We start from the raw sequence: 110,563 nt of genomic DNA, 5'->3' as shown, positions 1-110,563 counted from the left end.
ATTTCCGTACGCCGCTGCGCGTGGCGGTCACGTCGGGCAGCGTGGCGGGGGATCCGGTCAGCGTGTTGACGGGCGGCCAGCACATGAGCCCCCGCATCACGCCCCAGCGCCGCGCCAGCGACGCGGAGCAGGAAGCGCGCGAGCACCGCAAGCTCGAAGGCCTGAAGTCGGAACTCGAGAGCCTGATCTTCACGCAGCCCACGCTGACGCAGTTCAAGGACCAGATCCTGCTGGACTTCACCGATGAAGGACTGCGGATCCAGATCGTGGACGAGAAGAACCGGCCCATGTTCGATACCGGCAAGACCGTGCTCAAGGACTACAGCCGCGTCATCCTGGATGAGCTGGCCCGCGTGCTGAACGGCGTCGAGAACAAGATCTCGATTTCCGGCCACACCGATTCGACGCCGTATGCCGGCGGCAATGGCGGCTACAGCAACTGGGAACTGTCGGCCGACCGCGCCAACGCGGCACGGCGCGAGATGCTGACGGCCGGGATGCAGGAGGGCAAGGCGCTGCGGGTGGTGGGGCTGTCGGATTCCGTGCCGTTCAACCGCGCCGACGTGAAGGCGGCCGAGAACCGGCGCATCAGTATCGTGGTGCTGAACAAGCGCAGCGAGGAATTTCTCAAGAAAGGCGGCGTTTATGTCGATGTACCTGCCATTCCCGGCAGCTTGAACGACGGGACGCCGCTGCGGGTGTCCGCTCTCGAATCGCAATGATCACTGGGCCGGCTTGGGCCGGTCGGTATGGAGGATGCTATGGGTGCCGGTGACAATCGGTTGATGGAAATGGTGGACGAGAAGGCCCGGCTGGCCGGTTCCAACAAGATGGAGCTGCTGCTGTTCTCGCTGGGCGGCAGCGAGGTCTTCGGCATCAACGTGTTCAAGGTGCGCGAGGTCTGCGAGACGATCCCGATCACCCGGACGCCGAACGTGCCGCGCGGGGTGGAGGGCATCATTTCGCTGCGCGGCGCGATCCTGCCCGTCATCGACCTGGCCACCACCATCAACATGCAGGTCGACGCGCCGCGCACCAAGCTGCTGATCACCGAGTTCTCCAGCCACACCCAGGCTTTCCTGGTGGCCGACGTGGACCGCATCGTGCGCATCGACTGGGACAAGGTCAAGTCGCCGCAGTCCATGCCCTCGAACAACACCTCGTTCATGACGGCGCTGACCGAGCTGGCCGACGGCAAGCTGGTATCCATCCTGGATGTCGAGCAGATCCTGGCCTCGGTCATCGGCGAGGACAAGATTCCGTCCGAGATCCAGCAGGTCGACGCCGACATCAAGGCGAACGTGTTCTTCGCCGACGATTCCTCGCTGGCGCGCAAGAAGATCACGGAAGTGCTGGATCGCATGGGGCTGCCGCACCAGCACGCCACCAACGGCGCCGACGCCTGGGACAAGCTCAAGGGCATCGCGGCCCGGGCCGAGGCGGAGAAGCTGCCGCTGGACCTGATGCTGGGGCTGATCCTGGTCGACGCCGAGATGCCCGAGATGGACGGCTACGTGCTGACCCGCCATATCAAATCGGATCCCCGCTTCGCGAAGATTCCCGTCGTGATGCATTCGTCGCTGTCGTCGGTGGCCAACAAGAAGCTCGGGCAGCAGGTGGGCGTCGATGCCTATGTCGCGAAATTCCACCCCTCGGAACTGGCTAGTATGATCGCCGCTCAACTCACACACATCAAGGCCAGAAAGGGAGCAAATGAAGCCTGACGATTTGAAGTTCCTTATCGTCGACGATTTCTCGACGATGCGGCGCATCGTCCGCAATCTCTTGAAGGAACTCGGCTACAACAACGCCGACGAGGCCGAGGACGGCCAGATCGCCCTGAGCAAGCTGCGCAGCGGCCTGTTCAATTTCGTGGTCAGCGACATCAACATGCCGAACATGAACGGCTTCGAGCTGCTGCGCGAAATCCGCGCCGACGACCAGCTCAAGAAGCTGCCCGTGCTGCTGGTGACGGCCGAGGCCAAGAAGGAAGACATCGTGCTGGCCGCCCAGATCGGAGCGAACGGCTACATCGTCAAGCCCTTCACCAAGGCGACGCTGGAAGAGAAACTGACCAAGATCGTCCAGAAAATGAGCGGGAGCACGTAATGGCCCATACCGGCGATACCGAAGACCTCGAAGCGCTGTTCGACCAGATCTCGTCCGAAACCCTGGCCAGGCTCGATGCCGAACCGGCGGCCGACGCGGCTCCGGCCGTGCAGGCGGCCGAGAGCGGGGGCGAAGCGGCGTCCGAGCAGTCGCCGGAGTTCTACCAGCGGGTCGGCATGCTGACCCGGCAGCTGCACGACGCGCTGCGCGAGCTGGGCTACCACCAGAAAGTGGAGCAGGCCGTCCATTCGCTGCCCGACACGCGCCAGCGCCTGGACTACATCGCGCGGCTGACCGGCCAGGCCGCCGAGCGCGCCCTGTCCAACGTCGAGAAGGGGCAGGAGATCCAGGACGGCGTGGAGCGGGAAGGCGCGCGCCTGAGCGGACAGTGGCGCGAACTGTACGATCGCCGGCTGGGGGTCGACGACTTCAAGCAGGTGGCGGCCGACACCAGCGCGTTCCTGGACCGCGCGCAGGAAGACGCGCGCGCCACCCAGGCGCTGCTGACCGACATCATGATGGCCCAGGATTTCCATGACCTGACCGGCCAGGTCATCCAGAAGGTGCTCAAGCTCGCCCAGGACTTCGAGGACGAACTGGTCAAGCTGCTGATCGAGAGCACGCCTGCGGACAAACGCAACGCCGCGCAGAGCGAATGGATGAACGGTCCCGTCATCGATGCCTCCAGCCGCGACGACGTGGTGGCCAACCAGGCGCAGGTCGACGATCTGCTGGAAAGCCTGGGCTTTTGAGCGAGTAAACGAGTGTCAGCCTTCTCCGACATGCAGGACCTGCTTGCCGACTTCCTGACCGAGGCCTCGGACCTGCTCGACGACGTCGATATCGGCCTGGTCGAGCTGGAACAGCGCCCCGACGACGCCGGCCTGCTCAACCAGGTGTTCCGCGGCTTCCACACCGTCAAGGGCGGAGCCGGGTTCCTCGAGGCGACGCCGCTGGTGGAGCTGTGCCACCGGGGCGAGAATCTGCTGGACCTGCTGCGCGGCGGCTCGCTGCGCATCACGCCGGAAATCATGGACGTGATCCTGGCGGCGACCGGCGAGGTGCGGCGCATGTTCTCGGAAATGGAGCGCGGCGCGATGCCCGAGGCGGCACCCGCCGGGCTGCTGCTCGCGCTGGAGGCCGCGGCCAAGGGTGAGACCGTCGACACCAGCACGCTGCGGACGGAGTCCCTGCCGGCGGGCGCCGCGGCCGAGGCCGCGCGCGTGCTGGCCCATGCCGCGGCGCCCGCCGCGCAAGCCGACGGCGAACCGGACTGGCTGGGCTACTACCGCGCGGCGTTCGGCGATCCGCCCGGCATGGAGGCCGGGGCCGCCCCGGTTGTCCAGGAAGCCGGCGCGGCGGCGTCGTCGCGGCCTTATCGCCCCGAGATGCTGGCCCCCGTGGGCGGCGCGCAGGCCGTGGCCAAGGACGCGACGATACGCGTGGACACGGCGCGCTTCGACCAGATCCTGAACCTGTCGGGCGAGATCGGCCTGACCAAGAACCGCCTGTCCTGCCTGCGCGACGCGCTCCTGGGCGCCAGCCGCCGGGACGACGCGGCGGCCGAGACGCTGGACGCCGTCTTCAGCCAGTTGGACACGCTGGTTTCCGACCTGCAGTCGGCCGTCATGATGGCGCGCATGCAGCCGGTCGGCCGGGTGTTCCAGAAGTATTCCCGCCTGGCGCGCGACCTGGCCCGCCAGTTGGGCAAGGACGTGGAACTGAACATCACCGGCGGCGAGACCGAGGTCGACAAGACCATCCTGGACGAATTGAACGATCCGCTGGTGCACCTGATCCGCAACGCCGTCGATCATGGCATCGAGACCATGGTCGAGCGCCGCTCGGTGGGCAAGCCCGCGCGTGGCACGGTGCACCTGTCGGCCCGCCAGACGGGTGACTCCATCGTGATCGAGGTGTCGGACGACGGCCGCGGCATGGATCCCGACGTCATCCGCCGCAAGGCCATCGAGAAGGGCGTCATCAGCGCGGAAGACGCCGCCGTGCTGGACAATGCCCATTGCCTGCAACTGATCTTCCTGCCGGGGTTCTCCACCCGCAGCGAGGTCAGCGACCTGTCGGGGCGGGGCGTCGGCATGGACGTGGTCAAGACCAACATCGAGAAGCTCAAGGGGCAGATCGACATCCAGTCCGCGCCGGGCATGGGATCGCACATCGTGATCTCGCTGCCGCTTACGCTGGCCATCCTGCCCGTGCTGATGCTCAAGCTGGTGGACCAGCCCTACGCGATCCCGCTGTCCGTCGTGCGCGAGATCATCCCGCTGCGCCAGGAGGAAATGCACACGGTGGGCAGCAACCAGGCCCTGACCATACGCGGCGAGATCCTTCCCGTCATCGACCTGGCCGTCCTGCTCGGCCGCCAGCGCGAAGAACCGCCATCGCTGGCCGTTGTCCTGGCCTACGGCGAACGCCAGCTGATCCTGGGCGTGGATGGTTTCATCGGCCAGGACGAGGTCATGATCAAGCCGCTGGAGGGCATCCATCCCAAGGGCGTGGCCGGCGCCACCCTGTCCGGCGACGGCACGCTGGTGCTGGTCCTGGAAATGAAACAACTGCTCGAAGGGGTGTTTTGACCCCCCGGCGCCGACACACACGCCCCGGGCGGGAGTAGCGTCGCTTTCCGGTGTCTGTTTCGGGCTTTGTCCGGGCGGGCTATCGCGAATAATCCATACGCCTGCATGGCTGGGCGGCGCACGTGCGCCCGGCCGGCGTAAGGCTCCCGGAGCGCGGATAGCGCGCCGGTGTTCGTCGATATCCGGAATACCGTGGCAGATAACCAGGAAAGCGGCCAGGAAAAAACCCTGGCGCCATCCCAGCGGCGGCTGGACCAGGCCCGAGAGGAAGGGCGCGTCGCGCGTTCGCGCGACCTGTCGGGTGCCGTGGCGACCTTCGCCTGCGTGGCGGTGCTGGCCATGGCGGGGGCGGGCATCGCCGATCGCGCGATGACCTGGATGAAGACCGCGTTCACCACGGCGGCGGGCACGGCCGCCACCACGCGCGATGATGCCATGCTGCTCAAGTCGCTGAACGAGGCCCTGGCCGATGCGCTGCTGGCGATCTCCCCCATCCTGGCCGCCGGCATGGCCGCGGGCATCCTGGGTTCGATCGGCCTGGGCGGACTGGTGTTGTCCGGCAAGGCGCTGGGTCCCGATTTCAGCCGGTTGTCGCCGCTCAAGGGCTTTGGCCGCATCTTTTCCCTGGCCGGACTGGGCGAGCTGGGCAAATCCATCCTCAAGGTCCTGGTGCTGGGCGGCGTGGCCGGCCTGCTGGTCTGGCACGGCGCCCAGGGCTGGCTGGCGCTGGTCCTGCCGTCGCCGCCGCGCGCCCTGGCCGAACTGGGCGGGATGCTGTCCAATCACGCGCTGGTGCTGGCCGGCGCGCTGTTCGTGATCGCGGCGGCCGACGTGCCGCTGCAGTGGTGGAACCACCACAAGAACCTGCGCATGACCTTCGAGGAGGCCAAGCAGGAGAACAAGGAAACCGAGGGCGATCCCCATGTGAAGGGCCGTATCCGCCAGTTGCAGCGCGATCGGGCGCGCTCGCGCATGATGCAGTCGGTGCCCTCGGCCGACGTGGTGGTGACCAACCCGACCCACTATGCGGTCGCGCTGAAGTACGACGACAAGCGGATGGGGGCGCCGCGCGTGGTGGCCAAGGGGGCGGACGCGGTTGCCGCGCGGATCCGAGAGCTGGCCGGACAGCACAAGGTGGCCGTGCTGGAGAGTCCTAGGCTGGCCCGGGCCTTGTACCGCCATGCCGACATCGACCAGGAAGTCCCGGTGGCGCTGTACCGGGCCGTGGCCCAGGTGCTGGCCCACGTCTATCAGTTGCGCGACTACGTGTCCGGGCCGCCTCCCGAGCTGCAGCCGGTCGAGATCCCGGCGGGATGGGACCCGCTGGATGACGCGCCGCTGCGCCGCGGAGGCCGGGCATGAGCGGCCGCAGCCTGAAGCTGGGAGGGCTGGAGTTCAATTCGGCGCAGCTGCGCGAGCTGGGCATGCCGGCCTTCATCCTGCTCGTGCTGGGAATGATGCTGCTGCCCCTGCCGCCGCTGATGCTGGATCTGCTGTTCACCTTCAACATCGCGATCTCGCTGCTGGTGCTGATGGTGGCTACCTACACGAAGCGGCCGCTGGATTTCGCAGTCTTTCCCAGCGTGATCCTGGTCACCACGCTGCTGCGCCTGTCCCTGAACGTGGCGTCCACGCGGGTGGTGCTGCTGCACGGGCACAGCGGTCCCGACGCCGCGGGCAAGGTGATCGAGGCCTTCGGGCAGTTCCTGGTGGGCGGCAACTTCGCCGTGGGCGTGGTCGTGTTCCTGGTGCTGGTCATCATCAACTTCGTCGTGGTCACCAAGGGCGCGGGCCGCATCGCCGAGGTCTCGGCCCGCTTCACGCTGGATGCCATGCCGGGCAAGCAGATGGCAATCGACGCCGACCTGAACGCCGGGCTGATCGACGAGGCCACCGCCCGCAAGCGCCGTACCGACGTGGCGCAGGAGGCCGATTTCTACGGCGCGATGGACGGCGCCTCGAAGTTCGTGCGCGGGGATGCCATCGCCGGCATCCTGATCCTGTTCGTGAACATCATCGGCGGGCTGTTGATCGGCGTGGGCCAGCATGATCTGAGCTTCGCGGAAGCCGGACGCGCCTACGTGCTGCTGTCCATCGGCGACGGCCTGGTCGCGCAGGTGCCGGCGCTGCTGGTGTCCATCGCCGCCGGCCTGATCGTGTCCCGGGTGGGCGAGGGCGAGGACATCGGCACCGAGGTGGGCAAGCAGTTGCTCGGCACGCCGCAGGCGATCGCCCTGTCGGCCGCGATCATCGGCATGCTGGGCCTGGTGCCGGGCATGCCCAATCTGGCGTTCCTGACCCTGGCGGCGGGCCTGGGCGGGTTGTCCTGGCGCATGGCGCGGCTGCGCCGGCGCCAGGCCGAGACGGCCGCCGCGCCGCCCGTGGTGGACGAGCCGGCCGAGGCGCAAGAGGCCAGCTGGGACGACGTCACCCAGGTCGATACGGTGGGGCTGGAGGTCGGCTACCGGCTCATCCCGCTGGTGGACAAGACCGGCGACGGCGATCTGCTGAAACGCATCAAGGCCCTGCGCAAGAAGTTCGCCCAGGACGTCGGCTTCCTGCCGGCGGCGGTGCACATCCGCGACAACCTCGAACTGCGTCCCGGGGGCTACCGCATCACCCTCAAGGGCGTGGCGATCGGCGAGGGCGAGGTGCAGACCGGCGGCTTCCTGGCCATCAATCCGGGCCGCGTGACGCGCGAGATCCCGGGCTCGCCCACGCGGGACCCGGCGTTCGGGCTGCCGGCGCTGTGGATCGAGGCCACGGCGCGCGAGGCGGCGCAGGCGGCCGGCTATACCGTGGTCGACATCGGTACCGTCATCGCCACCCATCTTTCCCATCTCCTGCACAACCATGCGGCGGATCTGCTGGGCCGCGCCGAGCTGCAGGCGCTGTGCGACCACTTCACGCGCGGCACGCCCAAGCTGCTGGAAGACCTGGTGCCCAAGCTGATCTCGATGGCCACGCTGCAACGGGTCCTGCAGTCGCTGCTGGACGAAGGGGTGCACATCCGCGACTTCGGCACCATCGTCGAGACCTTGTCCGAGCACGCGGTCCATACCCAGGATCCGGTCGAGCTGGTGGGGGCCGTGCGGGTCGCGCTGGGGCGTGCCATCACCCAGGGCATCTTCGGCGCCAACGGCGAAGTCGACGTGCTGGCGCTGGATCCCGAGCTGGAACGCATACTCCAGACCATCAGCTCCAAGGCCGGCGAGATCGGCGCCATCGAGCCGGGCCTGGCCGAGCGCCTGCTGAGCGAAGCCGCGGCCGCGGTCGAGAAGATGGATGCCGTGGGCAAGCCCGTCGCGCTGCTCGTGCCCGACCGCCTGCGCCTGGCGCTGGCGCGCTTCTTCCGCCGTTCCGTGCCGCGCCTGAAGGTGCTGGCGCATTCCGAGATTCCCGAATCCCGCCTGATCCGCGTCGCGTTGACGCTGGGAGGGCGTTGAGCATGTCCATCCTTTCTAGCCTCCAGGTGCCCGCTCCATGAAGTTCCGCAAATTCATCGCTGCCTCCACGCGGGATTGCCTGCGCATGATGCGCGAGGCGCTGGGGGCCGATGCCATGATCGTGTCGACCCGGCGCACCACGGCGGGAGTCGAGGTGGTCGGCATCCGCGCGCAGGACATGCCCACGGCCGACGAGGTCGGGGGCGAAGTGGCCCATGCGGCCGTCGCTTCGGCGCCGGCGGCCGACGCTCCCCAGGGAGAGCAGGCGATCCGGCCGGCCCTGTGGGACGACATGGAAGACGAGTCCGTGCGTCTGTCGCCAGCGGCTCGCGTGCTGGCGCTGCATGACGAGACGGCCGAGCGCGCGGCCCCGGCCCCCCCGGTGCCGCCGGAAGCCGCGGTATCGGAGCCTCCGCGCGCCGAGTGGCCGCGCTTGCAGGAAGGCCAGATTTCGCATCTGGTGCGCGCGGGCGGCGACTATGCCGATCCGGCGCACGCGATGGCGGTGGCCGCCGCCGAGGGCGGTGCGGACAAGCCCGTGCTGCGCCTGGGCGCGAGCCGCCCGCCCGCGGACAAGCGTGCCGCGCCGCGCGCGGGCGGGCCCGTCGAGCGTCCGGCCCGGCCCGCCGCGCCCGCCAGGCCGGCAGTCCCCGCCGCGGTGACGGCACGGCTGGATGAGCAGGATCGTGCCGAACTGGCGAGCCGGGTGGCCGATCCCATCGTCAGCGAGATGCGTTCGATGCGCGACTGGTTGGCGCATCAGATGGATGCGATGGCGTGGCGCGACAGCACCCAGCGCCACCCGCTGCGCCGCGAGCTATGGCGGCGCATGGTCGATTGCGGTTTCACGCCGGAGCTGGCGCGCAGCGTCGCCTCGCGCCTGCCGGCCACGCAGGGGGTGGACGAGGTCGATCGATGGCTGGCCGAGGTGCTGGTCCGCAACCTGGCCTGCGTCGATGCCGAGGCCAGCATCGTCGCGCAAGGCGGGCGCTATGCCATCGTCGGCCCCACGGGCGTGGGCAAGACGACCACCACCGCCAAGATCGCGGCCCATTGCGTGGTCAGGTACGGCGCCGGCGCGCTGGGGCTGATCTCGACCGACCAGAACCGCATCGGCGCGGTGGACCAGCTCCATACCTTCGGCCGCATCCTCGGGGTGGAGGTGTACGCCGCGAAGGGCGCGAGCGACCTCGACGTCCTGCTGGCCAGCATGACGGACCGCAAGCTGGTGCTGATCGATACGGCAGGCGTGAGCCAGCGCGATACGCACATGGCGCGCCACCTGCAGGCCATCTCCGCCGAAGGCGTCAAGCGGTTGCTGGTGATACCCGGCGGTTCGCACGCCGAGCAGGCCGAGGACATCGTGAACGGCTATTCGGCCGGCGGGCTGGCGGGCATGGTGGTGTCCAAGCTGGACGAAGCCGTGCGCCTGGGCGGTGTGCTGGACGCGGCCATTCGCCATCGCGTGCCGCTGCACTACATGACCAACGGCCAGCGCGTGCCCGAGGACATCCATGTCGCCAACGCGCGGCTCCTGGTGCATCGGGCGCTGCGCGTGCGCAATGCGCCGGTGTTCGCGCTCGAGGCCGAGGAACTCGATTGGGCGTGCGCGCCGGCGGTACCTCCGATCGAATCGACACCTTCGCAACCGGAGCGGGCCTGACCATGAGGCCCATGTATTTCCGCCCCGAACCTGGCCAGCGAGAGATGAATGTATACGCGTGAAGGAACCCTGGCGCGCGAGACGAACGTCGAACAGTACGTGCCCATGGTGCGCCGCATGGCTCACCACATGGTGGCGCGGTTGCCCGCCAGTGTGCAGATCGAGGACCTGATCCAGGCCGGCATGCTGGGCCTGCTCGATGCGCTGGGCCGCTTCGAGGAAGGGCTGGGCGCGCAATTCGAGACCTACGCCACTCAGCGCATACGCGGCGCGATGCTTGACGAATTGCGCCGGGGTGACTGGCTGCCGCGCAGTGTCCGGCAGGTCCAGCGCAAGATTGAGGCGGCCATGCACCGCAGCGAGCAGAAGCTGGGTCGATCGCCCACCGACACCGAGATGGCGGCCGAACTCGAGGTGGAGCTGGGCGACTACCAGCAGATGCTGGCCGACGCCCGGGGCGTGCAGCTGTTCCACTACGAGGACCTGGACAGCGGCGAGGATGCCGACGACTACCTGGACCGGCACATGCCGGCCGACGGCGCGGGCGATCCCCAGGCCCGTCTGTCGGACCGCCGCTTCCGCGAGGCCGTGGTCAACGGCATCGAGCGCCTGCCCGAGCGAGAGAAGCTGGTGATGGGCATGTACTACGAGCAGGAAATGAACTTCAAGGAGATCGCCGCGGTGCTGGGCGTGACCGAATCGCGGATCTGCCAGCTGCATTCGCAGGCGGTGTCGCGCCTGCGTACGCGCCTGAAGGAGTGGGGGCGCTAGCCGCCGGCGTGATGCCGGTCAGCGCGACAACTGGCCGGAGGCGGAGTAGGACAGGTCGGCGCCGCTGATGCGCGCCAGCGCCGCGTAGCGGACCGAGGCCGAGACGGTATTGAGCGTGGCCAGTTCCACGCCGATCTTCAGCGGATGGGCGGCCTTGGCCAGTCGTTCGCGCCAGGCCTGCCGCACTTCCGGCCGTGCCGATTGCAGGCCGGGCAGGGCGCGCGGGATGGCGCGCTGCACGTCCAGCACGCGCAGGCTCAGGTCCTGGGTGGCGGCGTCGATGCGCTGGGTGTCCATGCCGGCAACGGCCTGCGCCAGCGCCTGGCCGGCGGTACTGCAGCGTTCGACGATTTGCGAAAATTCCTCGGGCGTCATGGCTGGCGCGCCAGGCCGCTTTCGATTTCCAGCAGGCGGTCGGCCACGACCTCGGCGTTCACGGTGAATTCGCCGTTACGGATGGCCTGCTTGATGCGCTCGACGTTCTCGGCATTGAAGGGGGCCTCGCCCGCCGACAACTGGCTGGCGGCCAGCGACGACAACTGGACCTGGGCGGGTTGCGATCCGCTCGCGAGCGCCGGAGCGGGCGTCGCGGAGCGGGTTTCCGTGCCCTGGGCGGGCCGGGAAACCTTGATTGAATCGGGACCCTTTTGCGTGATCTTCACGTTGACTCCATCTTGCTGCCGCTGTGGAGTGGTCGCGCCAACCCCGGCAGATGAGGCAATTATCGGCGCCTGCGTGCCGAACTTTAGCACCGGCGTGCCGGGCATGGGCCTATTGCGCTACAGGATGTAAGCACCGCGTGGCGATTTGAAACACAGGCGCCAACCGCTAGAGGTTGACCTCGATCTCCCGGTCTTCGCGCAGGATGCCCGCCACCGTACGGCCCGAGTCGAGCTGGACGCGCGCGGTCTGGCCCGGGCTGGCCGCGTGCAGCATCCGGCCGGTGGCCTTGATGACGAAGCCCGCGCCGTTCAGCACCACCTGCACGGGGTCGCCCGATCCCAGGTGGGCGCGCGACTGCACGGCGGTAGGCGGGATGGGGTCGCCGGCCTTGAGCGGACGCGTGACGGTCGAGCCTTCCAGCTGGCGAGGGTCGGTGGCGACGCCGCGGGGCCAGGCGGCCACGTTCACCTCGGCCAGCGACCAGTCGCTTTCGCGCAGCACGGTCCCCGCGGGCAGGGGGCGGCTGGGCACGGGCACGGACACGAGCAGCGCCACCTCGGCCGGGATGCGGATCTGCCAGGGCTGGTGCGCGCAGCGCAGGCCGATGGAGGTCTTGCCGGTAGGTCTGCCGCCGGCGGGCAGGAAAACCAGGGGCGTGCACGGCGCCTGGGCGATGCGTTCGGCGCCCTGTTCCTGGATGTGGATGTCCAGGCGGCCTCCCAGCGTGGCGGCCGCGGCGGCGGCGCGCGCTTCCAGCAGTTGCCGGCCGCGCTCGATCAGGTCGGCGGAGGACGGCGAGGTAGCGGGCGTATCCGCCCAGGCGGGAAGCTGCGCCAGGGCGGCCAGCAGGAGCGTCGCGGCGACCGCGCGGCCGGACCGTTTCATGAAGCGAGTCTCCGGGATTCTCGAGGGACGCGACACTCTATCGCGGCCCCGGTGGCCGGAAGGTGAAAACAAGGATGAAAAAGATGCCGTACTCCGCCTTTGTCCGTGGCAGGGAATCCGAATAATGGCGATACCTGCGAAAAGGGCCCGGCGCCCGCCCGCACGTACAGGAGGTCATGTGATCAGCCGCATAGGCGACGAACTGATGTTCAACACGCAAGCCCTGGAGCTGCGTGCCCGCCGCCAGGAGGTCCTGGCGGCCAACCTGGCCAATGCCGAGGCGCCCAACTACAAGTCGCGCGACTTCGATTTCGGCGCCGCGCTGCGGGCCGCCACGGGCACGCCCGAGGTGGATGCCGCGCAGGCGCCGCTGCGGATGTCGGCCACGGATGCCCGCCATCTGCGAGGCGATGCCGGGGATGGCCTGCCGGTGGCGTTGAAGTACCGCACGCCCGCCCAGGCCTCGATCGACGGCAACTCCGTCGATCCCGACCTGGAGCGCACGCGGTTCGCCGACAACGCTCTGCGCTACGACGCCGCGCTGCGCATGCTGAACGGGCAGATCCAGACGCTCCAGCGCGCGATCCAGAACAACTGAACGAGGCGGTATCCCCATGTCGATGAGCAAGGCATTCGAGATCGCCGGGTCGGCGCTGACTGCCAACAGCCAGCGCCTGAGCGCGGTGGCCAGCAATCTCGCCAACGCCGAGAGCGTGAGCGGGCCGGACGGCCAGGTCTACCGCGGCCGCAAGGTGGTGTTCGAGTCCTATCTCGTTCCTGGCGCCGTGGCCGGCGGCAACGGCGTGCGCGTGCGCGAGGTGCTGACCGATCCCTCGCCGCCCAAGCGCATCTACGATCCGAAGCACCCCATGGCCGACGCCGAAGGCTACATCAGCATGCCGAACGTCGAGGTCGTCGATGAAATGGTCGACATGATCGCCGCCTCGCGCGCCTACCAGACCAACGTCGAGGTCATGAACACTGCCAAGACCTTGATGCAGAAAACACTGACCCTGGGCACCTAGGCCCCAGGCAAGGAATCCGCATGGCCGTTTCCAACGTCAACAGCAACACCGGGGCCGGTGCCTCGGGCAGCTCCCTGGCCGCCTCGTCCGCGGAGGAGCTGTCCAACCGCTTCCTGACCATGCTGACCGCGCAGATGCGCAACCAGGACCCGCTCAATCCGCTCGACAATGCCGAGCTGACGTCGCAGCTGGCCCAGATCAGCACCGTCACGGGCATCAGCCAGCTCAACACGACCATGCAGTGGCTGGGCTACAGCATGGGCAGCCTGCAGGCCACCCAGGCGGCGTCGCTGATCGGCCGCAAGGTCATGCTGTCGGGCGACGGGATGACCCTGGCCGAGGGCAAGGCCGAGGGCGGCTATGTGCTGACCATTCCAGTCGAGAACGCCGAGCTGGTCGTGAAGAACGCCGATGGCGTCGAGGTCGCGCGCAGGACGCTGGCCGATGTCGATGCCGGGGTGCATACCTTCACCTGGGACGGCAAGAACGCGAAGGGCGAGACGCTGCCGGACGGCGACTACAAGTTCGAGGTGCTGGTCGGGCAGGGCACCCAGGTGGGCAACGCGCCGCCGCTGAGCGTGACCCAGATCACGTCGGTGCGGCCGTCCTCGGGATCGACCACGGTCGTCGACGCCAAGGGCAACCTCGTCAACCTGTCCGACGTCTACCAGGTCTGGTAGCGCCTTGCGTCCCGTCCCGAATTCCCGGATACCGAATCAGATAGTGCAAGGAACCCTGCGATGAGCTTCCAACAGGCATTGAGCGGCCTGAACGCCGCCGGCAAGAACCTCGACGTGATCGGCAACAACGTCGCCAACGCCAACACCGTGGGCTTCAAGGCCGCGCGGGCCGAGTTCGCCGACGTCTACGCGTCGACGGTGCTCGGCACCTATTCCAACAACATCGGTATCGGTACCAAGCTCAATTCCGTCACGCAGATGTTCACCCAGGGCGCGATCTCGGTCACGTCCAATCCGTTCGACGTCGCCATCTCGGGAGAAGGCTTCTTCCGCATGGACAACGCCGGGTCCATCGTCTATTCGCGCAACGGCCAGTTCCACCTGGACGCCAACGGCTACGTGGTCAATGCCAACGGCCTGCGCCTGACGGGCTACGTCGCCGACGCCAATGGCAACATCAATGCCGCCCAGCCGCAGCCGCTGCGGCTGACGGTCAGCTCGATCGAGGCCCGCGGCACTTCCGAGGTCACGCAGGGTTCGGTGCTCGATTCCCGCGCCGAGCCGATCGACGGCACCGCCAAGCCCTTCGATCCCGAGGACTCGACCACCTATACCCATGCCACGTCCATCGCGGTCTACGACTCGCTGGGCAACACGCACACGCTGTCCACGTTCTACGTGAAGCGCGAACCGGGCCAGTGGGAGGTCTATACCGCGCTGAACGGCAACGTCACCAATACCGACACCGACGGCGACGGATTGCCGAACGGCGCGCCGCTGGTGTTCGACGCCTCGGGCAAGATCGACCTGGCGGCTTCGAACAACGGCGTGTTCCAGGTCAACGTCGACGCCGCCACGCTGGGTACCGGCGCGACCGCGCTGAACATCAGCTACAACATGGCGTCCACTTCGCAGACCGGGCAGGCATTCAGCAACGAATTGCAGCGCCAGGACGGCTACACCTCGGGACGCCTGACCAGCTTCACGATCGACGAGAACGGCATCCTGAAGGCCAACTACTCCAACCAGCAGTCGCGGGCGCAAGGCCAGATCACGCTGGTGTCCTTCGTCAATCCGCAGGGCCTGGTCTCGGCGGGCAGCAACAACTTCCTGGAAACGATCCTGTCCGGCGGCCCGCGCATCGGCGTGCCGGGATCGAGCAACTTCGGCACCGTGACCTCGGGCGCGCTGGAAGACGCCAACGTCGACCTGACCGGTGAACTGGTGAACATGATCACCGCCCAACGGGTCTACCAGGCCAACGCGCAGACGATCAAGACCCAGGATTCGCTGATGCAGACCCTGGTCAACATGCGCTGATGGACAGGGCCCTTTACATTGCCGCGACCGGCGCCCGTGAACTGATGCGGCGCCAGGACGTGCAGACCAACAATCTGGCGAACGCGCTGACGCCGGGGTTCCGGGCCGAGATCGCGGCCCAGCGGACGGCGCCCGTGGTCGGCGGGCCGGGCTTGCGGACGCGCGCCTACGCGGTCGAGTCGACGCCGGGCGCCGACATGTCGGCCGGCGCGATGATGGCGACCGGGCGCGAGCTGGATGTCGCGGTCCAGGGCGAAGGCTGGTTCGCCGTGCGCACGGCGGACGGCGGCGAGGCCTATACCCGTGCCGGCGGCTTCCAGACCACGGCGGACGGCATGCTGGTCGACGTGGCCGGGCGCCCGGTGCTGGACCCGAATGGCGAACCCATCCTGATTCCGCCCGACACCAAGGTGCAGGTCAATACCGACGGGTCGATCTCCTCCGTGCCCGAGGTCGACCGGGTGCAGGCCGCGCAGATCGCCAACCTCAAGCTGGTGAACCCGCCGGGGAACACGCTGGCGCGCGGCGCGGACGGCCTTTTCCGCCTGCGCCAGGGCGGCATCGCGCCGGCGGCCGATGGGGTGCGCGTGGCGGGCGGCATGCTCGAGGGCAGCAACGTGAACGCGGTGGAAACCATGGTGGGCATGATCGCCGCGGCGCGTCACTACGACGTGCAGATACAGCTCATGCAGAACACCGACCAGAACCAGCGGTCGGCCACCCAGATACTGAGCATGACCTGACCGCGGGCCCGGCCCGGCGGCGATGGAATTTTGCGTAGTGCGGCGCATGCCGCGATAAGGATCAAGCACCATGATGCGTTCTCTCTGGATCGCGAAGACCGGCCTGGATGCGCAGCAGACCCAGCTGGACGTCATCTCGAACAACCTCGCCAACGTCAGCACCAATGGCTACAAGCGTTCGCGCGCGGTGTTCGAGGACCTGCTCTACCAGACCATGCGGCCGGCCGGCACGCAAACCACGCAGCAGAACCAGGTGCCCGCGGGACTGACGCTGGGAACGGGATCGCGGCCCGTGGCCACGGTGCGCAACTATGCGCAGGGCGCCTTGCAGCAGACCAGCAGCAGCTTCGACCTGTCGGTCAACGGCGCCGGCTTCTTCCAGGTGCAGCTGCCCGACGGCACGCTGGCCTATACGCGCGACGGCAGCTTCCAGATCGACAGCCAGGGGCAGCTCGTGACCAACAACGGCCTGGTCATCGATCCGGGCATCGTGGTGCCGGAAGGCGTCAAGGAAGTCGCCATCGGCCAGGACGGCGTGGTGACGGCGACGGTGGCGGGCCAGACCCAGCCGGTCCAGCTGGGCCAGCTGCAACTGGCGACCTTCATCAACCCGCCGGGCCTGCAGCCGCTGGGCCAGAACCTCTTCGGCGAGACCGCCGCCTCGGGCGTGCCGGTGGTCAACGTGCCCGGCTTGAACGGCGCGGGCCTGATCAACCAGGGCTACGTCGAGGCGTCCAACGTCAACGTGGTCGAGGAACTGGTCGGCATGATCCAGACCCAGCGCGCGTACGAAATCAATTCGCGGGCCATTACCACGGCCGACCAGATGCTCCAGCGCATCTCGCAGCTCTGAGGAAGGCCGGGATGAAGCAAGCGTTCAGGCCGCGTGTCCGTGGCGCCAGGGCCATCGCCGGGATGACGATCCTGGCGGGGCTGGCCGCCTGCGCCACGCCCAAGGTCGACATCGACGGGCCGACCACGGCCCGGCCGCTGGATCCCGTGGCCTACAACGCGAACCGCCGGCCCACCGGCGGCATATTCGGCACCGCGCCCGGCTATCGTCCGCTGTTCGAGGACGTGCGCGCGCGCAACATCGGCGACACGCTGGTCGTGCGCCTGGAAGAACACATCAATTCGTCCCAGCGCAACAACACCTCGGCGCAGCGGTCGGCCTCGGCCTCGGTGGGGGTTCCATCCATCAACAAGCTGCCCGGTTCCGGCATCCTGCGCGGCCTGGGCGTGCAGGGCGAGAGCGAGAACCGTTTCAACGCCCGCGGCGAGACCGGTGCCACCAACATCCTGTCGGGCACGATCACCGTGACCGTGGTCGAAGTGCTGGCCAACGGCAACATGCGCGTCTCGGGCGAAAAGCAGATCGGCACCAACCGCGAGACCGAACGCGTGCGTTTCTCCGGCGTGGTCAACCCGACCCACATCGTCGGCGGCAACTCGGTCAGCTCGACCCAGGTCGCCGACGCCCGCATCGAATACCGGGGGCAGGGCGCGATCGACGAGGCCCAGACGGTGGGCTGGCTGTCGCGCTTCTTCTACTCGTTCCTGCCGTTCTGAGCGCGCGCGGCATGAACCAACATCCGTTTCTCGCCGCCTGCCTGCGCCTGGCCGTGGCGATGCTGTGCGCGCTGCTCGTGCCCGCGGCCCAGGCGGCGCGGGTCAAGGACCTGGCCAACGTCCAGGGCGTACGCAACAACCAGCTGGTGGGCTACGGCCTGGTCGTGGGCCTGGACGGCACGGGCGACCAGACCACGCAGACGCCGTTCACCACCCAGTCGCTGATGTCCATGCTGTCCAACCTGGGCATCAACGTGCCCCCCGGCACGCGGCTCCAGCTCAAGAACGTGGCGGCGGTGATGGTGACCACCATGCTGCCGCCGTTCTCGCAGCCGGGCCAGCAGGTCGACGTGACGGTCAGCTCCATGGGCAACGCCAAGTCGCTGCGAGGCGGCACGCTGCTGCTGACGCCGCTCAAGGGGCTGGACGGGCAGGTCTATGCGATGGCGCAGGGCAGTGTGTCGGTGGGCGGAGCGGGCGCGTCGGCGGCGGGCAGCCGCGCGCAGATCAACCACCTGAGCGCGGGCCGCATCCCGGCCGGCGCCACGGTGGAGCGGGACGTGCCGACGCCGTTCGCAGGCGACGGCGCGCTGAGGCTGGAGCTGACGACCGCCGATTTCTCGACGGCGCGGTCGATGGTCGAGACCATCAACCGCCGCATCGGCCCCGGCACCGCGACCGCGCTCGACGGCCGCGTCATCGAACTGCGCGCGCCGTCGTCGCCCGATGCCCGGGTCGCCTTCATGGCGCAGATCGAGGACCTGGAGGTCGTGGGCAGCCGCGCGCCGGCACGCGTGGTCATCAACGCGCGCACCGGCTCGGTCGTGATGAACCAGAGCGTGCGCCTGGCGCCGGTGGCCGTCGCGCACGGCAACTTGAGCGTCACGGTCAGCTCGGCGCCGGTGGTCAGCCAGCCGGCGCCTTTCTCGGGCGGCCAGACGGTGGTGACCGAGCGTGCCGACATCGAGATCAGGCAGAGCGGCGGCGCCATCGTGCACCTGGATGGCGGTGCCCAGCTGGCGGAGGTGGTCAAGGCGCTGAACCTGCTCGGCGCCACGCCGCAAGACCTCATCTCCATCCTGCAGGCACTGAAGACCGCGGGTGCGTTGACCGCCGAACTGGAGATCATCTGATGAGCAAGATGGACAGCGCGATGCAGCGGGGCGGCATGGCGATCGATGCTCGCTCGCTGGAAAACCTGAAGCTGCAGGCGCGGCGCGACCAGACGGGAACCGTCAGGCAGGCCGCCCGCCAGTTCGAGGCGCAGTTCGCCCAGATGTTGCTGTCGCAGATGCGGCAGACGTCGCTGGCGGGCGACGGGCCGCTGGCCCAGGCCCTGAACAGCCCCGCCTCGCAGACCTGGCGGGGGATGCTGGACCAGCAGATGGCGCAGAAGCTGGCCGGCGTGGCCGAGGCGGGCAGCGGTCCAGCGCCGGCACGCAGCGGCCTGGGGCTGGCCGACATGCTGGAGAAGCAGCTGACCCGCAGCACCGTATCGCCGGAGTCCCTGCGCCGCGCTGGATTGCCGCTGTCCATGTCCACGCTGGAACTGGCGCGGGGCCGGACCATCGGCACCCCCTCCACGGCGACCAGCGGCATGATAGGCGGCATGGACGCTGCGGCGCTGGCGGGCGGATCGGCCCCGGCGCGCCGCATCCAGAACGGCCGGTTCGGCTCCCAGCCCGTCTACGCGCCGCCCGCGGCGGCCAGCGCCAAACCGGCGGCCGAGACGCGCGCCGCGCCCGCCTCCGCGGAGGAAATACGCGCCGAGTTCCTGGGCAAGTTCCTGCCCGCGGCCAGGCGCGCGGAAGCCGCGACCGGGATCCCGGCCGCCTACATCCTGGGCCAGGCCGCGCTGGAGTCGGGCTGGGGACGGCGCGAGATCCGCGGCGCCCAGGGCGAAGCCAGCCACAACCTGTTCGGAATCAAGGCGACGGGCTGGGACGGCCGCACCGTGCGCACCCGCACGACCGAATACCGCAACGGCACGCCGGAACGCGTGACCGCCGAGTTCCGCGCCTACGATTCCTACGAACAGGCGTTCGAGGACTACGCGCGCCTGCTGGCGTCGAACCCGCGCTATGCCAAGGTGCTGCAGTCGGCCGGCAACGCCGAGCAGTTCGCGCAGGGCCTGCAGCGGGCCGGCTACGCGACCGACCCCAGGTATGCCGAGAAGCTGGGCAGCACCATCCGGCGCGCCATGCAGATCGTCGTCTAGCGGCGGATCCGAGCGGGCAGGAGGCCGCCGGCATGCTCAAGCTTGGGCGCCGGCGTCCGTTAAGAGAGACATCAGCCGTGCAAGGCGCCGCCGCGCACGCCAGGCAGTCCGCATGAAACCATGACCACGAACATCACCAACATCGCATTGACCGGATTGCGCGCCGCCCAGGCCGGGTTGGCCGTCACCGCCAACAACATCTCCAACCAGGGGACGCCCGGGTATTCGCGCCAGCAGGTGATGCTGCAGTCGGCCATGTCGAACTTCAGCGGCGCCGGCTATTTCGGGCAGGGAGTGGACGTCGTCACGGTCCAGCGCGCCTACAGCGATTTCCTGTCCAGCCAGGCCAGCCAGTCGGCATCGACGCTCAGCTATCTCTCCACCTATTCGGACCAGATGAGCGGCCTGATCAACCGGCTCGGTTCGGTGGATACCGGGATCAACCAGAGCCTGAACGCGCTGTATTCGGCCATGGGCCGCTTCAGCCAGAACCCCGCCGAGACCGCGTCGCGGCAGGCCGCCCTGGCGGCGGCGCAATCGACGGCGGCGCGCTTTCGCGCCGTCAGCGAGGACCTCTCCACCCTGAGCCAGGGCATCGACAACCAGGCCAGCGCCACGGTGGGGCAGATCAACCAGCTGGTGCAGAGCATCGCCGCCTACAACGCCAAGATCGGCGACGCCTATGGAACCGGCCAGGGGCAGGCGCCCAATGGCCTGCTGGATCAGCGCGACGTGCTGGTGCGCGAACTGGGCAAGCTGACGGGCATCACCACCAGCACGCAGGGCACGAGCGTCAACGTCTACCTGACCAACGGCCAGCCGCTGGTCCTGGAGCAGGTGGCCTCGCAACTGCGGATCGACACCCGCGACCCGAATTCGCCCACCGGCACCAGCCTGTCGCTAACCGTCGGCGGCCACACCATGCAGCTCAACCAGGGCGACATCGACGGCGGCCAACTGGGCGCGCTGCTGCAATTCCGGGACAACGAACTGGCCCAGGCCCAGTCCGAACTGGGGCGCCTGGCCATCGCCATGGCGGCGGCCTACAACCAGCAGCAGCAATTCGGCCTGGACAGCAACGGCCAACCGGGCCAGGCCCTGTTTCGCATCGGCAATCCCGTGGCCGTGGGCCAGCGTGGCAATACCGGCGATGCGCGGCTGGCGGTGGGTATCGCCGACACGCGCTCGCTGACCGGCAGCGACTACCAGTTGACCCGGGTGGGCAGCGAGTACGTCGTGACCCGGCTGGACGACGGTACCGAGCTGGGCCCGTTCTCGTCGCTGCCGCAGAACGTGGACGGCCTGACCATCGGCCTGGCCGACGGCGACCTGGCCGACGGCGACACCTTCACGATCAAGGTCGCCAGCCAGGCCGCGGCGGGCGTCGAGGTGACACTTGCCGACCCCGGCAAGCTGGCCGCCGCGGCCCCCATGGGCCTGGTGACGGCGGACACCAATACCGGCACGGCGCAGGCGTCGCGCCTGCGCTCGGTCGAGTCCGGCAGCCCCGACTACGGCACCTCGGTTACCGTCCGCTTCACGTCCGCCACCGGCTACGAGCTGCTGGGCGAAGATGGCACCGTCCTGTCGACGGGCCTTCTGCAACCGCCGCAGCAGACCATTTCCCACAACGGCTGGGCCTTTGACCTGGCCGGCATCCCGGCCGCCGGGGACACCATTACCGTCAAGGCCGATGCGGGCGCGCCCGCGGGCGACAACCGCAACGCGCTAGCCATGGCCGGGTTGGGGACTACCCGGATCGCCGGCGGCAGCACGCTGACCGATGCCTATGCCGGGCTGATTTCCCAGGTCGGCACGCGAGCGGCTTCGCTGAACATCAGCAAGGCCGCGCAGCAGACCGCCTTCGACCAGGCGGTGGCCAGCGAACAGTCGCTGTCGGGCGTGAACCTGGACGAAGAGGGCGCCAACCTGCTGCGCTACCAGCAGGCCTACGCGGCCGCCGGCAAGGTGCTGGGCATGTCTTCCGAACTGTTCGACCAGTTGCTCGCCGCCATCCATTAACGATACGCCTACGGACCGCCATGAGAGTCAGCACCAATCAGTTCTACGACAACAGCATCCGGGCCATCAACAGCCAGCAGAGCGCGCTGCTGCAGGTCTCGCAGCAGCTGTCCGCCCAGCGCAAGCTGCTCAGCCCGTCCGACGATCCGGTCGCGGCCGGCCGCGAGGTGGCGCTGGACGCCACGCTCAAGGCCAACGAACAGATGCTGAAGAACCAGGCCGACGCCAAGGGCCTGCTCGAAGGCACCGAGAACTATCTGGTGGAAGCCGGCAATACCCTGCAACTGGCGCTGACCCGCATCGTCCAGGCGGGCGGGGGCGGGCTGAACGAGGAAAACCGGCAGTCCATCCTGGCCGATCTCAAGGGGCTGCGCGATCAGTTGATGAGCGTGGCCAATACCCAGGACGAGAACGGCAGCTACGTCTTCGCCGGCTACAAGCGCGACGGCCAGCCTTTCGTGCGCAATGCCTCCGGGGTGGTCTACCAGGGCGACGCCGGCGTGCGCCAGAGCCAGATCGGCCCCAACCGCGTGATCGACGTCAGCTTCAGCGGCAGCTACCTGTTCGGCGACATTCCCACCGGCCGCAACGGACTCGATGCCAGCGCCAGTAGCGGCAATACCGGCAGCGCCACGTTGACCGCCAGCACGGTCACCGATCGCCAGGCCTGGTCGGCCGCGGCGGCCTACGGCCCGTACACCATCGAGTTCGGCGCCGACGGCGCCTATACCGTTTCGGACAAGGACGGGGCCGAGGTCGGTACCGGCACCCTGGGCGAGGACGGCCAGACGATAGACGTCGCCGGCGTGCAGATCGGCTTCAGCGGCCGTCCCGCCGAAGGCGACAAACTGAGCTTCGGTCCGTCGCGCTCGCAAAGCGTGTTCGATACGCTGGACCAGGCCATCGCGGCCCTGGGGCAGCCCGCATCCGAGACCGAGTCCGTCTCGCGCGCCAACGCGTTGTACGAGGCCAACCTGAACCTGAACTCGGCGCTGAACCGGCTGCTCGAGGCGCGTTCGTCCATCGGCAGCCGCCTGACCGAGGTCGAGGCGGCCACCACCGCCGGCGAAACCCGTGGCGAACAGATCACCGGCGAGATCTCGCGGGTGGTGGGATCCGACCTGGAAACCATGACGGAACTGACCGGCGAACTGGCCAAACGCACGTACACTGTGCAGGCCGCGCAGCAGACTTATACGCAGATCGCCCGGATGTCCATTTTCAATTTCCTGTAAACAGGAAGGTTCCGGCGGCGGACGGATGCGAGGGTGCCGCCGGCGCGTTCACCTGGCCCCACCGGATGCTTCATGTCGCAGGAACCGTTCAACATCCTCGTCGTCGATGACGAGCCGCTCAACCTGGAAATCATTTCCGAGCACCTGTCCGATCCGCGCTATCGGCTCCGGTGCGTGCAGGACGGCATCCAGGCCTGGGACCTGTTGCAGGAGGCGGGCGTCGACTATGACCTGATCGTGCTCGACCGGATGATGCCGGGGCTGGACGGCATCGAACTCCTGACCCGCATACGCGCGGACCGCCGCCTGGCCGACATCCCGGTCATCATGCAAACCGCTGCCTCGCACCCGGCCGACGTGCTCGAAGGCATACACCGGGGCGCCTACTATTATCTGACCAAGCCGTATGAGCACGACATGCTGATCGCGGTCGTCGGCGCGGCCATCGAATTCCGCGCGCGGCAGAAGGGCTTGCGCCGCCGCCTGTCGGATGTGCACGACGTGTTCGGCCACATGCGACAGGCCGACTTCGGCTTCGTGTCCCTGGCCGAGGCCCGGCAATTGGCCTTCTTTCTGGCCAAGCTGTGCCCCGCGCCCGAGGTGGCGGTGATCGGCCTGGCCGAACTGATGGTCAACGCGGTCGAGCACGGCAACCTGGAAATCGGCTTCGTGGACAAGGGGCGCCTGAGCATGGAGGGCCGCTGGGCCGCGGAAATCCAGCGCCGCCTGTCCTTGCCCCCGTATCGCGACCGCACCGCCAGCGTCAGCTTCGTACGCGAACCCGGCCGCATCCGTTTTCGCGTCAAGGACCAGGGCCCCGGCTTCGACTGGCGAACCTACCTGGAAATCTCTCCCGACCGCGCCTTCGACATGCACGGCCGCGGCATCGCCATGGCCCGCGCCCTGACCTTCAAGGACCTGGCCTACACCGACAACGGCCGGGAGGCTATAGGCAGTATAGAGACCCCCTAGGGAAACCCACCCCCTACGCCCTTCGGGCGCCCCCTCAAGGGGGCGATGCGGGTGGACCGGCGGAGCCGGATCCACCGCATCCTGGGTCTAGTGGGGTTGTCTTGGGTTGTTGCACCGGTGCTATCGCTGGCTGCCAGCGATAGCAACCGTGCTTCAGTCCAAGATGGTTTCCCTAGACCCAGGAAACCGCGGATCTGGCTTTGCCAGTCCGCCGGTTTCGCCCCCTGGGGGGCGCCCGAAGGGCGTAGGGGGTGGGCTCCGCTTCTACTCGACCAGTTTGTGCTTCAGCGCGTAGTGGGTCAGCTCGGCGTTGTTCTTGAGCTTCATCTTTTCGAGCAGGCGCGCGCGGTAGACCGATACGGTCTTGGGCGACAGCGAGATTTCCTCGGCGATCTGGGTCAGGGTGCGGCCCGAGGCGATCATTACCATGGTCTGGTATTCGCGGTCGGACAGCAGTTCGTGCGGCGGACGTTCGTCGCCCTGGCTGAGGTGGGTGGCCAGTTGTTCGGCCAATTCCGGAGTGATGTATTTCTTGCCGCGCGCGACGGCGCGGATGGCCGCGATCACGGTCTCGGGCGGCGAGTTCTTGTGCAGGTAGCCGGCCGCGCCGGCCTTGACGCTGCGCACCGCGTACTGGTCCTCGGGGTACATGCTGAGCATGAGCACGGCGATGCGCGGCCAGCGCTCGCGCACCTGCTTGAGTCCTTCCAGCCCGTTCTTGCCGGGCATGGAGATGTCCATCAGTACGACGTCGGCCTCGGTCTTGCGCAGCACGTCGAGCAGGTCGCCGCAGTCGGCCGCTTCTCCCACCACCGAGATGCCTTCCTCGGCCTGCGCGATCTGCCGCAGGCCCGAGCGCACGATGGCGTGATCGTCGGCGAGCACCAGCCGGATCATTCCTGGTCCTCCGGTTCGTGGTGGGGGGACTTTCCTCCCGGCAGGGACAGGGTGGGGGGATTCAACGGAATCGAAATCATGAGTGTGGTTCCTCGGAAAGGCGGCGTGCCGGTCTGGGGCGAGCCGCCTATGTCCATCCAGCCGCCCAGGCCGTGGACGCGTTCCATCATGCCGCGCAGGCCGAACGAGGTGCGCTTGCGCAGCGAGTCGGACGACAGGCCGATGCCGTTGTCGCGGACTTCCAGGCTGAGCGTGCTGTCGTCGGCGAAGAGATCGACGTCCACGCGCGTGGCTTGCGCGTGCTTGAACACGTTGGTCAGGGCTTCCTGGAAGATGCGGAAGACGGCGATGGATTGTTCCAGTTCGAGCGCCAGGTCGTCCTGGTTGGTATGGACATTGACGGTGATGCCCGTGTGCTGCGCGAAATCGCGCGCCTGCCATTCGATCGCGGCGACGATGCCGAAATCGAGCACCGGCGGCCGCATGGCCCGGGCGATGCGGGAAATGGCCTCGCCCAGCGAGGCGACCATCTGTTCGGCTTCGTCCAGCAACTGCGCCGTTTCCTTTTCGCGGGAGCGGCGGCGGGCCAGCGCGAGGTCGGCGCGTATCCGCGTGACGAGGGCGCCCAGGTCGTCGTGGATTTCGCGCGCGAGTTCGGCCCGTTCGTTCTCCCGCACGCGTTCGGTGTGGCGGGAAAGTTCGCGCAACTGGCTTTCGGAGCGGCTGAGCTCCGCCTGCGCGTGGGCCAGGTGGGTGACGTCGGACAGCGCGACCACGCAGCCCGAGGGCGGGGAGCCGCTGAGCGGGCTGGCCGACACCAGCAGCTCGCGGTTTTCCCCCTTGGTTTCTATGCTGAACGGCAAACCGCGTACTTCGGTGCCGTCCAGCGCGGGCGCGATCAGCGTCAGCAGTTTCCAGGTATCGGGCTGCGAGGGCAGGGCGAACGATCGGGACAGCGTGTCGGTCGAACCCAGTCCGGTCAGGTCTTCGCAGGCCGGGCTCCACATGGTGACGGTACGTTCGCGCGAGATGGCGAACAGGGCGACCGGCGTGGCCGAGAAGACGGCGTTCAACTGGTCGTGGGCCGAGGCCAGCGCCGTTTCGGCCCGCTGCCGCTGGTCGCGGGTCTGCACTTCGCGCAGGCCGCGCTCCAGCGCGGGGGGAAGCCGGCGCAGGTTGTTCTTCATCACGTAGTCGTCGGCGCCGGCCCGCATGGCTTCGACCGCGGTTTCCTCGCCGATGGCGCCGGACACGATCAGGAAGGGGCCGCGGAATCCGACTTCCTTGGCCACCTTCAGCGCGCGCAGGCCGCTGAAGGTGGGCAGGGAGTGGTCGCTGATGATGGCGTCCCAGGCCCGTTCGGCCAGGGCCTGCCGCATGGTCGTTTCGGTGTCCACGCACTGGGCGCTGACATTCAGGCCCGCGTCGACCAGCACGGCGCGCATCAGCGTGAAATCGGCAAGCGAGTCCTCGATGAACAGGATGGCGAGCTGGGTGGCCTCGCGCGCGTCGGGGCCCAGGCCGGATGCAGCCTGGCCGGGCGCCGCCGTCATGAAGCGAGGCAGGCCGGCCGCGGAGGGGCCGGCGTTCTGCACGGAGACGGGGCCGCGATTGAACATTGCTTAATGAATCAGTGAGTGTTGCCGATAATCCCGTCAATGATAGCGTGGGGGCATTTCCTTTAGGGCCAAGCGTGACATCCAGAACCAGCCTCCTGGCCGTGACCGATGCTATACCGGGCTCGGCCGACTCCCTCGTCGGCACCGAATTCGCCTTCAGCGGCCAGGATTTCGACCGGATACGGGCCCTGCTGCGGCAGCACACCGGCATTTCGCTGTCGGACGCCAAGCGCAGCATGGTCTACAGCCGGTTGGCCCGTCGGCTGCGCGCCACCGGCCGGCCGTCCTTCAGCGCGTACCTGGAAGGGTTGCGCGCCGGCGCGCCCGAATGGGAATACTTCGTCAACGCGCTGACCACCAATCTCACGTATTTCTACCGCGAGAGCCACCATTTCCAGATCCTGGCCGCCTACCTGAAGCGTCTGGCCGCCGAACGTCCGGGCCAGACGCTGCAGCTCTGGTGCGCGGCCGCTTCCACCGGGGAAGAGGCCTGGACCCTGGCCATCACGGCCGCCGAGGTGTTCGGCACCCTGGCGCCGCCGGTGCGCATCCTGGCGACCGACCTGGATACCCATGTGCTGGCCAGCGCCCGGCAAGCCGTGTACCGGCGCGACCAGTTGGCCAAGGTGCCCGACCAGCAGGCGCGCCGCTATTTCGTCGAGGAGGCCGAGGGCCAGTACGGCGTGCGGCCCGAGCTGCGCGCGCTGGTGAATTTTCGTCAGCTGAACCTGCTGGACCCCGTGTGGCCGGTGCGCGGGCCGCTCGACGCGGTATTCTGCCGCAACGTCCTGATCTACTTCGATCGACCCACCCAGTTGCGGGTCGTCGAGCGCATGGCCGGGCTGATGCCGCCCGGGGCCCTGCTGTTCGTCGGCCATTCCGAGAGTTTTTCCCAGGGGCAGCAGCGATTCGTGCTCCAGGGGCGTACCGTCTACGCCAGGCAGCCGGGCTGAGCATATCCATGAGCGACGAGCAATCCCGGCCCGCCGATGGCCGCGCGCCCGCGCCGTCCCGGTACGACCGCAGGCTGCTGGTCGCCATCGGGGCTTCGACCGGTGGCACCGAGGCGCTGCGCGAACTGCTGGAGGCGCTGCCCGCCGACCTGCCGCCCATCGTCATCACCCAGCACATGCCGCCCGGCTTCACGCGCAGCTTCGCCGAGCGTCTGGACAAGCACACGCCGCTGCACGTGAAGGAAGCGGAACACAACGAACGGCTGCACCCGGGGCACGTCTACGTGGCTCCCGGCCACGCCCACCTGTCGGTGCGGCCGCTGCCGCTGCTGGGCTACCACGCGCAATTGTCCGAAGGCGAACCGGTCAACCGCCACCGCCCCTCGGTCGAGGTCCTGTTCCTGTCGGCCGCCCGCGCGGCCGGGGCCGGCAGCGTGGCCATCATGCTGACCGGCATGGGCAAGGACGGCGCGCGGGCCATGCTGGCATTGCGCGAGGCGGGCGCCTACAACCTCGCCCAGGACGAAGCCTCGAGCGTGGTCTTCGGCATGCCCCGCGAAGCCATCGCCCTGGGCGCCGTCCACGAGATCGTCCCGCTTGCCCAGATGGCCCAACGCCTGGTCCTCGCCGTAGAAGCCAAAAACAAGGCCATCAACGGCCCCTGAAGACGCTTACAAAAACAGAACGGCCCCACACGAGGCCGTTCCAACAGTTGCCTGGGCGCCGCGGATCCGGCTTTGCCGGTCCGCCAGCGCCGCCCCCTTGAGGGGATATGGCGCCAGACCCAGGATGCGGTGGATCCGGCTCCGCCGGTCCACCCGCATCGCCCCCTGGGGGGCGCGCGTCAGCGCGTAGGGGGGGGCTTAAGACCCAGCACATCCTGCATGTCGTACAGCCCGGCGGGCTTGTCGGCCAGGTAGCGCGCGGCGCGCAGGCTGCCTTCGGCGTAGTTGACGCGGCTGTTCGACCGATGGGTGACCTCGATGCGCTCGCCCGGGCCGCAGAAGAAGACGGTGTGGTCGCCCACCACGTCGCCGCCGCGGGCCGAGGAAAAGCCGATGGTGCCGTGCTTGCGGGCGCCGGTGTCGCCGTGGCGGGCCCATTCGGCCACCTCGGACAGCGGCTTGCCCCAGGCCTGCGCCACGGTCTCGCCCATTTTCAGCGCGGTGCCCGAGGGCGCATCCACCTTGTGCTTGTGGTGGACCTCGAACACTTCCACGTCGTAGTCCTCCTTCAGGATACGGGCGGCGATGTCCAGCAGCTTGAGGGTGACGTTCACGCCCACGCTCATGTTGGGCGCGAAGACCACGCCCACCTTGTCGGCGGCGGCGGCGATCGCGGCCTTGCCGGCCTCGTCGAAGCCGGTGGTGCCGATCACCAGCTTGACGCCGTGGCGCCGGCAGGCTTCCAGGTGGGCCAGCGTGGCTTCGGGGCGGGTGAAGTCGATCAGGCAGTCGGCCTGCGCAAGGGCGTCGAGATCGTCGGTGATCATGACCTTGCTTTGCTTGCCCAGGAACTCGGCGGCATCGTGGCCGATGGCGGGGCTGCCGGCGCGGTCCAGCGCGACGGCGAGTTCCAGGTCGGGGGCGGCGAGCACGGCTTCGATCAGCATGTGGCCCATGCGGCCGGTCGCCCCGGCAATGGCGATACGCATCGAGGTCATTCCTTGGTATTCGTGGCGGGTTGGGGGGGGGCGGCGTCGCCGGAGGGCGACGCGGGGGCAGGAGCGACCGGCGCGACGGGTGTGGCGACGGCGGGGGCCGAGCCGGGGTCCAGGCTGGGAGAGGCGGCATTGCCCTCGACCGTCAGCGGAGCCGTGTTTGGGGCCTGCTGGGCCGGCTGCGTGGCAGAGCCCAGGGCCTTGCGCGTGTCCTTCTGCTGGAACGGCTGGCGGGCGGGCTGTTCATCGCCGGTCCAGCGCTCGAGCCGGTCGTTGGCGAAATAGACGGTGAAGCGCCGTTCCTCGGTCTGCCCGTGGCCGGGCGTGAACAGGTACGGATAGTCCCAGCGGTCCGAATGGAAAATGCTGGTCAGGGTGGGGCTGCCCAGGGCGAAACGCACCTGTTCGCGGGTCATGCCGGGGCGCAGCAGTTCCACTTGTTCCTGGGTCAGCCAGTTGCCCTGCTGGACGTCGGCCCGGTAGGGCTTGACGAAGTTCGGAACGTAGTTGTTGACCGAGCTGCATGCCGCCAGGCCCAGCAGCGCGGCCGGGGCCAGCCGCCGCAGGGTGCCGGCTTGGCCGTGGATGAAGGAAATCAGAGCGTTTGGCACAGATCCGCACTCGTCTTGATTGGGGAAACCGTTATCATAAAGCCCTCGGGGAATGCCTGGGCTTTTCCGGAGCTTTCCCGGCACTGCCGGGCGGCCGCCGCGGGACGGGCAACCGGGTGCACCGGGCCGAGCCGTTTCGCCGCCTGCCATGCCGGGGCCGCGCCTTGCGGGCGCAGCGCGCCCGATGGCTGACTGGGCCTGAAGATCCAGCACCCACGCCGGATCCTGCCGTTACGCAGGGTTCGACACACGAAACCGCTTTCAGAAAGGACCATCATGACAGATCAAAGCGAACTCAAAAGTATAGGCCTGAAAGCGACCTTCCCCCGGCTCAAGATCTTGGATGTCTTTCGCAAGGCCGAAGTGCGCCACATGAGCGCCGAGGACGTCTACCGGGCCCTGATCGGCGAAAGCGTCGAGATCGGGCTGGCCACGGTCTATCGCGTGCTGACGCAGTTCGAGCAGGCCGGGTTGCTGGTCCGCAGCCAGTTCGACAGCGGCAAGGCCGTGTTCGAGCTGAACGAGGGCGATCACCACGACCACCTGGTCTGCACCAATTGCGGCAAGGTCGAGGAGTTCTTCGACGCGGAAATCGAGAAACGCCAGCAGAAGATCGCCAAGGACCACAATTTCGTGCTGACCGGGCACGCGCTGTCGCTGTACGGCATCTGCCAGAACTGCGCCAAGAGCCGCTGAGGCCGCCAGGGGCGGGCCGGCGGCCCGCCTCAGTTGTTGCCTATCATTTCCCGCGCATGCTTGCGCGTCGTGGCGGTGATTTCTATGCCGCCCAGCATCCGGGCGATTTCGTCCACCCGTCCCCCCCTGTCCAGCTGATTGACCGTGGAGATCGCGGCGCCTTTTTCCTGGCGTTTGTCGACCCGCAGGTGCGTATTGCCGCAGGCGGCGACCTGGGGCAGGTGGGTGACGCACAATACTTGATGCAAACTGCCTAGTTCGCGCAGCAGCCGGCCGACGACCTCGGCCACCGCGCCGCCTATGCCCGTGTCGACCTCGTCGAAGATCAGGGTCGGGACCCGCGCGGCACGGCTGGCGATGACCGACAAGGCCAGCGAGATCCGCGCCAGTTCGCCGCCGGAGGCCACCTTGGCCAGCGGGCGGGGGGTGGTGCCGGCGTGGCCCGCGACGCGGAATTCGATGGCTTCGGATCCGTGGACGCCGGGATCGGCCGCCTCGACCGCGACCTCGAAGCGTCCGCCGCCCATGGCCAGCGTCTGCATGGCCTGGGTTACCGCCCTGGACAGCGAACCCGCCGCCTTCTTGCGCGCCCGGCCCAGCTTGCCGGCGGCGGTGTCGTAGGCCGCCTTGGCGGCCTCGACCTTGGTGCGCAGGGCCTGGACGTCCTCGGCTTCCTTCAAGGTTTCCAACTGCGCCAGCAGCGTGGCGTGGCGTTCGGCCAGTTCCTCGGGTTGCAGGCGGAACTTGCGGGCGGTGTCGAATACCGCTTGCAGGCGGCCTTCGACCTCGCCCAGGCGCTGAGGATCGAGCTCCAGGCGCCCCAGGTAGCTGTTCAGGTCGGAGACGGCCTCCTGGAGCGCGATGCGGGCCGATTCCAGCGCCTCGGATACCGGGGCCAGCGCCGCGTCGTGCGCGGCCAGCTGGCCGATGCGCTGGGCGGCGGCGGCCAGGCGGGCATGGGCGGCGTCATCGTCCTCTTCCAGGGCGGCGATGGTCTGGCTGGCGCCGTCGATGAGCGACTGGGCATGGGCCAGCCGGCCGTGCTCGGCCTGGAGGTGGTCCCATTCGCCGTCCTTCAGCGCCAGCCGGTCGAGTTCGTCGGCCTGCCATTGCAGGCGTTCGCGCTCCTGCTGCAGCGAAGCCGCGTCGCGTTCCACCGCTTCGAGCTTGCGCGCCAGTTCGCGCCAGGCCTTCCACGCCTGCGCCACGTCGCGCCGCAGCGCGCCATGGTCGCCATGGTCGTCCAGCATGTCGCGCTGGGAGTCGGTCTTGAGCAGGCTTTGGTGCGCATGCTGGCCATGGATGTCGACCAGGTGTTCGCCCAGTTCGCGCAACTGGGTCAGCGTGGCGGGCACGCCGTTGATGTAGCCGCGGCTGCGCCCCTGGGCATCGATGATCCGCCGCAGCACCAGGCTGTCGGTATCCAGCTCGCGCTCGGCCAGCCAGTCCAGCAGCGCGGGCGGCACGTCGAATACCGCGCTGACCTCGGCCCGGCTGGCGCCCTCCCGCAGCACCGAGGCATCGGCGCGTTCGCCCAGGGCCAGGGCCAGCGCGTCGATCAGGATCGACTTGCCGGCGCCCGTTTCACCGGAGAAGACGGTGAAGCCTGGGCCGAATTCGACCTCGGTCTGGTCGACGATCACGAAATCGTTGATGTGCAGGGCGCGCAGCATACGAATGGAGCCGGTGGAAAGGGCGGAGAAGGACTAATCGATCGCGGTGCCGGAAATCTGGTTCCAGTGCAGCTTGCGCCGCAGGGTGGAAAAATAACTGTATCCGGCCGGGTGAAGGAAGCGGATGGTGTGTTCGGCGCGTTTCACCAGGACGCGGTCGCCTTCCTGCAGCGACGACCAGCTCTGCATGTCGAAGTGCACGCTGGCGCTTTCGTCGCGGCCGCCGGGAGAGCGGGTAAGGGTGATGTCTATCGTGCAGTCGTCCGGGATGGCGATCGGCCGGTTGGACAGCGCCTGCGGCGCCACCGGCACCAGTACCAGCCCGCGCAGCGATGGATGCAGGATGGGGCCGTTGGCCGACAGCGCATAGGCCGTGGATCCCGTGGGCGTGGCGATGATCAGGCCGTCGGCGCGCTGCTTGGACATGTACAGCCCGTCCACCTGCACGGTGACTTCCAGCATGCCGCCCAGGCCGGCCCGGCTCAGCACCACGTCGTTCAGCGCCAGCGCCGACACCAGCGTGGTCTCGCCCCGGATGACGCTGCAGGCCAGCAGGGTGCGGGTTTCCGATTCGAACTGGCCGTCGAGGATGCCGGCGATGGCGGTGCCGGCGTCCTCGATGGGGACGTCGGTGATGAATCCCAGCCGGCCGTGGTTGATGCCCACCACGGGCACGTCCCAGGGCGCCAGCTGCCGCGCCACCCCCAGCATCGTGCCGTCGCCCCCCATGACGATGGCCAGCGACGCGCGCTGCCCGATTTCCTCGACGGTGGCCGCGGGGTAGTCCAGGACGCCGATATTGGTGGCGGTGTCCTTCTCGAACACGACCTCGCGCCCGGCATCGCGCAGCATCTGCGCGACCGCGCGCAACGGCGCGGCGATGCCGGTATCGTGGTATTTGCCGACGAGGGCGACGATGGGAAAATGCATGCAGGCATTATATGAGGGGAGACCTCCCAACGGGGCCCCATGTGGTCCTTTTTGCCCACTCAGCGTCAAACGCCGACAATAGAAAGCAACCCCCTCCATCAGCCTGGCAGTTGCCAGGGCACCGCGGATCCGGCTTTGCCGGTCCGCCAGTGCCGCCCCCTTGAGGGGGCGCGCGAAGCGCGTAGGGGGTGGGCTCATCCAGGGGTACAATTGGCCATGGACGATCGCGCACGTACATTGTTGAAGGCTCTTATCGAGCGTTACATCACAGACGGACAACCTGTCGGTTCGCGTACGCTCTCCAAGGTCTTCGACCTGTCGCCGGCCACGATACGCAACGTCATGGCCGATCTCGAGGACCATGGCCTGATCCACAGCCCCCATACTTCCGCCGGTCGCGTCCCCACCCCCCGGGGCTACCGCATGTTCGTCGATTCGCTGCTGACGGTGCAGCCCTACGAAGTTTCCGAGGCGACCCACATCCAGACCCTGCTGCCTTCGGCCGAACCCCAGCGCGTCATCGCGGCCGCGGCCTCGCTGCTGTCCAAGCTGACCCAGTTCGCCGGCGTGGTGATGTCGCCCAAGCGCAGCCAGATGTTCCGGCAGATCGAATTCATCCGGCTGTCCGACACCCGGGTACTGCTGATCATCGTGACGCCCGAAGGCGACGTGCAGAACCGCATGCTGATGGTCCAGCGCGACTATTCCTCCGCCGAGTTGACCGAGGCGGCCAATTTCTTCAACCAGCATTTCAGTGGCAAGGCGTTCGAGGACGTCCGCCAGATCCTCCAGCGGGAACTGAGCCAGCTGCGCGAGGACATCTCCCGGCTGATGGAACTGGCGGTGGACGCCAGCACCGAGGCCGCCACCGAGGACGACAGCGTCGTCATCTCGGGCGAATTGAACCTGCTGGGCGTCTCCGACATCACGGCCGACATGGACAAGCTGCGCCGGATGTTCGAACTGTTCGAGAAGAAGACCGACCTGATGCAGCTGCTCGACGTGTCCAGCCGGGCACAGGGCGTCCAGATCTACATCGGCGGCGACTCGCAGCTGGTGCCGGTCGAAGAGGTCAGCGTCATCACGGCGCCCTACGGCGTGGACGGCAAGGTGGTCGGGACCCTGGGCGTGATCGGTCCTACCCGGATGTCGTACGAGCGGGTGATTCCCATCGTCGACATCACCGCGCGGCTGCTGTCGAACGCGTTGAGCCACCATTGAGCCGGCGTCCGCCGGCATGGGCGGACGGCCTTCCCGCCCGCCGCCGTTTCCCCTGTCATTCCTGAGTCCGGAAAACGCCACGCATGCGCTTCCTTCCCGAGCCGCCGTCCTCCCACCATCCCACCCGCACCGGCCTGCTGCTGGTGAACCTGGGCACGCCCGACGCGCCCACCGCCTCCGCCGTGCGCCGCTATCTGGCCGAATTCCTGTCCGATCCCCGCGTGGTCGAGATTCCCCGCCTGGTCTGGCTGCCCATCCTATATGGCCTGGTCCTGACGCTGCGGCCCCGCGACGCGGCGGCGCGCTACGCCTCGGTGTGGACGCCCGAGGGCTCCCCGCTCCTGGCCTGGAGCCGCCGCCAGGCCGAGGGCCTGGCGCGCGTGCTGTCCGGCCGGGGCCTGGGCGTGGAAGTGGCGCTGGCCATGCGCTACGGCAATCCGTCGCTCGAGGCGGGCATTGCCGCGCTGCGCGAGACGGGCTGCGAGCGCATCCTGGTCCTGCCGCTTTATCCGCAGTACGCGGCCAGTACGACCGCCGCGGTGTCCGATGCGGTGGGTGCTTGCCTGGCCCGGCTGCGCAACGTGCCCGAGGTCCGGTACGTGCGCGATTTTCACGCCGATCCGGGCTATATCGAGGCGATGGCCGTCCGCATCCTGGATTTCTGGCGCGACAACGGCCGGGGCCGGAAACTGGTGCTGAGCTTCCACGGCCTGCCCAAGCGTTCCATCGCGCTGGGGGATCCGTATCACGAGCAGTGCCTGGAGACCGGCCGCCTGCTGGCCGAGCGGCTGGGCCTGTACGCCGAGCAGGTCGAGGTGACTTTCCAGAGCCGTTTCGGCGCGGCCGAATGGCTCCAGCCCTATACTGAACCCCGGCTGAAGGAGCTGGCCAAGAGCGGGGTGTCCGACGTCGACGTATTCTGCCCCGGCTTCGTGGCCGACTGCATCGAGACTCTGGAGGAGATCGCGGTGCAGGGCAAGGAAGCGTTCCTGCTGGCGGGGGGCCGGCAGCTGCGCTACATCGACGCGCTGAACGATTCCGCCGCCTGGATGGAGGCCCTGGCCAACCTGGCCGAGCGCCACATGCAAGGCTGGATCACGCGCCCCGCGGCCCGCCAGCCGGCCGAGGCGGCGCACGCAGCCGTCTTGTTGCAACGCAAGAACGACGAGGCGCCGGCCACGGGCCAGTAACGGGATGGAAGAACTACGTATCGATAAGTGGCTCTGGGCGGCGCGGTTCTACAAGACCCGCACACTGGCCCAGGATGCGGTCGAGGCAGGGCAGGTGAAGGTGTCCGGCGAACGGGTCAAGCCCTCGCGCGCCGTGCGCCCCGGCGACATCCTGCAGATCCGCGCGGGAGACCAGGATTGGGAGGTCCTGGTCCGCGCCTTGTCCACCCAGCGCGGCCCCGCCGTTTTCGCGCGCACCCTGTACGACGAAACCCAGCAAGGCCTCAAGCGCCGCCTGGAAGCCATCGAACTGCGCCGCCAGAACGCCGACCCCGCCGCCAACCTGAAAGGCCGCCCCACCAAGCAAGACCGCCGCAAGATCGAAAAGCTGAGGACCCCCAATTGAGGACCCCCCCTACGCGCTGACGCGCGCCCCCCAGGGGGCGAAACCGGCGGACTGGCAAAGCCAGATCCGCGGTTTCCTGGGTCCAGGGAAACTATCTTGGACTGAATCACCGGTGCTACCGCTGGCAGCCAGCGAAGCACGGGTGCCACAACCCAAGAAACGGGTACTAGACCCAGGATGCGGTGGATCCGGCTCCGCCGGTCCACCCGCATCGCCCCCTGGGGGGCGCCCGAAGGGCGTAGGGGGGGTTATATACTCTCTTGAATCCGCGGATTTCACCCCCATCTCGCGCATAGAGTCCAAGCAAGTCACTGATTTTTCTGGTTTTTCATGGAGGCACCCAATGTCGGCTGAGCACAAGCCTGGCGACCAACCCAATCTGGATCCCGAAAACGTGAACCCGAACCCGGCGGCGGAAACGCCCGAGGACGCGGGCACCGAGGATCCCATCGTCGCGCTGCAGGCCCAGCTGGCCGCGGCCCAGGCCGAGGCCAAGGACAATTACGATGCCATGCTGCGCGCCCGCGCCGAAGCGGACAATGTCCGCCGGCGGGCCCAGGAGGAAGTCTCCAAGGCGCAGAAGTTCGGTATCGAGGCATTCGCGGAAAACCTGTTGCCGGTGAAAGACAGCCTGGAGGCCGCCCTGGCCCAGGAAAACCAGTCCATCGACACCCTGCGCGAAGGGGTGGACGTCACCCTCAAGCAACTGGTTGGCGCCTTCGAGCGCAACAAGCTGGTCGAGATCGCCCCGGTTCCGGGCGACAAATTCAATCCGCACCACCATCAGGCCATCGCGTCGGTTCCGTCGGACGAGCCGGCCAACACGGTCTTGCAGACCCTGCAAAAGGGCTATCTGATCGTCGATCGGGTATTGCGTCCGGCACTGGTGACGGTCGCGGCCGCCAAATAAGGCCCGCCGCGATCGAAAGAAGCTATCGCAGGCATTGAAATAACGAAATTCCCACCTATTTATTGATCAAGCGAAATTTTTCTGATTTCTTTCAGGAACAAGGATTATGGGCAAAATCATAGGCATCGACCTGGGCACGACCAATAGCTGCGTCGCAGTAATGGAAGGCCCGCAGGTCAAAATCATCGAAAACGCCGAAGGCGCCCGCACCACCCCCTCGATCGTCGCCTACATGGAAGACGGCGAGATCCTGGTCGGCGCGCCCGCCAAGCGCCAGGCGGTCACCAACCCCAAGAATACCCTGTACGCCGTCAAGCGCCTGATCGGCCGCAAGTTCGACGAAAAGGCCGTGCAGAAGGACATCGACCTGATGCCCTACAGCATCGTCAAGGCCGACAACGGCGACGCCTGGGTGCAGGTGCGCGACAAGAAGCTGGCGCCCCCGCAGGTGTCGGCCGAAGTGCTGCGCAAGATGAAGAAGACCGCCGAGGACTACCTGGGCGAGGAAGTGACCGAAGCCGTGATCACGGTGCCGGCCTACTTCAACGACAGCCAGCGCCAGGCTACCAAGGACGCCGGCCGCATCGCCGGCCTGGACGTCAAGCGCATCATCAACGAGCCCACCGCGGCCGCGCTGGCGTTCGGCCTGGACAAGTCGGAAAAGGGCGACCGCAAGATCGCCGTGTATGACCTGGGCGGCGGCACGTTCGACGTGTCCATCATCGAGATCGCCGACGTCGATGGCGAGAAGCAGTTCGAGGTGCTGTCCACCAACGGCGACACCTTCCTGGGCGGCGAAGACTTCGACCAGGTGCTGATCAACTACATCATCGGCGAGTTCAAGAAAGAACAAGGCGTGGACCTGTCCAAGGACGTCCTGGCCCTGCAGCGCCTGAAGGAAGCCGCGGAAAAGGCCAAGATCGAACTGTCGTCGGCCACCCAGACCGAGATCAACCTGCCGTACATCACGGCCGATGCGTCCGGTCCCAAGCACCTGAACCTGAAGGTCACCCGCGCCAAGCTGGAAGCGCTGGTCGAAGACCTGATCAGCCGCACGATCGAGCCCTGCCGCATCGCCATCAAGGATGCCGGCGTCAAGGTCTCGGACATCGACGACGTGATCCTGGTCGGCGGCATGACGCGCATGCCCAAGGTGCAGGAGAAGGTCAAGGAGTTCTTCGGCAAGGATCCGCGCAAGGACGTGAACCCCGACGAGGCCGTCGCCGCCGGCGCCGCTATCCAGGGCTCCGTGCTGTCGGGCGACCGCAAGGACGTGCTGCTGCTGGACGTGACCCCCCTGTCCCTGGGTATCGAAACCCTGGGCGGCGTCATGACCAAGATGATCAAGAAGAACACCACCATCCCGACCAAGTTCTCGCAGGTGTTCTCCACCGCCGATGACAACCAGCCGGCCGTGACCATCAAGGTGTTCCAGGGCGAACGCGAAATCGCCGCCGGCAACAAGGGCCTGGGCGAGTTCAACCTCGAAGGCATTCCGCCCTCGCCGCGCGGCACGCCGCAGATCGAGGTCACCTTCGACATCGACGCCAACGGCATCCTGCACGTGTCGGCCAAGGACAAGGGCACGGGCAAGGAAAACAAGATCACGATCAAGGCCAACTCCGGCCTGACCGAGGCCGAAGTCGAACGCATGGTCCGCGATGCCGAGGCCAATGCCGACGAGGACAAGCGCGTGGCCGAACTGGCGCAGTCGCGCAACCAGGCCGACGCCCTGGTGCACGCCACCCGCAAGTCGCTGGAAGAATACGGCGACAAGCTCGAGGCGTCCGAGAAGGAGTCCATCGAGGCCGCCATCAAGGACCTCGAGGATGTCCTGAAGGAAGGCGACAAGGAAGCCATCGACGCCAAGGTCGAGGCCCTGTCCAAGGCTTCGCAGAAGCTCGGCGAAAAGATGTACGCCGACATGCAAGCCCAGGCCCAGGCCGAGGGCGCGGCCCCCGGCGGTGACGCCGGCAGCGCCAAGGCCGACGACAACGTGGTCGATGCCGACTTCAAGGAAGTCAAAAGGGACGACAAGTAAGCAGTACCCGCGGAGCGGCCTACAATGTGGGCCGCTCCGCTTTTCGTCTTGACCGCACCGGCCCGGGCCCGCGCCTGACCCGGTGCAGGGTTTGGGTAGGCCCCCTGGCTGCCCCGCGAAGGCAGGGGGCCTACCCAAACCCGTCAATAGCACACAACCGCTATTCACCAGAGATATTGCCGGCCTCCTGAAAACAGGCCACCGAAGAAAGAACCATGTCCACCAAACGCGATCTGTACGAAGTCCTTGGCGTTGCCCGCACCGCCACCGAGGAAGAAATCAAGAAGGCCTACCGCAAGCTGGCCATGAAATACCACCCCGACCGCAACCCCGACTCCAAGGAAGCGGAAGAGAAATTCAAAGAGGTCAAGTACGCCTACGAGATCCTCTGCGAAGCCGAGAAACGCGACGCCTACGACCGCTACGGCCATGCCGGCGTCGACGCGGCGGCCGCCGGCGGCATGGGCGGCGGGGCGGGAGGCTTCGCCGACGCGTTCGGCGACATCTTCGGCGAGATCTTCGGCGGTGGCCGCCAGCGCGGCGGTGCCCAGATGTACCGCGGCGCCGACTTGAAATACAGCATGGAAATCACGCTGGAGCAGGCCGCCACCGGCTTCGACACCGAGATCCGCGTTCCCAGCTGGGACAACTGCGACACCTGCCACGGCTCCGGCGCCAAGCCCGGCACCCAGCCCAAGACCTGCCACACCTGCGGCGGCACCGGCGCGGTGCGCATGCAACAGGGCTTCTTCAGCGTCCAGCAGACCTGCCCGACCTGCCATGGCACCGGCAAGGTCATTCCCGATCCCTGCACGGCCTGCGACGGCGTGGGCAAGGTCCGCCGCAACAAGACCCTGCAGGTCAAGATACCCGCCGGCATCGACGACGGCATGCGCATCCGCTCGTCCGGCAACGGCGAACCCGGCGTCAACGGCGGTCCCTCCGGCGACCTGTACGTCGAGATCCACATCAAGCAGCACGGCATCTTCCAGCGCGACGGCGACGACCTGCACTGCGAACTGACCATTCCCTTCACCACCGCGGCCCTGGGCGGCGACCTGGAAGTGCCCACGCTGGGCGGCCGGGGCGAGATCAGCATCCCCGAAGGCACGCAGTCGGGCAAGGTCTTCCGCCTGCGCGGCAAGGGCATACGCGGCGTGCGCTCCAGCTACCCGGGCGACCTCTATTGCCACGTCGTGCTGGAAACGCCGGTGCGCCTGAACGACCGGCAGAAGCAGATGCTGCGCGACTTCGAGGCTTCGCTGAGCGAAGGCGGCGACAAGCATTCGCCGCAGAGCAAGTCGTGGACGGACAGGGTGAAGGAATTCTTCAGCTGATATCGGATCGGGCGCCAGGCATCGGGTATTTCACCGCACCCGGTTGCGCAGGCTGGCCCGGTCGCCGCTGGTCCACGCCAGCACGTTGTGTGCGACCAGCGGCAGCACCTGGTCCGCATAACGGTCCGATTCGCCGCCGATGTGCGGCGTGACGATCAGTCGGGGTGCTGACCATAGCGGATCGTCTTCAGGCAACGGTTCGCGTTCGAACACGTCCAGCGCGGCGCCGGCCAGTTTGTCGCCGTGCAAGGCGTCCAAGAGCGCCGCGGTATCGCACAGACCCGCACGCGCCAGGTTGATGAGGTAGGCGCTGGGTTTCATCGCCGCCAGCACGGCGGCATCCACCAGTCCGCGGGTCGATTGCGTCAGGGGCGCAAGAAGCACCAGGAAATCCGCTTGCGCGGCCACGTTGCGCAGCATGCCGCGAGCATGCACCTGATCGAAGCCCGTCACCGGCCGGGGGCTGGACGAGACTGCCAGCGTGCGCATGCCGAGCGCCTGGCACTTGGTCGCCAGTTCACGGGCGATCATGCCCGTTCCCAGCACGGCAAGGGTCTTGCCGTGCAACAGCGGCTGGCGTCGACGCTGCCAGCGGCGTGCACGCTGGTCCGCCAGTATGGCCGGAAGATCGCGTCCCAGGGCGAACATCATCGTCAATGCCATTTCCGAGACCGCGGGGCCGTGGATGCCATGGGCCGACGTCAGCGCCACGTCGGCCGACAGGTCGGGGTGATCGGCGATGCCATCCACTCCGGAGGACAAGGCCTGCAGCCACTGCAAGCGGGGCAAGGCACGCAGCAAGCCGTTGTTCAACGCGCTGGCGAAACACGCCAGCGCGGTGGCCTGCCGCGCCGAGTCCGTTATCGGCTGGCCAGGGGAAAGCCAGTCGAACGCCAGGTCAGGCAGGCGCCGCGCCAATTCTCGCGCATAGTGCTCGCCATCGGCGTTGACGATGAGCAGCCGGAAATCGTCCGGGGATCCAGAGGCCGCCTGCATGGTGTCAGTCCGTGCTGATCTTCGCCGCCGAGATCAACGGCCCGTACGAGCGCTGTTCGCTTTCGATGCGGGCCCGTACCGCGCCGGGCGTGGACGACGCGGCTTCCTGGCCGAGCGCGCTCAGCGCCTGCCGGGCTTCGGGCGTGGCCAGCCACGTCCGGATTTCGCCGCCCAGCTTTTCGATGATCGTGCTTGGCGTGCGCGCGGGGGCATAGAGCGCGAACCAGGTTTCCAGCTCATAGCCGGAGAATCCCAGTTCGGCCAGCGTAGGCACGTCCGGATACATACTGGAGCGTTGCAGCGATGTGGCGGCCAGCACCTTGATGCGGCCCGACTTGCCGAATCCGCCCAGCGCGGCCTGGTCCAGCATGGCCAGCGGCGTGCGTCCCGACACCACGTCGGCGATCGCAGGCGCGAAGCCCTTGTAGGGCACGTGGTTGAGCTTCACGTCGGCCCGCTGGGCCAGCAGTTCCATGCCCAGATGGGCGGAGCCGCCGATGGCATTGGAGGCATACGACAGCGCGCCCGGCTTGGCCCGCGCCATCGCGAGCACGTCGTCCAGCGTATGGGCGCCGAGTTCGGCCGATACACAGAGAAGGTACGGGCCCTTGGACAGCATGCTGATGGGCGCGAAGTCGGCCTGGACGTCGTAGGGCACCTGCTTGCTGGTGAGCGGGATCAGGGACATGGTCGAACCGCCCGTCATCAGCAGCGTGTAGCCATCGGGGGCGGCGCGCGCGACCGCTTGCGCGGCAATCACGGTGTTGCCGCCGGAGCGCGACTCGACCAGCACGGCCTGGCCCAGGGTCTTTTCCAGACGCTGGGCAAGCAGGCGCGACAGGCCATCCGCGCCGCCTCCCGGCGCGTAGGGAATGATGATGCGTATCGGCTTGTCGGGATAAGCGTGGACGGGTCCGGCCGCCAGGGCGAGCGCGGCGGCCATGCCGGCGAACAGATTGCGGCAACGATGGAACATGCCTGTCTCCTTGCGCGCGGCTTTGGCCGCGCTGCGTCTTGTCATGAAGCCGGCTTGTGCCGGTGGCGGGTCAAGTGCGATAGGACGGATCCTTGCGGTCCAGCATGCGCAAAAGCGCGGGCCATTCGAGATTGCCCAGGGGGCTGACGGTTCCGTCCGAGCGCACCGTACCGGGGGGGCGGAAGCTGGCCGAGGAAATCCTGTCGGCCAGGGCGGAATCGGGGAAGGTGAGTTCCTGGCCGCTGGCCAGCGCATCGACCTGGGCCTGCATCGCCATTTCCAGGTGCCACATCATGGCGAAGACCTGGCCGATGCTTGCTCCGGCCACCAGCGTGCCATGGTTGCGCAATATCATGACCGGCTTGTCGCCCAGGTCGGCGGCCAGGCGTTCGCGTTCGGATAGCTGGTTGGCCAGCCCCTCGCTGTCGTGGTAAGCGATCTTGCCGTGGAACAGCATGGCGTGCTGGGTCAGCGGCAGAAGCCCGCACTTCATCGCCGACACGGCCATGCCGGCGCGGGTATGGGCATGGATGACGCAGCGCGCATCCGGACGCGCGGCGTGGACGGCGCTGTGGATGACGAACCCGGCACGATGGATGGGGTGCTGCGTGGGTTCCACGACGTTGCCGTCGATGTCGATCTTGACGAGGTTCGAGGCGCAGACCTCATCGAACATCAGCCCGAAGGGGTTGAGCAGAAAATGTTCCTCGGCACCCGGTACGCGCGCCGAGATGTGGGTGTAGATGAGATCGGTCCACCCGTAGTGGGCATGGAGCCGGTAACAGGCGGCCAGGTCCACGCGCATCTGCCATTCTTCGGTGCGCGATGCGGGGCGGGAAGAGGCGGAAAGGTCGGTTTGCATGGATTCCTGAGCGTGTTCAATATGGTGAGGCGCATGGGGCGCGCTTGGGGTAGAGTGTTTCCGGCGCGCCGCCCTGCGCATATTGAATCGCCCGGCCGCGCCAAAGCCAATCAAAACATTCTGTTCGAAACTTGAGAAAAATCTGAATGAGCATCGAGACCCAGTTGAGCCTGCGGCAACTGCGGGCTTTCGTCGCCGTCTATCGCCTCGGCAAGCTCGCGACCGCCGCCAGCCGCCTGTCCGTGACCGAGTCGGCCGTCAGTACCATGCTCAGGCAGATGGAGTCCACGTTGAACCTGCGGCTGTTCGACCGCACCTCGCGGTCGCTGGTGCCGACCCAGGCCGCCCAGGAAATCGTCGAGAGAGCCGAGCGCATACTGGGCGACGTGGCGTGGCTCGGCACGCGGATCGAGGACCTGGGCGACCGCCGCATCGGCCGCGTCCACGTGGCCGTTACCGCCACCGTAGGCAGCGTCCTGATGCCGGGCGTGGTGCGGCGTTTCCGCGATGCCTATCCCGGCGTGCAACTGGTGCTGGACGATTGCGCGCCGGACCAGTTCCTGGCCAGGGTGTCGTCCGAGCCCGTGGATTTCGGCATCGGTACGCCGGAGCGCGAGGATCCCCCGCTGGTATCCCGGCGGCTGTTGCGCGATCACCTTTGCCTGGTATGCGCGACCGACCATCCGTTGGCGGGCCGCCGCCAGGTGCGCTGGCGCGAACTCGCCAAGGAGCCGGTCATAGCGGTGCGGCAAGGGCTGGCCTATGGCATGCGCGGCCGGATGGAGGCGGCCGCGGCCAGTGCCGGCATTGCGCTCAACGTCGTGCACGAGGTCAACTTCCTGTCCTCGGCATTCTGGATGGCGGCCAGCGGGCTGGGCGTGTCGATCTGGGCATCGGCGCTGGCGGGGCGCATGTACTACGAGAATCTGACGCGCTGCCGGCTGGTCGGCCCGCGGGTGCCGATGGATTTCTCGCTGGTGCACAAACGGGGACGAAGCCTGTCGCCGGCCGCCGAAGCTTTCGTGGAAATCGCGCGCGACGAACTCGCGGGCATGGATATCCTTTAGGCGCCGCTTCCGTCCCGCAGATCCAGCGGCCGCAAGGTCGACTTCAACCCGTCGTAGACCTGCCGCAGCACCGGGTTCAACGAATCCGGGCGCATCCAGAGGTAGTAACTCACGTCGGGCAGCCGGGGCAGGCCGTCCTTCTCGCTCAGCACCCGCATGTCGGGCCCCAGCAGTTCCACCGAGCGGGCGGTAACGCCCAGGCCGGCCCGTATCGCCGCCTTGATCCCTATCATGTGCGGCGCGAGATAGGCGGTGCGCCATGACATCCGGGCCGTATCGAGCGCGGTCAGCGCGAGGCGCCGGTACAGGCTGTGTTCATCGGCGATGATCAGCGGCACCGGTTTGCCGGGTTCGAAGACGTAGTCCGCCGCGCACAGCCAGACCGTGGGCGAGGTGCGCAGCACCATGCCCTCCAGCGCCGGATCCTCGCGCGTGGACACTGTCAGGTCCAGTTCGCCCACGCGCAGCGACTCCATCAGGAAAGGGCTGCGGCCCACGTGGATTTCCATCTGCAGCCTGGGGGAAAGCCGCGCGATGTTCGCCAGCAGCGGGGGCAGGATGCTGTCCGCCACGTCCTGCGGCGAGCCCACGCGCAGCGAGCCCGTCAGTTCGCGGTCCTTCAGCGCCCGCCAGGCTTCGTCGTTGATGGCGATCATGTGCTTGGCGTAGTCCAGCAGCCTGCGCCCGTGCGCCGTCAGGCGCTTGTAGCGTCCGGCCTTTTCGAACAGCGGCACGCCCGCCTGCGCTTCCAGGCGCTGCATCTGCTGGGTCAGCGCGGCCTGGGTGCGGTGCGTCTTTTCGGCGGCCGCGAGGTAGGTCTCGTGCTCCGCGATCGCCACCAGAGTGCGCAACTGAGTCAGATCGAAGTTTTTCATATAAGAGATGCTTATATTTTGGGGGTCGATTTCTAAATTGTGCTGGGAGACCTCGCTGCATAGACTGTGGATCGGCCAATGAAATTATAAGTTTCAACGATAGTTGTATCGATGTCACCCCAGGTTGGAAGCGGTAGCGACCGGCCTCATCCACAGATATCTTCCATGAGCAAAACCATCACAGCAGGGCAAGCGAAACAATGGCTGGACGAAGGCGGCGAGCTCGCCTTCCTGGACGTGCGCGAGCATGGGCAGTACGGAGAAGAGCATCCCTTCTTCGTCGTGTCGGTTCCCTACAGCAGGCTGGAGCTGGATGCCGAGCGCCTGGTGCCGCGCAAGAGCGTGCCCGTCGTGCTGCTGGACGACGGCGATGGCGTGGCCGAACGCGCGGCCGCGCGGCTCGAAGCGCTGGGCTATGCCCAGGTGCACGTACTGCGGGGCGGCGTGGCCGCCTGGAAGGCCGGGGGCTACGGAATGTTCCAGGGCGTGCATCTGCCGTCCAAGACCTTCGGCGAACTGGTCGAGCACGCTTATCACACGCCCCGTCTCCAGGCCCCGGAACTGGCCGCCATGCAGGCGCGCGGGGAAGCCGTGGTGGTCCTGGACGGCCGCCCGCTGGACGAATTCCGCAAGATGAACATCCCGGGCGCGGTGTGCTGCCCCAACGGCGAGCTGGCGCTGCGCATCCACGCGCTGGTGCCGGACGACACCACGCCCGTGGTGGTCAATTGCGCCGGCCGTACCCGCAGCATCATCGGCGCGCAGACCCTGATCAACATCGGCATCCCGAATCCCGTCTACGCCCTGGAGAATGGCACGCAGGGCTGGTATCTGAACGACCTGGCGCTGGAGCACGGCAACGACCGGCGCTATCCGCAGGTGGACGCGGCGGAGCCGGCCTTGCAGGCGCGGCGGGACCAGGCGCGGGAACTGGCCGGCCGGCACGGCGTTGCCGACGTCGACGTGGCGACGCTGGCCGGCTGGATGCGCCAGGCGGATCGCACCACCTTCCTGCTGGACGTGCGCACCGGCGAGGAATTCGCCGCCGGCACGCTGCCGGGCGCGCAGCACGCGCCGGGCGGGCAGCTCCTGCAGGGCACGGACCTGTATGTGGGGGTCAAGGGCGCCCGGCTGGTGGTGGCGGACGACGACGGCATCCGCGCACGGGTGGTGGCGAGCTGGCTGGCGCAGATGGGGCGTGAGATCCACGTGCTGCCCGCGGAGCAATGGGCCCGCGCGCGCGCGGAACTGCCCACGCCGGTGCCGGCCACCGCCGTGCCCGGCCTGCCGGTGATAGGCCCCGGCGAACTGGCCGCAATGGTGGCCGAGGGCAAGGCGCAGATCCTGGACGTGCGCCCCAGCATGGCCTATCGCCAGGCGCACATCGCGGGAGCGCGCTGGGCCATCCGCCCCCGGATGGCGGGTCAGGCGCGGACGGGCGGGCTGGTGTTCGTGGCGGCCAGCGCCGAGCTGGCCGCGCTGGCGGCCGGCGAGCTGCCGGACGAAGTCCGCGCCGGCGCGCGCGCGCTGGTCGCGCCCGTCGCGCAGTGGCGGGAGGCGGGGCTGGCGATCGAGGCCACGCCCGATATGCCGTCCGATGCGGACTGCATCGATTTCCTATTTTTCGTCCACGACAGGCACGACGGCAACAAGGAGGCCGCCCGGCGCTATCTCGCCTGGGAAACGGGCCTGATCGGACAACTCGACGCAAGAGAGCGGGGCGCATATCGCATCTCGCCATGAAACCTGAGGAGGAAAGCATGAAGATCAAGAACACGAAGCGGGGCGGCAAGGTATCGACATCCGGCCTGGTCCTGGCGGCCGCAATGGCCGTGGCCTGGGCCAGCCCGGGGCAGGCGGCCGATGCGGGAGCGTTCCCGGCCAAGACGGTCCGGATGGTGGTGCCGGTATCGGCCGGCGGCAGCACCGACAAGATCGCCCGCCTGCTGGCGGAAAAGCTGAATGCGAAGTGGGGCCAGGCCGTGGTGGTGGAAAACGTCACCGGGGCCGGCGGCTCGATCGGCGCGGCGCAGGTGGCCAAGGCGGCGCCCGACGGCTATACCTTGCTGCTGCACAGCGATGCCGTGGTGCTGAACACCGCCCTGCTCAAGAAGCCGCCCTATGCGCTCAAGGATTTCTCCGGTGTCGTGCGGGCCATCGCCAATCCGCAGATCCTCGTGGTTCGGCCCACGCTGGGCGTCAAGACTTTCCAGCAATATCTGGCGCTGGCGAAGAAGTCCCCGGGCCAGGTGACGGTCGGCCTGCCGACCAGCGGCGGCATCGCCCACATCGCGCACGAAATGATCCAGGCGCAGACCGGCATCGACGTCAACTACATCCCGTATCCCGGGGGCGGTCCGGCCGCGGTCGACGTCATGGGTGGGCACATCGACGCCACCATGATCACCATGGCCGCCGTCACCGAGTTCATCAAGGCCGGGCGCCTGGTGCCGCTGGCCGTCACCACCTCCTATCGCTCTTCCGCGCTGCCCGACGTGCCCACCGTGGCGGAGTCCGGCGTGCCCGGGTTCGACGTCGAGTCCTGGCAGGGCATCCTGGCGCCGGCCAAGACCCCCGCGGCCGTGGTCGAGAAGATCAACCGCGACGTGATGGAGATCCTGCGCCAGCCCGACATCAAGGCGCAGGTCGAGGGCATGGGATATGGCGTCGCGGGCGGCACGCCGGCCGAATTCGACCGGTCGCTGCGCCAGGACCTGGAGCGCTATTCCCAGGTCATCAAGGCCGCGCGCATCACCTTGCAGTAAACGGGACGCGGGCCATCGCGCCCGCGCACCGACCGACAAGACCAAGAGGGGACCATGTATCCGCGTAGTGAAAAAAGGCTGGCCACGGGCCTGCTGTATCTATTGCTGGGGGCTGGCACGTCGCTGCTCGCCTCGGGCTATCCCATGGGCACGTCCGCGCGCATCGGGCCCGGCTATTTCCCGTTCTGGCTGGGCCTCCTGCTCGCGGCGCTGGGCCTGTCCATCACCGTGAGGGCGTACGCGGCGGGCGCGCCGAAGGAAAAGCTGGAACGCTGGGACCTCAGGTCGCTGTCCTGGATGACCGGGTCGGTGGTGCTGTTCGGCGTCATGCTCAAGCCCCTGGGGCTGGTGCTGGCGATCGCCACGCTGGTCGTCGTCGCCAGCCGCGCCAGCCATGAATTCACCTGGCGCGGCGCGCTGGCCAACGCGGCCGTGATGGTGGTGCTGATCGTCGGCGCGTTCGTCCACGGGCTGGGGTTGCCGTTCAACCTCTGGCCCGCCTTCCTGGACTAAAGGAGCGTCGAATGGAATTGCTGGACCATCTGGCGCTGGGCTTCGCCACGGCGCTTTCATGGCAGAACCTTGCCTATGCCTTCACGGGTTGCCTGCTGGGCACCCTGATCGGCGTCCTGCCCGGCCTGGGGCCGGTGCCGACCATCGCGATGCTGCTGCCCATCACCTATGCGCTGCCGCCCACGTCGGCGCTCATCATGCTGGCCAGCATCTACTACGGCGCCCAGTATGGCGGTTCGACCACCGCGATCCTGGTGAAGCTGCCGGGCGAGTCGTCGTCGGCCGTCACGCTGATCGACGGACATGCCATGGCCACGCAGGGCAGGGCGGGTCCGGCCCTCGCCACGGCCGCCATCGCGTCCTTCTTCGCCGGCTGCGTCGGCGTGCTGCTGCTGGCGGCGTTCGCCGCGCCGCTGGCCGAGATGGCGTTCAAGTTCGGGCCGGCGGAGTATTTCTCGCTGATGCTGCTGGGGCTGGTCGGTGCCGTGGCGCTGTCCTCCGAGTCGCTGGACGTGTCGCTGGGCATGATCGCCATCGGCATCATCCTCGGCCTGGTCGGGACCGACGTGAACAGCGGCACGGTGCGGCTGGCCTTCGAGATCCCGCAACTGATGGAGGGCATCGAGTTCACCTGCCTGGCCATGGGCCTGTTCGGTGTGGCCGAGATCGTGGCGAACCTGGAAATGCAGAAGACCACAGGGACGACGGCCGTGGCGCCCATCGCCAGCCTGATGCCCACCCGCGAAGACTTCCGGCGCATGACGCCCTCGATCGCCCGGGGCACCGCGCTCGGGTCGGCCCTCGGCATCCTGCCCGGAGCGGGCGTGACCATTTCCGCGTTCTCGGCCTACACGATGGAGAAAAAACTGTCGTCGCGGTCGGCGGAAATGGGGCATGGCGCCATCGAAGGCGTCGCCGCGCCCGAGGCCGCCAACAACGCCGCCGCGCAGACCAACTTCATCCCGCTGCTGACGCTGGGCGTTCCCGGCAGCGCCGTCATGGCGCTGATGCTGGGCGCGATGACCATCCACAACATCCAGCCGGGACCGCAGGTCATGACCAGCCACCCCGCGCTTTTCTGGGGCCTGATCGCCTCGATGTGGATAGGCAACCTGATCCTGGTGGTCCTGAACCTGCCGCTGATCGGGCTGTGGGTGCGGCTGCTCAAGGTGCCGTATCGCCTGCTGTATCCGGCCATCCTGGTGTTCTGCTGCGTTGGCGTCTATTCCATCCAGAACTCGGTGGCGGACGTGTTCCTGGTCGCCGGCTTCGGCGTGGCCGGCTACCTGTTCGGCAAGCTGTCGATATCGCCGGTGCCGCTGCTGCTGGGCTTCGTGCTGGGACCCATGATGGAAACGAGTTTCCGGCGCACGCTCATGGTGGCGCGAGGCGATTTCTCGGTGTTCGTCACCCGGCCCATCTCGCTGGGGCTGCTGATCGCCACGGCGCTGCTGATCGTGCTGGCGCTTGCGCCGGCCATCCGGCGCAAGCGGGCCGTGGTGCTGGCCGAGGCCTAGCCTCCAGGCCGCCTGGGCGGGCCCGCGGATTCGGCCGCGCGGGCCCGTGCCTCTACAATAGCCCGCACATGCGGGCGCCGCGGGCATGGATCCGCGCCGCGCCGTCGCGTCGCCGACCGCTTCGGCGCCAGCCAGGAAGCCTGCCATCATGCCTTTACCGGAACCCTCCGCCCGCCGCTCCGTCCACCACCGCGTCATCGACATGCAGACCTACGCCCGCGAGGACGGTCTTTACGACGTGGAGGCCCGGCTGGTCGATCGCAAGCCCTTTCCCTTCCAGCTCATGAGTTCGGACGAACCGCTGCCCGCGGGAGAGGCGCTGCACGACTTGTGGATACGCCTGACCGTGGATGACGCGTATGTGATCCGGGACATCGTCGCGGTGTCGGATTCGACGCCCTGGCCGCTATGCAAGGAAGCGACGGACACGCTGCGGGTGCTGATCGGCGAGCGCATTGCCCGGGGCTGGACGGCCATGGTCAAGGACCGGCTGCGCGGCGCGGCCAGTTGTACCCACTTGATGGAAATGCTGGTGCCGATGGCGACCACGGCGTTGCAGGGCATACGCGGATTGCAGCGCGACATGCCCCTGCTGGTGGGCGAGGAGCGGGCGCGGGAGAAGATCGATTCCTGTTTCGCCTTCGGCCGCGACCGGGAGGTGGTGAAGATGCTCTGGCCGCAGCATGCGGCCGAGAGGCCCGATGGACGGGCCTCTCGAGGGCGCCCGGACTAGGGCTTGAAGGTTCCCGCCACCGCGGTGCTGAAGTCCTCGGGCTTGAAGTACTTGCGCAGCGCCGCGTTGACCTGCTGGGCGGTCAGTGCCTTCAGCTTGCGGTCGGATTCCGCCGCGAAGGCGAAGGTGCGGTCCAGGTCCAGGTAATCCGACCAGGCTCCCACCAGCCGCCGGTCTTGCGCGCGGGCCAGGTGGCGCAGGTTCATCAGCGAATCGATGCCATCCTTGACCTCGGCCGCGCTGAAACCTTCGCGCAGCACGCGCTCGGATTCCTCCTTGATGGCCGTTTCCAGCCGCGCCCGGTTGCTGGGCGCGTAGATGGCGTACAGCGTCCACTGGCCCGAGGGCTCGTAGGACGAGGCGGCCAACTGGCTGCGCACGTTGTACGAAAGGCCTTCGCGCTCGCGTACCCGCATCCACAGCCGCGAGGTCTCGGAACTGCCCAGCAGGTAGTTGGCCAGCATGGCCGCGGGGTAGTCCGGGTCGGTATCCTGCAGCTTGATCGGCATGGTCGACAGGTAGAAGGCGTTGGCCTTGTCGGGCAGCGAGACGTCGAAACGCTTGGCCGGCACCGTGTGGTACGGATCGTCCACGCGGGTATAGGCGGGAGCCTGCTTCCAGCCTTGCAGGCCCTTGGTCAGGGACTGCTCGACCGCGGCCGGATCGAAGTCGCCCACGGCGGCCAGCCGTACGCGGCCCGCTCCGTAGAAGCGGTCATGGAACTGCACCAGCGCGTCGCGCGTCAGCGCCTTGTAGGCGGCCTCCTGCTCGTCGAAGCTCGGGGTGTAGCGCAGGTCGTCGGCAGGCCACGGATTGTCGTGCCGCGCCAGGGTCTGCTGCGCGACCGCCGTGGGCTCCTGCCGGGCGCTTTCCACCGAGGCCAGGCCGCGGCGGCGGTACTCGTCCAGTTGATCCTCGGGGAAGCTGGCATTGCGCAGGACGTCCAGCGCGAGTTCCAGCGTGGCGGGCAGGTTGTCGCGGGTGGTGGATATGTCGACCACCGCGCTGGTGCCGCCGCCGCCGAAGCCGACGTCCGCCCGCAAGGCGTCGAAACGGTCCTCGATCTGCTGGCGCGTCATCGTGGCGGTGCCGTTGTCGAGCAGGGCGCCCACGGCGCGGGAGATGTCGCGCTGGCCGCGCAGCGTCTGGGCATCGCCGAACTGCACCACCAGCCGGGCGTTGACCAGATGGCCGCGCGTCGACTTGGGCAGCAGCGCCAGCTTGACCGGCCCGTTGGGCAGGTCCAGGGTCTTGCGCTGGGTGCGGGCGTCGATGTTGGCCGGGGTGGCGTCGAAGGCCTCGGCCTGCACGAAATCGGTGTCGCCCTTGTAGCCCTTCAGCTCGGCCTGCAGGTCCAGGGGCTGTGGCGCGGGCGCGCGCTGGGGACCGTCCGTCGGGATGTAGGTGCCCAGGGTACGGTTCGATTGCAGCAGATAGCTTTCGGCCACGCGCTGGACGTCGGCCAGTTTCAGGTCGCGGACGCGGTCGCGCGTCACGAAGAACAAGCGCCAGTCGCCCTGGGCGATGCTTTCGGACAGCGATACGCCCACCTTCTGCGGGTCGCTGTAGGCCATGTCCCAGTCCTTGAGCCAGCGGGTGCGCGCGCGCTCCAGCTCTTCGCTGGTGATCGGCTGCGTCTTGATGGACTCGATGGTCTCCAGCATCTTGTCGCGCGCGGCGTCCAGGCTGGCGCCGGGCTGCAACTGCGCGCCCATCATGACCATGCCGGGGTCGTACATGCCGAAGGTGAAGCCGAAGGTCGAGGCGGCCAGCTTGGTTTCCACCAGCGCCTTGTACAGCCGGCCCGAGGGCGCGTCGCCCAGGATGCTGGCCAGCATTTCCATGGCCGCGGAATCGGCCGCGCCGCCCTGCGGCGTGTGGTACATGGCCGCGACCATGGGCGAGCCGCCGGAGCGGCGCAGCGTGACGCTGCGTTCGCCGTCCTGGACCGGTTCCTCGGTGTACAGGCGGGGCAGGGTGCGCTTGGGCTTGGGGATCTTGCCGAAGGTGCGGGCGATGACCGCCAGCGTCTTGGCCTCGTCGAACTGGCCCGAGACGATCAGCACGGCGTTGTCCGGCTGGTAGTAGGTGCGGTAGAAGGCCTGCAGGCGGCCGATGTCGACGTTCTCGACGTCCGAGCGCGCGCCTATCGTGGTCTTGCCGTAGTTGTGCCACTGATAGGCCGTGGCCATCATCTTGCTCATCAGCACGCGGAACGGGTTGTTCTCGCCGCTTTCCATCTCGTTGCGGACCACGGTCATTTCCGAGTCCAGGTCCTTGCGCGCGATCAGCGAGTTGACCATGGCGTCGGCCTGCCAGCCCAGGTACCAGTCCAGGTTGGCCTCGTTGGCGGCGAAGCTGGCGAAATAGTTCGTGCGGTCGGTCCAGGTGCTGCCGTTGGCCTGCAGGCCGCGGCGCGAGAACTCGGACAGCGCGTTGCGCATGGTGGGCGTGCCCTTGAACAGCATGTGTTCCAGCAGGTGCGCCATGCCGGTCTCGCCGTAGTTCTCCTGGCGCGAGCCCACGAGATAGGTCATGTTGACGGTGGTGGTCGGCTTGGACTGGTCGGGCGCCAGCAGGACGCGCAGGCCGTTGTTCAGCCGGTATTCGTTGATGCCCTCGACCGAGGTGAGCTTCTGTACGCCGGCGGGCACGGCGGCCTGCGCTTGCGCCGCCTGGGTGGCCGGCGGCAGCAGGGTGGCCAGGGACAGGGCCACGCAGGCGAAGGCCCGGCCCAGGGGGCCGGAGCGGTTGGCGGTGAGCGATGATGGCATGGGCGGACTCGAACCATTCAGGAAGTGGATTGGAGTGCCGGACCGCGACAACGTTCCCGCCGCGCGGCCCGGAGGGCTACTTGGACAACAGCCGCATGGCCTGTTCCAGGCCGTTCAGCGTGACCGGATACATGCGGCCCTGCATCAGTTTCCGGATGATGTCGGTGGATTGGCGGTAGGGCCACAGGCCCTCCGGCTCGGGGTTGAGCCAGGCGAAACGGGGAAAGGCCGCGGCCATGCGCTGCAGCCAGACCGCGCCGGCCTCGGTGTTGTGGTATTCCACCGAGCCGCCCGGCTGCAGGATCTCGTAGGGGCTCATGGTGGCGTCGCCGACGAAGATCAGGCGCCAGTCCGGGTTGTACTTGCGCAGCACGTCCCAGGTGTGGGCACGCTCGGCGTGGCGCCGGCGGTTGCTTTGCCAGACCCAGTCGTACAGGCAGTTGTGGAAATAATAGACTTCCAGGTGCTTGAACTCGCTGCGCGCGGCCGAGAACAGTTCCTCGATCCGCTGGATGTGGCTGTCCATGGTGCCGCCCACGTCCAGCATCATCAGCACCTTCACCGTGTTGTGCCGCTCGGGCACCATGCGGATGTCCAGGTGGCCGGCGTTGCGCGCGGTGCTGCGTATCGTGTCGTCCAGGTCCAGTTCCAGGTCGGCGCCTTCGCGGGCGAAGCGGCGCAGCCGCCGCAGGGCCACCTTGATGTTGCGCGTGCCCAGCTCCACCTGGTCGTCGTAGTCGCGGAAGCTGCGCATGTCCCAGGCCTTGACCGCGCTGTGGTTGCCGGCGCTGTCCTGGCCGATGCGGATGCCCTCGGGGTGGTAGCCGCCGCTGCCGAAGGGCGAGGTGCCCCCCGTGCCTATCCACTTGCTGCCGCCCTCGTGGCGTTCCTTCTGCTCCTCCAGCCGCTGGCGGAACAGTTCCATCAGCTTGTCCCAGCCCAGCTTCTCGATCGCGGCCTTGTCCTCGGCCGACAGCTCGCGCATGAAGCGCTGCACCAGCCATTCGGCCGGGATCTCCTTGCCCGGCGGGAAGGCCGCCTCGATGCCCTTGTAGTAGCTGGCGAAGGCCCGGTCGTAGCGGTCGAACTGGCTTTCGTCCTTGACCAGCGTCATCCGGGCCAGCAGATAGAACTCGTCCACCGACGGCGCGATCACCCGGCGCGACAGCGCCTCCAGCAGCGTCAGGTACTCGTTGATGGAGACCGGCAACTGGTGCTTGCGCAGATGGTAAAAAAAATCAATGAGCATGGCGGGCCCCCCCCCCTACGCGCTTCGCGCGCCCCCCGGGGGGCGGCGCTGGCGGACCGGCAAAGCCGGATCCGCGGCGCCCTGGATGACAGGTGGGGTGGATCGATGCGATTTCATGCCTGTCTGCCGCTTCTAGCCATGAGGATCAGGCGTTCGAAAAGGTGGACGTCTTGTTCGTTTTTCAGCAGCGCGCCGTGCAGCGGGGGTACGGCGGCTTCGCGGTCGTTGCTTGTCAGGGCTTCCGGGGGGATGTCCTCGGCCAGCAGGACCTTGAGCCAGTCCAGCAGTTCGGACGTGGACGGCTTCTTCTTCAGGCCCGGGGTTTCGCGCAGCTGGAAGAAGCTGTCCAGCGCCGCCGACAGCAGTTCCTTCTTCAGGCCGGGGTAGTGGACCCCGACGATGCGCTCCATGGTTTCCTTCTCGGGAAACCGGATGTAGTGGAAGAAGCAGCGCCGCAGGAAGGCGTCCGGCAGGTCCTTCTCGTTGTTGGAGGTGATGATGACCAGCGGCCGGTGCACGGCGCGCACGGTTTCCCGCGTCTCGTACACGTGGAATTCCATGCGGTCCAGCTCGCGCAGCAGGTCGTTGGGGAATTCGATGTCGGCCTTGTCGATCTCGTCGATCAGCAGCACCACCGGCTCGGGCGAGGCGAAGGCCTGCCACAGCACTCCGCGCACGATGTAGTTCGTGATGTCGCGCACCTTCTCGTCGCCCAGCTGCGAATCGCGCAGGCGCGAGACCGCGTCGTACTCGTACAGCCCCTGGTGTGCCTTGGTGGTGGACTTGATGTGCCATTGCAGCAGCGGCCGCCCCAGCGCCCGGGCCACTTCCTCGGCCAGCATGGTCTTGCCGGTGCCGGGTTCGCCCTTGATCAGGAGCGGGCGCTCGAGCGTGAGCGCGGCATTGACGGCAAGCGTCAGGTCGTCGGTGGCGACGTAGGTGTCGGTGCCCTGGAAGCGGGCGGCGGACGGCGAGACGGACTGGGGCATGGTCGGGCTGGCGGTAGGGCCCCGCAGGGGCGAAGCACCCAGTATAAGAAAAGTCCGGACGGGCAGGGGGCGCCGGCGCCCGTCCCCGCAAAGGGACGGACGGAGGTTGTTCCTGATGTATCATTAGGGGTTAAATAAAGACGGAAACCGGACTTCAGTACAACAATACGGTTTCCCGATGGAATAAAACGGAGACGCTTCGTTGGCCTGTGGGGGCCGGGCGTTGCCGCTCAGTCGTTTCGCCGCCCGGTATCGGGATTTCCTTGATTCTGATAGAGCGTTCTAATGAAGTTGAGCATAACGAAGCGGGCGCTGCCCGCGTTGGCCGCCCTGGCCGCCTGTGCGGTCGTCGGTTCGGCCGTGGCCCAATCGGCTCCGGCCACCATCACGGGCAACGCCGATGCCGCCCGTGACAAGAATTCCATGTGCATAGGCTGCCATGGCATCCAGGGCTACAAGTCCAGCTTTCCCGAGGTCTATCACGTTCCGATGATTGCTGGGCAGAACGCCAAGTACATCGAGGCGGCGCTGAAGGAATACGCCAGCGGCGCCCGGACGCATCCTTCCATGGTTGGCATCGCCAAGAGCCTGTCCGAGCAGGACATCGCCGATCTGGCCGCCTATTACTCCAGCCTGAAGTGAGCCGTCCGACCATGAAGACCACCCTGCGCCTTTCCTTCCTCGTCGGCAGCGCATTGCTCTCGCTGTCGGCCGCCCAGGCCGCTGGCGACATCGCCGCCGGCAAGGCGGTGTTCGACCGCATCAACTGCGCCTCGTGCCATGGTGCCGATGCCAAGACCTCCATCGATCCCAGCTATCCCCAGCTGGCGGGCCAGCATTCCGACTACCTCGCGCATGCGCTGAAGGCGTATCGCCGTGGCCAGTCCAATGCCGCGCCGTCGGCCAACATCCGCAAGAATCCCATCATGGGCGCCTTCGCCGTCCAGCTGTCCGACAAGGACATCGAGGATGTGGCGGCGTATCTGTCCAGCCTGCCGGGTAACCTGGCTGTACGGAAGTAATAGGACCCCCTACGCGCTGACGCGCGCCCGGAATAGCGGGCCCCAGCCGCTATGCGGCAGCCCCCAAGGGGCCGGGCCCCGCCTTGGGGCGGCCCGGCGCCGGGTCCCGAGGGGCGATGCGGGTGGACTGGCGGAGCCGGATCCACCGCATCCTGGGTCTTCCATTTCGCTCCTGTGTGGAGCCTTGCTTATTCGGGCAGCAGGCCGGTTTGCCGGGTGATGCGTTGCCAGGTGGCGTGTTCGTGTTGCAGGAACTGGCGGTTCTGGTCGGCGGTGGACAGGGCCGGGTCGGTGTCCAGGCCCAGGGAGGCCAGGTGCCGGGCGATTTCCGGCTTGGCCAGCAGCGTGTCGAGTTCCCGGTTCAGGCGCGCCACGATGGAAGCGGGCGTGCCGGCGGGCGCCGCGAGCATGTGCCAGCCGGCCAGTCCGAAGCCGGGAAAAGTCTCTCCCAGGGCCGGAACGTCCGGCATCGACGGCAGCCGCGATGCGGTGCTGACCGCCAGGGCCTTCAACCGGCCTTGCCCGACATGATTCATCACCACGATGGCAGGCAGGACGACGAGGTCGGTCCGGCCGGCTATGGTGTCCTGCAGCGCTTCCGAGGACTTCGAATAAGGCACCGTGGTCCAGCGGGCCGCTGACATCGATTCCAGTGTGTTGGCCAGTATGCCCGAGAAGGTCTTGGCGCCTTCGGTCGCGACCCGAGGGCCGGCGCCGTCCTTGCCGGGGGCCGACAAGGCCTCTTTCAGCGTCGATGCCTTCAGCCCGGCGGTGGCCGCGATCATGAACGGGCTGTAGCCGATGAACCGGATGGGGACGAAGTCCTTGACGGGATCGTAGGGCAGTCCCTTGATCGTATAAAGATTGCTGACCAGGGCGCCGGTGGTGCCGTAGAACAGCGTGTAGCCATCAGGCGAGGCGCGCGTGACGGCCTGGGCGCCGATGATGTTCTGGCCGCCGGGCTTGTTTTCTATCACGATCGGCTGGGCCCAGCCGCGGGCAAGCTGGGTCGCGATGTATCGCGCCACGATGTCGGTGCTCGAGCCGGGCGCGTGCGAGACGACCAGCTTGACCGGCCGCGTCGGCCAGTCGTCGCCCAGGGCGGGTGATTGCCAGGCGAGCGGGGCAAGGCCTGCGCAAAGCAGCCAGGATGTTGCGAAGCGGGGCATGTTGTCTCCTTGTCAGTATTTTGTCCGTCACGCCACGGCCAGCGGCGACAGGGCGGTGTCCGGGTGCGCCATGGCCTGGCGCAGCAACTGCTGGATCAGGGCGTCGCGGATGTCGCGGTGGGCGGCGCTGTCCCAGAGGTTGGCGCATTCGAGCGGATCGTCCAGGCGGTCGTAGAGTTCGCCCCATTCCACGCCGTCATACACGCTGAGCCGGTAGCGGGGATGGACCAGGGTTCGCATCCGGACGGGAGCGTCGAAGCCGAAATAGGTCCGTTGGCCTTCCTCTTCGATCAGCACCGCGTCGCGGGCCTGGAACGGCCGCGCCTGGATCGAGGGCAGGAAGGACATGCCCTGCATGCCGTTGCAGGCCTCGACGCCCGCCGCCTCCAGGATCGTGGGGGCGATGTCGATGGTCGAGAGCAGACCGTCTTCCCGGATGCGCCGGGCGTTGGGTCCGGACCAGATGAGCGGCGTGCGTATCAGGCTGCGGTAGTGCAGCGAGCCCTTGAACAGCAGTTGATGATCGCCGCCGTATTCGCCGTGGTCGGCCGTGAAGATCACCACCGTATTGTCGGCCAGCCCGCATTCCTCCAGGGTCTGCAGCACGCGGCCGATGTTCGCGTCGATGAAGCTGATCGAGCCGTAGTTCAGCGCGGTCGCTTCCCGGACTTCCCGTTCCGTGGCGGCAAAGCAGGCCATGGAGGTCTTGTGGGCGCGCCCCGCGTCGCGCTGCCGGCGCAGCCACGCCAGGTGGGGCGGCGGAGTGTCCGAGCGGTAGGAGGCGGGCAGCGCCATGTCCTCCGGACGGTACATGTCCCAGTATCGGCCCGGCGGCGTATAGGGATGGTGCGGGTCCGGAAACGAGGCATACAGGAAGAACGGCGCATCGTTCCGCGCATAGGCGCGCAGACGGTCGCAGGTCCGCTCGGCTACCCACGCGCTGGGGTGCAAGGCTTCGGGTACGCGGGTGCGCCAGGCCTGGCCGACCGCCGCCAGCTCGTAGTCGCTGGGCAGGGCATTGGACCGGCCGATCCATGTTTCCGCGTCGGCGCACTTGCCGCGCAGCCATTGCCGGTAGTGGCCGTTGATGTCGTCGCCATGTTCGATGCCGATCTCCGCATGGCCGAAGCCGTAGTAGGGCAGGCTCATGAGGTGTTCGTGGCCGCGCCAGCTGGCGACGCTTTCCTGCAGGTAGTCCCCGGGGTAATGCCGGGCGCCGTCGCGGGCCCGGCGGGGCGTCCTGGGATCGGGAAGCGGCGCATGGTCCGTCATGGTCTGGAGATGCGACTTGCCGATCAGTGCCGTGGCGTAGCCGGCCTCGCGCAGCAACTCCGGGAAGGTCACGGCTTCCAGCCCCAGCGGCAGGCCGTTGTGGCGGACGCCGTGGGCCGAAGGCATGCGGCCGGTCATCAGGCTGGAGCGGTTGGGCATGCAGATCGGCGTGGCGACGTAGGTGTTCGAGCTGGTCCAGCCCCGCTCGGCGAGCCGGTCGATATTCGGGGTCCGCACCGTGGTGTTGCCGTAGCAGCCGAGGTGATCGGCGCACAGCTGGTCGACGATGAACATCAGGAAATTGGGCCGCATGCTTGGCTTCGTGGAAGGAAGGGTCTCGGAGCCGAGATCCTAGCGGCTGGGGCCGGCGAGCCGGTAATAGGAAGTTTTGAGAGCGCCATCACCCCGCGTGATGGCGGGCAGTCAAGCCTGGCTTGCCAGCGTGGCCTTCATGATGCGCTCGGCCGCGATGACGGCATGGGATTTGGGCAGGTCGGGGCAGGCGCGCACGACGACGCGGCGGGAGAAGGCGGGGTGGGCGATGCGCCGGACGACCAGCGACGTGCCTCGCGTCAGCGTGCCCGCCAGTCCTTCGGGCAGCAGGGTGGAGAATTGGCCGGCTTCGCACAAGAGGAGGAGGGAGGAAATGTCCTCCACGCCGCCCATGATGTTCAGCCGGAGTTTCCGGGCCTGGGCCAGGGCAAGCAGCGACTGGTGCAGGGGCTGTGCCATGGACAGCAGCAGGGGAAAGTCCTGGAGGCTCGGCAGTTCCAGCGGCGGGGTTCCGCCGGCATGGCTGGCCGGCGTCACCAGGCAGATGTTTTCCTCGTACAGATGCGCGTCGGATTCTCCCCGCTCGTCACTGGCCAGCACCAGCATGGCCAGGTCCAGTTCGCCGCGGCGCAGCCGCTGAGCCAGGGCGTCGGAATAGCCCACCACCAACTGGGGCTGGATGCCGGGGGCCTCCTGGCGCAGGCGGGTGAACAGCGGGGCGCAGGCGACCGGCGCGGCGCTGTGCAGGATGCCTATGCGCACCGGGCCGCTGGCGGTGTCCAGGGTGGACTGGATGGCAGCCTTGGCCCGATCGATCTGCCTGAGGATGGCCAGCGCATGGTGCAGCAGTTCCGTTCCCGACGTGGTCGGGACCACGCCCGTGGGGCCGCGGGTGAACAAAGGCGTGCCGAGTTCGGTTTCCAGGGCCGCCAGGGCCTGGCTCAAGGCCGGCTGGACCACGTGCAGGCGCCGCGCCGCCGCGGAAAGGCTGCCCTGCTGGGCAATGGCGACGAAATATCGGAGCTGCTTGACGTCCATGTCGTGGCCGGCCTGCTGAAGGACCGCGTGGCGGGGATGCGGCGGCCTACGAGCCGGCGCGTTGGCGGATCAGTTCGATATAGGCATCGGTATCGAGCGGCGTGCCCAGGCGCTGGGCTTCCCACACGACGCGGCCCAGGCATTCCATGATTTCGTGCGCGGCGTCGTGGGCGCCCTTGTGCTGGGCGAGCCGCTGGTAGGCGTCGCGGATGCCGGGCGGATGGTCGATCGACAATTGTTCGGCGATCGCCAGGTGCATGGACAGGTGCAGGAAAGGGTTGGTGCGGCCGGCTTCGACGCTGTAGTCGGCCTGGGCGGCCTCGGGATTTTCCAGGTCGCCGTGGTATTCCGGGTGTTCCAGGATCCAGTCCAGCGCGGTCGCCTCGAGCGGCGTCAGGACTTCGCCGGCGCGATGCTTGCGCCACGTCTCGGCGAAGAACTGGCGGACCTGGTCTCGGGTAGGGTTGAACATCATCGGAACATTGTACCCGCCGAGCCTGGCCGGTCCGCCGTTGCCCGCGTGGCGCCGGTCCGCCGAATACGGGATAATTCCAGGCCTGTGCCAGGGCCGCGACGCGGCTTGCTTCAACGATCGTTCCGGAAACACGCCGCATGTCTTCCTACAAGCATATCCAGGTGCCCGCCCAGGGCAGCCGCATCACCGTCAACGCGGATTTCTCCCTTAACGTGCCCGACCAGCCCATCGTCGCCTATATCGAAGGCGACGGCACCGGGCGCGATATCACGCCGGTGGCGCTCAAGGTCATCGACGCGGCCGTGGCCAAGGCCTACGGCGAGGCCCGCCGCATCCACTGGGTGGAAATCTACGCCGGCCGCAAGGCCACCACGCTGTACGGCGAAGGCGGCTGGCTGCCCGACGAGACCGTGGCCGCGTTGCGCGAGTTCGTCGTGGCGATCAAGGGGCCGCTGGGCACGCCGCCGGGCGGCGGCTTCCGGTCCTTGAACGTGATGATGCGGCAGGCGCTGGACCTGTACGTCTGCCTGCGGCCCATCCAGTACCTGCGCGGGGTGCCGTCGCCGTTGAAGCAGCCGGAAAAGACCAACATGGTCATCTTCCGCGAGAACTCCGAGGACATCTACGCCGGGATCGAATACGCCGCGGGTTCGCCCGAGGCGGTGGAGCTGATCACGGTGCTGGAGGAAAAGCTCGGAGCCAAGCACCTGCGCTTCCCGGCCACCTCGGGCATCGGCATCAAGCCCGTGTCGCGCGAGGGGACCGAGCGCCTGGTGCGCAAGGCCATCCAGTACGCCCTGGACCACGACCGCCGTTCGGTCACGCTGGTGCACAAGGGCAACATCATGAAGTACACCGAGGGCGCGTTCCGCGACTGGGGATACGAGATCGCCCGCCGCGAATTCGCCGCCGAGACCATCGACGCGGGGCCGTTCTGCCGCATCCGCAACCCGCGCACCGGCCGGGACATCCTCATCAAGGACTGCCTGATCGACGCGTTCTCGCAAACCATGCTGCTGCGCCCGGTCGAGTTCGACGTGATCGCCACGCCCAACCTGAACGGCGACTATCTTTCGTCGGCGCTGGCCGCGCAGGTGGGGGGCGCCGGCATTGCCCCGGGCGCGAACATGAGCGATTCGGTGGCCGTGTTCGAAGCCACCCACGGCACGTCGGCGAAGTACGCCGGCAAGGACTACGTCAATCCCAGCTCCGAGATCCTGTCGGGCCGCATGATGCTGCAGCACATGGGCTGGCACGAGGCGGCCGAACTGATCCTGCCGGCCATGGAGCGCACCATCCAGTCCAAGCGCGTGACCTACGATTTCGCGCGGCAGATGGAAGGCGCGACCCAGGTGTCGTGCTCGGGATTCGGGGAATCGGTCATCGCCAACATGGCCTGAGTCCAAGGGGGCGAGCCCCCTTGGCGGCGGTCATTTGTTGCGCTTTTCCAGCAGAGGATCGATGCGGCGCCGTTCGTCGGCCAGGAAGCTGGCGAAGGCGGCCGAGCCGGGTTCCATGGTCGCCGCGCCGCCGTCGACGAATATCTTATTGACCTTGGGGTCTGCCAGGGCCTGCGCCGTGGCCTGTTCCAGCTTGGCGACTACCGCTGCGGGCGTGCCCTTGGGGGCGAACAGCCCGAACCATCCATTGAAGTCGAAGTCGGGCATGTTCAGGGCCTCGGCCACGGTCGGCACGTCCGGCAATAGCGGCGAGCGGACCTTGGACGTGACGGCCAGCGCGCGCAGCCGGCCTTCCTTCAGGAAGGGGGCGGCCACGGGCGTATTGACGAATCCCATCTGCAGCGTGCCGCCCAACAGGTCGGTCATGGCCTGGGCATTGCCGCGGTAGGGGGTATGGGTGAAGCGCGCGCCCGTGCGCGCCGACAGCATTTCGCCGGCGATGTGGGTCGAGGTGCCTTCGCCTGGGGATCCGTAGACGAAGCGGTCGGGCGCCTTCTTGGCGGCGGCGATGAGCTCGGCCAGGGTCTTGACCGGCACTGTCGAATTGACCGTGACGACGTTGGTCATCTTCGACACTCCCGAGATAGGAATGAAATCGGTGGCGGGGTTGAACGACAGATCGGGGAAGAGGTGCGGATTGGCCACCATGGGCAGGCCGTTGAGCAGAATGGTGTAGCCGTCCGGCTTGGCGCGCGCCACGTACTCCGTGCCGATATTGGTGCCCGCGCCCGGCTTGTATTCGATGACGATGGGCTGGCCCAGCGTCACGCTCATGTGCTCGCTGATCGCGCGGGCGAACACATCCGAGGATCCGCCCGCGGCACCGCCGATGATCATGCGGATCGGGCGGGAAGGGTAGGCGTCGTCGGCGTGGGCCAGGGGACCGGCGCCGAGGGCCGCGGTAGCCAGGGCGAGACAGCAGGCCTTGAGAAGCTTGGTGCGCATGGTGCGTATTCCTCAAACGTGGGGGAGCGGTTCGGTACAGGCACGAGGCGTGCCAGGCAGCTGTGTGTCCATGGTAGGAAGGGCTCTTTTTGTACACAATCGGTGTTAATCCGTAATTCCGGGATTAAAGATCGATAGGGTCGGAGAGTTTGAGTCCGTTCTCTATAGGTTCCAGGATTGGTGCAGTTTTCCCTTGTTTTGTGCGCATTCTGACGAGTTCTCTCCATGTCGGTGAGGCAAATGCAATGGCTGGACTTTTTCGCTCGTTCGTATCACTATTCGAATAGATTGTGTACAAAGTGAGTGGAAAATGGCTAAGGCAAAGGTTCTGGTGGCTGGGGCGGGCCCGGTGGGGCTGGTCAGCGCGATGGTGCTGGCCGAGGCGGGCGTGGACGTGGAAGTGTTCGAGCGCAACGCCGACGTCATGGAGGATTTGCGGGCGTCGACCTTCCATCCTCCCACCCTCGACATGCTGGCGCCCTACGGTATCTCGGACGTGCTGGTGGCCTCGGGCCTGAAGGCGCGGATGACTCAGCAGCGCGACCGGCGCAAGGGCCTGATCGCCGAGTTCGACCTGGAACGCCTGGCCGGCAGCACGCGCTATCCGTTTCGTCTGCAGTGCGAGCAGTGGAAGCTCAATGCCGAACTGGTCAGGAAGCTGGAAAACCATCCCCGTGTGACACTGCGCTTCGGCTGCGCCGTCGAAGCGGCGCGGCAGGACGAGGAGTCAGCCACGATCCGGATCCGGACGGCGGGCGGCATGGAAGACGTGCGCGGCGACTACCTGATCGGCGCGGATGGCGCCTGGAGCACGGTCCGCCGCAGCCTGGGCATCGAGTTCGAGGGCTATACCTATCCCGAGCGCTTCCTGGTCGTTTCCACCGATTTCCCGTTCGAGTCGCACTTCGACAACCTGTCGTGGGTGAACTATGTGTCGGACCCCGACGAGTGGTGCGTGATGTTGAAAGTGCCATCGCTGTGGCGGGTACTGTTTCCCACCGCCGAACATGAGTCGGACGAGCACGTGCTGTCGGACGAGGTCATCGAGGCCCGTCTGCAGGGCCTTCTGCCCCGCGCCGGCGCCTACGAGATCGTCCACCGCACGCTCTACAAGGTGCATCAACGCGTGGCAAGCCGGTTCCGGCTGGGACGCGTGTTGCTGGCGGGCGATGCCGCGCACATCAACAATCCCCTGGGCGGCATGGGCATGAACGGCGGCGTGCACGACGCCTTCAATCTTGCCGCCAAGCTGATCGAGGTCATCACGGGACGGGCGCCGGACAGCCTGCTGGATCAGTACGAGCGTCAGCGGCGCACGGTCGCCATCGAATACATCAACGCCAACACGGCCCGCAACAAACAGCTCATCGAAGAGCGCGACGAGTCCGTCCGTTCGCGCATTCATGCCGAATTGCGCGCCACGGCCGCGGACCCCGAGGCCGCGCTGGCCTACATCCGCAAGACGTCGATGTTCGACGCGCTGGAGCGGGCCGGGAGCATCGCGTGAACAATGGCTATGCGACGCGCCCGCCCTCGGCGCGACGGCAGCGGCTGCGCGCGGCGCTGGCCGGCCCCGGGCCCATCGTCGCGCCCGGTGTCCACGATCTGATCTCGGTACGGCTGGCGGAGCGGGCGGGATTCGAAGCGCTGTTCATGAGCGGCTACGGCGTGGTCGCGGCGGCCCTGGGCCTGCCGGATGCCGGCCTGGCCAACGGCACCGACATGCTGGACCGGGTCCGGCAAATGGCGATGGTCAGCGAGGCCGCGTTGATCTGCGACGCGGATACCGGCTACGGCGGGCTGATCAACGTCATGCATACCGTGCGCGGCTACGAGCGCGCGGGCGCCGCGGCCATCCAGCTGGAAGACCAGGTCTATCCCAAGCGCTGCGGCCACATGCGGGGCCGCAAGGTGGTGCCGGCCGCCGAGATGGAGGCGCGCATCAAGGTGGCGCTGGACACGCGCGAGGACGCTGGCACGGTGATCATCGCCCGCACCGATGCGCGCACCGGCCTGGGCCTGGACGAGACGCTGCGCCGCGCCGAGCGCTACGCGCGCGCCGGCGCCGACGTGGTGTTCGTCGAAGGGCCGGAGTCGCGCGACGAGATCCGCGCGTTCGCCGGCTGCATGGGGGTTCCTCTCATGGTCAACATGGGGCATGGCGCGCGGCTGCCGCTCATGACTCCGGACGAGCTCCATGAACTGGGCGCCAGGCTCGTCATCTATCCGACGGCCGCGCTGCTGGCGTCGGCGCAGGCCTGCGCCGACGCGTACGGGGCGCTGGGCGAGGGCCGCCTGCCCATTGGGCCCTGCTATCCGTTCGCCGATTTTTCCCGACTGATGGGTTTCGACTGGGTAGAACGTTTCGATGCCCGGTATCGTACGCTCGACGAAGAGGGACAGGCATGAGCGAAATCGACGTCTATGAACGGCAAGGGCTGGGCCGGCCGTCGGGTGTGGGGCGGCGCTGTGGGCTGGTGCTGGTCGATTTCGTGAACGGATTCGTCGATCCAGCGCTGCTGGGCGGCCGCCACGTGGCCGATGCGGCCGAGCGCTCGCTGACCCTGCTGCAGGCCTTCCGCGGCCTGGGACTGCCCGTGGCGCACAGCCGCGTGGTGTTCGCCGACGACGGCAGCGACCACAATGTGTTCTGCCGCAAGGCGCCCGCGCTGACCCGCTTCACCGAGAACGCCGAGTGTTCGCAGATCCTGTCCCTGCTCGCGCCCGAGCCTGGAGAGCGTATCGTGCGCAAGCAGAGCGCATCCGCCTTCTTCGCCACGGGCCTGGCCGACTGGCTGCGCGCACGGGGCGTGGATACCGCCGTGGTGGTGGGCTGCACGACCAGCGGCTGCGTGCGCGCCACGGCCATCGACGCCATGCAGCACGATTTCATGACGGTGGTGGTGGAGGACTGCGTGGGCGATCGCGCGCAGGGCCCGCACCAGGCCAGCCTGTTCGACTTGCGGCAGAAGTACGCGGACGTGATGGACCGCGACGCGCTGCTTGCCGCCATTTCTTGAGGAGTCCAAGATGGATCACCTGGGTTACCGGATGAAGTTCGGGGTATTGGGACCGTCCACGAATACCATCGTGCAGCCGGATTTCGATGATATGCGGCCGGTCGGGGTCACCAATCACTACAGCCGTATCGAGATCCCCGACATGAGGGTGGACGACAACGAGGATTTCCTGCGTCTGGTGGAAGCGATTTCGTCCAACACGCTGCATGCGGCGGAAGTCCTCAAGAGCTGCGAGATGCAGTACCTCGTCATGGGGATGTCGGCCGTGACCTTCTGGAACGGCCGCAAGGGCGCCGAGGACTACCTGCGGGGCATACGCGAGCGCGCCGGCGTCGAGGTCAGCTGCGGTTCTTTCGCGCTGGAGGCGGCGCTGCACGCCTACGGCGCCAGACGCGTGGCGTTCCTGTCGCCGTACTTTCCGGTGGCCAATGCCGAGGTGCGGCGTTTCTTCGAAGACTGCGGCTTCACCGTGGTGCGCGATATCTGCCTGCGTCGCCCCAGCCCGGTCCTGATCGCGCACACCACCGACCAGATGTGCCGCGAGGCGATACGCGAACTCGATGGCGACGACGTCGATGCCATCGTGCAGGTTGGCACCAACCTGTCCATGGTGAGGCTGGCTGCGGCGGCCGAGCTGTATCTGGACAAGCCCGTGATCGCGATCAACGCCGCCACTTACTGGCATGCCCTGCGCCAGGTCGGCATTCCCGACAAGGTCCAGGGGCTGGGCCGGCTGTTGTCGCACTACTGACGCAGAGCGCGCCGCAGGGCTCAATCCTGGGCGGCGTGGGGATGGTCGAGCAGCGCGAACTGCGCGGACCGCAGATGGCAGTGCATGACGGCGCGCGCCCACGCGGGATCGCGCGCCGTGAAGGCGTCGAGCAATTCGCGATGATGCTGGAAGGTGCGTGCCAGGCGCTCGCGGTCATAGCTGCGCCGCGTGCCCAGGATGACCTTGATCTCGACGGCCTTGGCGCGCATGCTGCGCAGGCGTGGGTTGCCGGCCGCATCGTAGATCAGCGCATGGAAGCGCCGGTTCAGGGTGCTGATGCGGTCGAGGTTGACGGGGCTGACGTCCGGCCCGCGCGATTCCATCTCGTCCTGGACCTCGCGCAGTTCCGCCAGCGTCGCCGCATCCATGCGTTCGGCCGCCAGCGCGGCCAGTTCCGATTCGACTAGGATGCGCGCCGCATAGATCTCGCGGATTTCCGGAGCCGACCAGATCCGCACGGTGGCGCCGGCGTTGGGTCGCAGCACCAGGAAGCCATCGGCCACCAGCAGCCGTATGCCTTCGCGCACAGGAGTGCGCGACAGCCCCAGCGCCTCAGCGACTTCCTTTTCCGTGATGCGCGCGCCCTCGGGATAGCGGCCGGCCAGGATGCCGTTGCGCACGTGGGCGTATGCCTGCTGCACGGAGGCCGGCCGCGAGGACAGGTCCGAGAACGAATAGATGTCGGGCGAAATCGCCGGATGGGCGTCGGGGGAAGGTGCGGGGTGGGACATGCACGCGGCAACCAAGCTGGGTGTGGCTACTATAGCGGATCGCCACACCCGCGCGGGCTGTTCCGAGGCTGTCGCTAGGCCGTGGCGCGCGTGTTCCGGGCCGTAGCGGCGGCCGGTTGCCGCCTCTTCACCCACAGGTACAGCCCACTGCCCAGCACGATGATCGTGGCCAGATCCAGCAGCGCCCACAGGATCTTCATGGGCATGCCGCCGTAGTCGCCGAAGTGCAGCGGCTGGGATACCAGCAGTGCCGTCAGGTACCAGGGCAGCTTGGGCGAGGCGGTGACCTCGGCGGTCTGGGCGTCGATCAGCACCGGCTGCAACAGCTTGGAAGTAAGCGGCTCGTTGCCGGCCAGGAAGAAGGTGTTGTGGTGCGGACTGGAGAAAGCCGTGCCGGGGAAGGCGATGAAGGACAGCCGGGTGTGCGGCGCGACGGCCATCGCGGCTTCCATCGAGCTCTGCAGCGAGGCACGCTGGGCGGGCGGCGTGACCGGCTGGCCCTGATAGGGCGCCAGCAGCGCGCTCAACTGGTCGTACTGCCAATACTTGATCATCAGGTCGGCCCAGGTGTTGATCATGCCGGTGCCGCCCACGACGAAGGCCCAGACCAGCGTGACCACGCCCAGCAGGTTGTGCAGGTCCAGCCACTTGACGCGGGGCGCGCGGTGCCGCCGCACGTCGCCGAATTCCAGTTTCTTCATGAAGGGCCCGTACAGCACCGCGCCGGTGACGATGGCCACCAGCAGCAGAAGCCCCATGAAGCCCAGGAACAGCTTGCCCGCCAGCCCCGCGAACAGGTCCACGTGCAGCTTGAGCATGACGTACATGAATCCTTCGTCGAAGCGCGGTTCGGCCAGTACTTCGCCGGTGCGGGCATCCACCGCCACCGAGCGGAAGTCGTCGGTGGGCGCGGGCGTGGGGGTGAGCGTGACGAACCAGACGCGGTCGTCTTCCTCGTCCTGCGAGACGAACTGGATGACGCGATCGGGATGGCGTGCCTGCGCGACCTCCAGCACCCGGTCCAGGCTGACACGGGCCCGGTCGTCCGTCCGGTCGGGCGCCTCGACCTCGGTGCCCAGCAGGTGGCCCAGTTCGTGATGGAAGATCAGCGGCAAGCCGGTCAGGCATAGCAGCAGCATGAACAGCGTGCAGATCAGGCTGCTCCATTTGTGCAGCCAGGACCAGGTCTTCAGGGCACGGGCGGAGGGCATGGGTCAGGGTTCCTGGAAGGGCGGGAAGAGCGCGCGGCCTGTCATGCGCGCCTGCGGGTCGAGGCGTGGAAACGCGGGCGGTCGGGCTGGCGCCGCAGGCCGAACCACAGCATGGTGGCGACCGGGACGCCCAGTCCCGCCCAAGACCAGGCGTCGCCCCAGCTATCGGAAACCAGGGCGGAAATGAGTCCTGTCGCGGTCAGCGCGCCCAGCACGAGCGGCCATCCCCAGATACGGAGGGTGGAGGTGGACATGGGTTTCCCGTCTTGAATAAGGAAAAGGCAAATAATAACTATTCTTATTCTAGAGGGAAATGCCGGATACGCCCAGGTGGTACCCGAAAGGGATTCAGACGGTGGGCTTGCGGCCCACGTAGCGGGTCACGAAGGCCGGCCCGCGGTGCCCGTCCCCTTCGTCCAGTTCCACCTCGCCTTCCCAGCCCTGCACTTCCTCGAGCAGGCCGCTGAAATCCGCGCGTATCGTGGCGAGGTCGCTCAGCATGTCGGCGTCGCGGGGACCGCCGCTCTGGTAGGCCAGTTGGCGGGGATGGAAGGACTCCAGGATCAGCCAGCCGCCGGGAGCCAGCGCGCCCGCCAGGCGCCGGTGGGCGTCGGCCCGGAAGGCGCTGGGCAGGTGGACGTAGACCAGCACGACCGCGGCACAGGTGGCGGGAGGCGGCGCCCAGGCCGCCAGGTCCGCGTTCAGCGTGGTGATGGTGACGCCCCGGTTCGACGCCAGGGTCAGCGCCTTGTCCAGGCCGACCTGCGAATTGTCGACCGCCAGCACCTGATGCCCGCGCTCGGCCAGCCACACGCTGTTGCGGCCCTCGCCGTCGCCGGGCAATAGCACCCGGCTGCCCGCCGGCAGGCGGGGTTCCTGCTCGGCCAGGAAGCGGTTGGGCGCGGTTCCGTACTTGTAGCCAGGTTCGGAAAAGCGTTGATCCCAAGTCTTCATACTGCTCGATATCTCCGATGGAAGGACTTACTCGTCTTGCTCTCTGAGCTCGTACCACATGGCGTTCAGGACGGCGAACGTCGCCGCCAGACCCAACCCCAGTATCCAGGAAAAGTACCACATGCTCGTTCCTCCCAGGTGCGTCAGTAGGCGTGATTGCCGGGATCCTTCACGGCCGCTTCGTCGACCTTGCCCCACAGGACCCGGTAGACCCAGGACGTGTAGGCGACGATGAGCGGGATGAAGATTCCCGATGCGACCAGCATGATGAACAGCGTCAGGTGGCTGGACGAGGCATCCCAGACCGTCAGGCTGGCTCGCGGGTCGGCGGACGAGGGCAGCAGGAACGGAAAGATCGAGACGCCCACGCTCAGGATGATGCCCAGGATGGCCAGTGAACTTGCCAGCAGCGCGCCGATCTCGCTGCGCAGCCGGAGCAGCAGCAGGGCCAGCGCCGAGCCCGCCAGGCCGGCGGCCGGTGCCAGCATCAGCCACGGGTGGGCCGCGTAGTTGTCGAACCAGGCACCCGAGGCGATTTCGGCCGTCTTGCGCAGCGGATTGGACGAACCCAGCGGGTCTATGGTGCTGGTGATGCGGTAGCCGTCCACCCAGGCCCACAGCGCGATGCCGCCCAGCGCGAACAGCAGCAGCGTCAGGAACGCCGCCACGCTGCCGTAGCCGCGGGCGCGTTCGGCCACCTCGCCACGCGTCTTCAGGACCAGCCAGCACGCGCCCTGCGTGAGCAGCATCGTGACCGACACCAGGCCGCACAGTAGGGCGAAGGGGGACAGCAGTCCGAAGAAGCTGCCGTCGTAGAAAATGCGCAGGTCGCCGTCGAGCCGGAACGGCACGCCCAGCAGCACGTTGCCCATCGCCACGCCCAGGATCAGCGAGGGTACCAGGCCGCCGGCGAACAGCGCCCAGTCCCAGGTCGTGCGCCAGCGCGTGCTTTCGCGCTTGCTGCGGTACTTGAAGCCCACCGGCCGCAGGATCAGCGCGAACAGGATGGCGAACATCGCGAGGTAGAAGCTCGAGAAGGACACCGCGTACAGCGGCGGCCAGGCGGCGAAGATCGCGCCGCCGCCCAGGATCAGCCAGACCTGGTTGCCTTCCCACACGGGACCGATGGTGTTGATGACCACGCGCCGTTCGACGTCGGTGCGGCCGACGAAGGGCAGCAGCATGCCCGTCCCCAGGTCGAAGCCGTCGGTCAGCGCGAACGCGATCAGCAGGATGCCCAGCAGCGCCCACCAGATCAGGCGCAGCACGTCGTAGTCGATGAGTGTGTGCAGAATCATGGCTTACTCCTGGGCGGTCAGACGTTGGGACAGGTGCGGGGCCACGAGCCGGACTTCCGGATCGGGGTCGGGCTCCACGCCCTTGCGGATGGCGCGCAGCATCAGGCCCATCTCGACGATGAACAGCACGGTGTAGAGCGCGGTGAAGCCCAGTATGGTCATCAGCACCGTTCCCGCGCCCAGGTCGGAGACGGCCGCGGCGGTAGGCAGCACGCCTTCGATCACCCAGGGCTGGCGGCCGAACTCGGCCACGATCCAGCCCATTTCGGCGGCGATCCAGGGCAGCGGGATGGCGAACACCGCGACCTTGAGCAGCCAGCGGTGCGCATCGAGCCGGCGGCGGGCCGACAGGATGAAGAACGTTGCCATCAGCAGGATGAAGAAGAAGCCCAGTCCGACCATGATGCGGAACGCCCAGAACAGCGGCAGGACCATGGGCACGGTGTCCCAGGCGGCCTGGTCGATCTGCTGGGGCGTGGCCTGGCGCGGGTCGTCCAGGTAGCGCTTGAGCAGCAGGGCGTAGCCGAGGTCGCTGCCATGCTGCTCGAAGGCGTCGCGGTCGGCCGGCGCGATGGCGGCGGAGCTGCCCGCCGCGCGGATGCGCTGCAAGGCGTCGAAGGCGATGATGCCGCTGCCTATGCGCTCGCGCGCGTGATCGACCAGCGTGGTGATGCCGGGAATCTCGGTGGTGAGCGAGCGCGTGCCGATCAGGCCCATGACGGCCGGGACGCGGACGGCGTAGTGGGTCTCGCGGGCCTGCTGGTCGGGAATGCCGACGATGGTGAAGGGCGCGGGCGCGGGTTCGGTTTCCCACATGCCTTCGATGGCGGCCAGCTTCATCTTCTGGTGCTCGGTCGACAGGTAGCCGCTTTCATCGCCCAGGACCACCACCGATAGCGCCGAGGCCAGGCCGAACGAAGCGGCCACCGTCATCGAGCGTTTGGCCACGTCGATGTGCCGGCCCTTCAGCAGGTACCAGGCCGACACGCCCAGTACGAACACCGACGCGGTCACGTAGCCGGCCGACACCGTGTGCACGAACTTGGCCTGCGCCACCGGGTTCGTCAGCACGGCGAAGAAGTCGGTGACTTCCATACGCATGGTTTCGGGGTTGAAGGCCGAGCCCACGGGGTTCTGCATCCAGCCGTTGGCGATCAGGATCCATAGCGCCGAGAAGTTCGAGCCCAGCGCCACGCACCAGGTCGCCACCAGGTGCCCGACGCGCGACAGCTTGTTCCAGCCGAAGAAGAACAGGCCGACGAAGGTCGCTTCCAGGAAGAAGGCCATCAGGCCTTCCAGGGCCAGCGGCGCGCCGAAGATGTCGCCCACGTAGTGGCTGTAATAGCTCCAGTTCATGCCGAACTGGAATTCCATCACCAGGCCGGTGGCCACGCCCAGCACGAAGTTGATGCCGAACAGCGTGCCCCAGAACTTGGTCATCTGGCGCCAGATCTTGCGCCCGGTCATGACGTAGACCGTCTCCATGATGGCGATGACGACCGACAGGCCCAGCGTGAGCGGGACGAAAAGGAAGTGGTAGAGCGCCGTCAGTGCGAACTGCAGGCGCGAGAGTGAAACGATGTCGAGGTCCATGGTGCCAGCTTCCTCCTCAGTCCGGGCGCAGGGTGTGAAGTCGATGATCGAAGGCGGGGGTGCCGCGGCGCAGGTCGGCGGCCACGGTGCCGTCGGCCAGCACGACGATGCGGTCCGCCAGGGCGGCTTCCCGCCGGATGTGGGTGGCGATGAGCAGGGTGCGATCGCGCGCCTGCCCGGCCAGCCGGGCCACCACGTCGCGCGCGGTCGGCGCGTCCAGTCCTTCCGTGGGTTCGTCCAGCAGCCACAACTGAGTGGGGCGCAGGAACAGCCGTGACAGCGCGAGCCTGCGGGCCTGTCCCGCCGACAGGCCCAGGCCGCCTTCGCCCAGGCGCGTGTCCAGGCCGGCGGGCAGGGCGGCGATGGCCTGGTCCAGGCCGGAGGCCTGCAGCGCGGCCCACAATGCGTCGTCGCCGGCGTCGGGTCGGGCCAGGCGCAGGTTGTCGCGCACGCTGTCCTGGAACAGCTCGGTGCGTTGCGTCAGCAGGCAGGAGGCGGGGGCTTGGACTCGTCCGGTGGAGGGCAGCCGCTCGCCCGCCACCAGGGCCAGCAGCGTCGACTTGCCGGCGCCGCTGGGGCCGATCACGGCCACGCGTTCGCCGGGCCGGATCGTCAGGGTGATGTTTTCCAGGGCCACGTTGGCGGGCACGCCGGGCCGGCTGTCGTGGCGCAGGCTGGCATGTTCGACCAGGATGTCGCCGGAGGCGGCGCGGACCGGGGCTGTTGCCGGCGCGTCCAGCCGAGGCGCCAGGCGGCGGATGGCCAGCAGGGTGCGGCCCAGCTCCAGCGTCCCCCGCCGCAGCGGCGTCAACGGTTCGGCGCTTGCCAGCACGAGCAGCAGGGCCAGCGCCGCCACGGGGGCGCCGATGGCCGAACCGGCGACCAGCAGGACGCAGGCCGCGAGCGTGGCGGCCAGGGCCGCGGTGCCCGCCACGGCCTGAAGGAAACCGCCTTGTGCGTCGGCGCGGTTGATGGTGTCGTCGGCGGCGGCCAGCCGGTGCTCGGTCCGGGCCAGCATCCGGCATTGCGCCGTCAGGCGGCCGGCCATGGCGAGTTCGGTCTGGCCGGAGACGAGGTCGATGGCCTGCGCGCGCAGGGCTTCGATCGCATGGGCGCGGCGACAGGCGGCGCGGCGGCTGCGGCGCGCGGTCCAGGCCAGGATGCCGGCGCCCGTGGCCAGCAGCCAGCCGGCCATGGCCACGCCCAGCGGCAGGCTGACCACGCCCAGCATGACGCCGACCAGGGCGATCGCGGCACAGGCGGCGCCGGCCGGCACCAGCAGGCGCAGGTATAGGGCGTCCAGCGCGTCGGCGTCGGCGGTCAGGCGGAACAGCAGCCGGGCCGGCCGCGCGAGCAGCCTGCGCGCGGCCTCGGGCCGGGCCCAGCCCGCGAACAGGCGCGGACGCAGCGCGGCGATGACCGCGAGCGCCGCGTCGTGGGTGACGACCCGCTCGCCGTAGCGGGCCGCGGTGCGGACCAGGGCCAGCAGCCGTATGCCGGCGCCGGGGGTGAACACGTCGAAGGCGAGGGCGGTGCCGGCGGCCAGTCCGGCCAGCGCGGTGGCGGTGATGAACCAGCCGGACAGGCCCAGCAGCCCCATGCCGGCGCAAACCGTCAGCGCGGCCAGCGCGACGCCGCCCCACAGCAGGCTGCGCCGGTCGGCGAAAAAGAGCCGCAGCACGGCGTGGATGGAAGCTTTCATGAGGCCGCTCCCAAGGCGGCCAGCGGGGCCGTTTCCGCATCTGCCGGCATCGCGCGCGGCGCGGCAAGGTCGATCACGCGGTCCATGCGCGAGGCCAGTTCGGGGTCGTGCGTGGCGACGATCAGGGTCCTGCCCGCGGACTCGGCCAGCAGCCGGCGGGTCAGTTCCCGGGCCGTGGCGGCGTCCAGGTGGGCGGTGGGTTCGTCGGCCAGCCACAAGTCGCTGCCGGGCGCGGCGGCCGCCCTGGCCATCGCCAGGCGCAGGCATTCGCCGCCCGACAGGCCGATGCCGGACTCGCCCAGCGGGCGACCGGCTTCGCGCCCCGCCAGCTGCCCCAGCGTCGCAGCCTCCAGGGCGCGGCCCACGGCCTGGACGCTGACGTCCGGGCGGCCCAGGGCGACGTTGGCGCCCAGCGTGCCGGCGAAGACATGCGGCTTCTGCCCGATCCAGGCCATGCGTGCCCGCAGTCGCGGCGCGCTCTGGCCATCCAGCGCCACGCCGTCGATGACGACGGCTCCGGACTGGGCGGGTACGAGGCCGGCGATCAGCGCCAGCAGCGTCGACTTGCCCGCCCCGCTCGGCCCCATGATGGCCACTCGTTCGCCAGGTGCCACGCGCAGGTCCAGGCCGTCGATGACCGATGGCGCCGCATCGGCGTGGGCGAAGCGCAGTTGAACGAGTTCGACGGCGGGCGGCGGACGGTGCGCGGGTCCGTTGCCGGACGGCGGGAAGGGCGCGGCGCCGCCCACCAGCTTCGACGGCGCCGAGGAAAGCGCGCGCAGCGCCTCCAGCGCCGCCCGGCCCGCGGCCCGGTCATGCCAGGCCGTGGAGAGGTCGCGCAGCGGCTCGAAGAAGCTGGGGGCCAGCAGCAGGACGAAGAGCCCCTGGCCGAGGGTGAGCGGACTGCCCCAGGTGCCGAAGGGCAAGGTGCCCAGCAGGTGGAATCCTACGTAGACCGCGACCATGGCGACCCCGATGGCGGAAAACAATTCCAGCACCGCCGAGGACAGGAAGGCGATGCGCAGTACCGCCATGGTACGCGTACGCAGCGTTTGTGCAACGTATGCCAGCCGTCCGGTGGTGGCGTCGACGGCATCCAGCGCCCGCAGCGTGGCCAGGCCTCGCAGGCGATCCAGCAGGAAGGCGTTCAGCGTGCCCATCTCGGCCAGATGGGCCTGGCTGGCGCGCTGGGCGCGCCAGCCCACCAGCGCCATGAACACCGGGATCAGCGGGGCCGAGGCCAGCAGGACCAGCGCCGCGACCCACGACAGCGGCGCGACGGCCGCAAGGATGGCCAGCGGCACGACCAGGATCTTCAACTGGATGGCGGGGTAGCGGGCCAGATAGGGCAGCGCGGCATCGGCCTGTTCGGCCAGCACGCTGGCCGCGTGGCCGGCGGCGGGGCGCCGCTTGTCCAGCGGAGAGCCGTTCGCCAGCGCATCGACCGCGGTGGCGCGCAGTGTCGACAGGCGGCGCCGCGCGACCTGGAAGCTCAGGCGCGCCCCCCACGCATCGCAGCCCGCGCGCAGGACGCCGGCAAGCAGGAAACAGGCGGCGGCGATCAGGCCCGCGGCCACGTCGCCCGGATCCGCCGCCATGCGCTGCACCGCCGAGGCCAGGATGCCGGCCTGGACCAGCCACGTCAGCGATCCGGCCAGTTGCAGCCAGTCGCCGGGGGAAGGGCGGAGCGCGTCGCCGGAGCGCGCGCGGGCGGGGCGGGACAGGGGCGTACTCCCGTTGTACGTTGGGCTGCCCCTAAGGTATCAGTGCTCGGTAGGACGTGACAATGATCTGCCTCAACTCGCGACATTCGGTCGCGCCCCCCGGCGGCCGGCGGCAAAAGGAAACGGCCCCGTGCAAGGGGCCGTCGTTCAGTCGCGGTAGCCGTGGCGCCGATAGTGGCGTTCTTCCCGATAGCGCCGTTCACGCTCCCAGCGCCGCTCCTGTTCCCACCGGCGCTCGCGCCAGTACGGGTCATAAGGCACGTAGCCGACCGGCCCCGGGACCACCATGACGGGAGGCGGCATATAGACCGGAGCGGGAGCCATGTACACCGGAGGCGGACCATAGACGATACCGGGTATGCCGATGCCTATGGATACGCTCACGCGGGCCTGGGCCGTCGCACTGAGGGCCAACAGGGCCGCGCCCACCAGCCCTGCCATTGCCAGCCGTTTCATACAGATTCTCCGAGACTGCGATGACCCCACTGTATGGGCGATTCCCGTGCGGCGGTTTGTGCGGGCTGTTGCAATCGTCGCCACATGTAACGCCCCCGGGGCGGGCATCGCGCTTCGCGTTGTTCGCCCGCGACGCGATCAGTAGCCCACGGTGAAGCGCCGGCCCGTGTGCGCGGGCTTTTCCACTTCGTCCAGCATCGCGATGGCGAAGTCTTCCATGGAAATCCAGCTGCGGCCGTCCGCGGCGGTCAGCAGCGCATCGCCGCCCAGGCGGAACGTGCCCGTGCGCTCGCCGGGCACGAACAGCGCCGACGGCGACAGGAAGGTCCAATCCAGGTCCTTTTCCGCTCGCAGGGCGTCCAGCCAGTCACGGCCGGCCAATGCCTCGGTCTTGTATTCGGCCGGGAACGCCGGCCTATCCACCAGCGCGGCGCCCGGGGCCACTTCCAGGCTGCCGGCGCCGCCCACCACCAGCAGCCGCGGAACGCCGGCCTGCCTGACGGGGCCGAGGACGCTGGCAAGGGGCGAGGTGGCGAAGCGGACGCTGCTGACGACCGCGTCCTGGCCGCGCAGGGCCGAGGCCAGTTTCGCGCCGTCGGCCAGGTCGATGTCCAGCGTGTCCAGTCCGGGGCGCGCGGCCAGCCTGGAGGCATGGCGTGCAATGGCGGTGACATGGTGGCCGCGGGCCAGGGCTTCGTTGACGAGGCGGCTGCCGACGTTGCCGGTGGCGCCGATGATGGCGAGATTCATGGAAGCTCCTTGACGATGAGAGAGAGGGGGCGGAGGCGATCCGCCGCGACCGTTACAAGCTTAGAGGCTGGCCCATGAGGGAAAAACTGGGGTGGCCGCCATAGTTTGTTTCGGTTTACGGTCGAATACCGCCCCTTTTTGCAGCGTCGTAGGCAAGGGTTACATCCCATTCCTGTCCCCCGGGAAGCGACAAGCGTATAGATAGGGGCCATGTCCGGCGGCCAGGGCAGGCATCGCGCTTGCTACGGCCGGGGGAAGGACACTCTGCCGCTGTCCCAAGGAGCCCATATTGACAACCATGCTTCGAGGTCCCGCGCACAGGATGGCCGGGAACGACACCGCTTTTTCGATGGAAGGCGCGCCGTCCCCCGGGCGGCGCGCCGAGACCGCGCCGCTCGACAATCGCGCGGCGGAACTGGCCGCGGGGCTGCGGGCTGAACAGGCCCGCATCGATCCGAAATTCCTTTACGACGCGCAAGGGTGCGTGCTGTTCAACGCCATCTGCGAACTCGAGGAGTACTACCCGACGCGCACCGAGCGGGCGATCTTCGAGGCCCATCGCGCGGCCATTGCCGGTGCTCTGCCGCGCCGCCTCCAATGGGTGGACCTGGGCTGCGGGGATTGCGCGAAGTCGCGTGCCTGGCTCGCCCACGTGGACGCCTGCCGGTACCTGGGCGTGGACATTGCCGCCGACTGCCTGCGGCACGAGGTGGCGGCGCTGGGCCGCAAATTCCCGCAGGTCGCCTGCGTGGCGGTGGAGGCGGATTTCTCGGGGGATCTGGACCTGCGCCGGCACCTGGCCGACACCCAGGAGCAGCCGCCGGTATTCTTCTACCCCGGATCGTCCATCGGCAATTTCGACCCCGAGCGGGCCGTCGCGCTGATGGCCTCGATCTGCCGACAGGCCGGCCCGCGGGGCAGCCTGTTGATCAGCGCCGACCTGCGCAAGGACAGGCGCGTGATGCAGCGCGCCTATGCCGACGATCTGGGGGTGACGGCGGCATTCAACCGGAACGTGCTGCGCGTGTGCAACCGGGTGCTGGGCAGCGACTTCCAGCCCGCCGAATTCGACCATGAATCGCGTTTCGACGACGGCCATGGCCGCATCGAAATGCGGTTGCGGGCCAGGCAGCGGCAGCGCGTGCGCTGGGGATCGTCGGAGCGGATCTTCGAGGCCGGCGAGGACATCGTGACCGAGCATTCGTACAAGTACACGCCGGCGCAGTTCGATGCGATGCTGGCGCAGGCGGGGTTCTCGGTGCGCAACATGTGGACCGACCCGCGTTCGTGGTTCGGCGTTTTCCTGGCGCAGCGATGAACGCGCGCGACGATGTGTTCGTTCCCGAACTGCTGGCCCGCCGCGTGGCGGGGGTGCGCGAGGCCACGCTGGCGTTGCTGGACGGGCTGACGCCCGAGGACTGCATGCTGCAGTCCATGCCCGAGGCCAGTCCGGCCAAGTGGCACGTCGGCCACGTGGCGTGGTTCTTCGAGACCTTCGTGCTCGAGCCGTGGCAGCCGGATTTCCGGCCCTTCGACCCCGCCTTCCGCGAACTGTTCAACTCCTACTACGTGGGCGTGGGCGAGCGCCATCCGCGCGGGCAGCGGGGGTTGCTCTCGCGTCCTTCGCTGGACCGGGTCATGGCCTACCAGCAGTCGGTGCTGGAGCGTCTGCTCGAATGGATGGACGATGCGGCGCCGCCCCAGGCGCTGGCGCTGGTCGAGCTCGGCCTGCATCACGAGCAGCAGCATCAGGAGCTGATCGCGACCGACCTGAAGCACCACTTTTGGCACAACCCCCTGTTGCCCGGATGGCGGCCGGCTCCGGCCGAAGCGCCCGCGGTGGATCCAGGACCGGCGGCGTTCCAGCGCTACGACGCGGGATTGGTGGACCTGGGGCATGCGGGCGACGGTTTTGCCTTTGACAACGAAGCGCCCCGGCACCGCGCGTGGGTGGAGGCGTTCGAGCTGGCGCGGCGTCCGGTCTCGAATGCGGAATACCTGGCCTTCATCGAGGACGGCGGCTATGGCCGGCCGGACCTGTGGCTGTCCGACGGCTGGGACGCGCGCGTGCGGGGCGGCTGGGACATGCCGCTGTACTGGATGCGGGACGACGGCCGGTGGACGTGCCACACGGCGGCCGGTCCGCGCCCGGTGGATCCGGCCGAACCCGTCTGCCACCTGAGCTACTACGAGGCCGACGCCTATGCGCGCTGGGCGGGTGCCCGGCTGCCGACGGAGCAGGAGTGGGAGCGGGCTGCGACGCAGGCAATGGCCGAGGGCTCCACCCTGCTGGCCGAAGGGGACTTCGCCGAGTCGGGGCTGCTGCATCCGAGGCGCCTGCGCGCCGAGGCGACGGATTTCCTGGGCGGGGTGTGGGAATGGACGCAGAGCGCCTACCTGCCGTATCCGGGCTTTCGTCCGGCTGCCGGCGCGGTGGGGGAATACAACGGCAAGTTCATGATCAACCAGATGGTGCTGCGGGGCGGGTCCTGCGCCACGCCGCGCAGCCATATCCGTGCCACGTACCGCAATTTCTTCGTGCCGGGCTCGCGCTGGCAGTATGCCGGCCTGAGACTGGCGCGCTGAGGAGCCTCGCATGAAGGAACCCGAGAAGCGGCGGCCGGAGCGCACCCGTACCCAGGACGACAAGGGACAGGGCGAACCGCGGCTGCCTCATGAGCACGACGAATCGCACGACAGCCAGGAAAGCGCGCCACGCAAGGTGATCGAGCAGGCCTACGAGGATGTGCAGTCGGGCCAGGAAGACACCGATCTTCGTTCCAGCGGCGGCCGGCGCATCCCCGGCGTGCCGCGCAACGAAGACTGAGCCGCGCGGCCGCGGTCAGCGGGCCTTGCCCTTGTTGCCCTTGGGGGCGGGCGTGTCGGCGTTGCGGCGCGCCTCGCGCAGGTTCGACAGCAGGCCCTGGCAGTCGGCATCGGTGCCCGGGCCGGTCTCGATCAGCGGGATCAGCGCCGCCAGGGGATTGATGAAGGCCAGCGCGATGGAGGCGCCGGCCCGCGCGAACAGCGAAGCCTTGTCGATCTTGAAGTCGGGCGCCCCGAAGGTGCCGACGATATCGATGGGCGAGCGCGCCACGAGGATGCTCTTGTCCTTGGGACGGGGCTCGAAGCGCAGGGCCAGGCGCTCGTTGCGCAGGTCTATGGTGCCGTGGCCGTCGACGCGGGTGTCGTCGGTGTCGATGACCAGGGCCTGCGAGGTGGCGATGCCGTCCTTGACCGCGAAGGTGGCGACCGCGCAGCGCAGCCGTGTTTCCTTGTCTCCGCCGATCAGGAATCCCAGCGCCTGGGTGGCGTCCAGGCCGATGGCCTCGACCAGCAGGTTCGAGATCTCGCCGCCGGTCACGGCCATGCCCACCGTGCCGTCGGCACGCCCCAGCATGGCCCGTATCGAGTTGCCCGCCGTCTTGAGCTTCAGGTCGGCGCCCAGCGTGCCCTCGCTTTTCTGCATCAGTTTCACGTCGGGGAACAGCCGGTTCAGGCGCGCCCGCTGCACGCCGATGCGGGCGTCGGTGCGTATCACCGGCTGGCGCGCGTCCAGCGTGATGTCCGAGCGCAGTTCGCCGCCCGCGTAGCCGAAGTTCAGCGGCACCAGCTTGAGCACGCCGTCCTGCAGGATGAGGTGGGCGGAGAAGTCGTCGAAGGCCCAGGGACCGCGCACGCGCACGTCGCCCGCGTCCAGCGTGACGTCGGCATTGATGGCGTTGAGCCGCTCCAGCCTGAACTCGGCGTCGGGCAGGATGCGGCGGTCGGCCGCCGGCTGCGGCGCGGCCTGCGCCTTCTGCGCGGGGGCATCGTCGCGCACGCCGATCAGGGGGCCGAGATCCTTCATGTCCAGCACGCGGCTCTTGAGCTTGGCGCGCAGCATGGGCTTGTCGCGGCGCATCTCGTAGCTGGCGTCGCCGGAAATGTCGGTCGAGCCTATCCTGCCGTCCATGCCCGTCAGGTCGAAGTTCATGCCGTCGCGTTTCAAGCGGCCCTTGATGCGGTAGGGCGGGGTGGTGGGCAGGGGCAGGTTGATGTACGGATACAGCGTGGACAGGGTCGGCCCGGCGATGTCCAGCGCCACGTCCACGGTGGCATCGCCGAACGGATCGCCCACCTGGCCCTCGGCCCGGACGTGGGTGGGGCCGCCCTTGGCGTCGATGAAGAAGGGAAAGGGCGTGCCCGAATCGCGCAGTGTCAGGATGCCGCCGGTACGCGCCACGCCGCCGAACGCGGCGTCATGGTAGTGGCCGCCGAATTCCAGCTTCATGCCATAGGCCGGTCCCGAAGCGGGCGCCTCGATGCTGTCGGCCTGCAGGTGCGCGTCGGCCTTCAGCACGCGGTCGTCGTAGTTCACCTTCACGCGGTTCAAGGACAGCGCGCGTACCACCACGTCGGGGGGCGGTCCGCCATCGTCCTGTCTGGCCAGGGTCCAGTTGTTGGCGCCCGACGCATCGCGGGCCAGATGGGCCTGGGCGCCGTCCACCGACAGCAGGTCCAGCACGACGGCGCGCCGCAGCAGGGGCAGCAGCCGGACCCGGACCTCGATGGATTCGGCTTGCAGCATGCGCTCGGGCTTGGTGTCGGGAATGTTGTCCACGGCCAGCCCGTGCAGCCGGATGCGGGTGACGGGCCGCAGCCGCATGCGGAAGTCCTCGAGCACCACCTGCCGTCCGAGCTTTTCGGTGGCCAGCCGTTCCACCGGTCCCCGCAGGAAGCGCCAGTCGGTCAGCAGCGCGGCGGCAACCAGGAGGATGATGAGTCCAAGGACGGCGGCAAGGATTCTTTTTGTTCGCATCGGCAGATTTCGCGGAAAGAGGCACGCTCCCATCCCCGCGTTTTAATGGCTCAGGGCTGTTTGCGCAATTCCGCGGGTGGCAGTTTCATCAGGTCGCGGTACTTGGTGACGGTGCGCCGCGCCACCACCACGCCCTGTTCCGCCAGCATCCTGGTCAGCGAGACGTCGGACAGGGGATCGCGGCGGTTCTCGGCGGCGATCATGTCGCGGATCAGGGCGCGCACCGCCGCGGCCGAACAGCGGCCGCCCGTTTCGGTGGCCAGTTCGCGCGAGAAGAAGTGCTTGAACTCGAACACGCCGCGCGGCGTGGCCATGTACTTGTTGTTCGTCGCGCGCGAGACCGTGGACTCGTGCAGGTCCAGTTCCTCGGCCACCTTGCGCAGCACCAGCGGCTTGAGCGCGATCTCGCCGTAGTCGAAGAAGGTGCGCTGGTGCGCGACGATGGCCTCGGCCACCCGCTGGATGGTGGTGAAGCGCTGTTCGACGTTGCGTATCAGCCAGCGCGCCTCCTGCAACTCTTGCGCCAGCGGAGCCCGGTCGTCGCAGCGCGCCTTGCGGAACAGGTTGGCGTAGGCCTGGTGCAGGCGGGCCTTGGGCATGACTGCCGGGTTGGTGGAGATCACCCACTTGTTCCGGATCTTGCGCACGATCACGTCGGGCACGATGTGGTCGGTGCCTTCTTCCGAGAAGGCAAATCCGGGCCGCGGCGTCAGGCTGCGTATGAGCCGGCAGGCCACCGCCAGTTCCTCGTCGTTGCAGCCCAGCCGGCGGCGCAGCTCCGCCGTCTCGCGGCGCGCCATCAGGTCCAGGTACTGGTCGGCGATCGCCATCGCCAGCGCGCGCCCCGGCGTGGCCTCGCGCTGGGCCGCCAGTTGCAGGCGCAGGCATTCTCCCAGGCTGCGGGCCGCGAGTCCCGGCGTGTCCAGGTGCTGGACCAGGGTCAGCGCGACCATCCACTCGTCGTGGGACGGCGCGGGCTGCACGGACAGCGTGTCGGCCAGTTCGTCGAAGTCCTGGCGCAGGTAGCCGTCCTCGTCCAGCGCCTCGATGATGATCTCGGCCAGCAGCCGGTCGCGGTCTCCCAGCCGGTAGCCGCACAACTGCTGGTGAAGGTGGTCGTGCAGCCCCATGGAGCTGTGCGTCCATTGTCCGATGTCGGGCCGCTCCTCGCCGTCGTCGTCGCGGGTCCGGCTACCGGCGTAGCTGCCGCCGTAGGGCTCCGGGTCGAAGGCGGGGGGAGGGGGCTCGGGGGCGTCGTCGGCTTCGGCCTGGCCGGTGGCATTGCGATCCACCGGAAGGACCGATTCGCTGGCCTGCGCCGCGGCCGAGGCGTCCTGGTCGTCTTCCTCCAGGAACGGGTTGTTCGCGATGGCTTGCTGCAGCTCCTGTGTGAACTCGAGCGCGGACATCTGCAACAGCTTGACGGACTGCTGGAGCCTGGGCGTCAAGGACAGTTGCTGCCGCACACGCATGTCGTAAGTAGCTTGAACCAATGCCGTCTCCCGTGCTTGGCCGGACCATGGCCGTTGAATGTCGCAATCCCCTTACGTGCAAGCTTCGTGCCAATGCGAAGCCGTAGGCATGATGCGCAGGACAGTGGAAAATAGCGTGCAGCTCTTGCCGCTTCGGTAAGTTTTACCGGTGCAAAGGCCGGCTGGACAGGGGTTAAGTTCGACGGAACGGGTCTGTCTCGTAACAGAATGAGAAAAACATGCGAAGCTTCCTGCGCGTTCTTCTGTACGGCCTGTGCGCGGTGGTGCTGTGCCACTGCGCCAGCCCGCTTCCCGATCCGGCCAGCGGCACCGAGCCCCGGCGCAAGGTCCGCATCTCCAGCGAAACCGGCCTGCTGACCTACCGCGAAAGCCGCCGCATCATCCAGCAACTGGACGCCCGGGGCCAGGCGGGCGATTTCCTGGCGCGGCACCTGCAGGTCGAGGAGGCGGTGACCGATGCGCCGCTGGTCGTCGGCAACGAGGTGCGGCTCTTCGGCGACGGTCCCAGCACCTATCGCGCGATGGAGGAAGCCATCGGCGCCGCGCGCCGCTTCATCCATCTGGAAAGCTACATCTTCGAGGACGACCGGATCGGCAATCTCGTGGCCGAAATGCTGATCGCCAAGCGCGCGCAAGGCGTCGCCGTGGCCGTCATGGTCGACGACATCGGCACCTTGTCCGTTCCGCCCGATCTCTTCGATCGCATGCGGCAGGCCGGCGTGCAGGTGGTCTTCTTCAATCCCGTCAATCCGCTCAAGAGCCGGGGCAACTGGTCCCTCAACGAGCGCAGCCATCGCAAGATCCTGGTGGTGGACGGCGAGGTCGCCTTCATCGGCGGGATCAATCTGAGCGACGTCTACGCGTCACGGCCGGTGGCCGGATCGTCGGCCCGGGCCCACGAGGCCGAGGGCCGGCAGGACGCGCCCTGGCGGGACACGCACATCAGCATCCGCGGCCCCGCGGTGCCCGACGTCGAGCGCGTGTTCCTGGAGGGCTGGCGCAGCCAGGGCGGGCCGCCGCTGGGCGATATCGACTTCCTGCCGCAGCAACCCCGGCGGGGGCCGCATGTGGTGCGCATCCTGGTCAACCGCCCGGGTTCGGCGGACAACCACGCCATCTACCTGACGCTGCTGTCCGCCATCAACAGTTCGCAGCGGTCGGTGCACATCACCATGGCCTACTTCGTGCCCGATCCGGGTTTCATCGCGGCCCTGGGCGATGCCGCCCGCCGCGGCGTCGACGTGACGCTGCTGCTGCCGGGGTTCAGCGATTTCTCGATCGTGCTGCATGCCGGCCGTTCCCACTACGAGGAACTGCTCGAAGCCGGCGTGAAGATCTACGAACGCAAGGACGTGCTGCTGCACGCCAAGACGGCCGTGGTGGACGGTGTCTGGTCCACGGCCGGCTCCAGCAACCTCGATTGGCGCAGCTTCACCCTGAACCACGAGATCAACGCCGTGATCCTGGGCGCCGACTTCGGCACCCAGATGGAGGCCCTGTTCGAACGCGACAGGCAGGCGTCCGTACCGGTGGTGCTCGAACAATGGAAGAAGCGGCCGCTGACGGCCAGGTTCAAGGAGTTCATGTCGCGCCTGCTGGAGCGCTGGCTGTAGCGGCGGTCCTAGGCGTCGCCGCCGCCGTGCTTGTAGGTGTCCAGCCGGTTATAGAGCGTCTTGAGGCTGATGCCCAGCGTGCTGGCGGTCTGCCGCTTGTCTCCGCCGTAATGCGCCAGCGTTGCGAGTATGAGTTCCCGCTGGGCGTCCGGCAGCGGGATGCCCACCGCCAGTTCCAGGCTGCCCTCGCGCCGGACCACCTTGCGGTTGCGCGGGGCGGGCTCGGGATTCTGCACCTCGACCTCGTCGTCGGCCAGGATGAACGCCCGATGCACGGCGTTCTTCAGTTCCCGTACGTTGCCCGGCCAGTGGTACTGGCGCAGGCCGTCCAGGGTGGCCCGGGCGAAGCGCTTGCGGGTCTTCTCGGTCGCGTTGAGCTGGTCCAGGAAACGCTGCGCCAGCAGATCGATGTCGGCGGGCCGTTCGCGCAGCGGCGGTACCCGCAGCGGGAACACCGCCAGGCGGTACAGCAGGTCTTCCCGGAAGCGTCCTTCCTGGACCGCCACCTGGGGATCGCGGTTGGTCGCGGCGATGACCCGGACGTCGGTGGAGAGCTGTTCGGTTCCCCCGACCCGGTGGAAGGTGGAGGTCTCGAGCACGCGCAGCAGCTTGATCTGCATCTCCGGGGCCATTTCCGTGATCTCGTCCAGGAAAATGGTGCCGCCGGCGGCGCGTTCGAAATACCCCACGTGCTGCTGGATGGCGCCGGTGAAGCTGCCTTTCTCGTGTCCGAACAGTTCTCCCTCGATCAGCGTCGCGGGGATGGCGCCGCAGTTGACCGGGATGAAGGGGCCGCCGTGGCGCGGGCTCTTCTCGTGCAGGGTGCGCGCGACCAGCTCCTTGCCGGTGCCGCTTTCGCCCACGATCAGCACCGTCAGCGCGGTGGGGGCCACCTTCTCGATCTGCTGGTACAGCTCCCGCATGGGCACGGCGCTGCCATACAGCAGCCCGTAGTGCTGGGGCGGGGGAGTCGGGCGAACGGGTTCGGCCGCGAGCTGCGCCGAGTGGCTGCCGGCCGTGTCGGGCACATCGCTTTCCAGTATCGGTACCAAGCCTTCCTCAGGGCGCATTGCCTGTTCCTTCCGCATGAATCTCCAGGGTGTGCCAAGGGCGGGAGTGCCCAAGGCAGGGCGGACGCCTCATTCTAAGCAGGGAGCCCCGCATGCCGGAAGCCGGTCGCGGGGGGGATGGTAACGGGCTGTGGCAAGCCCCGCGCGCGGGTCAGGGGAATTTACAAGATTTCATGTAATTCTTACCTATTGCTTGCACTTGGGCCGAGAACGGAGGCAGTCTATACAAGGAGTAAGCAATGTTGCGACGGCCGGCCATTTTCTTCGTAATTGCTTATTCACCACCTTGACGAGGAGCCACTATGGGCAAGCATCGGGTTGCGGGACTGCGTGACGTGGAAGGCGCCATCGGCCAGGTCCGGAGCCTGGTCGAGGACGCCGAGGCGCTCCTGCGGAACACGGCCGGCCAGGCGGGCCACGAACTGGACACGGCGCGGGCGCGGCTGCGCGACCAGCTGGATCGCGCCCAGGACCTGTACCACGACGTGCGCCGCGGCGCCGCCGAGTCCTACCGGCAGGCGTCGGCCCAGACCGATGCCTACGTGCACGACAATCCCTGGCGGGCGGTGGGCATCGCCATCGCGGTGGGCGTGGTCATCGGCCTGCTCGCGCCCAGGCGCTAGCCGCCGCCTTCGTCCGGCCATTCCGATCATCATCGCATCGAGGAGCCACACTGCATGCCGCATGTCCTGATCGTGGACGACGAACCGAACACCCGGGCGGCCCTGGCGGAAATCGTCGGCGCCGAGGGGCTTACCACCGCCGTTGCGGGCGACCTCCGGGAAGCCCGCATTCAGATCGTGCGCCAGAGTCCGGACGTCGTGCTGACCGACCTGAAGCTGCCGGATGGCAGCGGCATGGATCTATTCAAGGAGCTGGATCCGTCCATTCCGGTCGAGGTCATCCTGATCACCGGCCACGCCAGCGTGGAGAGCGCGGTGGACGCCTTGCGCCTGGGCGCGGCCGACTATCTCATCAAGCCGATCAACATGCAGCGGCTCAAGGCCATCCTTGACCGCATCCCGCGGGCGGGTGACCTGAAGGCCGAAATCGGCTCGCTGCGCGGCGAGCTGCGCCGCTTCGGCCGCTTCGGCCGCATGCTGGGCGGCTCGCCCTCCATGCAGGACCTGTACGACCAGATCGGCAAGGTCGCGCCCACCGAGGCAACCGTGCTCTTGATCGGTGAAAGCGGCACCGGCAAGGAACTGGCGGCGCAGACGCTGCACGACCTGAGCCTGAGGCGCAAGCGGCCCTTCCTGGCGGTGAACTGCGGCGCCATTTCGCCGAACCTGATCGAAAGCGAGATGTTCGGGCACGAGCGCGGCAGCTTTACCGGCGCCGAACGCCAGCACAAGGGCTATTTCGAGCGTTCGCACGGCGGCACGCTGTTCCTGGACGAGATCACCGAGATGCCGATCGAACTCCAGGTGAAGCTGCTGCGGGTGCTCGAGACCGGGTTGTTCATGCGGGTCGGCACCAACCAGGAAACCGAGTGCGACGTCCGCATCATCGCCGCCACCAACCGCAATCCGCAGGAGGCGGTGGCCGAGGGCAAGCTGCGCGAGGATCTCTACCACCGCCTGAACGTCTTTCCCATCCATCTGCCGCCGCTGCGGGAACGGGCCAAGGACGTCGAACTCCTGGCCCAGAGCTTCCTGGACCTCTTGAACGAGACCCACAAGTCGGCCAAGGTTTTCTCGCCCGCCATGCTGGCCGACATGGCGTTGCATGCCTGGCCCGGCAACGTGCGGGAACTGAAGAACTATGTGCACCGCGCCTACATCATGACCGATGGCGGCCTGATCGACACGGTGGCGGCCCCCATCCAGCTGGCGCCCGCCGGCAAGGCGGAAAGCGAACCCATCGTCACCATTCAGGTGGGTACGTCGCTTGCTGAGGCCGACAGGCGGCTGATCTTCGCCACCCTGCAGCACTGCGGGGGCGTCAAGAAGCACGCGGCCGAAGTGTTGGGCATCAGCCTGAAGACGCTCTACAACCGGCTGGAGGATTACGCCGCAGACGACGCCCGCGAGGCGGACATGCAGGACGTGCCGGTTTCCTGAGCGCGCCTGCTGCTACGGAGATCACTGACCATGTCCCGGTTGTACGCGCACTCGGTTCCCCCCGATCCCCCTGTCAAGGATCCGCCGCCGGTGGGCGATCCGCCCAACCAGCCGGTGGGGGATCCGCCGGTTCCGCCGGCCCAGCAGCCCGATCCCATCGACCCCGAACTGCCGCCGCCGCCTCCCACGCCGCCGGGCGAATGAGGCGCGGCACGATACGTGCTGGCGATACCTCGTCCGTGATTCGAGGAGATTGCCGTGTCGCTCATCGTCGCTGCCCGTTTCGACTCCTTTCCCGAGGCCGAGGAAGCCGGCCGCAAGCTGTTCGCCGCCGGTTTCGCCCAGGAGGACGTCTCCATCTTCTTCGTCAATCCCGCCGGCCAGCACGACCGCTATCCCCTGGGCGGCGACCAGGCCGCCGACCCCGGGTCGCGCAAGACCAAGCACGGCGCGATAGCCGGCGCTGCCTTGCTGGGCCTGGTGGGAGCCGTGATCGGTTCCATCGTCTGGTTGTATGCGGCCGGATCCGTGCTGGCCCTGATCATCGCGGTGGGCGTCGGCGCCTACATCGGTTCGCTGGGGGGCGCGCTGGTCGCCACCCGCAGCGCGACGCGCGCCTATCGGGCCGGCCACAGCACGGGAATGCGCCGTGCCGGCGTGCTGACCGCTGTCCATGTCACCGTCGCGACCGAGGCCGCCGCCGCCCAGGTGCTCAGGGGGTGCGGCGGCAAGGACGTGGAAAAGGCCGAGGGCCGGTGGCGCGAGGGCGACTGGGTGGATTTCGATCCCGTGGCCCCGCCCGTCCTGAGCGACAAGGTACAGGCCAGGCCGTCGGACGCCATGGACGGGCGGGAGTCCCGCGCCATGCAGCACTGAACGGCCCGGGCACCCGGCCGATTCAGCGGGGGCGGGTTGCGTCGTCCTCGTCGTCGCCCGGGTGCGAGCGGGCCAGGCGTTCCTCGTCCACGACTTCGTCCGGCAGGACGTCGGCCCCCGTGCGTTCTTCCTCGTCGGGGTCGACCGAAAGCCGCTCTCCCGTCTTGCTCGAGTCGGTGCCGGCCTCGTCGTCGGGCAGGCCGGCCAGGTCGCTGCCGGAATCCGAGGTGTCGCTGGGGCCGAGCTTGCCGCTCTTGCCGCTGTCTTCAGGCAGGCTTTCGCCCGTGCCTAGCAAGGTACTGTTGGACATGGCGTGCTCCTTTTCACAAGCCTGGCAAGGGAATTGTCGCGCCGCGCGACCTTCCCGCTCAAGCCTGCACCACGCAAACCGCGTACCCGGCGGCCGGCCCTAGGCGGCAGGCGTCTTGTCCTTGTATTCGCACAGGTCGGCGATGCCGCATTGCGGGCACTTGGGCTTGCGCGCCACGCAGATGTAGCGTCCATGCAGGATCAGCCAGTGGTGGGCGTCCAGCAGGAACTCCTTGGGCACGAATTTGAGCAGCTTGTCCTCGACCTGGCGGACGGTCTTGCCCGGCGCGATGCCGGTACGGTTGGCGACGCGGAAGATATGCGTGTCGACCGCCATGGCCACTTGCCGGAATGCGGTATTGAGCACCACGTTGGCGGTCTTGCGGCCCACGCCCGGCAGCGCTTCCAGGGCCTCGCGGTCGGCGGGCACCTCGCCGCCATACTGCTCGAGCAGGATGCGACAGGTAGCGATCGCATTCTTGGCCTTGGTCTTGTACAGGCCGATGGTGCGTATGTACTGGCTGAGGCCTTCCTCGCCCAGGGCCAGCAGCCCCTCGGGCGTGCCGTGCTCGGGAAAGAAGCGGCGCGTGGCCAGGTTGACCGACTTGTCGGTGGCCTGCGCCGACAGCAGCACGGCGATCAGCAGCTGGAAGGTCGACCCGTATTCGAGTTCGGTTCGGGGGGAGGGATTGGCGGCGCGCAGGCGCTCGAAGATCGCTAGTCGTTTGGCGGCGTTCATGCGGACACGGCTCGGGCCGTTGTTGTGATGACGGGACGGGGTCAGTGCGCGCGCCGGGAGCGGGCCCGGGCGAGGGCGGCCTCTAGTATGGCACGCTTGCGTTCGGCGGCTTCGTCGGTGCCCGCGGCCGTGGCGGCGGCCGACAGGGCCGGGGAAGCCTGCTCCCGCATGGCCGACCGCGCGCGCAGGCGTTCCTGGTCCTCGCGGCTTTCGCGGGCCAGGCGCGTGGCGCGCCGCTGATGGCGCAAGCGGGCCGCGGAGGCATCGTCGTCGGTCCAGGCGCGCGCTGGCAGGGCGGGCTCCATGGTGATGCAATCGACGGGACAGGGGGCCACGCACAGATCGCAGCCCGTGCACAGGGCCGTCAGCACGGTGTGCATGGCCTTGTTGGCGCCCACGATGGCATCCACGGGGCAGGCCTGGATGCAAAGCGTGCAGCCTATGCAATGCTGCTCGTCGATACGCGCCACGTGCAGGGGGACATGCTGGCCGCGCGTCTCGTCCAGGGGCAGGATGGGCCTGCCCAGCACCGCGGCCAGCCGGGCGATGCCGAGGTCGCCGCCGGGCGGGCAGCGGTTGATCGGCACGTCGCCTTCGACCAGCGCCCGGGCATAGGGCCGGCAGCCGTCATAGCCGCATTTGGTGCACTGGGTCTGCGGCAGTTGCGCATCGACGAGGTCGATCCGGTTCACGGCTGGCGCCCGGTCAAGCCGCGTCCTGGTGCTGGCGAATGAACTCGGCGATCTGGGGACAGATGACTTCGCGCCAGCGCCGGCCCGAGAAAATACCGTAGTGTCCGCAGCGCGGGGCGGTGAAATGGCGCTTGCGGTCCGCCGGGATGCCGCTGCACAGGTCCTGCGCGGCCTCGGTCTGGCCGGAGCCCGAGATGTCGTCCAGCTCGCCTTCGATCGTGAACAGCGCCACCGAGCGGATGTCCGAAGGCTTGACCAGTTGGCCGTTTACCTTCCAGACGCCGCGCGGCAGCTCGAAGTCCTGGAATACCGTGCGTATGGTGTCCAGGTAGTATTCGGCGGGCATGTCCAGGACGGCGTTGTATTCGTCGTAGAAGCGGCGGTGCGCTTCGGCGTCGTCATCGTCGCCGCGCACCAGGTCCAGGTAGAAGTCGTAGTGCGACTTCAGGTGGCGGTCGGGGTTCATGCTGACGAAGCCGGCGTGCTGCAGGAAGCCGGGATAGACCTTGCGGCCCGAGCCGGGGAAGCGCGGCGGCACGCGGTGGATCAGGGTGTTCTCGAACCAGGAATAGGACTTGGTCTTGGCGAGATTGTTGACCTGCGTGGGCGATTTGCGCGGGTCGATGGGGCCGCCCATCATGATCATGCTGCGCGGCAGCTTGGGATCGTTGTCCGAGGCCATCAGCGAGACCGCGGCCAGCACCGGCACCGTGGGCTGGCACACCGAGATCACGTGGACCTCCGGACCCAGCTGGCGGATGAAGTCGCGGATGTAGCCGACGTAGTCGGCCAGGTGGAAGGGGCCGGCCGACTGCGGCACCATGCGGGCATCGATCCAGTCGGTGACGTAGACGTCGTGCTCGGGCAGCAGCGCGCGCACGGTGTCGCGCAGCAGCGTGGCGTGGTGGCCGGACAGCGGCGCCACCAGCAGCACGGTGGGATCGGGCTTGCGCCGGGCCGCGGCCTTGCGTGGCGACATCGGGGTGCGCACGAAATGCACCAGGTTACAGAAGGGCCGGGCGGCCGCGATCTGTTCCGTGACGGTGGCCTCGGCGCCATCGAGTGTGGTGGTGGGCAGGTCCCAGGCCGGTTTCTCGTAGTCCTTGCCCAGCCGGTACAGCAGCTCGTAGCCGGCCGCCAGCCGCCGCGACAGCGGGGTGTAGGCAAGCGGGCTATAGGGATTCGAGAACAACTGCGCCGAGGCGTCGGCGAAGTGGGCAAAAGGCGTCAACAGGGCGCGCTGCCATTCATGTAATTGATACAGCATCCTTGCTCCAGACCACGGGTGGGCAATCGATTCACCAGTAAACCGATTATATTGCATTGCACAATCGGTGTATCGCGCCGGCCGCGCAACTCGGTGTCACCAATAGTTTTCCACGGCCAGATTGCCTGGTTTACCCCGGCGGGAGGCCCCAAAACCGCGCTCCGCCAGCAATTTGCGCAAATCAGACACCATTTCGGGGTTGCCGCACAACATGATGCGCGAACGCGACGGATCCAGCGTGACGCCGGCCCGGCGCTCCAGCTCGCCGCTGGCGATCAGCGTCGTGATGCGGGCGTCCAGGGCGCCCTCGACCCGCTCGCGCGTGACCGAGGGCAGGTAGATCAGCTTGCCCGGCTGTTCCCGGCAGAATTCGCCGAAGACCTCGTGGTCGCGCAAGCCCTCTATGGTGTCCCGGTAGACCAGTTCCTCGGCCGTGCGCACACTGTGGACGACGATCAGGTGATCGTAGGTTTCCCAGACGTCCAGGTCCTGCAGGACGGAGACGAACGGGGCCAGGCCGGTGCCCGAGGCCAGCATCCACAGGTCCTTGCCGCTGGGAAAGGCGGCCGTGGTCAGGAAGCCGAAATTGGTCTTGTCGACGTACAGCTTGTCGCCTTCGCGCAGGTGCTCGAGCGCGCTGGTGAACTCGCCGTCGGGCACGACGATGGAGAAGAACTCCAGGAAATCGTCATAGGGCGCCGACACGATCGAATACGCCCGCCACACGATGCGGCGCCCCGATCCGTCTTCGGCATCCGGGTCCGGCCGCTCGACGCCCAGACGCGCGAACTGCCCCGGCACGAACCGGAAGCCGGGCGACCGCGTCGTGCGGAACGAGAAAAGCTTGTGCGGCACCCAGGTCTTGACCCAGGTAACCGTCTCGACGGTGTACTTATCCGACATCAATCCATTAATTCCGGGCGGCGGGTTGCCCCAGGGCACAGCGGATCCGGCTCCGCCGGTCCGCCAGTGCCGCCCCCTGGGGGGCGCGCGTCAGCGCGTAGGGGGGGACTCTACCTCTCTAGGAGATCCAGCTTGCCTTCCTTGTCCTTCCACTCGTCGGCGTCGGGCAGGGGCGGCTTGGTGCGCGTGATGCTGGGCCAGCTTTGCGACAGGTCGGCGTTGATCTGGACGAAATGCATCTGGTTGGCGGGAACGTCTTCCTCGGCCAGGATGGCATTGGCCGGGCATTCGGGGATACAGACGGCGCAGTCGATGCACTCGTCAGGGTCGATCACCAGGAAGTTCGGGCCTTCGCGAAAGCAGTCGACCGGGCAGACATCCACGCAATCGGTGTATTTGCACTTGATGCAGTTCTCGGTGACGACGTGAGTCATAGGCGGCTCCAGGACGATGCTGGATAAAAGTTTCAGGTCAGCCCATGATTTTACCGGACTCGCGCGGTTCGGCAGGCCATTCCCCTTGGAGGGCCATGGGAGTGTGGCGTGGGAAGGGGGCCTTGGGCGGGGATGAGTCCTCTCCTGTGCTATTTTCCTTGGTTACACAACAGGCATCACTGGAGACCGTACGATGCGATCCACCCTGAACGTCCTGCGCAAGAAGCTTGCCGCGGGGCGGAAGATTTCCATGCTGACGTGCTATGACGCCGGTTTCGCCAAGGTCATGGAGGATGCCGAGGTCGATTGCATCCTGGTGGGCGACACGCTGGGCATGCTCGTGCAGGGCAGGGATTCGACGCTGCCGGTGCTGTTGCAGGACATCGCCTACCACGTCTCCTGCGTGGCGCGCGGCACTCGCCGCCCCTTCCTGTTGGCCGACATGCCCTTCGGGACTTACCAGGAAAGCCCCCAGCAGGCCCTGCGCAACGCCGTGACGCTGATGCAGGCGGGCGCGCAGATGGTCAAGATCGAGGGCGGGGCCGAGCTGGCGCCCACCATCGAACTCCTGACCCGCAGCGGCATTCCCGTCTGCGGCCACATCGGCCTCCTGCCGTCCCACGTGCACGCGCTGGGCGGCTATCGCGTGCAGGGCAAGGAAGACGCCGAGGCGCGCCGCATCGTGGCCGACGCCCGGGCGGTCGAGGCGGCCGGCGCCGCCATGATGGTGATCGAGGCCGTTCCCGATCCCGTCGCCCGCCAGGTGTGCGAAGCGGTGCAACTGATCACCATCGGCATCGGCGCCTCGGTGGCGTGCTCGGGCCAGGTGCTGGTCCTGCACGACATGCTCGGGCTGACGGCCACGCCCGCCAAGTTCGTTAAGAACTACATGGTCGGGGCGCCCGCAGGAGGCGATGCGGTCCTGCAGGCCTTCCGGCGCTATGCCCAGGAAGTCGAGACCGGCGCCTTTCCCGGCGCGGAGCACGTCTACGGCATGACCGCCGGCAACATCGGCACTCCCTACGGCAACCAGAGCGGTTCGTAGCCATGATCATCACGTCTTTGCTGGATACCGACCTCTACAAGTTCACGATGATGCAGGTCGTCCTGCATCAGTTCCCGGCGGCGCAGGTCGAGTACAAGTACAAGTGCCGGACCCCGGGGATAGACTTGCATCCCTATGTGGACGAGATCCGCGAAGAAATCGATGCGCTGTGCGAACTGCGCTTCACCCAGGAGGAACTGGACTACCTCGGCGGCATGCGCTTCATCAAGAGCGATTTCGTCGACTTCCTGAGGCTGTTCCATCTGCCCAGGCGCTGCATCTCGGTGTCCAGGTCGCAGTCGCCGGGAGAGCTCGACATCACCGTTCAGGGGCCGTGGCTGCACACCATCCTGTTCGAGATCCCGGTGCTGGCCATCGTCAACGAGGTCTATTTCCGCAACAACCACCTGGTGCCGGCCTATGCCGAAGGCCGCCAGCGCCTGATGAGCAAGGTGGAACTGGTCCGCGGCGACCCCGCCCTGAGCGATTTCCACATCGCCGACTATGGCACTCGCCGCCGTTTCTCCAAGGCCTGGCACGAGGAAGTGATCATCACGCTCAAGGATCAGATGCGCGAGCATTTCTCGGGCACCAGCAACGTGTATTTCGCGATGAAGCACGGGCTGACGCCGCTGGGCACCATGGCGCACGAATACCTGCAGGCCTGCCAGGGCCTGGGGCCGCGCCTGCGCGACTCGCAAATCTATGGCTTCGAGGTCTGGGCGCGCGAATACCGCGGCGACCTGGGCATCGCGCTGTCCGACGTCTACGGCATGAGCGCCTTCCTGCGCGACTTCGACATGTATTTCTGCAAGCTGTTCGACGGCGCGCGGCACGATTCGGGCGACCCCTTCACCTGGGGCGAGCGCCTGCTGGAGCACTACAAGCAGAACCGCGTGGACCCCCGCACCAAGATACTGGTGTTCTCGGACGGCCTGACCTTCCCGCTGGCGATCAGCCTGGCCAAGCATTTCGCGGGGCGCTGCATCACCGCCTTCGGCATCGGCACCAACCTGACCAACGACCTGAGCTACCAGCCCCTGCAGGTGGTGATGAAGATGGTCAAGTGCAATGGCCAGCCGGTGGCCAAGGTGTCCGACACGCCGGAGAAGACCATGTGCGAGGACAAGGCCTACCTGGCGTACCTGCGGCAGGTGTTCGAGATCCCGCCCGAGCAGGTGGGCGAGACCGCCGACGACTGAGGGGCGGCGCCCTACACCCCCAGGTAGCGGCTGAGCGCCTCGGGCCGGTGCGCGAGGTCCTGCGCCTGGCCTTCCAGCACCATGCGGCCTTTTTCCATGACCACCAGCCGGTCGGAATTGGCCATGACCATCCGGTAGTTGCGGTCCACCACCAGGGTGGCCAGGCCGCTGCGCCGGATGTCGCCGATCACCCGCCAGATCTCGGCCACGATCAGCGGCGCCAGCCCTTCGGTGGCTTCATCCAGGATGATGGCGCTGGGATTGGTCATCAGCGCGCGGCCGATGGACAGCATCTGCTGTTCGCCGCCCGAGAGCTGCCAGCCCAGGTTGCTCATGCGTTCGGTCAGCCGCGGAAACGTGGCCAGCACGCGTTCCAGCGTCCAGTCGGCCTGGCCGCCGCTGCCGCGCCGCGCCGCCATCACCAGGTTTTCCTTCACCGTCAGGTTGGGAAAGATGCCCCGGCCCTCGGGCACGTAGGCGATGCCGGCCTTGGCGGCTTCATAGGGCTTGCCGCGCGACAGGTCGCGGCCGCCGATCGAGATGCGTCCGTCGCGCTGCTTGACATGGCCCAGCAGGGTGCGGATCAGGGTGGATTTCCCCATGCCGTTGCGTCCCAGCAGGCCGACGGTTTCCCCGCGGCCCAGGCGGAAATCCACCCCGTGCAGGATATGGCTGCTGCCGTACCAGGCGTGCACCTGGCTGGCGTCGATGAGCGCTTCCATCTGTCTTCCTTTTCTCCGGCGCCGGGGTCAGTGGGCCGAGCCCAGGTAGGCTTCCTGGACGTCCGGGTTGTTGCGCACGTCGGCCGGCAGCCCGCTGGCGATGGGACTGCCGTTGACCATCACGGTGATGTCGTCCGCCACCGCGAACACCGCGTCCATGTCGTGTTCGACCAGCAGGATGGCATGGCCTTGCCGCAGCCGCCGCAGCAGTTCCAGCATGCGTTCGGATTCCTCGGCGCCCATGCCGGCCAGCGGTTCGTCCAGCAGCAGCACCGTGGGCGAGGTGGCCAGGCACATCGCCACTTCCAACTGGCGCTTCTGGCCGTGCGACAGGTTGGCGGCGGTCTTGTCCGCCACCGCGGTCAGGCCGGCGCGCTCCATCACTTCATCGGCGCGTTCGCGGCTGGCGCGGCAGCCCTGGGCCGGTTGCCAGAATTGCCAGGGGCGCTGCGTGCGCGCCTGCGCGGCCAGCCGGCAGTTCTCGCGCACCGTCAGCGGCAGGAAGATCGTGTTGCGCTGGTAGCTGCGCCCTATGCCGGCCTGCGCGCGGCGAGGCTGCGACCAGCCGGTGATGTCGCGGCCATGCAGGCGGACGCGGCCGGCCGTGGGCGGCAGTTCGCCCGACAGCAGGTGGATGAGGGTCGACTTGCCCGCGCCGTTGGTGCCGATCACGGCATGGATGCGGTCGGGTGCGAGCGACAGCGAGACGTTGTCGATGGCCCTGAGCGCGCCGAAGTGGCGGCTCAGGCCCTGGGCTTGGAGCACTGCCGTCATATCGTCTGTTCCGTGGCCGAGGAGGGAGTGGAGGAGGCGTCGCCGCGAGCGGCCGCCTCGGGCGGCGCCAGCGGCTGGGGGCGGCCGCGGCGCGGCAGGCGCAGACGCGAGAAACCGCCCGCCAGGCCCTGGGGCATCCAGGCGACGGCCAGAATGATGAAGCCGCCCATCAGCAGTTGCCAGTGCTTGGTCAGATCCTGGAACCATTCGGCCAGCAGGACGAAGGCGAAGGCGCCGATCACCGCGCCGGCCAGGCTGCCCAGTCCGCCCAGGATGATCATCAGCAGCGCGTTGCCGGACTGGTGCCAGGACACCAGTTCCGGGTTGACGTAGCCGTGCTGCGTGGCATACAGAAAGCCCGCCAGGCCCGCCAGCGCGCCGCCCAAGGTGAAGCTGGCGAGCTTGTAGGCCAGGGTGTTGTAGCCGGCCGCCCGCATGCGCGGTTCATTGTGCTTGATGCCCACCAGCGCATGGCCCAGGCGCGAACGCAGCACCAGGCCCAGCACGGCCAGCGTCAGCGCCAGTCCCGCCAGCGTGAACCAGTAGAACTGCGGCGCCTGGTCCAGGTCGACCAGGCCGCGGCCGGCCAGCGTGAAGGCCGGTTTGTTGTAGATGTAGGTGCCGTCGCTGCCGCCGAAGGCCTCGACGTCGTGGAACACGAAGTACACCAGTTGGCCGAAGGCCAGCGTGACCATGATGAAGTAGATGCCGCGCGTGCGCATCACCAGAAGGCCGATCGCCAGCGCAAGCAAAGCCGCGCAGCCCACCGCCGCCACCAGCAGCAGCCAGCCGTTGCCGGCTTCGTAGCGCGGCGTGAACATCGCCACCGCATACGCCGCCGCGCCGAAATAGGCCGCGTGCCCCAGGCTGACGAGCCCCGTATGGCCCACCAGCAGCTGCAGGCTTAGCGCGAAGATCGCCATGATCAGCACCTTGGCGCCGAGCTCGACGTGGAACGGCGTGCCGATCGGCTCGGGCAGCACCGGCAGCAAGGCCAGCACCGCCAGCGCCACGATCCAGGCAAGAAGAGAAGAAGCTTTCATTCCATATTCACCGTTGTTACCGCTGGCAGCCATCGAAGCGCCGCTGCCACAACCCAAAATAAAGGCACTAGACCCAGGATGCGGTGGATCCGGCTTTGCCGGTCCACCCGCATCGCCCCCTGGGGGGCGCGCGAAGCGCGTAGGGGGGGCTAAGTCCCTTGTTTGAAGAGGCCTTCCGGTTTCCACAGCAGGATGGCGGCCATCAAAACGTAGATCAGCGCGCCGGCGGCCTGTTGCCAGAACACCTTGCCGAAGGTGTCGACGAAGCCGATCAGCAGCGAGGCGACCAGCGCGCCCTTGATCGAGCCGATGCCGCCGATGACCACGACGACGAAACAGATGATCAGCACCGATCCGCCCATGCCCGGATACACCGAGGACACCGGCGCCGCGATCATGCCGGCCAGCACCGCGATGGCCACGCCCACGGCGAAGACGATGCGGTACAGCAGCGAAATGTTGATGCCGAGCGACTGCACCATCTCGCGGTTGGTCGCCCCGGCGCGCACCATCATGCCGAGCCGGGTCTTCTTCAGCGCGGCGTACATCGCCACGGCCAGCAGCACGCATACGCCCGAGATGAACAGCCGGTAGACCGGATAAGTCATGTCGTTGCCGATGGCGATGCCGCCCTCCAGCCAGCCCGGCACCGGCACCCCATGGACGTCGTCGCCCACCAGGATGCTGCGCATTTCCTCGAACACCAGGATCAGCCCGTAGGTCATCAACACCTGCTGCAGGTGTTCGCGTTCATACAGGAAGCTGAAGAAACACCACTCCAGCACATACCCGAACGCCACCGCCAGCACCACGCCCAGCGCCAGCGCCAGCACGAAATTACCGGTCAGCGACGACAGCGAGAACGCCATGTAGGCGCCGATCATGTAGAAACTGCCATGCGCCAGGTTGATGACCCCCATGATCCCGAAGATCAGCGTCAGCCCGCTGGCGATCAGGAACAGCAACAACCCATACTGCACGCTGTTCAGGCACTGAATAAGAAACGTCGTCAAATCCATCCCACACTCCGTATAGAACCCACCCCCTACGCCCTTCGGGCGCCCCCTCAAGGGGGCGGCACTGGCGGACCGGCAAAGCCGGATCCGCGGCGCCCTGGGTCTAGTTCCCGTTTCTTGATACGCCACACCGTTGCTACCGCAGCCTGCCAGCGAAGCACGACTGCCACAATCCAGGATAACGGCACTAGACCCAGGATGCGGTGGATCCGGCTCTGCCGGTCCACCCGCATCGCCCCCTGGGGGGCGCGCGTCAGCGCGTAGGGGGGGGTTACATCCTGCAGCCCCGAGCGGGATCGGCCAGCGCCTTCACCGCCACGCTTACCAGGTGGTTGGTCTTGTTCTCGACCTTGCGCAGGTAGATGTCCTGGATCGGGTTGTGGGCCTTGGACATCGTGAACGGGCCGCGCGGGCTGTCGATCTTGGCCTGTTCCATGCCCTTGACGACGGCGTCGCGCTTGCTGATGTCGCCGCCCGCGGCCTTCAGGCCGGCCGCCAGCAGCTGGGCGGCGTCATAGCCCTGCACGGCGTAGACGTCGGGTTGCAGCTTGTAGGTCTTGGCGTAGTCGGCGCGGAAGGCCTTGTCCTTGGGCAGGGTCAGGCCGTCGGCGTAGTGCAGCGTGGTCAGCAGGCCGTCGGCCGCGGCGCCCTGCGCCTCCAGCGTACCGTCGGTCAGGAAGCCGGCGCCGTACAGCGGGATCTTGTCCTTCAAGCCCGCCGCCGCGTAGTCCTTGACGAACTTGACCGCGCCGCCGCCCGCGAAGAACACGTAGACCGCGTCGGGCTTGAGCGCGGCGATCTCGGTCAGCAGCGCCTGGAACTCGACGTTGGGGAAGGGCAGGTTCAATTGCTTGATGACCTTGCCGCCCTTGGATTCGAAACCTTCCTTGAAGCCGTTGGTGGACTCGTCGCCCGCCGCGTACTTCCAGCTCAGGGTGACGGCGGTCTTGTGCTTGAGCTGGGTGGCGGCGACCAGGCCCATGGCGTAGGCCGGCTGCCAGTTGCTGAACGACGAGCGGAATATGTTGGGCGCGCACAGCGGTCCCGTGACGTCGTCGGCACCGGCGTTGGGGATGATGAGCAGCGTCTTGTTGTCCTTGGCGACCTTGGCCATGGCCATCGCGACGCCGGAGTGAACGGTACCCACCAGCACGTCGACCTGGTCGCGCTTGACCAGCTTGTTGGCGTTGTCCGAGCCCTTGGCCGGATCGGACTCGTCGTCCACCTTGAAGTACTCGATCTCGCGCCCGGCCAGCTTGCCGCCCTGTTCCTGCACGTAAAGCCGGAAGCCGTTCTCGATGGCGGTGCCCAGGGCGGAGTAGGTGCCGGTGTAGGGCAGCATCAGGCCGACCTTGACCTTGCCGGGAGCCTGGGCGCCGGCGGGCACCGCCAGGCACGACGCGGCCATCAAGGCAGCGGCGAGGACGGTGAATTTGCGTTGGGAAGCGTTCATCGCGAGTCTCCTGGTGGGCGGCCATGCTGCGTGGTCGGCGGCCCTGTTCTTGGTGGAAAAATCCGATGCGCCATGCGGATGCGCATCGTCGTGGGCGTCCGGCAAGCCGGACAGGGTGCTACGTATGGTGGCGCCGCATGAACGCCACGCTTGCCTCGATCAGCCGGGCCGGCTGGTCGCGATGCGGCGAGTGGCCGCAGTCGTCCAGCTTGAGCAATTCGGCGTGGGGAACCTCCCGGGCGATGCCGTCTATCTGCGCCATGGAGCCGTACTCGTCGTCGTGGCCCTGCACCGCCAGTACCGGACAGCGTATGGTGGACAGCAGCGCCTGGATGTTCCAGTGCTTGAATTCCGGGTTCAGCCAGACGTCGTTCCAGCCCCAGAAGGCCGAGTCCGGGTCGGCGTGGTAGCGCGCGAGCTTGCTGCGCAGGTCGGTCGTGACGTAGCCGTCGCGCGCCTGCTGGATGCTGGCCAGCGTGACGGGTTCGACGAACAGGTGGGGCGCGGCCACGATCAGCCCGCCCACGCGGTCGGGGCAGGCCGCCGCATGCAGCAGCGCGATCGATCCGCCGTCGCTGTGTCCGTACAGCCAGGGCGGGTCGGCCCGGGTGTCATGGCCGATCGCCTCGAAGAAGGCCGGCAGGAAATCGCGCGCCTGGCGGTGCATGAAATCGACCGGCCATTTCTCGTGTCCGGGGCGGGGGCTGGACTGGCCATAGCCCCAGCGCGACAGGACCAGGCCCCGGCAGCCGGCGGCCTCGCACAGCGCGTAGGGGAAGTCCTTCCACATCGTGACCGATCCCAGGCCTTCGTGCAGGAACACGAGCAGGGGCTGCCGGGCGCGCTGGGGAGCGATGAGCACGTATTCGATGTCGTGCCGCATGCCATCCCAGGATACGTTGGCGAAGCGCACGGGCAGTCCGTCGGCGATGCCGGCCGGGGCGGTGTTCAGGGGGGCGCGCGAGTTCATGCAGGGACCCCCTGCGACGCGGCCTCCTGCTCGCGCAGGCGGAAACGCTGGATCTTGCCGGTGGCGGTCTTGGGCAGGTCGCCCACGAATTCGATCTGGCGGGGATACTTGTGCGGCGCCAGGCGCGACTTCACGAATGCCTTCAGGTCGGCGGCCAGCGCATCGCAGGCCTGCTGGCCGGGCTTGAGCACCACGTAGGCTTTGGTCTTGGTCAGGCCTTCGGCGTCGGCGATGCCGATGACGGCGGCTTCCAGCACGGCCGGGTGCTGTACCAGCGTGGCCTCGACCTCGAAGGGCGAGACGTATTGGCCGCTGACCTTGAGCATGTCGTCGCTGCGGCCCGCATAGGTGTAGTAGCCGTCGGCGTCGCGGCTGTACTTGTCGCCGCTCTTGGTCCAGGCACCCAGGAAGGTCTCGCGGCTTTTCTCGCGATTGTTCCAGTACATCAGGGCCGAGCTGGGGCCGCGTATGTAGAGGTCGCCGATCTCGCCGGTCGCCACCGGCTTGCCGTCCTCGCCGCGCAGCTCCACCTCGTAGCCGTCGACCGGCTTGCCCGTGGTGCCATAGCGCACGTCGCCCGAGCGGTTGGAAATGAAGATGTGCAGCATCTCGGTCGAGCCGATGCCGTCGATGATCTCGCAGCCGAAATGCGAGGTGAAGCGTTCGCCGATGTCCTGGGGCAGGGCTTCGCCGGCCGACGAGCACAGGCGCAGGGCGACCTGGGCGCGCGGCGGCAGCGCGGCGCTGGCCAGCATGCCGGCATAGCCGGTGGGCGCGCCGCAGAAGATGGTGGGCCGCAGCCGGCTCAGCCGCTCGAAACAGGCCTCGGGCGTGGGGCGTTCGGCCATCAGGACCACCGAGGCGCCCACGCTGAGCGGGAAGGTCAGGGCATTTCCCAGGCCATAGGCGAAGAACAGCTTGGCGGCCGAGAACACGATGTCGTCCTCGCGCATGCCCAGCACCGGCTTGGCGTAGAGCTCGGCCGTCCAGTAGGGGTTGCCGTGCGTGTGCACCGTGCCTTTGGGCTTGCCGGTGGATCCGGACGAATACAGCCAGAACGCGGGCTCGTCGGCCAGCGTGGGGGCGGGCGCCGCCAGCGGCTCGTGCGCGGCCAGCCAGTCGTCGAAGTCCAGCGTGCCGCCCACCTCGGCATCGGAGCCGTCGCGCGAGACGACGACTTGGCGCACGCCGTGCCGGCACGCGCCCAGCGCGGCGGAAAGCTTGGGCAGCAGGGCGCGCGAGACCAGCGCGGCGCGGGCGCGGCTGTGCTCCAGCATGTAGGCGTAGTCCGCCGGCGTGAGCAGCGTGTTGACCGCCACCGGCACGATGCCGGCATACAGCGCGCCCAGGAAGGTGACGGGCCAGTCGGTGCAGTCGTTCATCAGCAGCAGGACGCGGTCCTCGGGCCGGATGCCCAGGCCCAGCAGGGCGCTGGCGGCGCGGCGCACTTTCTTGTCCAGCTCGCCGTAGGTCAGCGCGCCGCGGTCGTCGATGTAGGCGGTCTTGGCGGCGCGCTCGGCATTGATCGCCAGCAGGTGGCCGGCGAAATTGAAGTCGGGCGGCGGGGCGGAGCAATCGGCAGGCATGATGGTCTCCTCGTGTATGCGAAGGTGTGAAACCTCCGGCGGCCTCTGGTCGGGCCTGGCGCCGGCGGCGTCCTGTGTCAATGTCCCGGGGCGCTCCGCCGCGGCTCGGCGCCGCCCAGGAGGTCCGTCACGGCGCCGGCAGCCTGGACGGCGGCACGGCGATGGTAGAAGCCAAGCGCCCGCAAGCCGCCCAGTTCCTCGCCCCCGCCGGCCCTGCCCGGGCCGCCGTGCAGCGACATGGGCATGACGTTGCCGTGGCCCGTGTGGACGGCGGCGACCTCGGGCGTCACGACGTGCAGGCGTCCGTGGCTGTCGGCCAGCGCCAGGGCAGCGTCGGCGGCCAGCGCGGCGTCGGCGGTGTAGAGCGAGGCCACCAGCGACCCCTGTCCCAGGCGTATCTGGTCCAGCGCGTTGGGCAAGCCTTCATAAGGCAGCAGCGTGGCCACCGGGCCGAATACCTCGGTGTCGTGCACGATGCCGGCGCCCTCGCGGCGCGCGGCGCCCAGCAGCGTGGGGCCGGCGCAGGCCGCCACGGACGGATCGGCATCCACCAGCGGGACCGCCGAACCGTCGTGCAGCACGTCGGCGTGGCGGCGCAGGGCCGCGGTACCCGACTGCACGCTTTCCCATTGCTGGCGGCTGGCCAGCGCGCCCATGCGGACCGTCTCGTTGCGCGGGTTGCCCACGGTGATGCGCGACAGTTTCGCGGCGATGGCCTCGCCGGCCGCCGCGTAACAGGACGCGGGAACGAATATGCGGCGGATGGCCGTGCATTTCTGCCCCGACTTGACCGTCATTTCACGCACCACTTCGCGCACCAGCAGATCGAAGGCCTCGGAGCCGGGCTGCGCGTCGGGCAGCAGCAGCGCGCTGTTCAGGCTGTCGGCCTCGATGTTGACGCGCACCGAGCGGCGCACGACGGCGTCGTGCGAGCGGATGGCGGCGGCGGTATCGGCCGAGCCGGTGAACGACACCACGTCGAAGGGCTGCAGGGGCGACAACAATCCTTGGGCGCTGCCGCAGACGACGGACAGAGCGCCGGCCGGCAGGATACCCGCGGCGATCACATCGGCGACCATGGCCTGCGTCAGCCAGGCGGTGGCGGTGGCCGGCTTGGCGACCACCGGAACGCCGGAGAGCAGCGCGGGGGCGGCTTTTTCCCACAATCCCCAGGCGGGGAAATTGAAGGCGTTGATGAATAGGGCCAGGCCGCGCGTCGGCACCTGCACGTGGCGGCTGCGGAACGCGCCGTCCTTGGCCAGGGGGACCGTTTCGCCGTCCGGCAGCCAGCGCGTGGCGCCCAGCGACGCGCCCCAGCGGGCGTACTGGCCCAGCGTGAAGATGGCGCCGTCGATGTCGACCGCCGAGTCCTGCTTCGTGGTGCCGGAGTTGGCCAGCGCGATATCGAAATAGCGGTCGCGGTTGGCCTTGAGCACGTCCACGATCGCGGACAGCAGGCCGGCGCGCTGCGCGTAGGTCAGCGCGCGCAGCGCCGGGCCGCCGTTGTCGCGGGCATAGGCATAGCCGGCCTCCAGGTCCAGCCCCGCGTTCGAGACGCGGACCAGTTCCGTGCCCAGCACGGGATCGAACAGCGGCGTGCCGGGGCCGCCGCCGGCCTGCCAGCGGCCCGCCAGATGATTGGGGAGCAGTTCGGTCATGGCTTCGTGAACTCGATGGCGCCGTCGGGCAGCAGGTACAGGACCAGCGCGCGGCCGCCCGCGACGGTGGGGCGGTGGGCGCTGCGGGGCGGGTAGACCTTCCAGCCCGCGGGCGTGCCGTCGAAGCGGGCGCCGGGGGTCTGGGGCATGACCATGTCGATTTCGCCGTTGGGATGGATATGGTGGGGGCCGGCCAGATCGACCATGTCGACCACGTCCACCGAGAAGCCGGCGGAGTCGGGACCGGGCTTGAGCACGCGGCCGTAGCGCACGCCGCCGGCCTCGCGGTTGCACAGCCAGCCCTCGCTCACGCCGGTTTCACAGGCGCGGGTCATGTCGCGGAACCAGTCCGAATCCGGGCCGTGGTGGCGGTTGAGGTAGTCCTCGAGCGCGGCGTCCACGGGGCGTCCGCCTATGGACCGGGTTATCGTCTTTACCAGGGATTCAAATGAATCGCGCATGAACTCGTCTCCTCAGGCATACTGGACTTCATGTCACCGCACGTTGAATCATGAAGTATCGTGCATGTCCGTGTGTCGAGACAATACGCGGCCTGCTTGGGTCGTGTCAAAAAGAATCTGCATCCTGCGGGTAAGTCCCAGGGGTGCCTACCATCTAGCGGGTGAGGTCCGATGAAAGAAGAGGCAGTTTCCGAGGCGGGGCAGGCCGCGGCCAACGACGCGCCGGCCAAGGAACCTTTTCTGGTGACGCTGGGAGAACGAATACGGACGCTGCGGGCCCGCCGGGGCGTGACCCGCAAGGCCACGGCTTCGGCCGCCGGGATCTCGGAGCGGCACCTTGCCAACCTGGAACTGGGGACGGGCAACGCCTCCATCCTGATCCTGCTGCAGGTTTCCCAGGCCCTGCAATGTTCGCTGGCCGAGATACTGGGCGACGTCACCACCACCAGTCCGGAGTGGCTGCTGATCCGCGAGCTGCTCGAAGGGCGGTCCGAGGCCGACCTGCATCGCGCCCGCAATACGCTGACGGAAATGTTCGGCTCGCGCGAGAACAACCATTCCCGCCTGTCCCGCATCGCCCTGGTCGGGCTGAGGGGGGCGGGCAAGTCCACGCTGGGCCGGATGCTGGCCGAGGACCTGGGCTATACCTTCATCGAGCTCAGCAGGGAGATCGAGAAGGTGGCCGGCTGCAGCATCGTCGAGATCCATTCGCTGTACGGCGCCAACGCCTATCGCCGCTACGAGCGGCGGGCGCTGGAAGAAACCGTGCAGATTCATCCCGAGGTCGTCATCGCCACGCCGGGCGGCCTGGTGTCGGACGTCTCGACCTTCAATCTGCTGCTGTCGCATTGCTATACGGTCTGGCTGCAGGCCGACCCCGAGGACCATATGCGCCGGGTCGTGGCCCAGGGCGACTTCCGCCCCATGTCGGGCAGCCGCGAGGCCATGGAAGACCTCAAGCGCATCCTGGCCGGCCGGGCCGCGTTCTATGCCAAGGCCGATGCCCGCTACAACACCAGCGGACATTCGCTGGAAGAGGCTTTCGCCGGCCTGCGTTCGCTGGTGCGCAACGCGGCGGGCATGGTGGACTGGAGTATGTAGTAGGCCCCCCCCTACGCGCTGACGCGCGCCCCCAGGGGGCGAAACCGGCGGACCGGCGAAGCCGGATCCGCGGTTTCCTGGGGCTGGGGCGGTTGTCTGGGGTTGGGGGGGGGTTCTGAATCGTCAGGGTTGATCCTAGTTGGCGGAGGCTTGACGCGCTTGGATGCATGAACTATCTTTCATTCAACTGCTAGTTGATGCACTAAGATGCATAAACGTCGAGGAGATGTCATGAGCAATGTCGTTCAGGCCGATCAGGCTTCCGGGAAGGTGGACTACCGTACGGATCCGTCCCGGTACCGGCACTGGAAGCTGAGTTTCGAGGGGCAGGTGGCGACGCTGGGCCTGGATATCGCCGAGGATGGCGGGTTGCGGCCGGGGTATCGGCTCAAGCTCAATTCCTATGATCTGGGCGTGGACATTGAACTGCACGATGCGCTGAACCGCATCCGCTTCGAGCATCCGGAAGTGCGCACGGTGGTGGTCACCAGCCTGAAGGACCGGATCTTCTGCTCCGGCGCCAACATCTTCATGCTGGGGCTGTCGACCCACGCCTGGAAGGTGAATTTCTGCAAGTTCACCAACGAGACCCGCAACGGCATCGAGGACTCCAGCCGCCATTCGGGGCTGAAGTTCCTGGCCGCCATCAACGGCGCCTGCGCCGGCGGCGGCTATGAACTGGCGCTGGCCTGCGACGATCTGGTGCTGATCGACGACAAGTCCTCGTCGGTGTCGCTGCCCGAGGTGCCGCTGCTGGGCGTGCTGCCCGGCACAGGCGGCCTGACCCGCGTCACGGACAAGCGCCACGTGCGCCATGACCTGGCCGACATTTTCTGCACGACCAGCGAAGGCGTGCGCGGCCAGCGGGCGGTGGACTGGCGGCTGGTGGACTGTGCGCCCAAGCCTTCGCAGTTCGCCCAGGTGGTGCAGGAGCGCGCGCAGCGACTGGCCGAGGCCAGCGACCGGCCGGCCGGCGCGAAGGGCGTGGCCCTGGTCCGCGTCGAGCGCACCGAAGAGGCCGATGCGCTGCGCTACCGCTACGTGGACGTGCGGATAGACCGCGCCAATCGCAGCGCCGTGTTCACCGTGAAGGCGCCGAATGCGGCGCAGCCCGAGGACGTGGGCGGCATCGTGGCGGCCGGCACGGCATGGTGGCCGATGGCGATGGCGCGTGAACTGGACGACGCCATCCTGCACATGCGCACTAATGAACTGGACATCGGCACCTGGCTGCTCAAGACCCAGGGCGATGCCGCCCGGGTGCTGGCCTGCGACGCCACGCTCCAGCGCCACGCCGGCCACTGGTTCGTGCGCGAGGTCACGGGCCTTCTGCGCCGCACGCTGGCGCGGCTGGACGTCTCGTCGCGTTCGCTGTTCGCGCTGATCGAGCCGGATTCGTGCTTCGCCGGTACGCTGGCCGAACTGGCTTTCGCCGCCGACCGCGCCTATATGCTGGCGCTGCCCGACGAACCCGGTCGCGCGCCGCAGCTGACGCTGTCGGAACTGAATTTCGGCGCTTATCCGATGGTCAACGGCCAGTCGCGCCTGGACCGCCGGTTCTACGAGGAAGCCGAGCCGCTGGCCGCCGCCCGGGCGCAGATCGGCAAGGCGCTGGACGCGGACGCCGCCTACGCCCTGGGGCTGGTGACCGCGGCGCCGGACGACATCGACTGGGCCGACGAGATCCGCATCGCCATCGAGGAGCGCGCCGCCATGTCGCCGGATGCGCTGACCGGGCTGGAGGCCAATCTGCGCTTCGCCAGCCAGGAAACCATGGAAACGCGGATCTTCGGCCGCCTGAGTGCGTGGCAGAACTGGATCTTCAACCGGCCGAACGCGGTGGGGGAAAAGGGTGCCCTGAAGGTGTACGGCAAGGGCGAGAAAGCGGCCTTCGATCTGAATCGAGTGTAACCATCCGCAGTCCGGACCAACGGAGTCGAGACATGTCCAGCATCAACTACAGCGAGAAGATTCCCAACAACGTCAATCTGTCGGAGGACCGCACGCTGCAACGCGCGCTGGAACAATGGCAGCCGAACTTCCTGAGCTGGTGGGGCGACGTGGGGCCGGAAGGAAGCACGAACTACGACGTCTATTTGCGCACGGCCATCAGCGTTGATCCGCAGGGCTGGGCCCAGTTCGGCCACGTCAAGATGCCGGACTACCGCTGGGGCATCTTCCTGAACCCGGCCGAGAAGGAACGCAAGATCCATTTCGGCGACCACATGGGCGAGGCCGCGTGGCAGGACGTCCCGGGCGAACACCGCGCCAACCTGCGCCGCATCATCGTCACGCAGGGCGACACCGAGCCGGCCTCGGTCGAGCAGCAGCGCCACCTGGGCCTGACCGCGCCGTCCATGTACGACCTGCGCAACCTGTTCCAGGTCAACGTCGAGGAAGGCCGCCACCTGTGGGCCATGGTGTACCTGCTGCACCGCTATTTCGGCCGTGACGGCCGCGAGGAGGCCGAGGCGCTGCTGGACCGCCGCTCGGGCGACCAGGACAATCCCCGCATCCTGGGCGCCTTCAACGAGCGCACGCCGGATTGGCTGTCTTTCTTCATGTTCACGTATTTCACCGACCGCGACGGCAAGTTCCAGTTGAGCGCGCTGGCCGAATCGGGCTTCGATCCGCTGGCCCGTACGACCAAGTTCATGCTGACCGAGGAAGCGCACCACATGTTCGTGGGCGAGTCGGGCGTCTCGCGCGTGATCCAGCGCACCTGCGAGGTCATGAACCAGCTCAAGACCGACGACCCCGCCCGCATCCGCGCGGCCGGCGTGATCGATTTCGGCACCATCCAGCGCTACCTGAATTTCCACTACAGCGTGACGATCGACCTGTTCGGCGCCGACGAGTCCTCGAACGCCGCGGCGTTCTACAGCTCGGGCCTGAAGGGGCGATACGAGGAAGGCAAGCGCACCGACGACCACAGGCTGCGCAACGAGAACTACAAGGTGCTGGAAGTGCGCGACGGCAGGCTGGTCGAGAAGGAGGTTCCGATGCTGAACGGCCTGAACGAAGTCCTGCGCGACGACTACATCAAGGATTCGATGGCGGGCGTGGGCCGCTGGAACAAGGTGATCGAGAAGGCCGGCATACCCGTGCGGCTGACCGTGCCGCACAAGGCGTTCAATCGCCAGATCGGCTCGCTGTCGGGCGTGCGCATCTCGCCCGAGGGCCAGGTCGTGTCGCAGGCCGAATGGGACGCCAGAAAGGACCAGTGGCTGGCCACGCCGGACGACCGCGCCTTCGTCGCCTCGCTGATGGGGCGCGTGGTCGAACCGGGCAAGTTCGCCAACTGGATCGCGCCGCCGGTCATGGGCATCAATCGCCAGCCGGTGGATTTCGAGTACATCCGCTTCAACTGAGCAAGCCCTCATCATGGATACGCCAGTCCAGACGGTCGTCATCAAGCAGCACCTGATCGACCCGGAAATCTGCATACGCTGCAACACCTGCGAAGCGACGTGTCCCGTCGACGCCATCACCCACGACGACAACAACTACGTCGTGCGGGCCGATGTGTGCAACAGTTGCATGGCCTGTGTGCCGCCGTGCCCCACGGGGGCGATCGACAACTGGCGTGCCGTTCCGAAATCCGCCGCCTATAGCATCGAGGATCAGTTCACCTGGGATGAACTTCCCGGCGAACTGACTCCCGACCAATTGGCGGCGGCGGGCGCGGAAGCGGTCGAGGAAGAGGCGGTCCAGGAAGCGGCGCCGCAGCCGGCCGCCTCCGCCGCCGGCGAGGCGGCGTTCAATTCGGGTGCCCATGGCGCCACCACGCCTCCGTGGTCAGCCGCCCATGCCTACACCAACCTGTATGGCCCGCGCAGTCCGATCACGGCTACCGTGGTCGGCAACGTGCGCGTCAACGAGCCGGGCACGCAGAACGAGACCCATCACATCGTGCTGGATTTCGGCTCGCTGCCATTCCCGGTGCTGGAGGGCCAGTCCATCGGCATCGTGCCGCCCGGGGCCGACGCCCAGGGCAAGGCGCATCATGCGCGCCAGTACTCCATCGCCAGTCCCCGCAATGGCGAGCGGCCC

107 protein-coding genes (2 of these 107 only partly in view) are annotated in these 110,563 nt (G+C 67.8%); 57 read left to right on the top strand and 50 right to left on the bottom strand.

The annotated features are described in order from the left end of the window. From motB to EGT29_RS17770, 9 genes are all read left to right on the top strand, one after another. Positions 1-722: the 3' portion of a flagellar motor protein MotB gene (motB, locus tag EGT29_RS17810; RefSeq protein WP_124690226.1), read on the top strand. Its footprint begins 187 nt before the window's first position; 722 of the gene's 909 nt are visible here — the last part of the coding sequence; its start codon lies beyond the left edge, outside the window; the stop codon is at positions 720-722. Positions 723-761: 39 nt separating this feature from the next. After that, positions 762-1,724, top strand: coding sequence for a chemotaxis protein (locus EGT29_RS17805; protein WP_124690225.1), 963 nt, complete (start codon positions 762-764; stop codon positions 1,722-1,724). Further along, positions 1,714-2,109, top strand: coding sequence for a chemotaxis response regulator CheY (gene cheY, locus EGT29_RS17800; RefSeq protein WP_087841488.1), 396 nt, complete (start codon positions 1,714-1,716; stop codon positions 2,107-2,109). The genes EGT29_RS17805 and cheY overlap by 11 nt, the downstream gene beginning before the upstream one ends. After that, a complete protein-coding gene (locus EGT29_RS17795) occupies positions 2,109-2,861 on the top strand; it encodes a protein phosphatase CheZ (protein WP_124690224.1) in 753 nt (250 codons plus the stop codon). The genes cheY and EGT29_RS17795 overlap by 1 nt, the downstream gene beginning before the upstream one ends. A 12-nt stretch (positions 2,862-2,873) precedes the next feature. Next, positions 2,874-4,703 carry a chemotaxis protein CheA gene (locus tag EGT29_RS17790; protein WP_124690223.1) on the top strand — a complete coding sequence of 610 codons (1,830 nt, stop codon included), beginning with the start codon at positions 2,874-2,876 and terminating at the stop codon, positions 4,701-4,703. Between the two features lie 192 nt (positions 4,704-4,895). Beyond that, positions 4,896-6,065, top strand: coding sequence for a flagellar biosynthesis protein FlhB (flhB, locus tag EGT29_RS17785; RefSeq protein ID WP_161567860.1), 1,170 nt, complete (start codon positions 4,896-4,898; stop codon positions 6,063-6,065). Then, positions 6,062-8,149, top strand: a complete 2,088-nt coding sequence (flhA, locus tag EGT29_RS17780) for a flagellar biosynthesis protein FlhA (protein WP_124690221.1) — start codon at positions 6,062-6,064, stop codon at positions 8,147-8,149. Before flhB ends, flhA begins: the two co-directional genes overlap by 4 nt. Before the next feature lie 37 nt (positions 8,150-8,186). Then, positions 8,187-9,812: a flagellar biosynthesis protein FlhF gene (gene flhF / locus EGT29_RS17775; protein ID WP_124690220.1), complete on the top strand. Its 1,626-nt coding sequence runs from the start codon at positions 8,187-8,189 to the stop codon at positions 9,810-9,812. Positions 9,813-9,860: 48 nt separating this feature from the next. Further along, a complete protein-coding gene (locus tag EGT29_RS17770; protein WP_124690219.1) occupies positions 9,861-10,583 on the top strand; it encodes an RNA polymerase sigma factor FliA in 723 nt (240 codons plus the stop codon). Between the two features lie 18 nt (positions 10,584-10,601). Here EGT29_RS17770 and EGT29_RS17765 read toward each other — a convergent pair whose 3' ends face one another. The 3 genes from EGT29_RS17765 to flgA all read right to left on the bottom strand — a co-directional run bounded on the left by EGT29_RS17765 (position 10,602) and on the right by flgA (position 12,131). Beyond that, positions 10,602-10,958, bottom strand: coding sequence for a hypothetical protein (locus EGT29_RS17765; protein WP_124690218.1), 357 nt, complete (start codon positions 10,956-10,958; stop codon positions 10,602-10,604). After that, the gene (gene flgM / locus EGT29_RS17760; protein ID WP_161567859.1) at positions 10,955-11,245 is read right to left on the bottom strand and encodes a flagellar biosynthesis anti-sigma factor FlgM; all 291 of its coding nucleotides are present in this window, start codon (positions 11,243-11,245) and stop codon (positions 10,955-10,957) included. Before flgM ends, EGT29_RS17765 begins: the two co-directional genes overlap by 4 nt. A 166-nt stretch (positions 11,246-11,411) precedes the next feature. Next, positions 11,412-12,131 carry a flagellar basal body P-ring formation chaperone FlgA gene (flgA, locus tag EGT29_RS17755; protein WP_124690216.1) on the bottom strand — a complete coding sequence of 240 codons (720 nt, stop codon included), beginning with the start codon at positions 12,129-12,131 and terminating at the stop codon, positions 11,412-11,414. A 178-nt stretch (positions 12,132-12,309) separates the two neighbouring features. Here flgA and flgB point away from each other — a divergent pair, with 178 nt between their 5' ends. From flgB to EGT29_RS17695, 12 genes are all read left to right on the top strand, one after another. Next, positions 12,310-12,729: a flagellar basal body rod protein FlgB gene (gene flgB, locus EGT29_RS17750; protein WP_124690215.1), complete on the top strand. Its 420-nt coding sequence runs from the start codon at positions 12,310-12,312 to the stop codon at positions 12,727-12,729. A gap of 16 nt (positions 12,730-12,745) precedes the next feature. Further along, positions 12,746-13,156, top strand: a complete 411-nt coding sequence (gene flgC, locus EGT29_RS17745) for a flagellar basal body rod protein FlgC (RefSeq protein WP_124690214.1) — start codon at positions 12,746-12,748, stop codon at positions 13,154-13,156. Positions 13,157-13,176: 20 nt separating this feature from the next. Beyond that, entirely contained in the window at positions 13,177-13,836 is a 660-nt protein-coding gene (locus EGT29_RS17740; protein WP_124690213.1) for a flagellar hook assembly protein FlgD, read from the top strand. A 60-nt stretch (positions 13,837-13,896) separates the two neighbouring features. After that, positions 13,897-15,156, top strand: a complete 1,260-nt coding sequence (flgE, locus tag EGT29_RS17735) for a flagellar hook protein FlgE (protein ID WP_124690212.1) — start codon at positions 13,897-13,899, stop codon at positions 15,154-15,156. Beyond that, positions 15,156-15,899, top strand: coding sequence for a flagellar basal-body rod protein FlgF (gene flgF, locus EGT29_RS17730; protein WP_124690211.1), 744 nt, complete (start codon positions 15,156-15,158; stop codon positions 15,897-15,899). Before flgE ends, flgF begins: the two co-directional genes overlap by 1 nt. A gap of 70 nt (positions 15,900-15,969) precedes the next feature. Further along, a complete protein-coding gene (gene flgG / locus EGT29_RS17725; RefSeq protein ID WP_087841473.1) occupies positions 15,970-16,752 on the top strand; it encodes a flagellar basal-body rod protein FlgG in 783 nt (260 codons plus the stop codon). 11 nt (positions 16,753-16,763) lie between these two features. Further along, the gene (locus EGT29_RS17720; protein ID WP_124690210.1) at positions 16,764-17,468 is read left to right on the top strand and encodes a flagellar basal body L-ring protein FlgH; all 705 of its coding nucleotides are present in this window, start codon (positions 16,764-16,766) and stop codon (positions 17,466-17,468) included. 11 nt (positions 17,469-17,479) lie between these two features. Next, positions 17,480-18,601, top strand: coding sequence for a flagellar basal body P-ring protein FlgI (locus EGT29_RS17715; protein WP_192901761.1), 1,122 nt, complete (start codon positions 17,480-17,482; stop codon positions 18,599-18,601). After that, entirely contained in the window at positions 18,601-19,686 is a 1,086-nt protein-coding gene (gene flgJ, locus EGT29_RS17710) for a flagellar assembly peptidoglycan hydrolase FlgJ (RefSeq protein ID WP_124690209.1), read from the top strand. Before EGT29_RS17715 ends, flgJ begins: the two co-directional genes overlap by 1 nt. Positions 19,687-19,806: 120 nt before the next feature. Beyond that, positions 19,807-21,708, top strand: coding sequence for a flagellar hook-associated protein FlgK (gene flgK, locus EGT29_RS17705; protein ID WP_124690208.1), 1,902 nt, complete (start codon positions 19,807-19,809; stop codon positions 21,706-21,708). 20 nt (positions 21,709-21,728) lie between these two features. Beyond that, positions 21,729-22,943, top strand: coding sequence for a flagellar hook-associated protein FlgL (flgL, locus tag EGT29_RS17700; protein ID WP_124690207.1), 1,215 nt, complete (start codon positions 21,729-21,731; stop codon positions 22,941-22,943). Between the two features lie 72 nt (positions 22,944-23,015). Continuing rightward, on the top strand, positions 23,016-23,915 hold the full coding sequence (locus EGT29_RS17695; protein WP_124690206.1) for a response regulator: 900 nt from the start codon (positions 23,016-23,018) through the stop codon (positions 23,913-23,915). A gap of 264 nt (positions 23,916-24,179) precedes the next feature. Here the strand turns inward: EGT29_RS17695 and EGT29_RS17690 are convergent, their stop codons facing one another. After that, complete coding sequence (locus EGT29_RS17690) at positions 24,180-24,812, bottom strand: response regulator transcription factor (RefSeq protein WP_124690205.1); 633 nt, start codon at positions 24,810-24,812, stop codon at positions 24,180-24,182. After that, a complete protein-coding gene (locus EGT29_RS17685; protein WP_124690204.1) occupies positions 24,809-26,431 on the bottom strand; it encodes a response regulator in 1,623 nt (540 codons plus the stop codon). Before EGT29_RS17685 ends, EGT29_RS17690 begins: the two co-directional genes overlap by 4 nt. A gap of 74 nt (positions 26,432-26,505) precedes the next feature. Between EGT29_RS17685 and EGT29_RS17680 the strand changes: the two genes are divergently transcribed. Then, positions 26,506-27,384, top strand: coding sequence for a protein-glutamate O-methyltransferase CheR (locus tag EGT29_RS17680; RefSeq protein WP_238160077.1), 879 nt, complete (start codon positions 26,506-26,508; stop codon positions 27,382-27,384). A gap of 8 nt (positions 27,385-27,392) precedes the next feature. Next, positions 27,393-28,049 (top strand): CheB methylesterase domain-containing protein, encoded by a 657-nt coding sequence (locus tag EGT29_RS17675; protein ID WP_124690203.1) that lies wholly within the window; start codon positions 27,393-27,395, stop codon positions 28,047-28,049. Positions 28,050-28,228: 179 nt separating this feature from the next. Here EGT29_RS17675 and dapB read toward each other — a convergent pair whose 3' ends face one another. Together dapB and EGT29_RS17665 are read right to left on the bottom strand one after the other, a co-directional pair. Beyond that, complete coding sequence (gene dapB / locus EGT29_RS17670; RefSeq protein ID WP_124692419.1) at positions 28,229-29,038, bottom strand: 4-hydroxy-tetrahydrodipicolinate reductase; 810 nt, start codon at positions 29,036-29,038, stop codon at positions 28,229-28,231. A 5-nt stretch (positions 29,039-29,043) separates the two neighbouring features. Beyond that, complete coding sequence (locus tag EGT29_RS17665) at positions 29,044-29,655, bottom strand: outer membrane protein assembly factor BamE (RefSeq protein ID WP_370282431.1); 612 nt, start codon at positions 29,653-29,655, stop codon at positions 29,044-29,046. A 276-nt stretch (positions 29,656-29,931) separates the two neighbouring features. On the opposite strand from EGT29_RS17665, the gene fur reads away from it, so the two are divergent. Further along, complete coding sequence (gene fur, locus EGT29_RS17660) at positions 29,932-30,351, top strand: ferric iron uptake transcriptional regulator (protein WP_087841463.1); 420 nt, start codon at positions 29,932-29,934, stop codon at positions 30,349-30,351. Between the two features lie 29 nt (positions 30,352-30,380). Here the strand turns inward: fur and recN are convergent, their stop codons facing one another. Both recN and EGT29_RS17650 read right to left on the bottom strand, forming a co-directional pair. After that, positions 30,381-32,024 (bottom strand): DNA repair protein RecN, encoded by a 1,644-nt coding sequence (gene recN / locus EGT29_RS17655; RefSeq protein ID WP_124690202.1) that lies wholly within the window; start codon positions 32,022-32,024, stop codon positions 30,381-30,383. A gap of 33 nt (positions 32,025-32,057) precedes the next feature. Then, a complete protein-coding gene (locus tag EGT29_RS17650; RefSeq protein ID WP_124690201.1) occupies positions 32,058-32,954 on the bottom strand; it encodes an NAD kinase in 897 nt (298 codons plus the stop codon). A 216-nt stretch (positions 32,955-33,170) separates the two neighbouring features. Between EGT29_RS17650 and hrcA the strand changes: the two genes are divergently transcribed. The 6 genes from hrcA (at position 33,171) to dnaJ (ending at position 40,038) form a co-directional block, all read left to right on the top strand. Continuing rightward, positions 33,171-34,175 (top strand): heat-inducible transcriptional repressor HrcA, encoded by a 1,005-nt coding sequence (gene hrcA, locus EGT29_RS17645; RefSeq protein WP_124690200.1) that lies wholly within the window; start codon positions 33,171-33,173, stop codon positions 34,173-34,175. An 83-nt stretch (positions 34,176-34,258) separates the two neighbouring features. After that, a complete protein-coding gene (gene hemH / locus EGT29_RS17640) occupies positions 34,259-35,365 on the top strand; it encodes a ferrochelatase (protein ID WP_124690199.1) in 1,107 nt (368 codons plus the stop codon). 4 nt (positions 35,366-35,369) lie between these two features. Next, positions 35,370-35,750 (top strand): RNA-binding S4 domain-containing protein, encoded by a 381-nt coding sequence (locus tag EGT29_RS17635; RefSeq protein WP_124690198.1) that lies wholly within the window; start codon positions 35,370-35,372, stop codon positions 35,748-35,750. Between the two features lie 343 nt (positions 35,751-36,093). After that, positions 36,094-36,660 carry a nucleotide exchange factor GrpE gene (grpE, locus tag EGT29_RS17630; RefSeq protein WP_124690197.1) on the top strand — a complete coding sequence of 189 codons (567 nt, stop codon included), beginning with the start codon at positions 36,094-36,096 and terminating at the stop codon, positions 36,658-36,660. Between the two features lie 106 nt (positions 36,661-36,766). Beyond that, positions 36,767-38,701, top strand: a complete 1,935-nt coding sequence (dnaK, locus tag EGT29_RS17625; protein WP_124690196.1) for a molecular chaperone DnaK — start codon at positions 36,767-36,769, stop codon at positions 38,699-38,701. A 215-nt stretch (positions 38,702-38,916) separates the two neighbouring features. Continuing rightward, entirely contained in the window at positions 38,917-40,038 is a 1,122-nt protein-coding gene (dnaJ, locus tag EGT29_RS17620) for a molecular chaperone DnaJ (protein WP_124690195.1), read from the top strand. 30 nt (positions 40,039-40,068) lie between these two features. Here the strand turns inward: dnaJ and EGT29_RS17615 are convergent, their stop codons facing one another. From EGT29_RS17615 to EGT29_RS17605, 3 genes are all read right to left on the bottom strand, one after another. After that, positions 40,069-41,034: a D-2-hydroxyacid dehydrogenase gene (locus tag EGT29_RS17615; RefSeq protein WP_124690194.1), complete on the bottom strand. Its 966-nt coding sequence runs from the start codon at positions 41,032-41,034 to the stop codon at positions 40,069-40,071. Positions 41,035-41,038: 4 nt separating this feature from the next. Continuing rightward, a complete protein-coding gene (locus EGT29_RS17610) occupies positions 41,039-42,010 on the bottom strand; it encodes a tripartite tricarboxylate transporter substrate binding protein (protein WP_161567858.1) in 972 nt (323 codons plus the stop codon). A 70-nt stretch (positions 42,011-42,080) separates the two neighbouring features. Further along, the gene (locus tag EGT29_RS17605; protein ID WP_124690192.1) at positions 42,081-42,872 is read right to left on the bottom strand and encodes a class II aldolase/adducin family protein; all 792 of its coding nucleotides are present in this window, start codon (positions 42,870-42,872) and stop codon (positions 42,081-42,083) included. Positions 42,873-43,018: 146 nt separating this feature from the next. Here EGT29_RS17605 and EGT29_RS17600 point away from each other — a divergent pair, with 146 nt between their 5' ends. Continuing rightward, positions 43,019-43,939 (top strand): LysR family transcriptional regulator, encoded by a 921-nt coding sequence (locus EGT29_RS17600; RefSeq protein WP_124690191.1) that lies wholly within the window; start codon positions 43,019-43,021, stop codon positions 43,937-43,939. Here EGT29_RS17600 and EGT29_RS17595 read toward each other — a convergent pair. Next, positions 43,936-44,814 carry a LysR substrate-binding domain-containing protein gene (locus EGT29_RS17595; protein WP_124690190.1) on the bottom strand — a complete coding sequence of 293 codons (879 nt, stop codon included), beginning with the start codon at positions 44,812-44,814 and terminating at the stop codon, positions 43,936-43,938. The genes EGT29_RS17600 and EGT29_RS17595 overlap by 4 nt on opposite strands. 165 nt (positions 44,815-44,979) lie before the next feature. On the opposite strand from EGT29_RS17595, the gene EGT29_RS17590 reads away from it, so the two are divergent. The 5 genes from EGT29_RS17590 to EGT29_RS17570 all read left to right on the top strand — a co-directional run bounded on the left by EGT29_RS17590 (position 44,980) and on the right by EGT29_RS17570 (position 50,342). Beyond that, positions 44,980-46,557 (top strand): rhodanese-like domain-containing protein, encoded by a 1,578-nt coding sequence (locus EGT29_RS17590; protein WP_124690189.1) that lies wholly within the window; start codon positions 44,980-44,982, stop codon positions 46,555-46,557. Positions 46,558-46,574: 17 nt separating this feature from the next. After that, positions 46,575-47,579, top strand: coding sequence for a tripartite tricarboxylate transporter substrate binding protein (locus EGT29_RS17585; protein WP_192901760.1), 1,005 nt, complete (start codon positions 46,575-46,577; stop codon positions 47,577-47,579). A 54-nt stretch (positions 47,580-47,633) separates the two neighbouring features. After that, positions 47,634-48,092, top strand: a complete 459-nt coding sequence (locus EGT29_RS17580) for a tripartite tricarboxylate transporter TctB family protein (RefSeq protein WP_124690188.1) — start codon at positions 47,634-47,636, stop codon at positions 48,090-48,092. Positions 48,093-48,103: 11 nt separating this feature from the next. Next, positions 48,104-49,609, top strand: a complete 1,506-nt coding sequence (locus EGT29_RS17575) for a tripartite tricarboxylate transporter permease (RefSeq protein ID WP_124690187.1) — start codon at positions 48,104-48,106, stop codon at positions 49,607-49,609. Between the two features lie 148 nt (positions 49,610-49,757). Then, entirely contained in the window at positions 49,758-50,342 is a 585-nt protein-coding gene (locus EGT29_RS17570; RefSeq protein WP_161567857.1) for a DUF2889 domain-containing protein, read from the top strand. On the opposite strand, the gene EGT29_RS17565 is transcribed toward EGT29_RS17570, so the two are convergent. The 3 genes from EGT29_RS17565 to EGT29_RS17555 all read right to left on the bottom strand — a co-directional run bounded on the left by EGT29_RS17565 (position 50,339) and on the right by EGT29_RS17555 (position 55,354). After that, complete coding sequence (locus tag EGT29_RS17565; protein WP_124690185.1) at positions 50,339-53,116, bottom strand: pitrilysin family protein; 2,778 nt, start codon at positions 53,114-53,116, stop codon at positions 50,339-50,341. The two genes, EGT29_RS17570 and EGT29_RS17565, sit on opposite strands and share 4 nt — an antisense overlap. 76 nt (positions 53,117-53,192) lie before the next feature. Continuing rightward, positions 53,193-54,365, bottom strand: a complete 1,173-nt coding sequence (locus EGT29_RS17560) for a VWA domain-containing protein (RefSeq protein ID WP_124690184.1) — start codon at positions 54,363-54,365, stop codon at positions 53,193-53,195. Positions 54,366-54,478: 113 nt separating this feature from the next. Further along, the gene (locus tag EGT29_RS17555; protein WP_124690183.1) at positions 54,479-55,354 is read right to left on the bottom strand and encodes a MoxR family ATPase; all 876 of its coding nucleotides are present in this window, start codon (positions 55,352-55,354) and stop codon (positions 54,479-54,481) included. A 285-nt stretch (positions 55,355-55,639) separates the two neighbouring features. Here EGT29_RS17555 and EGT29_RS17550 point away from each other — a divergent pair, with 285 nt between their 5' ends. Further along, the gene (locus tag EGT29_RS17550; protein ID WP_124690182.1) at positions 55,640-55,996 is read left to right on the top strand and encodes a cytochrome c; all 357 of its coding nucleotides are present in this window, start codon (positions 55,640-55,642) and stop codon (positions 55,994-55,996) included. Positions 55,997-56,007: 11 nt separating this feature from the next. Next, positions 56,008-56,376 (top strand): cytochrome c, encoded by a 369-nt coding sequence (locus EGT29_RS17545; protein WP_124690181.1) that lies wholly within the window; start codon positions 56,008-56,010, stop codon positions 56,374-56,376. 188 nt (positions 56,377-56,564) lie between these two features. Here the strand turns inward: EGT29_RS17545 and EGT29_RS17540 are convergent, their stop codons facing one another. The 4 genes from EGT29_RS17540 to EGT29_RS17525 form a co-directional block, all read right to left on the bottom strand. Further along, positions 56,565-57,545 carry a tripartite tricarboxylate transporter substrate binding protein gene (locus tag EGT29_RS17540; RefSeq protein ID WP_124690180.1) on the bottom strand — a complete coding sequence of 327 codons (981 nt, stop codon included), beginning with the start codon at positions 57,543-57,545 and terminating at the stop codon, positions 56,565-56,567. 27 nt (positions 57,546-57,572) lie between these two features. After that, on the bottom strand, positions 57,573-59,129 hold the full coding sequence (locus tag EGT29_RS17535; protein WP_124690179.1) for a sulfatase: 1,557 nt from the start codon (positions 59,127-59,129) through the stop codon (positions 57,573-57,575). Between the two features lie 111 nt (positions 59,130-59,240). After that, complete coding sequence (locus EGT29_RS17530; protein WP_124690178.1) at positions 59,241-60,128, bottom strand: LysR family transcriptional regulator; 888 nt, start codon at positions 60,126-60,128, stop codon at positions 59,241-59,243. 46 nt (positions 60,129-60,174) lie between these two features. Further along, positions 60,175-60,600 carry a DUF1841 family protein gene (locus EGT29_RS17525; RefSeq protein WP_124692416.1) on the bottom strand — a complete coding sequence of 142 codons (426 nt, stop codon included), beginning with the start codon at positions 60,598-60,600 and terminating at the stop codon, positions 60,175-60,177. 140 nt (positions 60,601-60,740) lie between these two features. Here EGT29_RS17525 and icd point away from each other — a divergent pair, with 140 nt between their 5' ends. Next, positions 60,741-62,003: an NADP-dependent isocitrate dehydrogenase gene (icd, locus tag EGT29_RS17520; protein WP_124690177.1), complete on the top strand. Its 1,263-nt coding sequence runs from the start codon at positions 60,741-60,743 to the stop codon at positions 62,001-62,003. Between the two features lie 30 nt (positions 62,004-62,033). Here icd and EGT29_RS17515 read toward each other — a convergent pair whose 3' ends face one another. After that, positions 62,034-63,008, bottom strand: a complete 975-nt coding sequence (locus EGT29_RS17515; protein ID WP_124690176.1) for a tripartite tricarboxylate transporter substrate binding protein — start codon at positions 63,006-63,008, stop codon at positions 62,034-62,036. Between the two features lie 310 nt (positions 63,009-63,318). On the opposite strand from EGT29_RS17515, the gene EGT29_RS17510 reads away from it, so the two are divergent. The 4 genes from EGT29_RS17510 to EGT29_RS17495 are packed head-to-tail and all read left to right on the top strand — an operon-like array spanning position 63,319 to position 66,779. Continuing rightward, positions 63,319-64,515: an NAD(P)/FAD-dependent oxidoreductase gene (locus EGT29_RS17510; protein WP_124690175.1), complete on the top strand. Its 1,197-nt coding sequence runs from the start codon at positions 63,319-63,321 to the stop codon at positions 64,513-64,515. Beyond that, on the top strand, positions 64,512-65,417 hold the full coding sequence (locus EGT29_RS17505) for an oxaloacetate decarboxylase (protein WP_238160076.1): 906 nt from the start codon (positions 64,512-64,514) through the stop codon (positions 65,415-65,417). The genes EGT29_RS17510 and EGT29_RS17505 overlap by 4 nt, the downstream gene beginning before the upstream one ends. Next, positions 65,414-66,028 (top strand): isochorismatase family protein, encoded by a 615-nt coding sequence (locus EGT29_RS17500; RefSeq protein WP_124690174.1) that lies wholly within the window; start codon positions 65,414-65,416, stop codon positions 66,026-66,028. Before EGT29_RS17505 ends, EGT29_RS17500 begins: the two co-directional genes overlap by 4 nt. A gap of 10 nt (positions 66,029-66,038) precedes the next feature. Continuing rightward, positions 66,039-66,779, top strand: coding sequence for an arylmalonate decarboxylase (locus EGT29_RS17495; RefSeq protein ID WP_124690173.1), 741 nt, complete (start codon positions 66,039-66,041; stop codon positions 66,777-66,779). A 20-nt stretch (positions 66,780-66,799) separates the two neighbouring features. On the opposite strand, the gene EGT29_RS17490 is transcribed toward EGT29_RS17495, so the two are convergent. From EGT29_RS17490 to EGT29_RS17440, 11 genes are all read right to left on the bottom strand, one after another. Further along, positions 66,800-67,531 carry a GntR family transcriptional regulator gene (locus tag EGT29_RS17490; protein WP_124690172.1) on the bottom strand — a complete coding sequence of 244 codons (732 nt, stop codon included), beginning with the start codon at positions 67,529-67,531 and terminating at the stop codon, positions 66,800-66,802. Between the two features lie 74 nt (positions 67,532-67,605). Continuing rightward, positions 67,606-68,742: a PepSY domain-containing protein gene (locus EGT29_RS17485; RefSeq protein WP_124690171.1), complete on the bottom strand. Its 1,137-nt coding sequence runs from the start codon at positions 68,740-68,742 to the stop codon at positions 67,606-67,608. A 41-nt stretch (positions 68,743-68,783) separates the two neighbouring features. Then, positions 68,784-68,996: a hypothetical protein gene (locus EGT29_RS17480; protein ID WP_124690170.1), complete on the bottom strand. Its 213-nt coding sequence runs from the start codon at positions 68,994-68,996 to the stop codon at positions 68,784-68,786. A 94-nt stretch (positions 68,997-69,090) separates the two neighbouring features. Further along, positions 69,091-69,696, bottom strand: a complete 606-nt coding sequence (locus EGT29_RS17475; RefSeq protein WP_124690169.1) for a bifunctional 2-polyprenyl-6-hydroxyphenol methylase/3-demethylubiquinol 3-O-methyltransferase UbiG — start codon at positions 69,694-69,696, stop codon at positions 69,091-69,093. Positions 69,697-69,723: 27 nt separating this feature from the next. Then, positions 69,724-69,819, bottom strand: a complete 96-nt coding sequence (cydX, locus tag EGT29_RS17470; RefSeq protein WP_087841421.1) for a cytochrome bd-I oxidase subunit CydX — start codon at positions 69,817-69,819, stop codon at positions 69,724-69,726. A gap of 20 nt (positions 69,820-69,839) precedes the next feature. Next, a complete protein-coding gene (cydB, locus tag EGT29_RS17465; protein WP_124690168.1) occupies positions 69,840-70,994 on the bottom strand; it encodes a cytochrome d ubiquinol oxidase subunit II in 1,155 nt (384 codons plus the stop codon). Positions 70,995-70,997: 3 nt separating this feature from the next. After that, positions 70,998-72,587 carry a cytochrome ubiquinol oxidase subunit I gene (locus tag EGT29_RS17460; RefSeq protein WP_124690167.1) on the bottom strand — a complete coding sequence of 530 codons (1,590 nt, stop codon included), beginning with the start codon at positions 72,585-72,587 and terminating at the stop codon, positions 70,998-71,000. Between the two features lie 16 nt (positions 72,588-72,603). After that, entirely contained in the window at positions 72,604-74,289 is a 1,686-nt protein-coding gene (locus EGT29_RS17455) for an amino acid ABC transporter ATP-binding/permease protein (protein ID WP_124690166.1), read from the bottom strand. Further along, positions 74,286-75,953: a thiol reductant ABC exporter subunit CydD gene (gene cydD, locus EGT29_RS17450; protein ID WP_370283046.1), complete on the bottom strand. Its 1,668-nt coding sequence runs from the start codon at positions 75,951-75,953 to the stop codon at positions 74,286-74,288. The genes EGT29_RS17455 and cydD overlap by 4 nt, the downstream gene beginning before the upstream one ends. 207 nt (positions 75,954-76,160) lie before the next feature. After that, positions 76,161-76,469 carry a hypothetical protein gene (locus EGT29_RS17445; protein WP_124690164.1) on the bottom strand — a complete coding sequence of 103 codons (309 nt, stop codon included), beginning with the start codon at positions 76,467-76,469 and terminating at the stop codon, positions 76,161-76,163. A gap of 138 nt (positions 76,470-76,607) precedes the next feature. Further along, positions 76,608-77,219, bottom strand: coding sequence for an NAD(P)-dependent oxidoreductase (locus EGT29_RS17440; protein ID WP_124690163.1), 612 nt, complete (start codon positions 77,217-77,219; stop codon positions 76,608-76,610). A gap of 298 nt (positions 77,220-77,517) precedes the next feature. Here EGT29_RS17440 and egtD point away from each other — a divergent pair, with 298 nt between their 5' ends. From egtD to EGT29_RS17425, 3 genes are read left to right on the top strand one after another with little or no spacing between them, the layout of a single operon-like run. Further along, complete coding sequence (gene egtD, locus EGT29_RS17435; RefSeq protein WP_238160074.1) at positions 77,518-78,537, top strand: L-histidine N(alpha)-methyltransferase; 1,020 nt, start codon at positions 77,518-77,520, stop codon at positions 78,535-78,537. Then, positions 78,534-79,805 carry an ergothioneine biosynthesis protein EgtB gene (gene egtB / locus EGT29_RS17430; RefSeq protein WP_124690162.1) on the top strand — a complete coding sequence of 424 codons (1,272 nt, stop codon included), beginning with the start codon at positions 78,534-78,536 and terminating at the stop codon, positions 79,803-79,805. Before egtD ends, egtB begins: the two co-directional genes overlap by 4 nt. 10 nt (positions 79,806-79,815) lie before the next feature. Then, positions 79,816-80,046 carry a hypothetical protein gene (locus EGT29_RS17425; RefSeq protein WP_124690161.1) on the top strand — a complete coding sequence of 77 codons (231 nt, stop codon included), beginning with the start codon at positions 79,816-79,818 and terminating at the stop codon, positions 80,044-80,046. A 15-nt stretch (positions 80,047-80,061) separates the two neighbouring features. On the opposite strand, the gene EGT29_RS17420 is transcribed toward EGT29_RS17425, so the two are convergent. Then, positions 80,062-82,020: an AsmA family protein gene (locus EGT29_RS17420; protein ID WP_161567856.1), complete on the bottom strand. Its 1,959-nt coding sequence runs from the start codon at positions 82,018-82,020 to the stop codon at positions 80,062-80,064. A 50-nt stretch (positions 82,021-82,070) separates the two neighbouring features. Next, positions 82,071-83,513 (bottom strand): RNA polymerase factor sigma-54, encoded by a 1,443-nt coding sequence (locus EGT29_RS17415; RefSeq protein WP_255465707.1) that lies wholly within the window; start codon positions 83,511-83,513, stop codon positions 82,071-82,073. A 218-nt stretch (positions 83,514-83,731) separates the two neighbouring features. Here EGT29_RS17415 and EGT29_RS17410 point away from each other — a divergent pair, with 218 nt between their 5' ends. Further along, positions 83,732-85,126, top strand: coding sequence for a phosphatidylserine/phosphatidylglycerophosphate/cardiolipin synthase family protein (locus EGT29_RS17410; RefSeq protein WP_124690159.1), 1,395 nt, complete (start codon positions 83,732-83,734; stop codon positions 85,124-85,126). An 8-nt stretch (positions 85,127-85,134) separates the two neighbouring features. Here EGT29_RS17410 and EGT29_RS17405 read toward each other — a convergent pair whose 3' ends face one another. Then, positions 85,135-86,196, bottom strand: coding sequence for a sigma-54-dependent Fis family transcriptional regulator (locus EGT29_RS17405; RefSeq protein ID WP_124690158.1), 1,062 nt, complete (start codon positions 86,194-86,196; stop codon positions 85,135-85,137). Positions 86,197-86,498: 302 nt separating this feature from the next. On the opposite strand from EGT29_RS17405, the gene EGT29_RS17400 reads away from it, so the two are divergent. Genes EGT29_RS17400 through EGT29_RS17390 form a run of 4 tightly spaced genes read left to right on the top strand, consistent with a single transcriptional unit; the run spans position 86,499 to position 89,135 of the window. Beyond that, the gene (locus EGT29_RS17400) at positions 86,499-86,819 is read left to right on the top strand and encodes a YqjD family protein (RefSeq protein WP_124690157.1); all 321 of its coding nucleotides are present in this window, start codon (positions 86,499-86,501) and stop codon (positions 86,817-86,819) included. Between the two features lie 54 nt (positions 86,820-86,873). Further along, positions 86,874-88,259 carry a sigma-54 dependent transcriptional regulator gene (locus tag EGT29_RS17395; RefSeq protein ID WP_124690156.1) on the top strand — a complete coding sequence of 462 codons (1,386 nt, stop codon included), beginning with the start codon at positions 86,874-86,876 and terminating at the stop codon, positions 88,257-88,259. A 30-nt stretch (positions 88,260-88,289) separates the two neighbouring features. After that, entirely contained in the window at positions 88,290-88,463 is a 174-nt protein-coding gene (locus tag EGT29_RS28895) for a hypothetical protein (RefSeq protein WP_161567855.1), read from the top strand. 54 nt (positions 88,464-88,517) lie between these two features. Then, on the top strand, positions 88,518-89,135 hold the full coding sequence (locus tag EGT29_RS17390; RefSeq protein ID WP_238160069.1) for a hypothetical protein: 618 nt from the start codon (positions 88,518-88,520) through the stop codon (positions 89,133-89,135). Between the two features lie 22 nt (positions 89,136-89,157). Here the strand turns inward: EGT29_RS17390 and EGT29_RS17385 are convergent, their stop codons facing one another. The 6 genes from EGT29_RS17385 to fdxA form a co-directional block, all read right to left on the bottom strand. Further along, positions 89,158-89,445, bottom strand: coding sequence for a MatE family transporter (locus EGT29_RS17385; protein ID WP_124690155.1), 288 nt, complete (start codon positions 89,443-89,445; stop codon positions 89,158-89,160). 99 nt (positions 89,446-89,544) lie between these two features. Beyond that, on the bottom strand, positions 89,545-90,183 hold the full coding sequence (nth, locus tag EGT29_RS17380) for an endonuclease III (protein ID WP_124690154.1): 639 nt from the start codon (positions 90,181-90,183) through the stop codon (positions 89,545-89,547). A 41-nt stretch (positions 90,184-90,224) separates the two neighbouring features. Continuing rightward, on the bottom strand, positions 90,225-90,875 hold the full coding sequence (gene rsxB / locus EGT29_RS17375) for an electron transport complex subunit RsxB (RefSeq protein ID WP_238160067.1): 651 nt from the start codon (positions 90,873-90,875) through the stop codon (positions 90,225-90,227). Positions 90,876-90,888: 13 nt separating this feature from the next. Further along, positions 90,889-92,142 carry a polyhydroxyalkanoate depolymerase gene (locus tag EGT29_RS17370; protein WP_124690152.1) on the bottom strand — a complete coding sequence of 418 codons (1,254 nt, stop codon included), beginning with the start codon at positions 92,140-92,142 and terminating at the stop codon, positions 90,889-90,891. Positions 92,143-92,238: 96 nt separating this feature from the next. Continuing rightward, complete coding sequence (locus tag EGT29_RS17365; RefSeq protein WP_124690151.1) at positions 92,239-93,045, bottom strand: ferredoxin--NADP reductase; 807 nt, start codon at positions 93,043-93,045, stop codon at positions 92,239-92,241. A 110-nt stretch (positions 93,046-93,155) separates the two neighbouring features. Then, positions 93,156-93,479, bottom strand: a complete 324-nt coding sequence (gene fdxA, locus EGT29_RS17360) for a ferredoxin FdxA (RefSeq protein WP_124690150.1) — start codon at positions 93,477-93,479, stop codon at positions 93,156-93,158. A gap of 193 nt (positions 93,480-93,672) precedes the next feature. On the opposite strand from fdxA, the gene panB reads away from it, so the two are divergent. Beyond that, positions 93,673-94,524, top strand: coding sequence for a 3-methyl-2-oxobutanoate hydroxymethyltransferase (gene panB, locus EGT29_RS17355; RefSeq protein WP_124690149.1), 852 nt, complete (start codon positions 93,673-93,675; stop codon positions 94,522-94,524). A 2-nt stretch (positions 94,525-94,526) separates the two neighbouring features. Further along, entirely contained in the window at positions 94,527-95,726 is a 1,200-nt protein-coding gene (pncB, locus tag EGT29_RS17350; protein ID WP_124690148.1) for a nicotinate phosphoribosyltransferase, read from the top strand. Positions 95,727-95,737: 11 nt separating this feature from the next. Here pncB and EGT29_RS17345 read toward each other — a convergent pair whose 3' ends face one another. The 9 genes from EGT29_RS17345 to EGT29_RS17305 form a co-directional block, all read right to left on the bottom strand. Continuing rightward, positions 95,738-96,448: an ABC transporter ATP-binding protein gene (locus EGT29_RS17345; protein WP_124690147.1), complete on the bottom strand. Its 711-nt coding sequence runs from the start codon at positions 96,446-96,448 to the stop codon at positions 95,738-95,740. Positions 96,449-96,475: 27 nt separating this feature from the next. Continuing rightward, positions 96,476-97,222: an ABC transporter ATP-binding protein gene (locus tag EGT29_RS17340; protein ID WP_124690146.1), complete on the bottom strand. Its 747-nt coding sequence runs from the start codon at positions 97,220-97,222 to the stop codon at positions 96,476-96,478. Continuing rightward, positions 97,219-98,265, bottom strand: a complete 1,047-nt coding sequence (locus tag EGT29_RS17335) for a branched-chain amino acid ABC transporter permease (RefSeq protein WP_124690145.1) — start codon at positions 98,263-98,265, stop codon at positions 97,219-97,221. The genes EGT29_RS17340 and EGT29_RS17335 overlap by 4 nt, the downstream gene beginning before the upstream one ends. A 149-nt stretch (positions 98,266-98,414) precedes the next feature. After that, positions 98,415-99,284, bottom strand: a complete 870-nt coding sequence (locus tag EGT29_RS17330; RefSeq protein ID WP_124690144.1) for a branched-chain amino acid ABC transporter permease — start codon at positions 99,282-99,284, stop codon at positions 98,415-98,417. A 268-nt stretch (positions 99,285-99,552) separates the two neighbouring features. Further along, the gene (locus tag EGT29_RS17325; protein ID WP_124690143.1) at positions 99,553-100,734 is read right to left on the bottom strand and encodes an ABC transporter substrate-binding protein; all 1,182 of its coding nucleotides are present in this window, start codon (positions 100,732-100,734) and stop codon (positions 99,553-99,555) included. Positions 100,735-100,852: 118 nt separating this feature from the next. Next, on the bottom strand, positions 100,853-101,704 hold the full coding sequence (locus EGT29_RS17320; RefSeq protein WP_370282426.1) for an alpha/beta fold hydrolase: 852 nt from the start codon (positions 101,702-101,704) through the stop codon (positions 100,853-100,855). Next, positions 101,701-103,290, bottom strand: a complete 1,590-nt coding sequence (locus tag EGT29_RS17315) for a benzoate-CoA ligase family protein (protein ID WP_124690142.1) — start codon at positions 103,288-103,290, stop codon at positions 101,701-101,703. The genes EGT29_RS17320 and EGT29_RS17315 overlap by 4 nt, the downstream gene beginning before the upstream one ends. 77 nt (positions 103,291-103,367) lie before the next feature. After that, the gene (locus tag EGT29_RS17310; protein ID WP_124690141.1) at positions 103,368-104,948 is read right to left on the bottom strand and encodes a 3,4-dehydroadipyl-CoA semialdehyde dehydrogenase; all 1,581 of its coding nucleotides are present in this window, start codon (positions 104,946-104,948) and stop codon (positions 103,368-103,370) included. Continuing rightward, positions 104,945-105,409 carry a DUF4863 family protein gene (locus EGT29_RS17305; protein WP_124690140.1) on the bottom strand — a complete coding sequence of 155 codons (465 nt, stop codon included), beginning with the start codon at positions 105,407-105,409 and terminating at the stop codon, positions 104,945-104,947. Before EGT29_RS17305 ends, EGT29_RS17310 begins: the two co-directional genes overlap by 4 nt. A 171-nt stretch (positions 105,410-105,580) precedes the next feature. Between EGT29_RS17305 and EGT29_RS17300 the strand changes: the two genes are divergently transcribed. The 4 genes from EGT29_RS17300 to boxA form a co-directional block, all read left to right on the top strand. After that, the gene (locus EGT29_RS17300; protein WP_124690139.1) at positions 105,581-106,510 is read left to right on the top strand and encodes a helix-turn-helix transcriptional regulator; all 930 of its coding nucleotides are present in this window, start codon (positions 105,581-105,583) and stop codon (positions 106,508-106,510) included. 231 nt (positions 106,511-106,741) lie between these two features. Beyond that, a complete protein-coding gene (gene boxC, locus EGT29_RS17295; protein WP_124690138.1) occupies positions 106,742-108,421 on the top strand; it encodes a 2,3-epoxybenzoyl-CoA dihydrolase in 1,680 nt (559 codons plus the stop codon). Between the two features lie 32 nt (positions 108,422-108,453). After that, positions 108,454-109,881, top strand: coding sequence for a benzoyl-CoA 2,3-epoxidase subunit BoxB (gene boxB, locus EGT29_RS17290; protein ID WP_124690137.1), 1,428 nt, complete (start codon positions 108,454-108,456; stop codon positions 109,879-109,881). A 13-nt stretch (positions 109,882-109,894) separates the two neighbouring features. Then, positions 109,895-110,563 carry the 5' portion of a benzoyl-CoA 2,3-epoxidase subunit BoxA gene (gene boxA / locus EGT29_RS17285; RefSeq protein ID WP_124690136.1) on the top strand. It continues 606 nt past the right edge of the window, so the window shows 669 of its 1,275 coding nt (coding positions 1-669); it begins with the start codon at positions 109,895-109,897; its stop codon lies off the right edge, out of view.

It is taken from the genome of Pigmentiphaga sp. H8 (genome assembly GCF_003854895.1).
In the GTDB taxonomy this organism is placed as follows: domain Bacteria; phylum Pseudomonadota; class Gammaproteobacteria; order Burkholderiales; family Burkholderiaceae_B; genus Pigmentiphaga.
This window is presented reverse-complemented; position numbering and strand designations above follow the sequence as displayed.

Excerpts from the sequence above, each read along its gene's own strand:
- EGT29_RS28895 (WP_161567855.1), top strand. The coding sequence starts at position 88,290 with ATGTCCCGGTTGTACGCGCACTCGGTTCCCCCCGATCCCCCTGTCAAG.
- hemH (WP_124690199.1), top strand. The coding sequence starts at position 34,259 with ATGCGCTTCCTTCCCGAGCCGCCGTCCTCCCACCATCCCACCCGCACC.
- EGT29_RS17545 (WP_124690181.1), top strand. The coding sequence starts at position 56,008 with ATGAAGACCACCCTGCGCCTTTCCTTCCTCGTCGGCAGCGCATTGCTC.
- EGT29_RS17715 (WP_192901761.1), top strand. The coding sequence starts at position 17,480 with ATGAACCAACATCCGTTTCTCGCCGCCTGCCTGCGCCTGGCCGTGGCG.
- flgA (WP_124690216.1), bottom strand. The coding sequence starts at position 12,131 with ATGAAACGGTCCGGCCGCGCGGTCGCCGCGACGCTCCTGCTGGCCGCC.
- flgK (WP_124690208.1), top strand. The coding sequence starts at position 19,807 with ATGACCACGAACATCACCAACATCGCATTGACCGGATTGCGCGCCGCC.
- fur (WP_087841463.1), top strand. The coding sequence starts at position 29,932 with ATGACAGATCAAAGCGAACTCAAAAGTATAGGCCTGAAAGCGACCTTC.
- EGT29_RS17335 (WP_124690145.1), bottom strand. The coding sequence starts at position 98,265 with ATGAAAGCTTCTTCTCTTCTTGCCTGGATCGTGGCGCTGGCGGTGCTG.
- EGT29_RS17595 (WP_124690190.1), bottom strand. The coding sequence starts at position 44,814 with ATGAAAAACTTCGATCTGACTCAGTTGCGCACTCTGGTGGCGATCGCG.
- EGT29_RS17650 (WP_124690201.1), bottom strand. The coding sequence starts at position 32,954 with ATGCATTTTCCCATCGTCGCCCTCGTCGGCAAATACCACGATACCGGC.
- EGT29_RS17635 (WP_124690198.1), top strand. The coding sequence starts at position 35,370 with ATGGAAGAACTACGTATCGATAAGTGGCTCTGGGCGGCGCGGTTCTAC.
- flhF (WP_124690220.1), top strand. The coding sequence starts at position 8,187 with ATGAAGTTCCGCAAATTCATCGCTGCCTCCACGCGGGATTGCCTGCGC.
- EGT29_RS17490 (WP_124690172.1), bottom strand. The coding sequence starts at position 67,531 with ATGTCCCACCCCGCACCTTCCCCCGACGCCCATCCGGCGATTTCGCCC.
- pncB (WP_124690148.1), top strand. The coding sequence starts at position 94,527 with ATGATCATCACGTCTTTGCTGGATACCGACCTCTACAAGTTCACGATG.
- EGT29_RS17400 (WP_124690157.1), top strand. The coding sequence starts at position 86,499 with ATGGGCAAGCATCGGGTTGCGGGACTGCGTGACGTGGAAGGCGCCATC.
- flgC (WP_124690214.1), top strand. The coding sequence starts at position 12,746 with ATGTCGATGAGCAAGGCATTCGAGATCGCCGGGTCGGCGCTGACTGCC.
- EGT29_RS17685 (WP_124690204.1), bottom strand. The coding sequence starts at position 26,431 with ATGTTCAATCGCGGCCCCGTCTCCGTGCAGAACGCCGGCCCCTCCGCG.
- EGT29_RS17420 (WP_161567856.1), bottom strand. The coding sequence starts at position 82,020 with ATGCGAACAAAAAGAATCCTTGCCGCCGTCCTTGGACTCATCATCCTC.
- EGT29_RS17385 (WP_124690155.1), bottom strand. The coding sequence starts at position 89,445 with ATGTCCAACAGTACCTTGCTAGGCACGGGCGAAAGCCTGCCTGAAGAC.
- EGT29_RS17560 (WP_124690184.1), bottom strand. The coding sequence starts at position 54,365 with ATGCTCATTGATTTTTTTTACCATCTGCGCAAGCACCAGTTGCCGGTC.
- EGT29_RS17590 (WP_124690189.1), top strand. The coding sequence starts at position 44,980 with ATGAGCAAAACCATCACAGCAGGGCAAGCGAAACAATGGCTGGACGAA.
- flhA (WP_124690221.1), top strand. The coding sequence starts at position 6,062 with ATGAGCGGCCGCAGCCTGAAGCTGGGAGGGCTGGAGTTCAATTCGGCG.
- EGT29_RS17500 (WP_124690174.1), top strand. The coding sequence starts at position 65,414 with ATGAGCGAAATCGACGTCTATGAACGGCAAGGGCTGGGCCGGCCGTCG.
- EGT29_RS17300 (WP_124690139.1), top strand. The coding sequence starts at position 105,581 with ATGAAAGAAGAGGCAGTTTCCGAGGCGGGGCAGGCCGCGGCCAACGAC.
- flgF (WP_124690211.1), top strand. The coding sequence starts at position 15,156 with ATGGACAGGGCCCTTTACATTGCCGCGACCGGCGCCCGTGAACTGATG.
- fdxA (WP_124690150.1), bottom strand. The coding sequence starts at position 93,479 with ATGACTCACGTCGTCACCGAGAACTGCATCAAGTGCAAATACACCGAT.
- EGT29_RS17310 (WP_124690141.1), bottom strand. The coding sequence starts at position 104,948 with ATGACCGAACTGCTCCCCAATCATCTGGCGGGCCGCTGGCAGGCCGGC.
- EGT29_RS17345 (WP_124690147.1), bottom strand. The coding sequence starts at position 96,448 with ATGGAAGCGCTCATCGACGCCAGCCAGGTGCACGCCTGGTACGGCAGC.
- egtB (WP_124690162.1), top strand. The coding sequence starts at position 78,534 with ATGAACGCGCGCGACGATGTGTTCGTTCCCGAACTGCTGGCCCGCCGC.
- EGT29_RS17525 (WP_124692416.1), bottom strand. The coding sequence starts at position 60,600 with ATGTTCAACCCTACCCGAGACCAGGTCCGCCAGTTCTTCGCCGAGACG.
- panB (WP_124690149.1), top strand. The coding sequence starts at position 93,673 with ATGCGATCCACCCTGAACGTCCTGCGCAAGAAGCTTGCCGCGGGGCGG.
- EGT29_RS17795 (WP_124690224.1), top strand. The coding sequence starts at position 2,109 with ATGGCCCATACCGGCGATACCGAAGACCTCGAAGCGCTGTTCGACCAG.
- flgG (WP_087841473.1), top strand. The coding sequence starts at position 15,970 with ATGATGCGTTCTCTCTGGATCGCGAAGACCGGCCTGGATGCGCAGCAG.
- EGT29_RS17550 (WP_124690182.1), top strand. The coding sequence starts at position 55,640 with ATGAAGTTGAGCATAACGAAGCGGGCGCTGCCCGCGTTGGCCGCCCTG.
- EGT29_RS17325 (WP_124690143.1), bottom strand. The coding sequence starts at position 100,734 with ATGAACGCTTCCCAACGCAAATTCACCGTCCTCGCCGCTGCCTTGATG.
- EGT29_RS17475 (WP_124690169.1), bottom strand. The coding sequence starts at position 69,696 with ATGAAGACTTGGGATCAACGCTTTTCCGAACCTGGCTACAAGTACGGA.
- EGT29_RS17585 (WP_192901760.1), top strand. The coding sequence starts at position 46,575 with ATGAAGATCAAGAACACGAAGCGGGGCGGCAAGGTATCGACATCCGGC.
- EGT29_RS17445 (WP_124690164.1), bottom strand. The coding sequence starts at position 76,469 with ATGAAACGGCTGGCAATGGCAGGGCTGGTGGGCGCGGCCCTGTTGGCC.
- EGT29_RS17765 (WP_124690218.1), bottom strand. The coding sequence starts at position 10,958 with ATGACGCCCGAGGAATTTTCGCAAATCGTCGAACGCTGCAGTACCGCC.
- flgE (WP_124690212.1), top strand. The coding sequence starts at position 13,897 with ATGAGCTTCCAACAGGCATTGAGCGGCCTGAACGCCGCCGGCAAGAAC.
- EGT29_RS17600 (WP_124690191.1), top strand. The coding sequence starts at position 43,019 with ATGAGCATCGAGACCCAGTTGAGCCTGCGGCAACTGCGGGCTTTCGTC.
- EGT29_RS17530 (WP_124690178.1), bottom strand. The coding sequence starts at position 60,128 with ATGGACGTCAAGCAGCTCCGATATTTCGTCGCCATTGCCCAGCAGGGC.
- boxC (WP_124690138.1), top strand. The coding sequence starts at position 106,742 with ATGAGCAATGTCGTTCAGGCCGATCAGGCTTCCGGGAAGGTGGACTAC.
- EGT29_RS17410 (WP_124690159.1), top strand. The coding sequence starts at position 83,732 with ATGCGAAGCTTCCTGCGCGTTCTTCTGTACGGCCTGTGCGCGGTGGTG.
- EGT29_RS17615 (WP_124690194.1), bottom strand. The coding sequence starts at position 41,034 with ATGCAGGCGGCCTCTGGATCCCCGGACGATTTCCGGCTGCTCATCGTC.
- EGT29_RS17570 (WP_161567857.1), top strand. The coding sequence starts at position 49,758 with ATGCCTTTACCGGAACCCTCCGCCCGCCGCTCCGTCCACCACCGCGTC.
- egtD (WP_238160074.1), top strand. The coding sequence starts at position 77,518 with ATGCTTCGAGGTCCCGCGCACAGGATGGCCGGGAACGACACCGCTTTT.
- EGT29_RS17425 (WP_124690161.1), top strand. The coding sequence starts at position 79,816 with ATGAAGGAACCCGAGAAGCGGCGGCCGGAGCGCACCCGTACCCAGGAC.
- EGT29_RS17575 (WP_124690187.1), top strand. The coding sequence starts at position 48,104 with ATGGAATTGCTGGACCATCTGGCGCTGGGCTTCGCCACGGCGCTTTCA.
- EGT29_RS17770 (WP_124690219.1), top strand. The coding sequence starts at position 9,861 with ATGTATACGCGTGAAGGAACCCTGGCGCGCGAGACGAACGTCGAACAG.
- EGT29_RS17480 (WP_124690170.1), bottom strand. The coding sequence starts at position 68,996 with ATGTCCACCTCCACCCTCCGTATCTGGGGATGGCCGCTCGTGCTGGGC.
- EGT29_RS17330 (WP_124690144.1), bottom strand. The coding sequence starts at position 99,284 with ATGGATTTGACGACGTTTCTTATTCAGTGCCTGAACAGCGTGCAGTAT.
- grpE (WP_124690197.1), top strand. The coding sequence starts at position 36,094 with ATGTCGGCTGAGCACAAGCCTGGCGACCAACCCAATCTGGATCCCGAA.
- dnaK (WP_124690196.1), top strand. The coding sequence starts at position 36,767 with ATGGGCAAAATCATAGGCATCGACCTGGGCACGACCAATAGCTGCGTC.
- EGT29_RS17365 (WP_124690151.1), bottom strand. The coding sequence starts at position 93,045 with ATGTCGGATAAGTACACCGTCGAGACGGTTACCTGGGTCAAGACCTGG.
- dapB (WP_124692419.1), bottom strand. The coding sequence starts at position 29,038 with ATGCGTATCGCCATTGCCGGGGCGACCGGCCGCATGGGCCACATGCTG.
- boxB (WP_124690137.1), top strand. The coding sequence starts at position 108,454 with ATGTCCAGCATCAACTACAGCGAGAAGATTCCCAACAACGTCAATCTG.
- cydB (WP_124690168.1), bottom strand. The coding sequence starts at position 70,994 with ATGATTCTGCACACACTCATCGACTACGACGTGCTGCGCCTGATCTGG.
- EGT29_RS17805 (WP_124690225.1), top strand. The coding sequence starts at position 762 with ATGGGTGCCGGTGACAATCGGTTGATGGAAATGGTGGACGAGAAGGCC.
- flgJ (WP_124690209.1), top strand. The coding sequence starts at position 18,601 with ATGAGCAAGATGGACAGCGCGATGCAGCGGGGCGGCATGGCGATCGAT.
- cheY (WP_087841488.1), top strand. The coding sequence starts at position 1,714 with ATGAAGCCTGACGATTTGAAGTTCCTTATCGTCGACGATTTCTCGACG.
- EGT29_RS17405 (WP_124690158.1), bottom strand. The coding sequence starts at position 86,196 with ATGCGCCCTGAGGAAGGCTTGGTACCGATACTGGAAAGCGATGTGCCC.
- EGT29_RS17540 (WP_124690180.1), bottom strand. The coding sequence starts at position 57,545 with ATGCCCCGCTTCGCAACATCCTGGCTGCTTTGCGCAGGCCTTGCCCCG.
- dnaJ (WP_124690195.1), top strand. The coding sequence starts at position 38,917 with ATGTCCACCAAACGCGATCTGTACGAAGTCCTTGGCGTTGCCCGCACC.
- EGT29_RS17460 (WP_124690167.1), bottom strand. The coding sequence starts at position 72,587 with ATGGACCTCGACATCGTTTCACTCTCGCGCCTGCAGTTCGCACTGACG.
- EGT29_RS17720 (WP_124690210.1), top strand. The coding sequence starts at position 16,764 with ATGAAGCAAGCGTTCAGGCCGCGTGTCCGTGGCGCCAGGGCCATCGCC.
- EGT29_RS17555 (WP_124690183.1), bottom strand. The coding sequence starts at position 55,354 with ATGCCCCAGTCCGTCTCGCCGTCCGCCGCCCGCTTCCAGGGCACCGAC.
- EGT29_RS17495 (WP_124690173.1), top strand. The coding sequence starts at position 66,039 with ATGGATCACCTGGGTTACCGGATGAAGTTCGGGGTATTGGGACCGTCC.
- nth (WP_124690154.1), bottom strand. The coding sequence starts at position 90,183 with ATGAACGCCGCCAAACGACTAGCGATCTTCGAGCGCCTGCGCGCCGCC.
- EGT29_RS17605 (WP_124690192.1), bottom strand. The coding sequence starts at position 42,872 with ATGCAAACCGACCTTTCCGCCTCTTCCCGCCCCGCATCGCGCACCGAA.
- EGT29_RS17395 (WP_124690156.1), top strand. The coding sequence starts at position 86,874 with ATGCCGCATGTCCTGATCGTGGACGACGAACCGAACACCCGGGCGGCC.
- EGT29_RS17535 (WP_124690179.1), bottom strand. The coding sequence starts at position 59,129 with ATGCGGCCCAATTTCCTGATGTTCATCGTCGACCAGCTGTGCGCCGAT.
- EGT29_RS17370 (WP_124690152.1), bottom strand. The coding sequence starts at position 92,142 with ATGCTGTATCAATTACATGAATGGCAGCGCGCCCTGTTGACGCCTTTT.
- flgL (WP_124690207.1), top strand. The coding sequence starts at position 21,729 with ATGAGAGTCAGCACCAATCAGTTCTACGACAACAGCATCCGGGCCATC.
- EGT29_RS17740 (WP_124690213.1), top strand. The coding sequence starts at position 13,177 with ATGGCCGTTTCCAACGTCAACAGCAACACCGGGGCCGGTGCCTCGGGC.
- EGT29_RS17320 (WP_370282426.1), bottom strand. The coding sequence starts at position 101,704 with ATGAACTCGCGCGCCCCCCTGAACACCGCCCCGGCCGGCATCGCCGAC.
- EGT29_RS17440 (WP_124690163.1), bottom strand. The coding sequence starts at position 77,219 with ATGAATCTCGCCATCATCGGCGCCACCGGCAACGTCGGCAGCCGCCTC.
- hrcA (WP_124690200.1), top strand. The coding sequence starts at position 33,171 with ATGGACGATCGCGCACGTACATTGTTGAAGGCTCTTATCGAGCGTTAC.
- EGT29_RS17455 (WP_124690166.1), bottom strand. The coding sequence starts at position 74,289 with ATGAAAGCTTCCATCCACGCCGTGCTGCGGCTCTTTTTCGCCGACCGG.
- icd (WP_124690177.1), top strand. The coding sequence starts at position 60,741 with ATGTCTTCCTACAAGCATATCCAGGTGCCCGCCCAGGGCAGCCGCATC.
- EGT29_RS17675 (WP_124690203.1), top strand. The coding sequence starts at position 27,393 with ATGAGCGACGAGCAATCCCGGCCCGCCGATGGCCGCGCGCCCGCGCCG.
- EGT29_RS17695 (WP_124690206.1), top strand. The coding sequence starts at position 23,016 with ATGTCGCAGGAACCGTTCAACATCCTCGTCGTCGATGACGAGCCGCTC.
- EGT29_RS17510 (WP_124690175.1), top strand. The coding sequence starts at position 63,319 with ATGGCTAAGGCAAAGGTTCTGGTGGCTGGGGCGGGCCCGGTGGGGCTG.
- EGT29_RS17565 (WP_124690185.1), bottom strand. The coding sequence starts at position 53,116 with ATGCCATCATCGCTCACCGCCAACCGCTCCGGCCCCCTGGGCCGGGCC.
- cydX (WP_087841421.1), bottom strand. The coding sequence starts at position 69,819 with ATGTGGTACTTTTCCTGGATACTGGGGTTGGGTCTGGCGGCGACGTTC.
- EGT29_RS17340 (WP_124690146.1), bottom strand. The coding sequence starts at position 97,222 with ATGACGGCAGTGCTCCAAGCCCAGGGCCTGAGCCGCCACTTCGGCGCG.
- EGT29_RS17580 (WP_124690188.1), top strand. The coding sequence starts at position 47,634 with ATGTATCCGCGTAGTGAAAAAAGGCTGGCCACGGGCCTGCTGTATCTA.
- EGT29_RS17690 (WP_124690205.1), bottom strand. The coding sequence starts at position 24,812 with ATGATCCGGCTGGTGCTCGCCGACGATCACGCCATCGTGCGCTCGGGC.
- EGT29_RS17515 (WP_124690176.1), bottom strand. The coding sequence starts at position 63,008 with ATGCGCACCAAGCTTCTCAAGGCCTGCTGTCTCGCCCTGGCTACCGCG.
- EGT29_RS17315 (WP_124690142.1), bottom strand. The coding sequence starts at position 103,290 with ATGCCTGCCGATTGCTCCGCCCCGCCGCCCGACTTCAATTTCGCCGGC.
- EGT29_RS17485 (WP_124690171.1), bottom strand. The coding sequence starts at position 68,742 with ATGCCCTCCGCCCGTGCCCTGAAGACCTGGTCCTGGCTGCACAAATGG.
- EGT29_RS17610 (WP_161567858.1), bottom strand. The coding sequence starts at position 42,010 with ATGTTCCATCGTTGCCGCAATCTGTTCGCCGGCATGGCCGCCGCGCTC.
- recN (WP_124690202.1), bottom strand. The coding sequence starts at position 32,024 with ATGCTGCGCGCCCTGCACATCAACGATTTCGTGATCGTCGACCAGACC.
- EGT29_RS17305 (WP_124690140.1), bottom strand. The coding sequence starts at position 105,409 with ATGCGCGATTCATTTGAATCCCTGGTAAAGACGATAACCCGGTCCATA.